Origin of the sequence: Pseudomonas sp. DY-1, assembly GCF_003626975.1 — a bacterium.
In the GTDB taxonomy this organism is placed as follows: Bacteria; Pseudomonadota; Gammaproteobacteria; order Pseudomonadales; family Pseudomonadaceae; genus Metapseudomonas.
In genome coordinates, this window is record NZ_CP032616.1 from 5,206,411 (window position 1) to 5,316,993 (window position 110,583).

Genomic DNA, 110,583 nt, shown 5'->3' on the forward strand with positions numbered 1-110,583 from the left:
TTCCGCACCAGTACGCGGAAACCATGCGCCAGCTGCTGCAGCGCATCCCCAATGCCGACAAAGCGGTGTTCTCGGTGCATTGCCACAACGACCTGGGGCTGGCCGTGGCCAACTCCCTGGCTGCCGTTGCAGTGGGCGCCCGCCAGGTGGAATGCACCATCAACGGCCTGGGCGAGCGCGCCGGCAATGCCGCGCTGGAAGAGATCGTGATGGCCATCAAGACCCGCCAGGACGTGCTCGGTGTCTACACCAACATCGACACACCGCACATCCTCAGCACGTCGCGCATGGTCTCCGGAATCACCGGTTTCCCGGTTCAGCCGAACAAGGCCATCGTCGGTGCCAACGCATTCGCCCACGAGTCCGGTATTCACCAGGACGGCGTGCTCAAGCACCGCGAAACCTACGAGATCATGTCCGCCCAGTCCGTCGGTTGGCACACCAACAAGATGGTGCTGGGCAAGCACTCCGGGCGTAACGCGTTCCGCACCCGCTTGGACGAGCTCGGCATCCAGCTGGGCAGCGAGGCCGACCTGAATGCCGCCTTCACCCGCTTCAAGGAGCTGGCGGACAAGAAGCACGAGATATTCGACGAAGACCTGCAGGCGCTGGTATCCGACACCTTGGGCGAGGAAGCCCCGGAGCACTTCAAACTGGTCTACCTGGAGGTCGCCTCCAAGACTGGAGAAGTGCCCCAGGCCAAGCTGGTGCTGTCCATCGACGGCGTGGAGCAAGGCGCGAGCGCCGACGGTTCCGGTCCGGTGGATGCCACCTTCAAGGCCATCGAAAGCCTGGCGACGTCCGAGTCGAGCCTGCAGCTCTATTCGGTCAACGCCATCACCCAGGGGACCGATTCCCAGGGTGAAGTCACCGTCCGCCTGGAAAAAGCCGGACGAATCGTCAACGGAAACGGTGCGGATACCGATATAGTTGTCGCCTCCGCAAAGGCCTACCTCAACGCGCTGAACCTGATGCAGGCCGGCGTGCGCAAGGCTCACCCACAGGTTGCTGACGTTTGATCACAGAACACCGTCGTCGCGCGTATCTCGATGCCATGCAGGTAGCCACCTGGCTACCCCGCACGGCATTGCCCTTCGCCGCACCTTCCAATCCCGAATTGCTGGCCCTGGTTCCGGATGTCCCCCACGAGGACGCACCGGTGCCGGTTGCTGACGCAACGCCCAAAGCACCCGCAGCGGAAGCCCGCCCGTCGGCGCCCTCCGCGCGCGCCAGGATCGAGATTCCCCGTCCTGGCAGCGCCCCGCGACCGGCCGTACAGCCCGAACCCGAAACGGCTGCCGAACCGGAAACCGCGCCGACCAAGGCGGAAACGCTTCCGCCGCCGCGCTTCTCGCTGCAGCTTCTGCGCGCTGGCAACTGCCTGCTGCTGGTGGAGCTGCCAACTGGCGAGCCGTTCCAGAGCCGAGACCCGGCCTACCTGCTGCTGAAAGACCTGTTGCGCGCTGCCGGCCTGCCGGACAGCCCGCAGATCCTCGGCGAGCCGGTGCGCTGGCCGTTGCTCAGCCGCGGCAACATGGACCAGGGCCCCGATGCCGCACGCGACTTCATCCAGGGCTTCGTTGGCGTGCGCATGGAAGAGCAGGGCGATTGCGCCTGTCTCTGGCTCGTGGGCCTGCCGGCGGTGCGATTTGCCGGTGAGGCCGACGCCACTGCCTTCAACCGAGAACTCCAGGTTGAAGGCCTGGGCGCCACCTGGGCACTGCCTGGCCTGGAACTGTTGATGGACGAGCCCGAACTCAAGGGCGCACTCTGGCAAGCCATGCGCCGCGTGATGCGCCGCTGGAAGAACACTGAATGACCGATGCCGTTTCCTTCCGCCCGATGACCGAGGCGGACCTCGATACAGTCCTGAAAATCGAATACGCCGCCTTCAGCCATCCCTGGACCCGCGGCATCTTCAACGACAGCCTCAAGTCCTACGATTGCTGGCTGATGTTCGAAGGCAGCCAGCAGGTCGGCCACGGCGTGATCAACGTCATCGTCGGCGAGGCCCACCTGCTGAACATCACCGTCAAACCGGAAAGCCAGGGCCGCGGCCTGGGCCTGCGCCTGCTGGAGCACCTGATGGAGCGCGCCCGTGAACTGGAAGCCGGCGAATGCTTCCTCGAAGTGCGCGCCAGTAACCAGTCCGCCTACCGTCTGTACGAGCGTTATGGCTTCAACGAAATCGGCCGTCGCCGCGACTACTACCCCGCCGTGGGGGGCCGCGAAGACGCCCTGGTCATGGCCTGCACGCTGATCGATTGAGCCCGGCGCAGGCCATTGCCAAAGCTCCCGGTGCTCCGTAAGGTGCCGCCAGCCAGAAGAGGAGAAGAAGCATGAGCGACCTGCAACAGTTGATCGACAACAACGCGCGCTGGGCCGAGAAGATCAAGCAACAAGACCCGGACTTCTTTGCCAAGCTGGCCAAGCAGCAGGTGCCGGAGTACCTCTGGATCGGCTGCTCCGATGCCCGCGTGCCGGCCAACGAAATCGTCGGCATGCTGCCCGGCGACCTCTTCGTCCACCGCAACGTGGCCAACGTGGTACTGCACACCGACCTCAACTGCCTGTCGGTCATCCAGTACGCCGTGGACGTGCTCAAGGTGAGGCATATCCTGGTCACCGGCCACTATGGCTGCGGTGGCGTCCGCGCCGCCATGCGCGATACCCAGTACGGCCTGATCGATGGCTGGCTGCGCACCATTCGCGACCTCTACTACGACCAGCGCGAGCACCTCGCCACCTTCGCCACCGAAGAAGAGCGCGTCGACCGCCTCTGCGAGCTGAACGTCATCCAGCAGGTGGCCAACGTCAGCCACACCACTATCGTCCAGAACGCCTGGCACCGTGGCCAGGAACTCTCCGTCCACGGCTGCATCTATGGCATCAAGGACGGCATCTGGAAAAACCTCAACGTCACCGTCAGCGGCATGGAACAACTGCCGCCGCAGTACCGCCTGCGCCCTATCGGACAGAACTGAACCATGACGCAATACAACAGCCGGGCCGTTGGCCTGGCCTGGCTCGGCCTGCTCGTGGCCAGCGTTTTCTGGGCCGGCAACGCCTTGGTTGCCCGCGCCTTCCACGATGCCATCCCGCCGTTCACTCTGGCCTTCTGGCGCTGGACGCTGGCGCTGGCCATCCTCCTGCCTTTCGTCGCACGACCCATGTGGGAACATCGCAGCGCGCTGCGTTGCGCCGGCTGGCGCCTGCTGGTGGTGGCAGCCCTGGGGATCAGCACCTACAGCGTGCTGCTCTATTTCGCCGCGCGCACTACGGTGGCCATCAACCTCACTCTGCTCAACACCTGCCTGCCGCTGGCGACCTTCATCGGCGCGGGCGTGCTGCTCAATGAGTGGCCGCCACGACGTGCCTGGCTTGGCATGGCGGTAGCGACCAGCGGACTGCTGGTGCTGATCGCCCAGGGCCGCCTGGCGCAACTGGCAGCGCTGTCGTTCAACCCGGGTGACCTGATCATGTTGCTTGCCGTAGTGGACTGGGCGCTTTACACGCTGCTGCTGCGTCGCTGGAACCACTACTTCAAGCTGCCGCCGCTGGTGCTGCTGGGCGCCTTGGTGGCGAGTGGCGTGCCCATGCTTCTACCGTTCTATCTGCTGGAGTTGGCCAGTGGGCAGCGCTTCGAGCTGTCTGTGGAAAACTTTGCCGCCATTGGCTACACCGGCGTCTGCGCTTCCCTCCTGGCCTACCTGTTGTGGAACCAGGGCATCCGCATTCTGGGTGTGGCCAAAGCCGTGCTCACCAATTACCTGATGCCGGTGTTCACCGCGCTGCTCGGATACCTGCTGTTGGGCGAGGGCTTGCAGGCCTACCATTGGCTGGGTGGGGCGATGATTTTCTCCGGCCTGTTGTTGGCGACGCGCCCCTCGCTGAGGTGAGCCTATGCACAAACTAGTCGTCATCCCAGGAGACGGTATCGGACGCGAAGTGGTGCCGGTTGCGGTCGAAGTGCTGGAGAAACTCCTTCCCGACCTGCAAATCGTGGAAGCCGAGGCCGGCTGGAGCTGCTTCCAGCGCGGCGGCAATGCCGTTCCCGAGGCGACCTACCAAGCGATTCGAGACTGTAGCGCAGGCATTTTCGGCGCGGTCTCCTCCCCCACTGGCCAGCGTGTGCCCGGTTACCGCAGCGCCATCCTGCAACTGCGCCAGGGTCTCAAGCTCAACACCAGCCTGCGCCCGGTACGCAGCTGGCCAGGCGTCTCGCCTCGGCCGGGCGTCGACCTCATGATCCTCCGCGAGAACAGCGAAGGCCTCTACAGTGGTCGCGAGCACTGGGAATCCGAAGGCGTCGCCATCGCCGAACGGGTCATCAGCCGCGTTGCCTGCGAAGCGCTGGCGCGCTGTGCCCTGGACGTAGCCAAGGCGCGCAAGGCCCGGCGCATCACCCTGGTCCACAAGGCCAACGTCCTGCCCGTGACCTGCGGCCTTTTCCGTGACACCTGCCGCGAGGTCCTGGAAGGGGAGGGCTGGGCTGCAGAACTCGACGAACGTCTGGTCGACCTCGCCGCCCTGCAACTGGTGGAACAGCCCGAAGCCTTCGACCTGATCGTCACCAGCAACCTCTTTGGAGATATCCTCTCCGACCTTGCCTGCCACTGGAGCGGCGGCCTCGGCCTTGCGCCTTCCCTCAACTGGGGCAATGGCATCGCCTTGGCCGAACCCGTCCACGGCAGCGCTCCCGACATCGCTGGCAGCGGCCGCGCCAACCCCATCGCCGCCATCCTCAGTATGGCGCTGTTGCTGCGCTACCACTGGCAGAAACCCGCCCTGGCCATACGGCTGGAAGCCGCTGTGGAAAACTTCCTGCGCGAAGAAGGCAAAGCCGACTTCGGCTTCGAAACCACTCGGGTAGTGGGGCAGGGCATCCTGGCTGTGCTCTAAGGCTTTTGCTCCCCTCTCCCTTCAGGGAGAGGGGGCGGGGGAGAGGGTCTCCAGCCTAAGCACCGACCTCCCAACCTCCACAAAAAAGAAAACCCCGCCAAAGCGGGGTCTCAAATCTCAACCAGAATCTATCTCCGGCGGCCCCGGAGGAGCCTTCTCCACCAGAACCAGCATCCGTTTAGGCGCCCGAACCTCGAGCCGCGCCGAGCCATTCACAATTGGCCCAACCACAATCTCGATCCCCTCCGCCTTCAACATCTCCATCAACACTGATTCGCTGATTCCTTCCAGCACCCTCAGCGTAAGCACGTCACCTTCCCTGCGTTCGCCAACATGAATATGCATGTGGATTGCCTCGCATGGATGACCGTGGGAGGGGAACACGGCACGGAGAGAGGGGCTATGGGGGAAGCGTTAGTTCAGATACTTCCTATAGGCGGTTCGGATTTTCGGAAGGTAGCCCGTATTTCCCGGCTCAGGGAATCGCGATCTGCAAGCTGCCCATGCTGAGCTTAAGGAAGATGAACCAGCCAATAGTGCTCATGATGCCAAGCACGGTGTAACCAACGATGATGCCCAGCGCGATCTGCTTCCAGAGTCCTGCGTAGTTCTTGGTTGGTGCCACGCGGTGGGGCGGCGTTTCGCGTTCTGCTCGGATGCTTTCGAAGTCGTCTTTCACTTTCTCATCTGTCCGTATGGGCGAATTGTGTGACCTGGGAACGGTGCCTGCTCTACAGGTTGCCATCTCCTGCGCCATTGAAAAAGGCGCGGTGTGACTGGCAAAGGTCGGGGCTTCGATGCCCGTGTTCAGGCTTGATTCTTCCTGAAATCAACCTGAGGGAACAGTGACGGTATGCGATTGCCGGCATGGGATTTCGTCATCGCCTTCGTCTGCAGCGGATCTATGTTCATGTCTCGCAGGGCCGCATTTCGAAGTGCCTACCAACGCTGTGGTTTCCACACGCCAGGGCAGATGCCCCATATCCTCCGGCATACCTTCGCCAGTCACTAGATGATGGGTGGAGGAGACATCCTCAGCCTGCAGCGGATCCTCGGCCACTCTTAGATTGCGATGACGATGCGCTATGCGCACCTGTCGCCGGATCATCTGGAGTCGGCCTTGAGGCTGTCACCTCTCGCGCAGCGTCGCCATTCGGTGCTGGCACTACGTGGCAGCGTGGGTTAGCATTGTTTAACGCTTAACGTTAAGGATTAAAGCGTGATTTTGAGCTTTCGATGTCAGGAAACTCGAACTCTGTTTGAAACGGGTGATTCGCGGCGCTGGAGAAACATCCTGACCGTCGCTACTCGAAAGCTGGTGATGCTCAACGCGGCCACTGAGCTTCGAGACTTGCGGTCCCCGCCCGGCAATCGGTTGGAGCAGTTGGCTGAGAATAGGGCTGGGCAACACAGCATCAGGATCAACGACCAGTGGCGTATTTGCTTCGAGTGGACCGAGGCAGGCCCTGCGAACGTTGAGATAGTCGATTACCACTGAGGAGGAGGCACCATGACAATCAATGGCATGCGGCCCATTCATCCTGGAGAGATTCTGCGGGAAGAGTTCCTGGAGCCGCTGGACATCACACCGGCCGCACTCGCTCGTGCGCTGCATGTGTCCGCGCCAACCGTGAACGATATCGTGCGTGAACGTCGCGGGATCACTGCTGACATGGCTCTGCGTCTGGGCCGTTACTTCGATACCACCGCCCAGTTCTGGATGAACCTGCAGACTGAGTACGCCTTGGCGACGACTTACGCTGAGGCTGGTGAAGAGATCGAGCACGAGATAGAGCCGCTGCGAGCGGTTGGATAGGCTAAGCAGTTCACATACAACAAGGAAGTCGAAGCTCTGACATGAAGAAACTCATCCTCATCCTCGCTGTCGGTTTTGCTGCATGGCAGTTCTACTTTAAGCACCAGGATCGTCAGACAGTCACCAGTTACGACAGTGATTCTGCGCCTTCCAGCTTTGCAGCCCAGCAGTCTGCAGCCGCGCTTGCTCGTACCTATTCATGCGATGGGCGGACCTACTGCTCGCAGATGAGCTCATGCGAAGAGGCGACTTACTTCCTGCAGCATTGCCCTGGAGTGAAGATGGACGGGAATAACGATGGTGTGCCGTGTGAGCAGCAGTGGTGCAACTGAGGGGGATGTAGACAGGGTGTAGTCACTTTGTAGTCACTACCCCAGAAAGCACAAAGGGTTAGCTTGCGCTAACCCTTTGTTTTGTATGGTGGCTACACCGGGACTTGAACCTGGGACATCAGCATTATGAATCACCCGAGCAACGCCCCGACGGAACCCAAAGCCCCATAAAACGGGCCTTACAGCTGTCCCCTAACCTCGCAAAACCTCAGCTTTCCAGAAAAAGTGCCGGATGTAGTCACCGTTTGCCGCGATCTTCTCCTGTCGTAAACGGAGTCTTGGTCGAGACCTATAGGAGGTTCAAATGGTCTTTCCGATCCTGGCGGATGTTGCCATCCCTCTGACTGACTTTAAGCGCGACCCGATGGCGGTCGTTCGCAAAGGGCACGGCGAAACCGTGATCGTCCTTAATCGCAACGAGCCGGCCTTCTACGTCGTCCTGCCTGCACGCTACCAGGCCATGCTAGAACTGATCGAGGACCTGCGTCTGGTTGAGCTGGTTTACGCCCGCCAAGGAGGGCCGACCGTGGCTGTGGATATTGAGGACTTGATCGTCCGGAAAATCGATAAAAAGCCCCTCTAGCCGGATTGATCAACCAACCAAGTGGGAGAGAAGTCTCTTCCCCAAAGAACGGGATTTCAGAGGAGGGGTAACCCCGCAAAACCGCTGTCTTGCAAGGGAGGCTGCCGATATGGTCAAGCTGACTCGAAACCCCGTGCGACCGGTCTGGTCCGAGTGGGGGATGACCGACCTTTACGGTATGATTCCCCATCATTTTCGATTTTCTGGCTCGCTGCATCTCTGCCCTACGCCTTCTGCGTGGCACGCATGGACGGCGCCCATTGAACGCAGCGGTCAGCCAGCAAACCTCTCTATAGTTGAGCCCAATGATCGATCCCATCCTTGACCAGGTACGTCAGCAAATCCAGTCCCGAGGCCTAAGCCTCAAAGACGCAGCCGCATTGATCGGCGTAGGTGTATCAGTGCTTAGCCGGCATCTGGCAGGGGAGTACGTTCGTAGTGACTCGCTTGCCAAGTACCGCCTCTGGCTTGACGGATCACCGGTTGTCAAAGGCTCTCAATCCCCGCAGGAAGCTGAAAGCACTCAGAGCTATGACGATGTAGAGATGCCGTCGCCGCTTGCTGGCCTGGTCCCGGCTGACTTCATCCCAGAGCGGCCTCTGAATGTCGTAGATCTCTTCTGCGGTTGCGGTGGTATGTCGTTGGGGTTTGAGCGCTTCAAGGGGGGCAATGTTTTTCGGATTGCTATGGCCCTGGACATTGAGGAGCCGATGGTCAGGGTCTTCAACGATAACCACCCGTCCCCCTCTGGTGATCTTCCGATTGCGAGACGAAGTGATATCTCCGATTTCATGAATGAAGCAGAGATTCAAGGCTATTACCTAGATCATCTGGCTCGCTCTACAGATGACCACGCCCTGGCGAATGAATTGGCTGACCTAGGAGGTGGTGGGGTCCCCGCACTGCGTAAAAGACTGAGAGAACTCGATGAGCAGTTCTTGGCTGACCTGGGCGCCCGACGGAGTTCGCAAGACTATGTTTCAGCTGTTCGTGCCCTTGGTTCAGCAGTGCTTGGACAGACTACTGTGCAGGGTTTTCACAACGCTACCAAGTTGCCGGCCAGCGGTACTGCATCGCCAAAGGTCGGGCCGCTGATCTGGAACAACGACGGTGCTGTTTCGGATTCAGTGCGTTCCTATTCGGGGATCACTGAGGAGAAGCTGCTCCGTGCATGCCGGTCCCGGATGAAAAAACTGTGGGAAGAAGAGCTGGAAAAGATCTCGACTCGCTCCAGTGGTTCTGGGCGTGGTCAGCTGGCATCTGCTGCTGAGCGCATTAATAAGTTCCGCGACTTCCTTGATACAGCGGCAATGCGTGCAATCAAGGCTCTTTGGATTGAGTGGCGTTCTACTCGAGAGGCGATTAGACGCTCCTTCTTTGAAGATCCGATTATCCAAACACGTCTGCGAGCTGTTTATGAGAATGGGCGGCAAGTCGCGGTCATTCTCGGCGGACCGCCATGTCAGGGGTTCAGTCGGATCGGTCGAGGCAAAATCCGCAGCCTTCAAGAGCAAAGCGTGCACGTTCATGAAGACGAAGAGTCTGTCGATAGCCGCAACCAGCTGATGCACCAATATGTCTTGTTTGTTGCGGCTCTCGCGCCTCAGGCGTTCCTATTTGAGAACGTGCGGCATTTCCAGGCCGTAGTGAAGTCTGACGGAGTTGAGTTCGACGCCGCAGATATTCTCGCAGAAGCTATTGAGTCCGTATCCGCCAGAGGCCTTGGATATGCTGTTTCTCGACGCATCGTCGTTGCATCGCAGCATGCGGTTCCGCAGGCTCGTGAGCGCTTTGTCATGGCCGGTGTAAGAAAGGATCTTAGTCGACGGCTCTCTGGAATTGATGCCGCGACTTGGTGCCTGTCGCTTCCAAGGCGGGAGCCGGTTCCTCTTCAGGTTGCGCTGGAAGGTCTGCCAGAGCCGGAGTTCAGCAACCAGGAACAGCAGCAACCAGTTCTGCCGAAGCCTGAAAAGGCCCCTGTTCTCAAAGGGAAGGCCAGGGAGTTGGCTAGTGACGTGTTCAGGGCATGGGCCTTCCAGGGCACGTCTGTTGACGCGCACTTGGCTAGACCCCCTCGTCCTGACGATGGCGCGTTCTTCTCCTTGATGGGGCCTGGTAAGCGATGGATGGACTATCGTTGCGAGGAAGCTCCGACGCTTCAGCGTCTGGCTACAGCTTTGTCGTCGATCATGAAGGGACTAGAAGCTTCTCCAGATATCGCATCTAAACTAGGTGTTTCGTTGAGCGAGATCCAAAGCCTATCTGAACTGGCTGACGGGTCATTGAGCCTTCGTCTCCTATTGGAAAGTATCCCTCCGCAGCCTGGTGAGCTGCAGCACCATCTACTGACTGCCACCTACCTTCGTAAAAAGGAAGGTGCACACGGAGATTGGTTGTCGCGTATGGACCCTGCCCAGCCGTCCAAGACGATTGTCAGCCATATGGCCAAGGATACTTACGCCTTTGTTCATCCATTCCTTCCACGCACTCTCTCCGTACGCGAGGCTGCTCGGGTCCAGTCATTCCCGGATGACTATCGATTCGGAAGTGTTGGTTTGGTCGATGGCTTCAAGGTCGTCGGCAATGCGGTCCCTCCACTGCTGAGCCTGCAGTTTGCAGAGCGCGTGGCACAGATATTGGCGATTGCAGATCGTCCTCGCGATCAGTCGGGAGTTGAGGATCATCGTAAAGAACGACAGCCAGAGCAGCTTGAAATCTGCTGATGTGACATCAGAACCAGAGACCTCCATACAGCGAAGCGCCAATATGGCTCGGATCAGGGGAGTTGATACCTCTCCTGAACTGAGGCTTAGAAAGGCGCTCTGGCATGCTGGGCTGCGTTTCCGATTGAATATGCGAATCGAGGGAGTTCGCCCTGATCTCGTATTCAAGGGCAGACGGATTGCCGTATTTGTAGACGGTTGTTTCTGGCATGGCTGCCCCCTCCACTACGTGAAGCCTCGGACCAAGACCGAGTTCTGGGCTATGAAGCTCGCGGCCAATACTTCCCGAGACCGTATTCAGACTCGATTGCTGCTCGAAAAGGGCTGGATTGTGCTCCGCTATTGGGAACATGAGCTGAACGACGATCTAAGCAGGGTCGTGCAGGAGATCTCTATCCTTCATACGGATCCCTCGATTTATCAAGCCGAAGCACGAAAGGTTGTCACCAGGGTGTGTCAGGCAAACCCTGGCGGCACTATAGAAAACTGGATTATTGAGGACCTTCTGGAAAAAGAGGTATCGATAATTGAGGCACGTTCCCGACGCGCAAAACGAAACTGATGGCTCAAATGAGGATTTTTTCAAGAGTGCAGGAAAGATTGGTGTAAGCTACTTTCTTGGTGTTCTCATTACGGCTTAGAAGGCATTCTAGATCTACGCCTACCAGATGCACCTTCGCTGCACTGTCGGGGATCTCGTACATTACAGTCCATCCAGCTTGCATCCATGGTAGCTTGGGGACAAAGACGATCCCTTTCTCTACTTTAAAGCGTCCAAGGTATGCATTGATTTGGTATAGGTCATCTCGATCGATGCCGTACGCTCTTTTGGTTCTATCCAATCTTTTCCATTTTGCATCAGCTATAGCAATCAGTTCTTCGTTCTTATGTATGATGTAATCTGGTCGTAGTTGGACAATTCCTTTCTGGCTCTGAGGATCGTTAAGGAGAAAGAGAGGGGAGCTGTTGTGACGAATATTCAGGCCTACATTTTTTATTGACTCTGCAATTATCTTCCGCATCGACCTTTCAAAGAGGTGTTCGAGCTTGAAGAGCAAAGAAAATGCACTGTCCTCTCCCGAGAATGTTGGGTCGGGTGAGTGGCCTGTTGATAGCATTTGTCCTATAGATATAGTCCGCTCCCATTGAGCTTCATGGCGGGAGATTTTTATCAAATGTAGTTCGCGGCTACTGAACTCTCGGCTATTGATGTTTGAGAGAAGCTCAAGTATTGCACCAAGCCGTTGTCTGTTTACGCTGCTTGTGGTTCGATGATGCAGTACGCCAGCAATGTATTTTACTGCTTGAGAGAGTTGGTTCCCTGCGCTCAATGGGCTATGCAATATGGGTATGAGGGCGTTTCCAGGAGGACGTGTGGAAAGACGGGGAAAGTCGATTTTCCCTCGTATCGATTCAGAGTCCTCCCGCTTTTCTTCGTAACGACGTGGAACCCCCTCTCTGAGAGCTGTTTCTATCTCGCTTGCCAATTCAGATATGACTATTTCGAGAGGCTCGAATGCAGTCTTTTTGGTCTGTGCAGCAGCAAATTTTGGGTTTTTGATATAACCAGAGGACGCGAGCAGGTTAAATAGGAAATTCTCGTCTCTATTTTCTTCCGGGGTGTCAAGCTTTGGGAGTATATTTAGCTGTACTCCTTGCGTCTGAATAAAACCAACGACTTCCGCTACATACAGCTTGTTGCGCTTCCATCGAAATGCGTTGATCCCTAATGCCTCCGCCGCTCGCTGTAGATTTTCATATATGGTGCGACGATCATGCCCATCTGGAATGTCGATGGGCGCACCTTCTTGTGTCGTAATCTTCAGCAATTTATCCGTCTCGCTGCTTAGTGCCCATTAGCTAATGCGATCACAAAGCGCTGGAAATTGGCGGCATCCCACGATTCGCTGCTTGGATCCCACCAATGGGAATAGGAGAGCGATCTGTTTTCGGATAGCTCATACTCCTCCTCAAGACGATCAAGGAATTTTTGGTCAGGCTGCGAGCTTTCAAATAGCGAGATAGTGAGAGTGTCACTTTGTGCAATTCCTGCAACTGCTTTGACCTTGCTCCAGTCGTTATGAAGGTACTCGGCCAGTGTCGGAAGTATGTTTGTTCTGAGCACATGAGCAAATACTTTCGCCTGACCATCGGAGTCGTCAGACCATGACATCAGGGATCGTATCTCTTCCAGTCGATGTTCCATTAGGAACGCATGGCCAAATTCATAGCCACTTCCTAGTAGTGCTGTTACTCGGTTGTTGATTCTCTTCAAGAACTCGCGCGCAGGCATCCCCCCATAGGAGGTAAGGACCTTCTCTGGGTTTGCTGGTACCAAAATGAAGTCAAAGCGGCGTCGCATCGCAAAATCAAGGGCCGTCAACGACCGATCTACTGTATTCATGGTGCCGATGATTGAAACGCTCGAAGGAACTGTAAAAGGTGATTTTGAGTAAGGTAACCATGCCTGTTTTTCCTCAGGCATGCCCTCTCTCTTGTTAACCTCCAACAGAGTAAGAAGCTCTCCGAATACGCGCGATGATTCAGCTCGATTTATTTCATCTATGACTAATGTAACGGAAGTTGGGGCGCTAGATTCTTGGCTCTGGAGCTTAAGGATTTCCCTGATCACTGCGCCGATGTGGGCAGAGTTTGCAAGGTCCGAAGATGAGAATATCTCGGTGTCTGCAGCTATAATCCTGCGCACCACAGAGCCAACTCGAGTTGAGTCTGTTTCATTCTTCTCTGCCCGCGGTGGTGGCAGCCTGGGGTCATCAGAGGAAATTCCATACTCAGAAAGCTTTACCGGCGCATTTCCAGGAATAGAGAATATTTTTGGAGATAACTTCTTTGCAAGAATCTTACTGACAACATAGCGCGGAACAAATTTGTCAATCCGCTCCGCGATCTCATCCGATCGATTTGGTGTGACTCGAACGACCCACCCTTCGGCATCCTTTCTGACAACCTGGCCTGCGTCCCTTCCGCTACCATCTTTCAAAATCGTCTGAAGAGGGATATCTCCAGTGAGCCTCGCACGTTGGCAAAGCATCTTGAAAGGACCATCTACGACTTTGTATGCGAGTTGATCTTGCTCATTGAGAACGGGGCGGAAACCTTCTACGAAGTCTTCATATGAGTAGCTGGGATGGAAAGTCACCCATAGGATTCTTCCGTCTGCCACCAAGCTATCGTGGATCGACTTCAAAGCTTCCTCCGGAGCCTCCCCAGCCAATGCCTTTGCATAGAGGTCGGGGTCCGTCGCCTTGACCGCCTCTCTCATTGCTTGCCAGGTTTTTCCTGTCCCCGGTGGGCCGTACAGGATCTTCATCGTTGGTTTGGCCAAAGTGGGCCTCCCTTCCACATGTCTGTTGAGCTGGTGGTGAGCAGGATATATGGATGAAGCATGGAGCACTATGGGGGAGTGAGGGCTTTCTGCGTTCCAGAGGAAGTTGGCTAGACCTGGGTAGTCGTCTGGCTGGTCGGCTGAGGCCAAAGGTATCAGGCGTCGCTTTACGGGCCCCTCAATAGGGAGTTATCTTCGCTCCATGACGCATGAATAAGCAGGGAAGTAAAGCATGGCACGGAGCCACATATCTTTCTCCGTTGGACGTTTAATTTAATTGCAGACTTGCTTAGTAGCATGGGTGCTTTAATTGTTTTCAAGTTTTAAAGTTGATGGAATTTTGAGTCGCAATTTGAATTATTATTGGCGTTTAAGGTGAATATTAAAGTGAAAGTAACTCTTTTTGGAACCCCTCTTAGGGATGAAGTGTTGGGCGCGGCGTATTGGGTGGGGTATGCGGACTACGCTTTTGCGATAGATAAGCTGTTCCCGTTAATTCAGAGCCTCACGATACAAAGGAATTTGCAGAACCCATCGTTTTATAGCCGGCTCCGGAATGATCTAAAGATTGGGTGTGTTATACCGCCCATTACCATCGCCTTCATTATAGAGGGTGACCTCTCTGTGGTGGATGAGAGATATATAAATGAAAAAATTTCTGATGGATTCGTTTTGGATGGTATTCAGCGATTAAACGCTATACAGAGGGCGTTTAATGAAATTGATGGGCCTGATAGAGAGACGTTTTTAGGGAGAACTCTCCATCTAAATATTATTGTGGCTCCTTCTATGGATAGACTGCTTTATAGGATGATTACTCTAAATAACGGACAGAAACCGATGTCTCCCAGGCATCAAATCGACATTTTATCTGAGACCATTTTTGATTTTGAAACTCTTTCTCTAAAGAATCAGTCGCACAAATCTCGGCAGGTTTCTTCGAATAAGCTGCATATTCAAAGGTCCGACATTGTAAAGGGATATATTGCATTTCTTGCGAGTACACCGGCGATTGACAATAAATTAATCATCGAGGAGAAGATGGATGATTTGATTGCAGAACGTATTATTGATAGCAATATAAGTGTTGATAAGTTTGAGTTTATTGAGGTGCTTGGGTGGGTTGCGGATCGTTGTGTTGATGTTGATGTTAATAAATGGTTTGTTTCTGGTAACAATTTCATTGGGTTCTGTGCGGCTGCTAGAAAGAATTTTGAGCAGCTAAGGGCTGAGTCGACAGAGTCGCTAGCTTGCGCTATTGAACGATTTGAAAGTGTCTTCTTGCATTTTGACAAGAAGAAGATAAAGGTTGGTGATTATCGTAGGAAGATGGTGTATGAGTACTTTGGTGAGATTGGAAAGTTTTCGGTTCTACCTGATAGTGATGTTGTGATTGAGTTGAGTCAAAGATAATGTCGGCCTTCGATTACATTGCGCCGGGTGTTTTTAAGAAGTCTGTGTTTGGCTGCAGTAAGCCGTCAGAGAATTATAGGCTTAAGTCCTTTATGATGTTGATCGGTATGGGGGGGATCAGTCGAGGTGCCTCTACTTCAATAAAAAAGCTTGAGACTGATTTCTTGATGATTCCCGTTCAAAGTCCTGCTTCGCCTTCAATTTCAAATGTTTTGGCTAAGTTTCAGGGGTTTTCTCGATCGGAGTTAGATGGCTTTTTTTTTAGGAGCATAACGAAAAATCATAAGCTGCATCAAAACATATATGGTGAGTTGAAGAATGCTATTGGTCATCATGCTGAAGGTAGCCCGGTTGCATGTTTTTTATATATTTATAGATTGATCGAGCAAACTGCACTTTGCCTGCCAATGGTTTCAATAATAAGTAAAGGAGGGTTCAATAATACATTTGATGCTTTTAAACAGCTCGTTGACGGGAAAGCAAAATCTGACCTTTCCGTTCTCAAGAAGTACTCCGAGAACATCCTTGATCCTGCGGTTGGGGACTCCGTTGCGAAGCTTGATTTTTCAAGGACGTTGAGGCCAAAGCAAAATGTTGAGGTTGTGAAGCGTTTTATTGTTCAGGCCAATATTGTTTCGGAAACAATTGATTCAATCGAAATTAAATATAGAAATCTGGATGCATTGATAGTTGGGTTTCGTAATCAGTTTTTTCACTATTTATTTCATGAGAGAAATCTATCTATAACAGATATTGATAGTCCTGATGATTTTTTGAAGGTCTGCAATCCGATTTTTCTAAATTACTTTGCATTTTTGTATCATGATTTAGTGGTGTCAGAGCTTACGATATGGGGTTGATATAAAGGGACTCTAGGCGGGTATTTGAAGCTCAGTTGTTAAGCTCCATGTTGACTATTTTGTCAGCGGCTTCATTTTCCATTACTTTGTAACCATTCCAGTAAGAGTTTTTACCCCACTCAATATGGAAGCGCTTCATCGCTCTAGCCCGAAAATTTGAACAGTCCAACTGAGTCCACTTCATTTCATGCGGATTGCATGCAGGGTGATGAATAAAGATGCTATTAAATTTCATCAGTGAAACCGAATAATCTACTGGTCGCTGCCTTGGCCCGATAGGAATCTCAACAGGGTTTGCAGACGGCACAAAAGCTAATGGTTCAGGAAGTGGTTCAGCGGTTTGAGGGCTTACGTCCTGCACCTGCTTTGTGCCGTTGACGTAGATTGCCTCTGAAAGCTTGTCCAGATCGACAGTGATACCCCAACCTGTCTTGGCTAGGGTGAAGAGGACCGCTGCGTTTATGGCGGTAATGACGGTTACCACCACCCATGGGTTTAGCCGTTTTGCCTTCTGTTGGTAAATCGGCCTATCTTCCCTTTCTGCCTTCATCTCTACCTTCCCTAGTCGTTACGGGCGTACCAGCGCCTAGCTACTTCTTTAGTGATCGCTATCCCGCGTTCTGATCGGGCAAGTTTCGATGGGCCTCGTCGTAATCCGGGCTTCGATGTCCGTGCTCGGGCTCAACTCTTCCAGAAATTAACCAGAGCGCGTAGTGGGGGTATGCATCTGCCAGGATTCCCACTTCCTCGGTGCTGATCCTGATCTTCCCGCCGCTGATGTTCCTCCAGCGTTCGTAGTTTTTACCTCCGAGCTCGCTCAGGTGCTTGGGTCCTACAGTTCGGATCAGTTGAAGTGCTCTGTTTCGTACAGCATCCATGGACGTTTCTCAGGCAAGAGTAACCTTTACTCATTTCGAGGTGAGGAGTAAATTTTACTCATGAGTAATTTTTACTCTTTCTGTGGCAATCAAGTCTGATCCGATTATAGGGACTATGTATGGAACAGTCTGGAGTAGTGGGGCTCACCTTCGAAGGGGATCCCAAGCGCATCACCGATTTCCGCGACGCACCGTTCTGCACGCAGCTCGTCTTGGCCGAGATGCTGGGCATCGACGACATCACCGAAGACACGGTGCGCGGCTGGGTCGAAACCAAGACCATCCCAACCGCCAAGATCGGCCGCCGCCGTGTGATCAACCTCCACCGCATCCGCAAGGACCTGGAACGGGGCAAGACGGTCTTCTGCCAGGGGGACTACGCCGATGAGTAAGACCCACTACCTCGTGGAAATGGCGACCCTCCATGGGCCGACCCGGCAACGTCGCTGGCACCGTGTCCACCAGGGCACTTCCCGTACCGACTGCCAGCAGTGGATCAATGAAGCCGTTGCGTGCTTCCCCACCGAAGAAGAGTTCCGCCGCTCCTTCAGTCTGACCCGCGAGCGTGCCCGGCAGGCCTATCGCGTCCGTGGGGTGAGGGCATGAGCCATGCAGCCGACTTATCCACACCTCACCCACGCCGCGAACTGCGACTGCTCTGTTTGCTGGTCCCGTCGCGAACTGGCGGGCAGCGCGCCCTCCCGGTCCACGTCCTGCGCGCACTGCCGCCCCGCGCAGATATCCAGGGTCGCTGGGCGCTGTGTTTGCCAGCCGGCCTCGTACTGCGAGAAACACAGGCCCGCGCGCCGCGCCCCGACGTACTGGCACGTTGTGTACGACAGCGGGCCACCCACGCCCTTCGTGCCCATCCACGAGCCATTCGAGGACTGAGCCATGACTGACGCCCAACTCATCGCCCTGGTCGTGGCCCTGATCGCCTTCCTGACCTTCCGGCTGGCCAAAGCCCTCGGGCTGCTCCCCCGCCTGCGCCCCCACACCGCATTCGCCCAGGTCCAGGGCCGCCGCACCGGCTTGTCCGAACATGCTTCACCGTTCGGCCAAACGGAGCGCCGGGCGAAGCGCACCCTTGACCGCCCACCACCCTGAAAAGCCTCGGCTGGGGAGAGAGGGGCAACGCTTCACAGCCCCGCGCTCCCGAGCCCTCGGCGGCAAGAGCGGGATGACAAGGGCAGCGCCCTTGGTGTTTGAGGCCTGACCGGCCACCCCGCAGCCCGACCGAACGCACCAGGCACCACCAACAGCCACACCGACAGAACGGCCAATCACGGGTCGAGGGACCCTTCACGCCCAAGAAAGTCGAGCCGGCTGATTACAGACCGCGCCCAAGGCGCAACCAAAAGAGGAAATACCCATGTTCGACATCCCAACCGCCAAAGCCACCCTGGAAATCCTCGTCGTCCAGACCGACTGGTACGCCAAAAAAGACACCGGCGAAGTCTTCGCCAGCCTGCAGGGCTTCTCGCCCATCCCCCAGGGCTCCAAGGAACGCCCCAACGCCCGTGGCTTCGAGTTCACCGGCTACAGCTGCGACCCCACTGTGCTGGAAGAAATCGACTTCAGCCGCGGCCCCCAAAAGATGAAGTTCGAAACCGCCGTCCGCCCCACCCGCGACCAGTACGGCCGCATCGAGAACAAACAAGTGATCGTCGCCGTCGTGCACGACCAACCGGCTTCGCGCAGTGGCCAGCCGAACCGCCAACAGCAGCCCGCACCGGCTACCGCGCCGGCTGACTCCGGCAAGTCCAACTAACCCCCAGCCCACAGCTCACCACTGAGAGGGAAGCGATATGGGAACGATGGACACGCTGCTCGCCCAAATCACCCTCGGTGACCTGTGGGCGCTGCAGTTCATATCCGGGGTGCTGCAACTCATGGCCCTCGGACTCATCCACGGACACCAGAGGTAACCGGTATGGCGCTCACCTGGACGCAGTACCTGGTTCTCGCTGGGTTCATGGTCGGGGCCCTCGGGATCGGCGTCGCCTGGGGCCAGTTCCGGCTCGGCTGGAAAGAAATCATCGACGCCTCATCTGCATAAGGAACCTTCCCATGCACAAGCAACTCACCGTGCGCTCCGGCGCCATCGCTCACCAGAACGGCACCAGTGTCGGTAAAGCACTGGGCATCAAGCATGCCGTTCTCTACACCGTCATTGCCGCCGCCATGACCGCTGGCACGGCCAACGCCGCCATCGAAGTTCCGCCAGATCTGATCCAGGTCTTCGCTGACCTGGCCAAGGCCTTCGGCGTGCTGATGGCCGCCGGTGCCGTGCTGTTCGGCGTCATCCGTGGCGGCGTGGCCCTGTTCAAGCTGGCCGGCCGCATCTTCTCCGCCGCTGGCGCCTAAGCAGGACGCGGATAGATGCGTACGGCTATCCGCATTCTGGTTGCCCTCACGTTTATGGCGTGGGGGCAATTGGTGTGGGCGGTGGATTATTGGTGGCAACTGACAAACAGCGCCGTCCGCTATCCATCGGCCTTGCTGGCTTGCCAAGCTGCCCAGAGCGCGTATCCCGGTGGAATCTACAAATGGGGTTCACCCTCGGTAGTTCAATGCGGCTATATCCACCCCAGCACTGGCACAATGGTTCAGTACAATCGGACGGCCAGCCGTTTTGGCGATAGTTGTCCGCCCGGCACTGACTATGACGCCGAATCCGGAGGCTGCACGGCACTTGCCGACTGCGCAGCCACCGCCGGCCAAGAAATCCTCAAAACCCAGGTCTGCCAGTACAACACCGCCCTCAAGCTTGCCGTCTGTGACGACCAGGTCGCCTTCGAGGGCTGCAAGTACACGGCAGGCGGCAGCAAGTCCTGCATTGCCATCCTCGACCAGCAGACCTACCAATGCACCGGCAGCTTCTACGGCTCCGGCGAATCCAACGGCACCGCCCCCGATACCTGTACCGGCGAAGACTGCTCCCAGCCCAAGCCCGACGACCCCAAAACCAACTGCGTTTCGGCCAATGGCGTCGAAACCTGCTTCGATCCCAAGAAGCCCGGTTGCGGCACCGTCAACGGCGTTGAGGGCTGCTTCCAGGAAGAGCCCGGTTGCGGCTACTTCAACGGCGCCTACCGTTGCATGGAGGCCGAAAAGCCCAACCGCAACTGCGGCTACTTCAACGGCAAACAGGTCTGCTACGACCCGAACGACCCCACCAAGCAGATCCCCGAATCCTCGTCCGACCATCCCAAGAATGGCGGCAATGCCGACGGCGACGACACCAACGACCCGCGCCCCTCCACCGGCACGGGCAGCAGCTCCCAAGGCTCCGATGCAGGCGCGACCAACCAGGCCATTGAAGACCTGGGCGAGAAACTCGGCCCGAAGATCGACAAGACCAACTCCCTGCTCACCGATATCCAGGGCCAGCTCGGCGAACTGCTCGACGGCCTGTTCGGCGAAGAATACGACGAGTCCGGCACAGGCACCGATGGCGATGCGGAAGCGGCAGGGCAGGGCGCGGGTGACGCACTGGCCGAGCAGATCGGCAAACAGACCGACAAGATCCTGGGCGAACGCGAAGCCGAAGTGGATGCCGCCCTCAAGGCGTTGCCGAAGACGGTGACCGATGGGTGGTTCGGCGCCGACGGCCACAAAGTCGGCCTCAATAACGTCCTGGACCGACTACTGCCTTCGGCCATGGGCTGCGCCAACTACACCATTAACTTCGCCTTGGGCGACTACCGCGCCTCGCTCGTGTTGCCGGTGTGCGAACTCACTCGGCTCAAGCCGTTGCTTGAGTACGTCATCTGGATCGTCACCGTCATCGGCCTCTGGAAGATCCTCTACGCCGCCCTGCGCCAGGAAGACGCCAAAGCCGCGAAGGGAGGCTTTTGAGCATGGGCTGGATCATCGGTTTTCTGCGCACCCTGTTCCCCCGCCTGTTCGGCGGGCTGGCCAAGCTGCTCCTGGGCTTCTTCGGTCCCCTGATCGGCCCGGTCATGGGCTTCATCGCCCAGTTCTTCAAGAAGGTCGGCATCCTCCTGCTGGTCATCGTTGCGATCGGGTTGGCCATCGAAGCCCTGGCCTTCGCGGTGAGCCTGCTGTTCGACCAGATAGCCAACCTCGGCCCGCCCTGGATGCTGGAAATTGGCCGGATGTTCGTGCCGAGCAACCTGTCCTTCTGCGTCACCCTCCTGGTCGTGGCCAAGATCAAATCGCTGATCTTCCTCTGGGTGACGCGGCTCTCCGAAAAGTTCATCCACACCTGAGGCGCCCATGGCCGTTTACATCGTCACCGGCAAGCTGGGCGCGGGCAAAACCCTGCTGCTGGTCATGCAGATCCTCAAGTACCTGAAAGCCCGCCGCCGCGTCGCGGTCAACGTCGACGTGTTCATGGGCAAGCTGTGCAAGCCCGGCAATACCTACTCGCGCCTCGTGCGCCTGCCCGACCTGCCCACCGGGGCGGACCTGCGCGGCCTCGGTGTCGGCCACGAGACCTACGACGAAGAAATGTTCGGCGGGATCTTCCTGGACGAAGCCGGCGTCTGGCTCAACTCCCGCGACTGGAACCAGGGCGGCCGCTCCGACCTGCTCAAGTTCTTCCTGTACCTGCGCAAGCGCCGCTGGGACCTCTGGCTCTGCGTGCAGAACGTCAACGTCATCGACAAGCAGGTGCGCGAGTCCATCGCCGAGCACGTCGTCTACATCAACCGCTGGGACCGCCTGAAAGTCCCCTTCATGTTCCGCTGGCCGCTGCAGCTGCTCACCCTCGGCCGCTGGAAGGGCAAGCTGCCGAAACTGCACCAGGCCATCGTCAAGTACGGCGCCAAGTTCAACTCGCCCAAGGTGGATGACTGGTACTACCGCGGCGAAGAGTTCTACGACTACTACGACACCACCCAGGAGTACGACGAGGGCTACGACAAAGGCTCCTACTCCATGCTGCCGCCCGGCTACTGGCGCCGCCGCCTTCCACGAGCCCTGCGCAACTGGAGGTTCTTCATGCGCACCACCCGCATCTTCTTCCGCCGTACCCGCGTGCTGAACGCCTTCTTCCTCGGCGCCTGCTGCGCGCTCCTGCTGGCCGTGCCGATCTTCGGCGCCATCGCCTTCACCGCCCAACCGGCCACCGTCGTCCAGGAACAGCCCACCGCCCCGGCTCCGGTCCCTGAAACCACCCAGCCGCTGGCCGACGAATACGGCGAACTGCGCATCGCCACCTATGGCCGGCTGGCGGGCAACACCCTCTACGTGTTCCGCGACAGCCAAGGCCAACGCATCGCCCAGGACGACCTCATCGCCAAAGGCATCACCGTCAAGGACCGGGGCCCCCGCGAAGCCCTCCTGGTCCGTGAGGCCGACTACCACTCCGTCTTCCGCTAAAGGATCTCGCCATGGACTGGAAACCCGCTCGCTCACTCGCTCTCATCGCCGCCCTGCAGGCGCCCCTGGCCACTGCCGCCGAACGGGTCGAACTCTACGACGCCACCCTGCAGGACTTCGTCGAATGGTCCGCCCAGCAACTGAAGAAGTCCGTGGTGGTCGGCTCCGACATCCGCAGCGCGCCCGTCTCCATCTTCGCCACCTACAGCGGCCCCAAGGAGCTGGAGCAACTGCTGGAGAACGCCGTGCTCGCCTCCGGCTTCCACTTCTCCAGCACGCCCTCCACCTTGCGCATCAGTGCCCAGGCGGTCGAGGAATCACCGGACCTGGTCACCGACGTGGTCCAGCTGCAGCACCTGCAGTCCGACTTCGCCCACCAGGCCGTCAAGGATGTGCTTAGCTCCAGGAGCGACAACCAGGACGGCCACCGCGACCGGGGCATGGTCAGCCCGTCGCCCACCTCCAATGCGCTGATCGTCACCGCCACCCGCAGCCAGCTCGACACCATCCGTGAGGTGGTCAGGGAAATCGACCGGCCTCGTCGGCAGGTCATCATCACCGCCGTCGTCGCTGAACTGTCCGACAACGACTTCGAAGCCCTGGGCCTCAACGTCGGGCTCGACTCCAGGCGCATCGACGCCAGCGGGATCTCCCTGCGCGGCTCCGACAGGTCCGACCTCGGCTTTAGCCTGACCTTCTCCGGCCCGACCCTCTCGGCCTTCCTGCAGGCGGTGAAAGCCACCGGCAACAACCGCATCCTCTCCACGCCACAACTGCTCACCCTCAACCGTGAGCCGGCATCCATCGTCGTCGGCCAGAACGTGCCCTTCATCACCGGGCAGACCACCAGCGGCTCCACGCCGGCCTCCGACCCGTTCCAGACCATCGTGCGCCAGGATGTGGGCGTCACCCTCGAGGTCACCCCGTTCATCACCCCGGCCAACGCCATCGAGCTGGAGGTCAACCAGTCCGCCTCCACCGTCTCCGACGACAAGACCGCCGCCGACATCATCACCAACACCCGGCGCATCAGCACCCGGGTTCAGCTCCAGGACGGGGAGGGCGTCCTCCTGGGCGGCTTACGTTCGGAACAAACCGACAGATCCGTCACGGCAGTTCCGATCCTCTCCGAGGTGCCGCTATTGGGATCCTTGTTCCGCTCCACCAGCAGCCGCACGCGGACCACCAACCTGGTCGTCCTGCTCACTGCCCGCATCCATAGCGCCGCCGACACCGTGCAGGTGCGTGATCCCGTTCGACCGTTGGCGTTACCCGCCCTGAGTGCGGCCGAGCCGGGAATCGGCGCAGCCGGTGAGGGGCTCGGCCGCGCTCAGGCGGGCCGGTCGACGTCCCTGTAGCACGTCTTATGAACCGCTTTTAGAAACCTTGTTGTTACTCACTGATGGGGAAAGAGCAGTGAAGAAAGCAATTGATCAGATGCGTCTGGATGGGCTCACCGCTGAGCCTTCGAAGTTTGGGCGTTTGTTCCTGGACCCGAAGACCGCACGCATCAACGACCTGTCCAGCGTCCGCCTGTTGGGCTGTCGTGTGGATACGGTTCGTCAGCTCTACCGTGGGATGTTGCGTCCTGAGGTTGTCTCTTTGGTGGAGCAGGGCGACATCGTCGAATTTGCCGGGCACCAGTGGCACGCCGGGCGTGTGGGGCGTGATTCGGGCTACCAGTACAAGCTACAGAACGCTGACCTTGGCTTTGTCCTGCTGCTGAAGAACTTCAACGTGAAGATCGACGTGATCGGCGCCCACATGAAGATCGAAGTGAGCCCGCACGCCATTCAGTCATGCACGCCCGATGTCCTGCAGGAGTGGATGGACCGCTTCGCCAGGTCAGCCATGCAACACGTCGAGCCCAATCAATGCGCCGTTCACCTCGCCCTGGACGTGCAGGGATGGACACCTCCCGAGGATCTGATTGACCGCCTGCTATGTCGTGCACGTACCCGTCGCGACCTCTCCGGCATCAAGGAAGTCCACTACGACGGCGAAGCGGTTTCCTATGGCCGTGGCCAGTCCTTCCTGTTCGGTTCGGCGTCAGGCATTCAGCTCGCCATCTACAACAAGTCCCTTCAGGCCTGGAGCATCGACAAGCTCGACTACTGGCGTTCGGTCTGGTCCGGCATGGACAACCCATTCGACTCGGAAGACGACCAGAATTACGACCCCGAAGCTCCGGTCTGGCGTATCGAGCTGCGCTATCACCACTCGATCATTCAGCAATTTGCCGATGGCTCGGCCGATATGGATACCGGCGCCATGATCGACAACCGCACCTTTGCCGAACTGGCCGGCCATCTCGACGGGCTGTTCCAGTACGGCCTGGAGTCTTTCCGCTTGTGTTCCAGTAAGGGCGTCCTCGATGCCTTCTGGACTCTCATGCGCCAGGACGTGAAGGTCTCTATCCCGGCTGAATCGCTCGCCGGACGCACCCACTACAAGCGCCATTTCAAGACCTCTCAGGGCTTCACCGGCAAGAACGTGGAGCTGTTCCTGGGAAACTTCATCAGCCTGCTCGCACGGGAGCGTGTAGGCGCGGAAAAGGCCTTTGCCAGCCTCAGGGAGTGGGTGTGCTGGCCAGTCATTCGCGATCACTACGCCGCAAAGGAAAAGGGCGAGCGTGATATCTACAAGCACATCCAGAAGCTGCTGACGGAGCGAACGATAAGGTGGGGTAGGGCGGTATGACGGCACGCAAGGAAGGTAAGACCTGGACGGCGGACTTCTACGAGAACGGTCGCTCCGGGCGCCGAATCCGCAAGTACGGATTTCTCACCAAGGCTGCTGCTCAGCGCTATGAGGCGAACTTCCTGTCCTTGCTGAAGCAAACCGGCAGGCCGCTGGATGATCGCCTGTCTGACCTGGTGCAGCTCTGGTACGACCTGCATGGCTGCTCACTCAAGGACCACCAATACAGACTCGCTCGGACATTGGCGGTGGTCGAACGACTACACAATCCGTGCGTGTCTGAGTTCGATACGCTCGCCTGGGCTCGTTACCGGCAATCACGCCTCAAGGATGTCTCGCCGCACACTGTTAATCATGAGCAGCGCTATCTCTCCGCCGTATTCTCGGAGCTGAACCGCCTGGGGGCGTGGGTAGGGGACAACCCTCTCGCTAAAGTTCGCCAGATCAAGACCGATCAGGTAGAGCTCACATTCCTGACGCTGGCTCAGATCGAGCAGCTCCTCGAGGAGTGTCGCAAGTCCACCAACAACCATACCTACCCCGTCGCGCTGATCTGCTTGGCAACGGGGGCCCGTTGGGATGAAGCGGAGTCGCTGCAGCGCAGTGCAATCTTCGGCGGCAAGGCGCACTTCCACCGGACCAAGAACCGTCAGTCCAGGTCAGTGCCGATCCCGGCTGAGGTTGAGGCGATAGCGCTCAAAATCGGGATGCCCGGGAACGGCCGGCTGTTCATGTCCTGCAGGGCTGCGTTTCGAAGTGCCTACCAACGCTGTGGTTTCCACACGCCAGGGCAGATGACCCACATCCTCCGGCATACCTTCGCCAGCCACTACATGATGGGGGGAGGGGACATTCTCAGCTTGCAGCGGATCCTCGGCCACTCGTCGATCGCCATGACCATGCGCTATGCGCATCTGTCGCCGGATCATCTGGAATCCGCATTGCGTCTGTCGCCATTGGCGCAAAGCAGGCACGTTCCAGTATGATATCAGTGATTGCAATGATTCCATTGGAGGTCCCTATGGCTAGCATCACGATTCGCAACCTGGACGATGAGCTGAAAGCTCGGCTTCGTGTCGTGGCCGCCAGCCATGGTCGCTCGATGGAGGAAGAAGTGAGGGTGATCCTTGCTGAAGCACTTGCGAAGCAGAACAAGCCCAGCGGAATGGGCACTCGGATTCACGAACTTTTTGCCGCTGCGGGCGGTGTGGATTTGGAATTGCCTCCCCGCAGCACAAAGGCACGTGCAGCGGACTTTGATGAATGATCTTGTTAGACACCAATGTCCTTTCGGAGATGATGAAATCCAGGCCTGACCCAAGCGTCGTTGCATGGCTGGATGCTCAGCCAGGTAGCGAACTGGTGATCTGTTCCATATCAGTGGCTGAGATCCTTTATGGGATCGCCAGGATGCCAAACGGTAAGCGGAAGGATTTGTTGGCGATAGGCGCCGACACGCTTTTCAACAAGCTCTTTGCCGGCTGCATTCTGCCTTTTGATGTGGATGCAGCTGTGCACTATGCGGCGCTGGTTTCGGCCAGTGAAGCCAAGGGAAGGGTGACAGATATGGCTGATGGACAGATTGCGGCGATAGCCCGGCTATACAGCGCCAAGGTCGCTACACGAAACACCCGTGACTTCGAAGAGTTGGGGGTGGACCTTGTGAATCCTTGGGAAGGTGCCTAGCAAAGGCTCGGTAGTCGGGATGTAGTCTGTTTGTAGTCTGTCGCCCAAAACAAAAAAGGGTTAGCTTGCGCTAACCCTTTGTTTTGTATGGTGGCTACACCGGGACTTGAACCTGGGACATCAGCATTATGAATGCTGCGCTCTAACCGACTGAGCTATGTAGCCGAGTGGCGCGCATTTTCCGTGTCCGGTGGCAGGCTGTCAACCCCTTTGCTTAGATAATTTTGTGATCTTTCAAGCGTTTAGGCGGCGCGAGGGTTTTCAGGAGCGTGAAGCGGCATTCGACGAGGGAGGGGAGAGGCAAGTGGCGGTTTTCGCTTCGTCCTTCGCCATCCCGCGGAAGCAAAAAGCCCCGGAGGACCGGGGCTTTTTAGGAGATCAGACGTTGAAGCGGAAGTGCATCACGTCGCCGTCCTTGACGATGTATTCCTTGCCTTCCAGGCGCCATTTTCCGGCCTCCTTGGCACCGTTTTCACCCTTGTATTGGATGAAGTCGTCGTAGGCGACTACTTCGGCGCGGATGAAGCCTTTTTCGAAGTCGGTGTGGATAACTGCGGCAGCCTGCGGGGCGGTGGCGCCAATGCGAACGGTCCAGGCGCGGACTTCCTTCACGCCGGCGGTGAAGTAGGTCTGCAGGTTGAGCAGGTCGTAGCCGGCGCGGATCACACGGTTCAGGCCAGGCTCTTCGAGGCCGAGAGCCTCGAGGAACATATCCTTTTCCTCGCCATCATCGAGTTCGGCGATTTCGGCTTCGATCTTGTTGCACACCGGAACCACGATGGCGCCTTCTTCCTCGGCGATGGCTCGAACCACGTCCAGGTGAGGGTTGTTGTCGAAGCCGTCTTCGGCAACGTTGGCGATGTACATCACCGGCTTGCTGGTAAGCAGGTGGAAGCCACGAACCAGGCGCTTTTCCTCGTCGCCCAGGTTCTTCAGCAGGGAGCGCGCCGGCTTGCCTTCGCTGAAGTGGGGGATGAGTTTTTCCAGCAGGGCTTTCTGCGCCAGGGCGTCCTTGTCACCGCCCTTGGCGTTGCGAGCAACCTTCTGCAGTTGCTTTTCGCAGCTATCGAGGTCGGCAAAGATCAGTTCGAGGTCGATGATCTCGATGTCGCGCTTGGGGTCGACACTGTTGGAGACGTGGATGACGTTCTCGTCTTCGAAGCAGCGCACCACGTGGGCGATGGCGTCTGTCTCACGGATGTTGGCGAGGAACTTGTTACCCAGGCCTTCACCTTTGGAGGCGCCCGCTACCAGGCCGGCGATGTCGACGAACTCCATGGTGGTGGGGATCACGCGCTCGGGCTTGACGATGTCGGCCAGTGCGTTGAGGCGCATGTCGGGCATCGGCACGATGCCGCTGTTCGGCTCGATGGTGCAGAAGGGGAAGTTCTCCGCTGCGATGCCGGACTTGGTCAAGGCGTTGAACAGGGTGGACTTGCCGACGTTGGGCAGACCGACGATGCCGCAATTGAATCCCATGGTATGTGCCTCTGCGCGGAGTGGGTTCAGGCCTTGCGACTGTGCAGCTTCTGCATGGCGCGGGTGAGGTCACCGGCGAGCAGTTCTGGCATCACGTCGAGGGCGAAATCGATACTGGTGTCGAGTAGTTCCTGTTCGCTGCGCGGGGCGCGGCTGAGTACGAAACCGGATACCAGGCTGCTGTGCCCCGGATGGCCAATGCCAAGCCGCAGGCGATGGAACGAATTCTGGTTGCCGAGCTGGGCGATGATGTCGCGCAACCCGTTGTGGCCGCCGTGGCCGCCGCCGGTTTTGAGTTTGGCGACTCCTGGGGGCATGTCGAGTTCGTCGTGGGCCACCAGGATGGCTTCGGGGGGAATGCGGAAGAACCCTGCCAACGCCGCCACGGACTGGCCGCTGCGGTTCATGTAGGTGGTGGGGATCAGCAGACGAACGTCGCGACCTTGGTGGGAGAATTTTCCGACCAGGCCGAAGTATTTCTTGTCGAGGCTCAGGTTGACGCGTTCGCGATCGGCCAGGCGCTCAACGAAAAGGGCCCCTGCGTTATGCCGGGTCTGGTCGTATTCGGGGCCTGGATTACCCAGGCCGACGATCAGTTGAATGGCAGTCACTACAGGGGCCCTTTATCAGGCTGACGCAGAGTAAGAAATTACTCGGCTTCGCCTTCTTCCTTCACCACGCGGGAAGCATGGATGTTGGCAACTGCCAGGTCGTTGCCGTGGGCCAGGGCCACCAGCTCGACGCCTTTCGGCAGGGTCAGGTCGGACAGGTGAACGGTCTGACCTACTTCGACCTTGGCCAGGTCAACTTCGATGAACTCCGGCAGGTCTTTCGGCAGGCAGGAGACTTCGACTTCAGCGATGGTGTGGGAAACTTCGCCGCCGCCTTGCTTCACGCCAACGGAGGTAGCTTCGTTGATGAAGTGCAGGGGTACGTGGGCGGTCAGTTTCTGGCCGGCAACTACGCGCTGGAAGTCAGCGTGCAGTACGAAGCCTTTGGCCGGGTGACGTTGCAGAGCCTTGATCAGAACGGTTTCGGTAGCACCGGAAACGTTCAGGGCGATCACGTGGCTGAAGGCAGCTTCGTTTTCCAGCAGCTTGGCCAGGTCTTTGGCCAGCAGGCTTACGGATTGCGGGGCTTTCTCGCCGCCGTAGATTACAGCGGGAACCAGGTTGGCATTACGACGCAGGCGGCGGCTCGCACCTTTCCCCAGGTCGGAACGCGCATCGGCATTCAGGGCGAAATCAGTCATTACAGTTCTCCAAAATAACCAAAACGCCCGTAATGCTTGCGACCAGCATCCGGGCGATTGGTCTATAAGCCCCGCCTGAGCGGGGCGCGTTTCGTCAGGGATGGCCGCTTAGCGGAACATCGCGCTGATCGATTCTTCATTGCTGATGCGGCGGACCGCTTCAGCCACAACCGGCGCGATATCCAGTTGACGGATACGCGAGCAGGCTTGTGCCGCGGCGGACAGGGGGATGGTGTTGGTCACCACCAGCTCGTCCAGCACGGAGTTTTCAATGTTCTCGATGGCACGGCCGGACAGCACCGGGTGGGTGCAGTAGGCGTAGACCTTGGCAGCACCATGGTCCTTCAGGGCCTTGGCCGCGTGGCCCAGGGTGCCGGCGGTGTCGACCATGTCGTCGACCAGCACGCAGGTGCGGCCTTCGACATCGCCGATGATGTGCATGACTTCGGACTGGTTGGCCTTCGGACGACGCTTGTCGATGATCGCAAGGTCAACGCCGAGGGACTTGGCCACGGCACGTGCGCGAACCACGCCGCCGATGTCCGGGGAAACGATCATCAGGTTCTCGAAGCGCTGGTCTTCGATGTCATCGACCAGGACCGGGGAACCGTAGATGTTGTCCACCGGAATGTCGAAGAAGCCCTGGATCTGGTCGGCATGCAGGTCGACGGTGAGTACACGGTCGATACCGACTACGGTCAGCATGTCAGCCACTACCTTGGCGCTGATAGCCACGCGGGCGGAACGCGGGCGGCGATCCTGGCGGGCGTAGCCGAAGTAGGGGATGACCGCGGTGATGCGGGAAGCCGAGGAACGGCGGAAGGCGTCAGCCATCACTACCAGTTCCATCAGGTTATCGTTGGTCGGTGCGCAAGTCGGCTGGATCAGGAAAACGTCCTTGCCGCGAACGTTTTCATTGATTTCAGCACTGATTTCACCGTCGGAGAACTTGCCTACGGAGGCATCACCGAGGGGAATATGCAGTTGACGTACGACGCGACGCGCCAGATCGGGGTTGGCGTTCCCCGTGAAGACCATCATCTTGGACACGCGCAGTACCTGCCGGCTGAGGGTAGACCTGATGAATCAAAAAGCCGTTCAAAGGCCGTGGGCTTTTGAACAGCTTTTCAAGTGTATGGCAGGGGCGGCTGGATTCGAACCAACGCATGGCAGGATCAAAACCTGCTGCCTTACCGCTTGGCGACGCCCCTATGTGTGCAACTCGCTATGCAGGATATTCGTTTCGCTGTACGCATGACCCAGTGGGTTAATGGCAGGGGCGGCTGGATTCGAACCAACGCATGGCAGGATCAAAACCTGCTGCCTTACCGCTTGGCGACGCCCCTGTATCGTACAACCGAATGCCTTGCATTCCTTCTCAAGCCAGACCTTGAAGCTTGCGGTGCAACATGGAGATGTTGCGGCCCTGGGCGACAAAGCTCGGCAGAGTGGCCGGAAGTTGGCGGCGAACTTTATCAGCATCGCCTTTGTTTGGGAAGCTCCCAAACACACAAGCTCCAGTGCCGGTCAATCTAGCTGAAGTGAATTTATTCAACAAGATCAGAGCGTTACGTACATCCGGGTAACGCTTCTCGACCACCGGCTGGCAGTCGTTACGACCGCCCCCCTCAAGAAGGCTGCGAACTTTAATGGGCGGCGAATTCCGTGTCAACTCAGGATCGGAGAAAACTTCTGCTGTGCTGACAAAGACTTGCGGCACGGCGACAAGGAACCACGGCTCAGGGAGTTCGACGGGGGTCAGCTGCTCGCCAACACCCTCCGCGAAGGCCGCGCGGCCGCGCACGAAGACCGGCACATCGGCGCCCAAGGTAAGCCCTAGAGCGGCCAGACGGTCTTCGCTCCAGCCGAGGTTCCACAGTCGGTCGAGCGCGAGCAGGGTGGTCGCGGCGTCGGAACTCCCGCCACCGATCCCGCCTCCCATGGGCAGGCGCTTCTCCAGCCACATGTCCGCGCCGAGGCGGCTGCCTGATTCGGCTTGGAGCTTGCGCGCCGCGCGGACGATCAGGTTGCTGTCGTGGGGAACGCCGGGCACGTCGGTTCGCAGGTGGATTTCACCATCGTCGCGCGGGGCGAAACCCAGTTCGTCGCCGTGGTCGAGGAACTGGAAGAGGGTCTGTAGCTCGTGATATCCGTCGGCCCGTCGGCCGAGGATGTGCAGCATCAGGTTGAGCTTGGCCGGTGCCGGCAGGACGAGTTGCGCATCCTGCATGTCACTGGCCGAGCTGGCGCGGTTGCCAGTCCTTGATCACCAGGGTGACGTCGAGGTTTTCGCCGCTTAGCTTGATGCGTTCGGGCAGGGTGTAGCCGTTCTGCTCGACGTAGCTCAGGTATTGCACCTGCCAGCCATCTTGCTCCAGGCGGGAAAGGCGGCTTTCGCCGTCGAGGGTGAGGCGGCTGCGGCTGTCAGGTGCGGGCAGGCCGCGCACCCACCAGAGCAGATGGGAGACCGGCAGACGCCAGCCGAGTTGCTCTTCCAGCAGCGCCTCGGGGGATTCGGCCTGGTAGCGGCCCTGGTTGGCTACTTCCAGCTCGATGTTGCCCGGGCGACCAGTGAGTCGCGCCGCGCCGCGACCCAGGGGGCCGGAAAGGCGGATGTCGTAGTAGTCCTGGCGCTGCAGCCAGAACAGGGTGCCACTACCGGAGTCCTTGGGCGCTCGGATGCCTACCTTGCCGCTTATCTGCCAGCCATCGAGGGTGCTGACCTGCTCTTTGTGAGCTTTCCAGATGGCCTGGTTACCCTGGCCTTCGAGGGTTTCGCGCGGGGCAAGGGCGGAGCAGCCGGCGAGCAGGACAAGTGCGCCGGCGGCCAGGAGATTTCGTACACGCATGGATCAGAGGTTTCCGGAGCCAGTCAGGCGTTGCAGGGTGTCACGGAGGATGGCGCTGTCGGGCTGCTTCTGCAGGGCGTCCGCCCAGACCTTGCGGGCTTCGACCTGCTTGCCCTGGGCCCAGAGGACTTCGCCCAGGTGAGCGGCTACTTCGTGGTCGGGGAACTCTTGCAGTGCCAGGCGCAGAAGGCGTTCGGCCTCCGACAGATTGCCCATGCGGTAATTCACCCACCCGAGGCTGTCGAGGATTGCCGGGTCGTCCGGGTTGAGCTTGTGCGCCTGTTCCACCAGTTTCCTGGCTTCGTCGTAGCGCGTGGTACGGTCGGCGAGCGTATAGCCTAGGGCGTTCAGGGCCATGGCGTTTTCCGGCTCGCGTTCGATGATGAAGCGCAGGTCCTTTTCCAGTTGGGCGAGGTCGTTGCGCTTCTCCGCCAGCATGGCGCGTGTGTAGAGCAGGTTGAGGTCGTCCGGGAACTGCTGCAAGCCCTGATGGATGACCTTCCAGGCACGTTCCGGCTGCTGGCGCTCCGCCAGGCTCTCGGTTTCGATCAGGTAGAGCTGGATGGCGTAATCCGGTTGGGCATCGCGGGCCTTGGCCAGACGGGCTTCGGCTTCGTCGGCGCGACCGCTTTCCAGGAGGATTTCCACCTGGCGCATCTGCGCCGGCAGGTAGTCGTTGCCCGGGCCAACCAGTGCGTACTCGATCAGCGCGCTCTCTTTGTCGCCGCGCTTTTCGTAGACCTGGCCAAGGTTGAAGTGGGCAGAGTCGACATGGCTACCGCGTTCCACCAGTTCTTCCAGGTACACCTGGGCTTCGTCCCAGGCTTCGCCTTCCAGGCAGACCAGCGCCAGGGAGTAGCGGAGGTCGTCGTCGTCGGGGAATTGCTGGACGAGGCCGGCAAACTCGGACTTCGCCTCGTCCAGGCGGTCCTGCTCCACCAGCATGCGGGCGTAGGTCAGGCGCAGACGCTTGTCGTCCGGGTGCTGCTTGATGGCTTTCTGCAGAAGCGGCAGGGCTTCATCGCCACGCTTGAGGCTCTGCAGCAGGCGAGCACGGAGCAGGATCGGGGCGATTTCCTTGTCGTTGGCGGGCACGCCTTCGAGCAGGGTGAGCGCTTCTTCGGTGCGGCCGTCCTGTTGCAGCAGCACAGCCTTGCCGAACACCAGCTGGCTATTGTCGGGGTGCTTGGCCAGCAGGCGGTCGAAGCTTTGCAGCAGGCCGGCGCGGGTGTCTGCGTCAGTTTCTGCGGCAGAGAGCGCGAGGAAGTCGAAATGGGTGTCGCCCTGGCCCTGCAGCACTTTCTCCATATAGGCCATGGCTTCGTCGTGGCGGCCGGCACGGGCTAGCTGAACGGCGGCGGCGCGCTGGGCGTCGAGATTGTCTGGAGCGTTCTTGGCCCAGATCAGCGCAGTGTCCAGGGCTGCCTGGTCGGCGCCCAGGTACTCGGCGATGCGGAAGGCGCGCTCGGCCACAGCTGGATCCTGAGTGGCGTTGGCCTGTTGCACGTAGTTGCCGAGGGCGATGTCGAAGCGATTGCGTTGCCCGGCCAGTTCGGCCGCGAGCAGGGCGTAGAGGGTTTCGCGGTTGAACGAGCCATAGACCTCTGGCTTTGCGGGCGTGGAGGCCTGGTTGCCTTCCTCGACCGGTGGAGTGCCGTCCGGGGACTTGTGGGTCAAGCTCTGACAGCCGCCGAGAAACAGCAGGGCGGTCAGCAACGCGAGGGATCTATTCATATAGGAAGGAAGGGGCTAACCAGCGAGTGGCCCATCATGACACAAGCCGTCAGGCTAGCACATGGGGCGGGGGCCAACCCGCGGACGAGCAAAACCTGTACGGGCAGACAATTATCGGCGGTGGTTGTCGTCGTTCGGGTGAAGTAGGACAATTGCGCGCCCTTCCGATTCAGTTAGCGACCCTGCATGGCCTTCATTGCTCTTGGTATCAACCACAAGACCGCCTCGGTGGATGTCCGCGAACGCGTGGCTTTCACCCCCGAGCAGCTCGTGGAGGCCCTGCAGCAGCTGTGTCGCATCACGCCCAGCCGTGAGGCGGCCATCCTCTCTACCTGCAACCGCAGCGAGCTCTACCTGGAGCAGGATCACCCGAGCACCGATGAAGTACTCGCGTGGCTGGCCGGTTATCACAACCTCAGCCTTGAAGAGCTGCGCGCGTGCGCCTATGTGCACCAGGACGATGACGCTGTTCGCCACATGATGCGTGTCGCCTCCGGGCTGGACTCCATGGTCCTCGGGGAACCCCAGATCCTCGGCCAGATGAAGTCTGCCTACGCGGTTGCGCGTGAGGCAGGCACCGTCGGCCCGCTGCTCGGTCGTCTTTTCCAGGCGACCTTCAGCACCGCCAAGACGGTGCGTACCGACACCGCTATCGGCGAGAACCCGGTTTCCGTGGCCTTCGCTGCCGTCAGCCTGGCCAAGCAGATCTTCTCCGACCTGCACCGCAGCCAGGCGCTGCTGATCGGTGCTGGCGAAACCATCACCCTGGTAGCCCGCCATCTGCACGAGCAGGGAGTGAAGCGCATCGTCGTCGCCAACCGGACCCTGGAACGCGCCAGCATCCTTGCCGAGGAGTTCGGTGCCCATGCGGTGTTGCTCGCCGACATGCCCCAGGAGCTGGTCAACAGCGACATCGTCATCAGCTCGACCGCCAGCCAGTTGCCCATTCTCGGCAAGGGGGCGGTGGAGCGCGCACTGAAACAGCGCCGGCACAAGCCGATCTTCATGGTGGACATCGCCGTCCCGCGTGACATCGAGCCCGAAGTCGGCGAGCTGGACGATGTCTACCTCTATACCGTGGACGACCTGCACGAGGTGGTCGCGGAAAACCTCAAGAGTCGCCAGGGGGCGGCTCAGGCAGCCGAAGAGCTGGTCGGCGCTGGCGTCGAGGAGTTCATGCAGCGCCTGCGCGAGCTGGCCGCGGTCGACGTGCTGCGTGCCTATCGCCAACAGGCCGAGCGTCTGCGGGATGAGGAAGTGGCCAAGGCGCAGCGCATGCTGCAGAACGGCACATCGGCCGAGGAAGTGCTGGCGCAACTTGCCCGCGGCCTCACCAACAAGCTGCTGCACGCACCCAGCGTGCAGCTGAAGAAACTCTCCGCCGATGGCCGCTTCGACGCGCTGGTCGTGGCCCAGGAACTCTTCGCCCTCGACGAGGGCCCGGATAAACGTTCGCAATGAAAGCTTCCCTGCTGAACAAGCTTGACCTCCTCCAGGACCGCTACGAGGAACTTACCGCCCTGCTCGGAGATGCCGAAGTCATCAGTGACCAGGCCAAGTTCCGCGCTTACTCCAAGGAGTTCGCCGAGGTCGAGCCGGTGATCCTCGCTTTCCGCGAATTCCGTAAGGTTCAGGGAGACCTCGAGGGCGCTCAGGCGCTACTCAAGGACAGCGACCCGGACTTACGGGAGATGGCCGAGGAAGAAGTGGCCCAGGCCCGTGAGCAGCTCGTGGGGCTGGAGGACCGTCTGCAGCGCATGCTGCTGCCGAAGGACCCCAACGACGGCCGCAACGTCTTCCTGGAAATCCGCGCTGGCACGGGCGGCGACGAGGCGGCGATCTTCTCCGGCGACCTGTTCCGCATGTATTCCCGTTATGCCGAGCGCCAGGGTTGGCGTGTCGAGATCCTCTCCGAGAACGAAGGGGAGCACGGCGGATACAAGGAAGTGATTGCCCGCGTCGAGGGTGACAACGTTTACGCCAAGCTCAAGTTCGAGTCCGGCGCGCACCGTGTACAGCGGGTGCCGGAGACTGAGTCCCAGGGCCGTATCCACACCTCCGCCTGCACCGTGGCGGTATTGCCTGAGCCTGACGAGCAGGCCGCCATCGAAATCAACGCCGCCGATTTGCGTGTCGATACCTATCGCGCTTCCGGCGCAGGTGGCCAGCACGTTAACAAGACCGATTCTGCGGTGCGTATCACCCACATCCCGTCGGGCATCGTCGTCGAGTGCCAGGAAGAACGTTCCCAGCACAAGAACCGCGCCAAGGCCATGGCGTGGCTGGCGGCCAAGCTGAACGACCAGCAGGAAGCCGCCGCCCACAAGGAAATGTCCGATACCCGTCGCCTGCTGGTGGGTTCCGGTGACCGCTCCGAGCGCATCCGCACCTACAACTATCCGCAGGGCCGGGTGACTGACCACCGCATCAACCTCACCCTTTATGCGCTGGACGACGTGATGGCCGGCAGCGTCGAGGCCGTGATCGAGCCGCTGCTCGCCGAATACCAGGCCGACCAGTTGGCAGCCCTGGGGGACTGACGTGACCATCATCGCCAGTCTCCTCGGCGAAGCCCGCCTACCGGACTCGCCCACCCCGCGCCTGGACGCCGAACTGCTGCTGGCCGCCGCCCTCGGCAAGCCCCGCAGCTTCCTGCACACCTGGCCGGAGCGAGTGGTTTCCAGCGAAGTGGCCGAGCGTTATGCCAGCTTCCTGGAGCGCCGCCGCACCGGCGAACCGGTGGCCTACATCCTTGGCCACCAGGGTTTCTGGAGCCTGGACCTGGAAGTGGCGCCGGATACCCTGATTCCGCGCCCGGACACCGAATTGCTGGTGGAAACCGCCCTGGCACTGCTGCCGGCGAGCCCGGCCGAGGTACTCGACCTGGGCACCGGCACCGGCGCCATCGCCTTGGCGTTGGCATGCGAGCGTCTGGCCTGGAAGGTCACCGGCGTCGATCGGATTTCCACTGCCGTGGAGTTGGCCGAGCGCAACCGCGCGCGGCTGCGCCTGACCAATGCCCGGTTCGTCGAGAGCCACTGGTTCTCTGCCCTGGGGAAGCAACGATTCGCACTGATCGTCAGCAATCCGCCCTACATACCGGCCCAGGATCCGCACCTCGCCCAGGGCGACGTACGCTTCGAGCCTTCCAGCGCCCTGGTGGCCGGCGCCGATGGCCTCGACGACATCCGCAAGATCATCCAGGACGCGCCCGATCACCTGCTGCCGGGCGGCTGGCTATTGCTGGAGCATGGTTTTGACCAGGCGCCGGCCGTGCGCGATCTGCTCGATCAGCAAGGCTTCCAGCAAGTGGAAAGCCGTCGCGACCTGGGCGGCCATGAGCGCATCTCTCTGGGGCAATGGCCATGCTGAATGATCAGGAACTCCTTCGTTACAGTCGGCAGATTCTCCTGCCGCAGATCGACATCGACGGTCAGCTGCGCCTGAAGCAGGGACGCGTCCTGATCATCGGCCTCGGCGGCTTGGGCTCGCCGGTTTCTCTCTATCTGGCTGCCGCCGGTGTGGGCGAGTTGCATCTGGCGGACTTCGACAGTGTCGACCTCACCAACCTGCAACGACAGATCGTCCACGACAGCAACAGCGTCGGGCAGAGCAAGGTCGATTCGGCCATGACCCGCCTTGCCGCGCTGAACCCTGAGGTACGTCTGGTGCCGCACGACCGCGCGCTGGACGAGGATTCCCTGGCCGCCGCCGTTGCAGCGGTCGACCTGGTCCTGGACTGCACCGACAACTTCGGTACCCGCGAAGCGGTCAACGCGGCATGCGTCGCCGCCGGCAAACCATTGGTGTCCGGCGCCGCCATTCGTCTTGAAGGCCAGCTTTCGGTCTTCGACCCGCGCCGTGACGACAGCCCTTGCTACCACTGTCTCTACGGCCATGGCAGCGAAGCCGAACTGACCTGCAGCGAGGCCGGCGTGGTTGGCCCGCTGGTTGGACTGGTGGGCAGCTTGCAGGCACTCGAAGCGCTCAAGTTGATCGCCGGTTTCGGCGAGCCCATGGTCGGCCGCCTCTTGTTGGTGGACGCCTTGGGAAGTCGCTTCCGCGAACTGCGGGTAAAGCGCGACCCGGCCTGCGAAGTCTGCGGAGCACGGCGTGCCTGAAGCTGCGGTCGGAGTCTTCGACTCAGGCGTCGGCGGCCTTTCCGTCCTGCGGGAAATTCGCACGTTGCTGCCTCGCGAATCGCTGCTCTATGTGGCGGATAGCGGCCACGTGCCCTACGGCGAGAAGAGCGCCGACTTCATTCGCGAGCGCAGTCACCAAATCGCCGAGTTCCTGCTCGACCAGGGCGCCAAGGCGTTGGTGCTGGCCTGCAACACGGCCACTGTGGCCGCCGTAGCCGACCTGCGTGAGCGTTATCCACAGCTGCCTATCGTTGGCATGGAGCCGGCGGTGAAGCCGGCTGCAGCCGCAACGCGCAGTGGCGTGGTCGGGGTGCTGGCGACTACTGGCACGCTGAAGAGTGCGAAGTTCGCGGCACTGCTGGATCGCTTTGCCGGAGATGTACGGGTCATCACCCAGCCCTGTCCCGGACTGGTGGAGCGCATCGAGGCAGGGGACCTGCTGGGGCCGGAAACGCGCACCCTGCTGACGGCCTATGTCGAGCCGCTACTGGCCGAGGGCTGCGATACCTTGATCCTCGGCTGCACCCACTATCCGTTCTTGCGTCCTTTGCTGCGTCAGCTGGTGCCGGACTCGGTCAGCCTGATCGATACCGGTGCGGCGGTTGCCCGTCAGTTGCAGCGGCTACTGGATGCGCGCGGTCTATTGGCGGAAGGGTCGGCCGAAAACTGCCGCTTCTGGTCGAGCGGCGATCCGCTGGCGATGCAGGAAATCCTGCCGATTCTCTGGGGCGAATCCGCCTGTGTGGACAGGTTTCCGGATTGATACAAAAGTCCGCCAGAGTTCTTTCCCCGATTAAAAAGCTATCTATAATCGCTGCCAGGTATTAAGACTTTTTTGTCTGCACTTCAGAAAAAGGATTGGTTTCATGAAGAAGCTTTTCTGCTGGGCCGCAGCTGCAGCGATCACCGTCGGCCATGTTGTTTCCGCCCAGGCTGCGGACGTTTCTCTGGACATTGGCCAGACTGGCGATTCCACCATGGTTTATCGTCTGGGAACTCAGTTCGACTTCTCCAGCAGTTGGTTCCAGACCGATGTAGGGCGCCTGACCGGCTACTGGGATGCCGCCTACACCTATTGGGAAGGCGATGAGACCGCCAGCAACCACAGCCTGTCTTTCACTCCGGTATTCGTCTACGAGTTCGCAGGTGAATCCGTGAAGCCCTACGTCGAAGCAGGTATCGGCGTCGCCGTGTTCTCGGACACCGACCTGGAAGACAACGATCTGGGTTCCTCCTTCCAGTTCGAGGATCGCATCGGCCTGGGCCTGCGTTTCGCCAATCAGGAAGTCGGCGTGCGCGCCATGCACTACTCTAACGCCGGCATCAAGCAGCCGAACGATGGCGTGGAGGCTTACACCTTGCACTATCGCCTGTCCTTCTGAGGCGAACCTGCAACACCGGAAACCGGGCCAAGCGCCCGGTTTTTTATTGCGCCTGCATCTTCAAACGGTACGTTCCGAAAGATTCCTGAAGGCCGCCAGTGCCCGATCGCGGCTGGCAGACAGGTCTACCAGCGGCGGCGGATACCCGGTGACGCCGAACAGGCCACCCAGTCCGGCCGGGTTGTGGATATCGCGTTTGTCCAGATGAGCGAGTTCCGGTAGCCAGTGGCGCAGGAAGCGTCCGTCCGGGTCGAACTTCTGCGACTGGTTTATGGGGTTGAAGATGCGGAAGTACGGGGCCGCATCGGTGCCGGTGGAGGCGCTCCACTGCCAGCCGCCATTGTTCGCCGCGAGGTCGCCGTCGATCAGGTTGCGCATGAACCAGCGCTCGCCTTCGCGCCAGTCGATCAGCAGGTTCTTGGTTAGGAACATCGCCACTATCATGCGAAGGCGGTTGTGCATCCAGCCCGTGGCGAGCAATTGGCGCATCGCCGCGTCGACGATGGGGATGCCGGTTCGCCCTTGCTGCCAGGCCTCCAGATCCTCTGGCGCACGGCGCCAGGCCAGCGCTTCGGTTTCGCGACGGAAGGGGCGGTGGCGGGAAACGCGCGGGAAGGCCACCAGGATGTGCTTGTAGAACTCGCGCCAGAGCAGCTCGTTGATCCAGCAGACGGTGCCGGGATTGCCACTGTCGAACTCCCCGAGGTTGTTGCGTAGCGCCGCGTGCAGGCATTGGCGGGGCGAGAGCACGCCAGCAGCGAGGTACGGCGAGATCTGGCTGGTGCCGGGGACGGCGGGGAAGTCGCGGCGTTCCTCGTAGCACCAGAGCTCTTCCAGGGCGAAGGTGTCCAGCCGCTCGCGGGCGGCTTCTTCCCCGGCGGGCCAGAGTTGGCGCAGGCTTTCCGGAGGTATCGGGAAGCCTTCTACCGACATGGGGGGCGTGTCGCTGGGGATATCCAGTTCTTCCTGCGGTCGCGGTGGTGGCAGGCAACTCGGCAGGGCTGTGTGCAGGCGCTGGTAGCAGACTTTGCGGAACTGACTGAAGACCTGGAAGCAGGTGCCGGACTGGGTCAGAACGCTACCGGGACGGAACAGCAACTGATCGAGATGGCTCTGCAAGACGATACTGTCTGCCGCAAGCAGCTCGGCCACCTGGTGGTCGCGCCGGGCCTCATTGATGCCGTATTCCTCATTGACCTGAACCGAACCGATGTCGAAATCGTGGCAAAGCTGGCGTACCACCTGTGGCGCCTCGGCCCAGGTGTCGGCGTGGCGAATCAGTAGAGGCACGTTCAGCCGGTCCAGCGCCCAGGCCAGCTCGGACAGGTTGCGCATCCAGAAATCCACTTTGGCAGGCGCGTCGTCGTGGGTTTGCCATTGGCCCGGGGTGATGAGGTACAGGGCCAGAGTCGGGCCGGCGGTGAGTGCAGACTGCAGGGCCGTGTTGTCCTGCACGCGCAGGTCGGTGCGGAACCAGATGAGCTGGCGCATGGAGCATTCCTTTATCGGTTGTGCAGCAGGCCGAGGTCTGACAGGGCCTGAAAGGCGTCGAGCGGGCTTTCGGCCAGGATGACGCCGGGGACGGAATCGGCCCGGTGGATGGCCGCTGCGGGTCCCCCCAGCAGACACGGGCATCGATGGCCGTTGAGCAGCCTTGGCAGTTGCCCGGGACTGATCGGCTGGCTTGAGTAGAGCATTAGGGCACGAGGCTGGATGCGCGCCACGACCAGGGGTAGTTCGGTAGCAGGTACCGGCCAGTCGAAGACTTCTACTGCGCAATCGGCGCTGCTGGTGAGCCAGGCCGCGAGCCAGAGGCCGGGCTCCATTGGCAGGTCCGAAACATTCATCATCAGGATCGGCGCCCCGCTGAACTGGCGGTTGTTGTGGTAGAGCCGCGCGCCTAGCTTGGTGCGCAGCCAGGAGTGCAGGAACACGCGCTCCGCCTGGCGGCCGAACTGGCCGCGCCAACGTTGTTCCAGCTCTTCCAGCACGGGCTGCAACAACTGGCGATAGAGAGTCTGAGGAGGGTAGAGCGCCATTGAGGCATTGAAGCGCTCGTCCAGTTGGCGCTCATTGAGGCTGCCAATGGCTTCCAGCAGATGCTGGCGCTGTTCTTCCCAGGGGGAGGCCGACGTAGGTTCAGGGGCTGCCGGCGGCTGTTGCTCCTTGAGCAGCCCCTTGACCTGGCCAACGGCGACGCCCCGGTCCAGCCAGGTGAGGATCAGGCGTATGCGCACCACATCGTCCTCGGTGTAGAGGCGGTGGCCCTTGCTGGTGCGCAGCGGTGCGACGAGCCCGTAGCGGCGTTCCCAGGCTCGCAGGGTCACCGGTATGACACCGGTCTGGCGTGCCACTTCGCGAATGGGCAGCAGCCCCCGCGACAGTGCGGTCTGGTAGTCGATGTCCATCGAGGTTTCGCCGGGCGCGTCCATGGCTAGAGGGCGTTGCGCAGGCTGAGTTCTTCCGGATGCGGCTGCAGGTAGGCCTGCTGGGTGATGTAGCGATCCGGGTGACTGTTGAAGTGATGCTTGAGCAGGGTGATGGGCACGACCAGTGGGATGATGCCACCTCGGTATTGCTCGATCAGGCGCTGGAGCTCCGCCTTTTCCGGGCGGCTGAGGTGCGTCTTGAGATAACCGCTGAGGTGCTGCAGCACATTGCTGTGAGTGCCGCGAGTGGCGCATTTGCCGAGGGCTGTCATGAGTGCCGAAAAATAGCGCGGGCCGATCTCGGCTGCCGGGTGCTCACCGATGTCGCCGAGCAGTCGGCCAAGGACCTTGTACTGCACCGGGTCGTGGGCCATCAGTTGGTACTTGTAGCGGGAGTGGAACGCGATGATTGCCTTGTGCGTCAGCCCTTCGCGGCACAGCGCCTGCCACTGCGCGTAGGCGTAAACGCGGGTGAAGAAGTTTTCCCGCAGCACCGGATCGTTGAGGCGACCTTCTTCTTCTACCGGTAGGTCCGGGCGCAGGGCGCAGAAGGCTCTGGCGAAGATTCCCCGGCCATCTCCTGCGGCTGCTTGGCCGTTGGCCCGATACACCTTCACCCGTGCGAGCCCGCAAGAGGGCGACTTCTGCATGAAGATGTAGCCACTGATGTCGTCGAGTTGCTCCGCCATTAGCTCGCCGAACTCGGTCAGGGCCTCGGTGTGATCGAGTTGCGGCTGTCGCGTGCCGACCGCACGCGGTGCAGCGAGGTCGCCAACCAGTCGGATGGGCGCGCGGGGAATGCCAAGGCCGATGGCCACTTCCGGGCACAGCGGCACGAAGTCGAAATGCGCTGCCAGGCTGCGGCTGCACAACCGTGACTCCTTGTGCCCACCATTGAAGCGCACGGGGTCGCCGAGGAGGCAGGCGCTGATGCCCAGTTTGGGGCGCTGCGACAGATCGAAGGGCATGACCATGGGCTATTACCTGGACGCGTGTTATACAAAGTAGATTGCTTGTATAGGTTTATGGAAATCATAGAGATGGTCTTGTACAAGTCAAATGACTTGTACAAGTTCTTGACGGGTGGGATCAGCGCCAGCCGATCTGCCAGCAGCGGGTATCGGTCAGGTCGCGCCAGGGCAACTGCCGGCAGCGGTGGCTGTGCACAGCTTCGAGTTCCACGGTTTGCAGGACGCCGCCTTCATCGAAGATCAAGCGGCTGACGAGGAAGTGTCGTTCGCGTCTGGACGGCCGTACGGCCGTCCACTTCGAGAGCAGTAATTTGCGCGGATTGAGCCGCGGAGCGGTCACAAGTGCTCAAGCAGGCGGCGAGCGGCTTCCTGGCCGCTTAGCCAGGCACCTTCCACACGGCCTGACAAGCACCAGTCGCCGCAGGCGTAAAGGCCCAAGTCGGCATCGGCGAGGGCGCCCCACTGGTGCGCCTGGCTCGGCCTTGCGTAGAGCCAACGGTGGGCCAGGCTGAAGCTCGGAGCCGGAACGGCACAGCCGATCATTTCGGCGAAGGCACCATGCAAGTGTTCGATAACCGCATCCTTGGGCATGTCCAGGTGTTGCTTGCTCCAACTGCTGGTGGCGTGCAGCACCCAGGTGTCCAGGCTGGCTTCGCGACCTGGCTTGGAGCGATTGCGGGCAAGCCAGTCCAGCGGGCTGTCTTGCAGGAAGCAACCTTCAACACGGGTATCCAGCGGTTCGCTGAAGCCCAGTGCCACGGCCCAGGTCGGCTCCATGGCGACGCTTGCGGCGGCACCGGCGAGTTTCGGTGCAGCGGCCAGCAGGGCCGCAGCGTGGGGCGCCGGTGTGGCGACTATCACGTGGCTGAACGGGCCGTGACTGAGGCCTTCGGCATCTTGAAGGCCCCAGTGGCGTTCGCCACGGAAGACCTCGGTGATGCGGCAGGCGAAATTCACGGGCAGGGCACCGAGCAGGGCGCGGGTGATGGCGCTCATGCGTGGCGTGCCGACCCAGCGGATCTGCTCGTCGGGGGAGGGCAGCAGCTGGCCTTCGCTGAAGTGATAGAGACTGGGTGACCATTCGGCGACCCAGCCACGATCGCGCCATTGCTGCACCACTTCGGCGAAGCGACGGTCGCGGGCGGTGAAATATTGAGCGCCAAGGTCCACGGAGCCGGCGTCGCTTCGCTTGCTGGCCATGCGTCCACCGCTGCCGCGGCTCTTGTCGAAGAGCTCCACGGCCTGCCCGGCTGCATGCAGCGCCTGGGCGGCGGAGAGGCCGGATATACCGGTGCCGATGATGGCGATAGGTGCACTCATGGTCTACCTCGTTACCTATGGCTACAGGCTACGCTTTAGACAACACCTGTACAAAATTCAAGCTTTGTACAGGTTGATCGTTTCCAATCGCGGACTACTGCATTTCTGACGATACGTGGCCCAATCCGGGGCACGTTGAGGCGTCATAGACCAGACTAGGGCGATATCCGCACTTAGCGCCATGCGAGGAGGATGCCATGCACATATTGCTGACCGGCGGTACTGGTCTGATCGGCCGGGCGCTCTGCCAGCGTTGGCTGGCGGAGGGGCATCAGCTCACTGTGCTGAGTCGGCGGCCGCAGAGCGTTGCAAGCCTTTGCGGCCGCACGGTGCGTGGTATCAGCCAGTTTCCCGATTATGGCGACGAGCCGCTGGACGCCATCGTCAACCTGGCGGGAGAACCCATTGCAGATCGGCCCTGGAGCAATAAGCGCAAGGCACAGCTTTGGGGCAGTCGCATCACGCTCACCGAGCAGATGCTGGAGTGGCTGGAGAAGCGCGGCCAGATGCCGCAGGTGCTGCTCAATGGCTCGGCGGTAGGCTGGTACGGTGATGGCGGCGAACGGGAGCTGACCGAGGAATCGCCACCGGTGACCGATGATTTCGCCAGCCAGCTTTGTGTGGCCTGGGAGGAGACGGCGCAACGCGCCGAGGCATTCGGCATCCGCGTGGTGCTGGTGCGCACCGGTTTGGTGCTGGCGCGCGACGGAGGGTTTCTCAAGCGCCTCGTGCCACCCTTTCGCCTGGGATTGGGCGGTCCCCTGGGCAATGGTCGGCAATGGATGCCCTGGGTGCACCTGGACGATCAAATTGCACTGATGGATTTTCTCTTGAAGCAGATCGATGCGCGCGGTCCTTATAATGCGTGCTCGCCGCAGCCCGTGCGCAACCGCGATTTCGCCCGCAGCCTGGGTCGCGCACTGGGCCGGCCGGCCTTCATGCCGGCACCGGCCTTCGTCCTGCGTCTGCTGCTGGGTGAGCTGGCCGGGCTGTTGCTCGGTGGCCAGCGTGCGGTACCGGCCCGATTGCGGGCAGCGGGTTTTACCTTTGCATTCACCGATCTGGACATGGCACTCGGCGATCTGCTGAAGCCTAAGGATGTTTGATGACTGATCACGCGCTGCTGCTGGTCAACCTGGGATCGCCGGCTTCCACCAAGGTGGAGGACGTGCGGAGTTACCTTGATCAGTTCCTGATGGACCCCTACGTCGTCGACCTGCCGTGGCCGCTGCGGCGCCTGCTGGTTTCGCTGATCCTGATCAAGCGTCCGGCACAGTCGGCCCATGCTTACTCGTCGATCTGGTGGCCGAACGGTTCGCCGCTGATCGTCCTCAGTCGTGAATTGCAGGACGCCATCGTTCCCCTCTGGCGGCATGGCCCGGTGGAACTGGCGATGCGCTATGGAGAACCTTCCATCGAAAATGCGCTGCGCAAGTTGGCTGAGCAGGGTGTCAAGCGCGTGACCCTGGCGCCGCTCTATCCGCAGTTCGCCGACAGCACCACTACAACCGCCATCGAGGAGGCTCGCCGTGTAATCCGCGAGCGAGGCCTGACGCTGAATGTTTCGGTGCTGCCACCCTTCTTTGCCGAGCCGGACTACCTGGACGCCCTGGTGGCCAGCGCCAGGCCCTACCTTGAGCAGGACTTCGACCACCTGCTGCTGAGCTTCCACGGTTTACCCGAGCGGCATATCCGCAAACTGGTCAAGAGCATCGATCCACAGCATGACCTGACTGCCCCCGATAGCCGTGACGTCAGCGACGAGGTCCTGGCGGTCTGCTACCGCAGTCAGTGCCAACGCACTGCCGAAGCCTTCGCTGAACGTGCGGGGCTTGCGCCCGGAAAATGGTCGGTGTCCTTCCAGTCGCGCTTGGGCAAGGACAAATGGATCGAGCCTTACACCGAGGCGCGGCTTGATGAGCTGGCCAAGCAGGGGGTGAAGAAGCTGCTGGTGATGTGCCCGGCTTTCGTGGCCGACTGCATCGAGACGCTGGAAGAAATCGGCCAGCGCGGCAGCGAGCAGTTCCAGGAAGCCGGAGGCCAGGAGTTGGTGCTGGTGCCGTGTATGAACAGCCATCCGCAATGGGTTTCTGCGCTCGCCCGGCTTTGCGAAACGGCGGTGCGCCCTCTCTGATCTCGTCCACGTACTTCACGCAGGGGCGAATTCGCTCCTGCGGCGCCCTTATCAACCAGAGGTCATGGCGCGCATTCAGCGTGCCTATATGACGACCGTTCTCGTATTCAGGCCGCCCATGGCCACCTAAGCTGGGTTCTTCTTCAACCGTCGTGCGCCGCACCGGCGGCGCCGAGGAGAGCCCAGTGCAGAACAAGAACAATGGCTATCCCTCGGGCCTGAGAGCCTGGACCACCGTCGCGATCCTGATGGTGGCCTACGTGCTGTCCTTCATCGACCGGCAGATTCTCAACCTGCTGGTGGAGCCCATCCGCCGTGACCTGGTCATCAGCGATACGCAGATGAGCCTGCTGATGGGCCTGTCCTTTGCGCTCTTCTATACCGTCTGTGGCATCCCACTGGGTCGCCTGGCCGACAGCCGCAGCCGGCGCGGGCTGATCGCCATTGGCGTGCTGTTCTGGAGCGCCGCCACCGCCGCATGCGGCATGGCAAAACTCTATTGGCAATTCCTGCTCTGCCGCATCGGCGTAGGCGTGGGCGAGGCGGCCTTGTCGCCGGCGGCCTACTCGCTGATCGCCGACAGTTTCCCCAAGGAGCGGCGCGCCACTGCCATCAGCGTCTACTCCATGGGGGTCTATCTCGGTTCCGGGCTGGCCTTTCTGCTAGGCGGGCTGGTGATCAAGTTCGCGTCGGCCCAGGGCGACGTGCACCTGCCGTTGCTGGGCGAAGTGCGGCCATGGCAATTGATCTTCCTCGCCCTTGGCGCGGCCGGTGTGCTCTTCACTCTGCTGATGCTGGCGGTGCGTGAGCCGCAGCGGCGCGGCATTGGTGCCGGCGTAGTGGTGCCCCTTGCGGATGTCGGCCGTTATCTACGCAGCAATCGACGCACTGTCATCTGCCACAACTTCGGTTTCGCCGGCCTGGCCTTCGCCGGCTACGGCAGCGCGGCCTGGATTCCCACTTTCTACATCCGTACCCATGGCTGGGACGCCGGCCAGGTCGGCGTGATCTACGGCAGCCTGGTGGCCGTGTTCGGCTGTCTGGGCATCGTCTTCGGTGGGCGGCTGGCGGACTGGATGGCCAAGCACGGGCGGGCGGATGCCAACATGCGCGTCGGTCTGTTCGCCGCCATCGGCGCCCTGCCGCTGGTGGTGCTGTTTCCCCTGCTGGATGACGCTTTCTGGGTCACGGTGCTGATGGCGCCTACCGTGTTTTGCCTCAGCATGCCCTTTGGCGTTGCGCCGGCCGCCATCCAGGAAATCATGCCCAACGCCATGCGCGGCCAGGCTTCGGCCATCTACCTGTTCGTGATCACCCTGATCGGTCTTGGCTTCGGTCCTACCGCCGTGGCCCTGGTGACCGACTATGTGTTCGCCGACGACAAGGCCCTGCGCTACTCGTTGCTGATCGTCACCACCATCGCGGTGGCGAGCTCGGTGGTGTTGTTGTGGGCTGGGCTAAAGCCTTATCGCGAAAGCCTGCAGCGACTGCAGCAATGGGGCGTGGAGCCACAGGGTGAAACCATGCTCCGCGAGGCACAGCCTTCCACGTAGAACAGGCAGAAGACAAAAAAGCCCCGCGATTGCGGGGCTTTTTCATTTTGCGCCTCAGATATGCGGCGCGTCGTCCGGGCTCTGATGCTTCCAGGTCTGGTGGCCCGGCAGGATCAGGTTGAGGGCGATGGCGACGATGGCGCAGAGGGCGATGCCTTTCAGGCCGAAGTCGTCCTGGCCGGTACCGGTGCCCACCAGCATGCCGCCGATGCCGAATACCAGGGTGACAGACACGATCACCAGATTGCGCGCTTCGGCCAGGTCCACCTGGTGGCGGATCATGGTGTTCAGGCCAACCGCGGCGATGGAGCCGAACAGCAGGCAGAGGATGCCGCCCATTACTGGCACCGGGATGCTCTGCAGTACGGCGCCGAACTTGCCGATGAAGGCCAGGCCGACGGCGAAGACGGCTGCCCAGGTCATGATCTTCGGGTTGTAGTTCTTGGTCAGCATCACCGCGCCGGTCACTTCCGCATACGTGGTGTTCGGCGGACCACCGAACAGGCCGGCTGCCGAAGTGGCCAGGCCGTCGCCGAGCAGCGTGCGGTGCAGGCCGGGCGTCTTCAGGTAGTTGCGACCGGTCACGCTGCCCACCGCGATCACGCCACCGATGTGTTCAATGGCCGGGGCCAGGGCAACCGGGACAATGAACAGGATGGCCTGCAGGTTGAACTCGGGGGCGGTGAAGTTCGGCAGTTCCAGCCAGGGCGCGGCGGCGATCCTGGCGGTGTCGACCACACCGAACCAGAACGACAGGGCGAAGCCGACGATCACGCCGGAGATGATCGGCACCAGGCGGAAGATGCCTTTGCCAAACACGGCGACGATCAATGTGGTCAGCAGTGCCGGCATGGAAATCCACATGGCGGTGGCGTAGGGAATCAGCTCAGCGCCGTCACCACCCTTGCCCATGGCCATGTTGGCTGCGATGGGGGCCATGGCCAGGCCGATGGAGATCACCACGGGACCGATCACCACTGGCGGCAGCAGGCGGTCGATGAAGCCCGTGCCTTTGATCTTCACGGCGAGGCCGAGGAAGGTGTAGACGAAGCCTGCCGCCACCACACCGCCCATGGTCGCGGCCAGGCCGAACTGGCCCTTGGCGAGGATGATCGGAGTGATGAAGGCGAAGCTGGATGCCAGGAACACCGGCACCTGACGCCCGGTGACCAACTGGAACAGCAGGGTGCCGAGGCCGGCGGTGAAGAGCGCTACGTTCGGGTCCAGTCCGGTGATCAGTGGCATCAGCACCAGGGCGCCGAAGGCCACGAAGAGCATCTGGGCGCCGGAAATGACCTGGCGCCAGAGCGGGTCCTTGAATTCGTCGCTCATCGATCAGTTTTCCTTCTGCTTGGTGCCGAAGATCTTGTCTCCCGCATCACCGAGGCCCGGGATGATGTAGCCGTGTTCGTTGAGTCTCTGATCGATTGAGGCGGTGAAGATCATCACGTCCGGGTGGGCATCGTTGACCACCTTGATGCCTTCGGGGGCGGCGACCAGCACCATCGCGCGGATTTCCTTGCAGCCCGCGCGCTTGAGGAGGTCGATGGTGGCGACCATGGAGCCGCCAGTGGCGAGCATCGGATCGATGATCAGCGCCAGGCGCTCGTCGATCTCCGGTGCCAGCTTTTCCAGGTAGGTGTGGGCTTCCAGGGTTTCTTCGTTGCGGGCCACGCCCACGGCGCTGACCTTGGCGCCCGGAATCAGGCTGAGCACACCGTCGAGCATGCCGATGCCGGCGCGCAGGATGGGTACCACGGTGATCTTCTTGCCGGCGATCTTCTCGACCTGCACGGTGCCGGCCCAACCCTGGATTTCGTAGTTTTCCAGGGGCAGGTCGTTGGTCGCTTCGTAAGTCAGCAGGGCGCCGACTTCCTGTGCCAGTTCGCGGAAGTTCTTGGTGCTGATGTCGGCGCGGCGCATCAGGCCGAGCTTGTGGCGGATCAGCGGATGGCGGATCTCACGGATGGGCATGGGAGGGTTCTCCGGCGGGCTGGCAAAAAATTGCGTTAGCTTAATCCATTGATCACAGGCTGTGCTGCACTGACTGGTGGGTCCCGGGCACTGATGTCGCGGTCAAGCAAGGAACTGTCACACGCGGCGGCAACCTGCTGCAGTATGGTCGACACTCGTCCGTCGGGACTTGCTCCGGGGCAGGCGGATGGGTACCTTTGCCGACTTTTATCTTGACGCCCCGTTCAAGTTTTCACCGGGAACCCTGCCTGTTCCCCGCAGAACCCAGAGGAATTGCCATGTCCGCCGATCTCGCACACATCCGCCAGGTAAGGGCCGAAGCCGACTGCCTGTACACCGACGCCCAGGTCGAGGCGGCCATCTCCCAGGTCGCCATCGCCATCAACGGCGAACTGGCGGAGCGCAATCCGGTGGTGTTCTGCGTCATGAACGGTGGTCTGATCTTCGCTGGCAAGCTGCTGCCCAAGCTGGACTTCCCGCTGGAGCTGTCCTACCTGCACGCCACCCGCTACCGCAATGAAACCAGCGGCGGTGAGCTGTTCTGGAAGGCCAAGCCGGAAATCTCCTTCATCGACCGTGACGTGTTGATCATTGACGACATCCTCGACGAAGGTCACACCCTGGCGGCCATCATCGATTTCTGCAAACACGCCGGCGCTGCCAACGTGCATACCGCCGTGCTGATCGACAAGACCCACGACCGCAAGGCCCGTCCGGACCTGAAGGCCAACTACGTGGGCCTGCCCTGCGAAGACCGTTACATCTTCGGCTACGGCATGGACTACAAGGGCTACTGGCGCAACGCCGCCGGCATCTTCGCGGTCAAGGGGCTCTGAGTCATGAGATCGCCGCGCTTCCTCGATCAGGCCCTGTTCGCCGAACTGGCCGACAAATCCGCGGCGAATCCGCGCAAGCGCCAGCACCATAACTTCCATGCCATGGAAGAACCTTGCCATCGCATGGCGGTGGGGCTGCAGCCGGGAACCTACATCCCGCCGCACCGTCACCTCAGCGCTGACAAGGCGGAAAGCCTGTTGGTGCTCAAGGGGCGCCTGGGCCTGCTGATCTTCGACGAGGACGGCAAGGTCGTCGACAAACGCGAGCTGGCGGCGGGCGGCGAATGCGTCGGTGTCGACCTGCCGCCGGGCGTGTTCCACGCGCTGGTGGTGCTGGAGCCGGACAGCCTGCTGTTCGAGTGCAAGGCCGGCCCCTATCGCCCAGTGGGCGAAGGCGAGCTGCCCGCATGGGCGCCCCGTGAGGGCGAGCCAGGGGTGGCCGATTACTCGGCCTGGATGCGCTCGTTGTTCTCCTGAGGCGCATCGCCCTGCAGCCACTGCATCGCCTTGGCCCGTGCTTGTTCCAACGATTGTACGTAGGCCAGGCGACCACTCTCCCGATGTACACCGGCGCGGCGTAGTTTCAGCCGCACACGGGGTGAAGTGCCCACAAGCACCAATCCCACGCCCTGGCGAGCGTAGTCGTGCAGCAGGTTTTCAAGGGCCGCCAGCGCGGTCATGTCCAGCATCGGTACCGCGGCCATCTCGACGATCACCACCTTCACCTCGGGATTGAAGCGGCGCAGCACGCTCAACGCCTTTTCCGCAGCGCCGAAGAACAGCGGACCACGGATGGCGTAGACCAACACCTGTTCAGGGAGATCGCGCAGGGCTTCGTGGAAGTGGCGGGGCAAGGGCGCAGCGTCGGTGAGGTCGCTCATGCGTTTGATGAACAGGCCGGCAGCCAGCAGCAGGCCGACACCCACTGCCAGCACCATGTCGAACAGGACCGTCAGCACCAGGCAGGTGAGCAGGACCAGTACGTCGTTGCGCGGGGCGATGCGCAGGGTGTGCACCACGTGTCGCGCTTCGCTCATGTTCCACGCAACCATCAACAGCAGTGCCGCCAGCGCGGCCATGGGCAGGTAGCTGAACAACGGCGCTAGCAGCAGCATGGCCAGCAATACCACGCCGGCGTGGATGATGGCCGCGATGGGGGAACGGGCACCTGCGCGCACGTTGGCGGCGCTCCGGGCGATTGCCGCAGTGGCGGTGATGCCGCCGAACAGCGGAGCAACCAGGTTGCCGAGACCCTGGCCGACCAATTCTGCATTGGGGTCGTGGCGCGTGCCTGCCATACCGTCAGCCACCACGGCACAAAGCAGAGACTCGATGGCACCGAGCATGGCGATTGCGAAGGCCGGTGCGAGCAACTGGCGAATCAATTCGAACGACAGGCCCAGGGGCTGGCCATCAGGGCCGGGCAGCATCCATGGCCAGGCGAAGGTTGGCAGGAACGGTGGAATGCCAGGGTGGTTGATGCCATCCACTGCGTAACTGAAGCGTTCGCCCAGGGTTGCGACTGGAATACCTATCGCTTCCATCAGCAGCCCGAGCAGGGCACCCAGCGCCAGCGCTACCAGATGACCCGGCACCTTGGGCACCAGGCGCGGCCAGATCACCAGCACCGCGAAACAGACCATGGCCACCAGGGCATCGCCCAGGTGTGCGGTTGGCAGGGCGCCGGCCAGCAGGTGCAATTGATCCACGTAGTTCTGCGGCGACTCGGCCAACTGCAGACCGAGCAGATCCTTGATCTGCAGGGTGGCGATGACGATTCCAATGCCGGCGGTAAAACCCAGGGTCACCGGGTAGGGGATGAACTGGATCAGCCGGCCAAAGCGTGCCAGGCCCATGGCGATAAGAATCAGTCCGGCCATCAACGTACAGAGCAGCAGGCCGCCAAGGCCGAATTTCTGGGTGATGGGCAACAGGATCACCACGAAGGCAGCAGTAGGCCCGGAAATGTTGAAACGTGATCCGCCGGTGAGGGCGATCAGCGGCGCCGCGAGCAGTACCGTATAGAGGCCATGTTGCGGCGCCACGCCGACTGCTATGGCCAGTGCCATGGCCAGGGGGATGGCGATGATGCCGACCGTGGTCCCGGCTGCGAGATCGCCACGCAGGTCGGCGAGCGAATAGCCATCGCGCAGCGTTTGGCGCAAGGCCGCGAATAGGGGAGGCAGATATCGGGACATGGTCGCTCCTGTGGCAGAGGCCCCGAGTATAGGAGGCAGGCTCGGGAAGTTAAGTCGGCGAGGGTCGAATGCCGCTGTCCGAAAGCCCCGTGCTAGAGTGTTCGCCCGCTGAATCCGGAGTTGTCGATGTCCCTTCCCCTGCGTATCGGGGCCTGCCTGGCCCTAGTGCTGAGCCTGCCTCTCTCCGCCGCCGAAAACACCCCCATGCACGCCCAGTTCCTGCCGCCAGACGACCTCTCGCTGCGCCAGGAACAGCCCGATCAGCAGCAACTGATCCAGATCACCGAGTACTCGGTTGTGCTGGGTAGCCAGCGTCAGTCCAACCAGCAGCCGATCCCCATCACGTCGCCTGCCGTGCTGCGCCTAAAGGGGAAGCCGCTCAGCAAGGGCGCCGATGTGCGTCAGGTGGTGATCCAGTTCGACGTCGAGGGCAAGAGCCTGAAGAAACCCGGATACGACCCGCAAACCCGTATTCTCAGCCTGAATTACCCGATGGCGCAGTACGCGGCTGTGCTCGATCTGCTGCGCAACGGACCGGTGTACTGCCAGTTCCTCAGCTACCCCAACGGCCATGTCTGGGCCGACCTGCACAGCGGTGCAGTACGCCTGCGTTGAGCGCGCAGGCCCGCCGGGGGTAAACTGCCCGCCCCGTGATACCCGGCCCGAGAGATGTGAGCGATGCGTAAAGACAAGAAGCAGGTGATTGGCGAAGAAATCTCCGAAGACTCGATCAAGCTGTTCCTCGCGGTCGAGCCAGCCGACTCCACTCCGCCTTCGCTGCACAAACTGATCAAGGCATACCGTGGCCTGCGCATCGACGACTTCGAGCGTTTCGTCGGCTTTTTCGTCGAGGCCGGCTACGACCTCGACGCCAAGGATGAGAAGGGCAACGACTTCATCGCGCTGATCCAGGACCAGCGCCAGGCCGAGCCCTACATCGAAGTGATCAAGGCCGCTCGTGGCTAATCCCATGCGCAGACGAGAGAGCCCGCCATCGAGCGGGCTTTTTTGTGGGCGAGAAGTGCACAACGCACATAAAAAAACCGCCCCGAAGGGCGGTTTTTCTTTCAGCGTACTGCCGAGGCTCAGGCGATGCTCTGGGTCGCGGTGTTGACGCTGGTCAGGCCAAGTGCCGCATCGGAACGGGCGCTGATCTCGCGGTACAGGGCTGCGTCGCTTTCCAGGACCTTCTCGCGAGCCGGGAAGATTTCCTTCAGCTTGGCTGTCCACTGCTCGGAACGTGCCTGCTCGGCGAAGCAGCGCTCGATCAGGTTGAGCATGATTGAAACGGTCACCGAAGCGCCCGGGGAGGCGCCCAGCAGTGCCGCGATGCTGCCGTCTTCGGCCGAGACCAGCTCGGTACCGAATTGCAGGATGCCGCCTTTGCCTGCGTCCTTCTTGATGATCTGCACGCGCTGGCCGGCCACTTCCAGGCGCCAGTCGGCCGGGTTCAGGTCCGGATAGAACTTGCGCAGGGCATCCAGACGCTGCTCCTGGGATTGCATCACTTCCTTGACCAGGTAACGGGTCAGGTCGAAGTTGTCGCGAGCCACGGCCAGCATCGGGCCGAGGTTGCTCGGACGTACCGAGAGCGGCAGGTCCATGAAGGAGCCGTGCTTGAGGAACTTGGTGGTGAAGCCGGCGTAGGGTCCGAACAGCAGGGATTTCTTGCCGTCGACCACGCGGGTGTCCAGATGCGGCACGGACATCGGCGGGGCGCCGACTTCGGCCTGGCTGTAGACCTTGGCCTGGTGCTGCTTGACCACATCGGGGTTATCGCAGCGCAGCCACTGGCCGCTGACCGGGAAGCCGCCGAAACCCTTGCCTTCGGGGATACCGGAGAGCTGCAGCAGCGGCAGTGCGCCGCCGCCGGCACCGAGGAACACGAAGCGCGCGGACACTTCACGATTGGCGCCGGTCTGGGTGTTCTTGATGCTGACTTTCCAGCCTCCGTCGGTGCGACTGAGGTTGGTGACCTTCTGGAAATAGCTGACGCGAGTGTCCTGCAGGCTGGAGAGGTACTGCAGCAGCTGATTGGTGACCGCGCCGAAATTGACGTCGGTGCCGTTCATGGCGCGGGTCGCGGCGATTTTCTCGGACGCATCGCGTCCCTTCATCATCAGCGGCGTCCATTTGGCCATGGTGGCGCGGTCTTCGGTGTACTCCATCTCGCTGAAGGCGTGGTGCTGGCGGAGCAGCTCGAAACGCTTCTTGAGGAAGGCCGTGTCCTTTTCTCCGCGCACGAACGAGAGGTGCGGGACGGCGTTGATGAAAGTCTTGGGCGAACCGAACGCGGTCTTGCCGCTCATGTAGGCCCAGAACTGCTTGGACACCTCGAACTGGGCGTTGATGTTGACGGCCTTCTTGATGTCGATGGAGCCATCGGCCGCCTGGGGCGTGTAGTTCAGCTCGCAGAGGCCTGCATGGCCGGTACCTGCGTTGTTCCAGGGATTGGAGCTCTCGATGGCTCCCGATTCCCGGAGTTCGGCGATCTCCAGCTTGATGCCGGGATCGAGCTCTTTAAGCAGTACCGCCAACGTAGCGCTCATGATGCCGGCCCCGACCAGCAACACGTCCACTGCTTCGTAATCGTTTTGCGCCATTTGCTCGCCACTCTCTTGTGAAGTAGTGAAAAACCGTCATCTCACGCTCTTTTGGAGACGTGAACCTCAAAAGGATCGGCTACCCCCAGGCAGGCCGCTTCCGTCTGCATACGTGTTGCTACGCATGCGTCCCTGCAAAAAAGCGTTTGCAATTCGGGCGGAAGGATGCGGCAAGCCAACAAGTGGCAGCGCGAAAAGTGGACGGCTCTCTGTGGGGCTGTGCGGATGCCCAAGCTGGCGCGAGGTGCGGTGTTGCGAGGCCCGATCAGGAGACGACCTTATAATCGGGGGGCGATTATAACGATGAAATGGACGGAATAGGGCGCTCGGTGTGACTTTTATTCATCCACCGGTCAGGCTGCCAACGCGTTGCGGCGCGAAGGCTGTCTGACGACCGGTGCGACGCGGGCGCTGGCGGGCAGGGGCTGGTCGAGCCAGGCGAGACTGGTTTCGCTCACTTCCACCCAGTTGCCGCTGGTCGGACGGTCGATTCCGTGGTGCAGGCCACGGCAGATCCCCGCGTTATCCACAAGGGCGAAACTGCGGCGTTGCGGGCGGCGGGCGAGCATGGACCAGAGAAGGAACATCCTGACTACTCCTGTGGGACTGACGCCTTTATGCCAGGGGGGCGTGACAGGGGAATGACAGGAACCGCACCCGAGGATGGCGGTCTGACATTGCATGGGGACTGGCGCTCTGTCAGTACCTCGGTCGGGTGGTTATACTGCCGGCCGTTTTGCCTTCACTCCTGGAGAGATAAAGCATGCTGAAACGCCCGTTGCTTGGCCTGCTGGCCGCCCTCAGCCTGACCCTGGTCGGCTGTGCCCTCAGTCCGCAACAACTCAGCCCGCAACCCAAGCTGACCGGCCCGTTGACTCCTGTAGGCCAGGGCCAGCCGGTGGTGGTGCGTGTTGCTGACGGTCGTCCTTCTCCGGTTCTCGGCACCCGTGGCGGTATCTATGCCGATACCAGTGCCATCAGCGTGCAGGGCCAGGACATCCTGCCGCGTCTGCAAGCCGAGGCCGAGGCCGCTGTGCGCTTGTTGGGCTTCACCCCGTCGCCGAACGCCTACAACGCTCCGCAACTGACCCTGACCCTGGCTGACCTGAAGTACCAGTCTCCCAAGGAGACCTACGTCACCGAGGCGAACATCAGTGCCAGTTTCCGTGTCGACGTGCAGAACAGCAGCCGCCGCTACAGCGGCAAGTACGGCGCCTCGCTGAACCAGCGCTTCGGTACCGCGCCGAACCAGCAGACCAACACCAAGCTGGTAACCGATGTGCTGAGCGATGCGATGACCCGAGCTTTCAAGGACCCGACCATCGGTCAGGTTCTGTCTCAGCAGTAAGCGGACCTTGTCCGAGAGAGCCCGGCCACGCGCCGGGCTTTTTCTTGCCTCCGGACTCGCGTGAGGTCTTCCGCGAGTCCGGCGGCATTCGTCGGAAGGAGCGAATGGGCGGGCGTCGGTTTCGGTAAACTCGCGTCTTCCGATAGACCCCCCGGATCAGGGTGGGCAGATATTTGTCTTGCAGGTTGAGTGCATGGTCGCACCGCCTGAAGCGGAGTTTGAGATGTCGCTGCAGGCGCTTTGGGCCATGTTCCTGGCCCACCCCGCACAGGTCGTCAATGGCCTGGCCGTGTTCTTTGCTTGTGCTGGTGCCTGGGTGCTGCTGGCTACCCGGCTGCGGGAACAGCGTTCCATTGCCCGCCTGGTTGCCGACAGCGAACTCGACGAAGCGGCCGATATGCAGGATGACGGTGCCCGGCGTCTGAACCGCTTCTTTTACGCCTTCGGCTATTTCAGCCTGGCGGTGGCCCTGGGGGTGTCCTGGGCCAGCACCCAACTCTGAGAACTTGCCCACGACCTGTTGCACGTTGGAATGAGTGCGTTGAATTTGGCTTCGGGCTGCTCATTTACTTCGCGCCCTCAGCCACCAGCTCGTGAACAGGTTCCGGTGCCTCTTGCTCAATAAAAAACGGCGACCCCAGGGTCGCCGTTTTGCATTCTGACTCCGCCTTACAGGGGCAGTCCTGCCTTGATCCGGTACTGATTGCGTACGGGGGTGGCGTATTGCTGGATCAGGTAAGGACGCTGCTCCTCCGGGCAAGCGTCAAGACGCTTCTGCCACTCGGCCTGGGCGCGAGCCAGTTCATCGCCTTTGAAGATATCGGCGGCAGTCGGTACGTGCAGATCGGGGGCGCGCTCGCCCCACATGGCGTAGGCCAGGTAATGCACAGGGAACAGGCGATAGCCACCGAGGATCTGCTTGTCGATTTCCTGGGCCAGTTGCTTGGCGTCCTCGCTGGAGCTGCCGATTTCGCTGCCGAAGGTGATGTGCACGCGGCCTTTGTAGCCGGTGATCCCGAGGGCAATGCTCGCATCGTCCTCACCAGGGGCCTTTGCGTAGCTGCCGGTGCTGGCGCGGACCTGCAGTTCGCGGGCCTTGGCCTGGTCGCACGGATCGTATTCGTAGCTGATGGAGACCGGGATCAGGTGCAGGTCACGAATGACGTCGGCGAACGCTTCGTCCTTGCGGCTCATGTGGAACATCTTGAGGATCGCCGAATCGGTGCGATCGTCTCCGTCCTTCGCGCGGCCTTCGGCCTGGGCGATCCAGATCGACTGACCATCCTTCTGGATCGAATGGTTGATGTACGCCGACAGCAACTGGAACGCCGCCAGCTTCTCGCGGCGCCCGGCGAGGTTGCGATGCACGATGAAGCTCTTGTTCAGGCGCATCAGGTCACTGACGAAGGGCTTCTGCAGCAGGTTGTCGCCAATGGCGATGCGTGGCGTCGGCAGCCCTGCGTGGTACACGGCGTAGTTGACGAAGGCCGGGTCCATCACGATGTCGCGGTGGTTGGCCAGGAACAGGTAGGCGGTACCCGGCTTCAGGCGCTCCACGCCGGAATAGGTCACGCCATCGGTAGCGCGCTCGATGGTGTTGTCCACATAGGGCTCAATGCGGTCTTGCAAGGCCGCCACCGAGTTGATGCTCGCGAACTCGCTGCGCAGCCGATGAGCTATAACAGGCTTGAGGAGCCAGCCCAGCGGGCCCGCCAGTTTCGGGAAACGATAGCGGGTGAGGGTGCCGAGGAAGGCGTCGTCGGCAAAGAGGCGCGCAAGCACCGCCGGGACCTCGGCATCGTCATAGGGTCGGATGGCTTCAAATTCGCCCATTGGTCACTCTTGTTCTGGAATCGGCTGGATAAAGGATGGAGGCCCCGTCATACGGGGCGTCAAATAGACCGGCGATTATACAGGCAAGTCACACGGGAGGCGGGATGCTGGAGACAGAGGACTACCAATGCCCCTATTGCGGCGAGCCGGCTGAAGCCGTGCTCGATCTCTCGGGTGGCGAACAGCAGTACATCGAGGACTGTCCAGTGTGCTGCCGGCCCATCCTCTTCCTGCTCTGGACCGATGGCCAGGACTGGACACTGGAGGTTCGCCGGGAGGACGACTGATGCGACGAATCTATGAGCCCAGGGACCTGATCGAAGCCGAACTGCTGCTGGGCATGCTCGCCAGCGAGGGCGTGGAGGCCCATCTGGCCGGTGGACATCTGTTGGGCGGAATCGGCGAGTTGCCTATGTTCGGCTTGCTCGGCCTGCTGGTCGAGGACGAGGACGCCGAACGCGCCAGCAGGCTGATCGCCGCGTACAATGCCGCGCAACCCCTGCCGGGTGAAGAGCCCGACAGTTACCCCGGGACTCTGCTCTGCTGATTTCCCGCACACGAACTGGCTGCCTCATGTCTGGACGTTTCGCACTGTTCCGCTGGTCGCCCACTCAGGCCGCCCTTCCGGGTTTCCCCGCCGACCACCAACCACACTGGAACCTGGCTCCCGGCAGCCGGGTGCTGATGCTGCGCGAGGTGGACGGCCAGTTGCGTGCCGACATGGCCCGCTGGGGCCTGACGCCGTCCTGGCTCACCGATCTGTCCAAGACCCCGTCGCACGCCCGTGTCGAAACCCTGGCCGATCAGCCGATGTTCCGTGAGCCTTTCCGCTCGCGGCGCTGCCTGATCCTAGCCAATGGGTTCTATGAGTGGCGTGGCGTGCGCAAGCGGCCCTACTGGCTCAGCGCCGAAGGCGGGAGCATGTACCTCGCCGCTCTCTGGGAAGCCTACCCGGTTGGCGATGTGGAATACCTCAGCCTGGCGATGGTCACCCAGCCTGTTGCCGGCCTGCGCCGCCCGCTGGTGCTGGATGAGGAGGGCCAGCGCCTCTGGCTGGCCGCCGATTCGACGCCGATTCAGTTGCAGGAACTGCTGGCCCGGCCCGGCCCGCAGCTGCGCGAGCGCGCCCTGGCGACACTGGTGAACAATCCCAAGCTAGATGGACCGGAGTGCCTGACACCGGCCTGATGTGTCGCACCCACCCTCGCAGTTACGCAGGTTCGTGCGTGCGGCGTTCCGCTAGAGCGAAGCGAAACCCAAGGAATCTCCGTCGGGCTGCGCGTTGGGCGTCGCATAGCTCAGACACAACCTACAAGAGCAGTTCGCAAGCCGAATGAAAAAGCCCCTCGTGATGAGGGGCTTTTTCTTACACCTTGAACTGATTGATCAGCCGTCGTTGCTGCTCGGCCAACTTGGTCAGCTCGGCGCTGGCCTGGGAGGCTTCGTCGGCGCCGCCGGCGACCTCGTTGGCCACCTGGCCGATGTTGATCACGTTGCGGTTTATATCCTCGGCCACCGCGCTCTGTTCCTCCGCGGCGCTGGCGATCTGGGTGTTCATGTCGTTGATCACCGATACCGCCTGGGTGATGGACTCCAGCGCATGGGCCGCTTCGTTGGCGTGCTGCACGCTGGTGTCGGTCTTCTCCTGGCTGTCCTGCATCACCTTCACCACTTCGCGGGTGCCGTGCTGCAGTTGCTGGATCATCGTCTGGATTTCTTCAGTGGCCTGCTGGGTCTTCTGCGCCAGGTTGCGTACCTCATCGGCGACCACCGCGAAACCACGCCCCTGCTCGCCGGCGCGTGCCGCCTCGATGGCCGCGTTCAATGCCAGGAGGTTGGTCTGCTCGGCGATACCGCGAATGGCGACCAGGATGGCATTGATGTTCTCGCTGTCCTTGGCCAGGTTCTGCACCACGCCCACGGCGCGGCCGATCTCGGTGGCCAGGGCGGAGATGGCTTCGGCGGTGCTGTGGACGATGCGCTTACCGTGGTTTGCCGCCTGGTCGGCGTGGCTGGCGGCTTCCGCCGCATGGGTGGCATTACGGGCCACGTCCTGGGCAGTGGCGGTCATTTCATGGACTGCGGTGGCCACCAGCTCGATTTCCGCTAGCTGCTTCTGTACGCCCTGGTTGGTGCGGATGGCGATATCGGCAGTGTGCTCGGAAGAGTCGCTGACCTTCTGCACTGAGGTCACTACCTGGCTGATCATCGACTGCAGTTTGCCGAGGAAGGTGTTGAAGCCCCCAGCGATGGCGCCCATCTCGTCGGCGCGGTTGTTGTGCAGGCGTTGGGTCAGGTCGCCGTCCCCCTTGGCGATGTCATCCAGCATGCCGACCATCTGGCGCAGCGGACGGGCGATACCGTAGCCGACGAACCAGATCACCAGCAGACCAAGACCAGCGATGAGCAGGCCCACCAGGGTCATGCCGAAGATATCGGCGTCGCGCTGGGAGGCGAGGTCGCTCTGCAGCTGAGACAGCTCCTTCATCACTGCCTGTACCGGCAACTGAATCAGCAGCACCCAGCGGGCGTCGGTGTCGCCGATGCCGAAGGGAACCATCAGCTCGATGCGCTGGCTGGCCTGGTCAATGCGGTAAGCCGGCTGGTCGCCGGACAGGCCGCGCAGGCTGTCCAGGGTGGTGGAGTCCAGCGCCTTGGCAGCGTCTTCGCCCAGCTTCGAGCTGTCGCGGGAATAGGCCACCAGGCGGTTGTTGCTGGCAAGCAGCGCCATGTCACCGGCGCCCTCGTAGAGCTGCTGGTCTGCTTTACTCAGCAGGTCCTGGATGAAGTTCAGGGAGAAGTCGGCACCGGCGATGCCCTTGAACTCGCCCTTGATCATGATCGGCGCGGTGAACGACGAGAGGATCACGATCTTGCCGCCCACATCATAAGGTGCGGGGTCGATGGCGCAGGGCTTCTTGCGCTCTTTCGAGCAAAGGTAGTACTCGCCCTCACGTACACCGGTGGGGAGCATCTTCTCGCTTTCCATGAAGCCGATGGCGTCCTGGCCAACGCTGCCGTCGGCATTGCGGAACCACCAGGGCAGGAAGCGGCCTGTGCCGTCGTAGCCATTCCCCTTCGGGCCGGCATAGTTGGCGTCGGCACCGTCGATGCCATTGGGCTCCCAGCCGATGTAGCTGCCATTGAGCTTGGGGTTGCGCTCGGTGGTCTGGCGAACCAGGTTGTTCAGCTGCTCACGACTGATGCTCAGCTTGGGATTGCCGGCGTCGTCGGTTTCACCGAGCAGGCTGTTGAGGTTAGCCATGTTCTTGGCAATTCCCAGGGGCAGCTCCAGTTCCCGCTGGATCTGGCTCACCTGGGAGCCAGCGAGCGCAATCAGGCGATCATTGATCACCTGTTCGAGCAATGCCTGGGTGCGTTGCTGGACCAGTTCCTGGGTTTTCGCACCGGAAAACAGGGCGTAGAGCACCAGGGCGGCAACCACCGCCAGCACGCTGGCTCCTGCCAAGGCTGCGATGGAGAACTGAATGGACCTGAACTTCATGTGGACTCCGGAAATGGGATTTCACCGTGATTCCTTATATCGGCCGGACTGTGAAATTTCCTAAGTCGTGCATGCAGTTAAAAACGTCGCCAGCTTGTCTACATGCGACGTGGTTGCCCGGGTTTCTGGCCAGCCTTAGCATTACCGACCTCGCAAAGAGATGGAGAGCCACCATGGCCAAGCTGTTTTACCTGTCCGGGCTGACCGCGGCCCTGCTCCTGGCAGGATGCCAGGCCGTCAATACCACCAGCGGCGGAGCAGTCGGCGTCGAACGCAAGCAGTACATGTTCAGCATGTTGTCGAGTTCTGAGCTGAATCAGATGTACGCCCAGTCCTACCAGCAGACCGTGACCGAGGCGCAGCAGAAGGGCGTGCTGGACAAGAACAGCACCGACGCCCGTCGTGTCGATGCGATTGCCAAGCGGCTGATCGCCCAAACTTCCGCGTTCCGTCCGGATGCCGCGCAATGGGCCTGGGAAGCCAATGTGATCGACAGTGACGAGCTCAACGCCAACTGCGGTCCGGGCGGCAAGATCATCGTCTACAGCGGCCTGATCGATAAGCTCAAACTCACCGACGACGAACTGGCAGCGGTGATGGGGCATGAGATCGCCCACGCCCTGCGCGAACACAGCCGCGAAGCCATGTCCAAGGCCTATGGCGTGCAGATGGCCAACCAGATCGGTTCGGTCCTGGGTGTCGGTCAGGCTGGTCTGGGGATGGCCAACGCGGGTGTGGAATACCTGATGACCCTGCCCAACAGCCGCTCCAATGAGAACGAAGCCGACCTCATCGGCCTGGAGCTCGCCGCCCGTGCCGGCTACAACCCGAACGCCGCCATCAGCCTCTGGCAGAAGATGGAGCAGACCGGTGGTGGAGCTCCACCGGAGTTCATGAGTACACACCCGTCGTCAGGCTCGCGCATGTCGTCGTTGCAGGCAGCCATTCCAAAGGTGATGCCACTTTACGAGCAAGCGAAGGGACAGCGCTAGGAACATCCGGGTTGTCGGTGATCCCGGCTGGCATCCCGGCAACCCGCGTTCTAGACTGCTCGCCGCCACCTCGAAGCGTCGGGGTGGCGAATCTCCAGCGGATGAGGAGTCGCAGTGAAAATCGCCGTACTGGGAGCAACTGGCCTGCTCGGCCATCACGCGGCACGAGCGGTAAAGGTCGCCGGGCACCGCCTGGTGCTGATACACCGGCCGACGTCACGGATCGAGCGCCTGGCATACCTGGAGCCCGAGTGCCGGGCGGCTGATCTGCTGGACCATGCCGGTCTCACCCGCGCGCTCAGCGACATCGACGGCGTGATCTTCTGTGCCGCCGGCTACCCGAAGCGGCCGCGCCGCTGGCAAGAGGAAGTCGCCAGCGCCCTCGACCAGACCAACCATTTCTATGCCGCATGTCTCGCCGCGCATGTCCCGCGCATCCTCTACACCGGCGCCGCCATCGCCCTGCCGCGACATCCCGAAGGACTGCCCGGCCACGAAGGGCTGTTCTATGAGGGGATGCCGCGCTGGAAGAACCCATATCTGCTGAGCAAGTGGGCACTCGATGAACAGGCCCGCGAACAGGCCCGCAGCGGACTGCCTGTAATCATCGGGATTCCCGGCATGTGCCTGGGCGAGTTCGACGCAGGTCCTAGTACCGGGCGCCTCGTCACCGCGATGGCGCAGGGCTGGATGACTCATTACGTACCCGGCCGGCGCAACCTGCTGGATGCAGCCGACGCCGGGCGGGGCCTGCTGTTGGCGCTGGAGAAGGGAAGGGCGGGCGAGCGCTACCTGCTGACCGGGCAGAACATCGAGCTGGCCGAGCTGACCGAGCGAATTGCCAGGCTGCTCGGTGTTCAGCCGCCGCAACCCATGCCGCTGGCAATGGCCAAAGGCATCGCGGTGCTCGGACGTTTGCGTTACCGGTTATCCGGCGAGCTGCCGAAACTGGATGACACCGCGATCGCGGTGATGGCTGGCGGGCAGTTCCTCGATGGCAGCAAGGCGCGCCATGAACTGGGCTTCGTCGCCGAGACGCCGCTGGACGTCACCCTGGAACGCACCATTGGCTGGTTCCGGGCCAACGGCTATCTCTGATTAAGGCAGGGCTTTCTCGGCCAGAGGCTGGGTGGCGAGACCGAGCTGGGCGCGGAAGCTTTCCATGTCGAACATGGTGCAGATTTCCTGCACTTCACCCACGCTGTTCAGGGTCCAGAAGGCCATGGCCGAAATGCTGAGGATCTTGTCGCTGGGCGGGTAGCCCAGGGCGGGTTTCTGGATGCTGCCGATCAGGGTGCACCAGGTCACCACCTTGTTGCCTTCGGCGATGCATTCCTCCACCACCACTTCCAGATCAGGCATGGCCTCGCGGATGTTCGCTACCATCTGGGCGTAGGCGGCGCTGTTCAAGGCGCGGCCGATGAAGGAGCTCTTGTAGAGGAAGTCCTTGCTCTGCAGCTGCTCGGCCAGGGCCAGGCGACCCTTGTTCCACGACAGCTCGATGTGCTGGCGAACCAGCCGCTTCATATCGTCCAGTGACACGATGCGCTCCCCTGCGCCTTGATCCAGCGCGTAACAATACCGATACACGTGGCGATTCCATTGGCCGAAGCGCCGTGGTGCGGGGTAAGCGGAGCGAAGCCCGAAGGGCGGCATCCGCCCCACGGGCTTCTCAGGCGCGGCAACCCGTCAGAACGTCCCGCTGAGCTTCAGCGCTTCGTAAACGGCATAGACGGCCAGGGCAGCGAAGGCGATGGCGGCCAGGCGGCGGATCAAGGTCAGCGGCAGGCGGTCGGCGGCGAAGTTGCCGGCCAGCACCACCGGTACGTTGGCGATCAGCATGCCGAGGGTGGTGCCCATGACCACCATGACGAAGTGCGGGTACTGGGCGGCCAGCATCACGGTCGCGACCTGGGTCTTGTCACCCATTTCGGCGAGGAAGAAGGCGATCAGCGTGGTGAGGAACGGGCCGTACTTCTTCAGGCCGGACTCTTCGTCGTCATCCAGTTTGTCCGGCACCAGGGTCCACAGGGCCACGGCGGCGAAGGATGCCGCGAGGATCCAGCTGAGGGTGGCGGCAGAGAAGAAGCTGGCGACCCATGAACCTACGGCGCCAGCGGCGAAGTGGTTGGCCAGGGTAGCCGCGACGATGCCCCAGATGATCGGCCAGGGTTTGCGGAAGCGGGCGGCAAGCAGTAGTGCGAGCAACTGAGTCTTGTCGCCGATTTCGGCGAGGGCAACGATCAGCGTCGGGACGAAGAGGGATTCCAGCATCAGGGTTCCTACGGGGGCGGGTCGACTAATCACCATGACACACGCAATCTGCCCACCCCGGGTCAGGTTGTATGTGTCATAGGTCTTGTCAAACCGCTGGCCTGTCTTTGCAGGCTCGGGGTCGCATGCGCCATGGTCTGTGGACCAAGTGTGTTGACGCACGCCGGGCGAGCAGGGCGCTCGCGGGAGACTACTCCCCTAGGACGGGGCGCATTTTGCACAAGCCGGGCCGCCCCGGCAAGCGCGAAATGCCGGTCGGTCAGTTGTCGCCGCCGCGCACGTCCATCTCCGAGTAGGCGACCAGACGGCTGCCCTTCTTCATGCGATAGCCCAGCCAGATGGCGAGGAACAACGGCAGGCTGATGTAGGTGGCCGCCAGACCGGCCCAGTCGATCTTGTCGCCGAAAAAGGCCTGGTAGTTCTGCCCGAGGGTGATCAGCAGGCACAGGGTGAAGGCGAACAGTGGTCCGAAGGGGAACAGCTTGGCGCGGTAAGGCAGGTCTTCCAGGCGCCCGCCTTGGGTCAGGTAGCCCTTGCGGAAGCGGTAGTGGGAAATGGCGATGCCCAGCCAGGCGATGAATCCGCACATGCCCGAGGTGTTCAGCAGCCAGGTGTAGAGAGTGCTGTCACCGACGATGGAGGTGAAGAAGCACAGCGCGCCGACCAGGGTAGTGGCATAAAGCGCGTTGCGCGGCACGCCACTGGCGGAGAGGCGCGCGAAGAGTTTCGGCGCTTTGCCCTGCAGGGCGAGGTTGTAAAGCATGCGGGTCGAGGCATACATGCCGGAGTTGCCGGCGGAGAGGATGGCCGTGAGGATCACCGCATTCATCACGCTGGCTGCGGCAGCGAAACCGGCACGCTCGAATAGCAGGGTGAAGGGCGACACGCTGATATCGCTGGCGTCGTTCTTCAGCAGGTTCGGTTCAGTGTAGGGAATCAACATGCCGATCACGAAGATCGCCAGGATGTAGAACATCAGGATGCGCCAGAACACCTGGCGGATGGCGATGGGGATGTTCTTCTTGGGGTTCTCCGATTCACCTGCGGCGATGCCGATGAGCTCCGTACCCTGGAAGGAGAATCCGGCGATCATCGCCACCCCGACCATGGCCTGCAGGCCGCCGACGAAGGGCGCATCGCCTGTGGTGAAGTTGCTGAATCCGGGGGATTCGATGCCGCCCATGATGCCGAAGATCGTGGCCAGGCCGATGCCGATGAACACCACCACCGTCACCACCTTGATCAGCGCGAACCAGAACTCGCTTTCGCCGAAGCCCTTCACCGAGATCACGTTGAGCAGGAACATCAAGCCGAGGAACAGGGCGCTCCAGTAGATGCCGGGCACGTCCGGCAGCCAGAAACTCATGATCAGCTGCGCCGCTACCAGTTCAGCGGCAATGGTCACCGCCCAGTTGTACCAATAGTTCCAACCCAGGGCGAAACCGAATCCATCGTCGACGAAGCGGCTGCCATATGTGCTGAACGAGCCGGAAACCGGGATGTGCGCGGCCATCTCGCCCAGGCTGGTCATCAGGAAGTAGACCATCAGGCCAATCAGTGCGTAGGCCAGCAGCGCGCCGCCCGGCCCGGCAGTTGCGACCGTGGCGCCGGAGGCTACGAACAGGCCGGTACCGATGGAGCCGCCGATGGCGATCATGTTCAGGTGGCGTGGTTTGAGGGAGCGATGCAGCCCATCCTTGAGTGGAGTAGCGCTGGCAGTGTTCAAATTGGTCACAAAGATCTCCAGATCCCCCCCCGCCGAGGCCAGGGGAGAGGGCGGCTATTGGATGCCGCTTGAGCAAGGGTATTGAGGCGGTGCCCGCCAGGTCAGGCCAGGCGGGCGCGGTAAATGCGGAAGCCATCCCCTTCGGCGAGGGTCTGGCAGGGGCCGAGATGGTACTCGATAAGCGGTGGGTACTTGAGGAAGCTGTTGGCCACGATACGCAGCTCACCGCCCGGCCGCAGGTGGTTGCGGGCCTCGTGCAGCAAGTCCTCGCTGGCCTGGTAGTCGGTGTGCACGCCCTGGTGGAACGGCGGGTTGCTGATGATTGCGCAAAGGCCTGCCGGAGCGCCATGGATACCGTCGGCGGCGATCACCTCCCCTTCCAGTCCATTGGCGGCCAGAGTCAGGCGGCTGCTGGCAACGGCGAACGCATCGACGTCCAGCAGGGTCAGCTGGCTCTGTGGATATCGCCGTTTGAGTACCGCGCCCAGTACGCCGGCGCCGCAGCCGAAGTCCAGCAGATGGCCATTGGGCAGGCCATCCAGTTGCTGCAGGAGCAGGGCGCTGCCGCGGTCCAGGCGGCCATGGCTGAAGACGCCGGGCAGGCTGACCACTTCCAGCGGGCCGTCGGCCAGATCCAGCGAGTAGCGCTGGGCCAGGGCCTCCAGGTCGGGGGCGGCGGGGGTCTGCTCAATACTCACCTGCCACAGCTGGCAATGGCGCGCGCTATCCAGTTTGCGCGGCTTGCCGAACGCGGCCAGTTGCTTGGCAGCACGCTCGATACCGCCGCGTTTCTCGCCGACGAGGAAGAGTTCACCGCCGGGCAGGCGGGCCGCAAGCGCGGCCAGCAGGTAGTCAGCCAGTTCACGGGACTTGGGCAGGAAAAGCACCGCAGCGGTGAAAGGGGTATCCGGCGGCGTGGTGCCGAAATGGCTACGCCCGGCAAAGCGGCTTTCAAGGGCCGCCTGGTCACCGGCGTGCCAGCTCCAGCCACTGGCCTGCGGCAAGGTGTCGAGCAGGTCGTCGGCGGGCAATCCGGCCAGTAACACCGCGCCTTGGAACAGATCGGCCTGTCGAAGCAGGACTTCGCTGCGTGGGTCCATCTAAAGGAGATCCTGATAAAAGCAGCGAATTTTATCAGGAAGTTGTAGGAACTAGCTGACGACTCTGACGGGCGAATCCTTCAGCCAGGCGGCGCCGTTCTCGGCAAGCTGTTGCACGATGCGCTGGCGGGCCTCGCGGCTACCCCAGGCGCTGTGCGGGGTGACTATCAGGCGCGGGATGTCGGTGGCCAGCAGAGGGTTGCCATCCCGTGGCGGTTCCTGGGTCAGTACATCAGTCGCGGCACCGCCGAGGTGGCCGCTGCGCAAGGCGGCGGCCAGAGCCTCTTCGTTCACCAGGCCGCCGCGGGCGGTGTTCACCAGCAGGGCGCCCGGTTTCATCAGGGCCAGTTCGGCGGTGCCGATCATGTCGCGGGTCTGCTCGTTTAGCGGGCAATGCAGGGTCAAGGCATCCACCTGGGGCAACAGTTCGTGCAGCGGCAGGCGGTCGGCGCGAGGTGGGCGACCCGGTAGCTGGCCGAGCAGCACGCGCATGCCGAAGGCCTCCGCCAATCGGGCCACCGCGCCGCCCAGCTCACCGTGTCCGAGCAGGCCGAGGGTCTTGCCGTCCAGTTCGAAGATCGGGAAGTCCAGCAGGCAGAACTGGCTGGACTGCTGCCAGCGGCCGGCGCGCACGGCGGCCTGGTAGTCCGGCAGGCTGGTGGTCAGGGCGAGCAGCAACGCGAGGGTGTGCTGGGCCACCGAGGGCGTGCCGTAGGCCTGGCAGTTGCAGACAGTGATGCCGCGGGCGCGGGCCGCATCGAGGTCGATGTTGTTGGTACCGGTGGCGGCTACCAGGATCAGCTTGAGAGCCGGGTTGGCTGCCATCGCTGCCGCGTCGATGTGCACCTTGTTGCTGATCGCCACCTGGGCACCGCTCAGGCGTTCCGCCACTTCGGAAGGCGCAGTTTGCCCATGCAGTTGCAGCTCGCCGAAGACTTGTCGCAGCGGGTTCAGGTCGAGGTCGCCGAGATCGAGGGAGGCGTGATCGAGGAAGACGGCGCGGCTGCTTTTCATGCGGGGCTGTACCTTTTGCGAGTCCGTGGGAAGGCGTAAGGTTGCCAGCCTAACAAAGCTTGTTACATCCCTTGGAGGTCGCATGTACTGGACGGAATTCCTCACCGTCGCCCTGATCCACCTGCTGGCCGTGGCCAGCCCCGGACCGGACTTCGCCATCGTGGTGCGCGAGAGCGTGGCCCATGGGCGCCGCGCCGGAACCTGGACCGCGCTTGGCGTGGGCACGGGCATCTTCGTGCATGTGGCCTATTCGCTGCTGGGCATCGGCCTGGTCGTGTCCCAGTCGATCATGTTGTTCAACGCGCTTAAGTGGGCTGCAGCGGCCTACTTGCTGTACATCGGCATCAAGGCCCTGCGGGCCAAGCCGGCCGACCCAGTCGCTACCGAGGCCGCGCTCATGGCTGGCGAACGCAGTCCGCGTGGAGCCTTCGTCACCGGTTTCGTTACCAATGGCCTGAATCCCAAGGCAACCCTGTTTTTCCTGTCGTTGTTCACGGTGGTCATCAACCCGCACACGCCGCTGGCGATCCAGGCCGGCTACGGCGTTTACCTGGCTTTCGCCACTGCCACGTGGTTCAGCCTCGTGGCGCTGCTGTTCAGCCAGCGCCGGGTGCGTGCAGGATTCGCCCGTATGGGGCACTGGTTCGACCGGCTGATGGGAGCGGTGCTGGTGGGGCTGGGGATCAAGCTGGCCTTTACCGAGCTGAAATGAACCACGCTGGGCGGGCCTTCAGCCCGCTTGGCGTATGAGTTCGCCCCGCAGGTAACGGTTCATCCTTTCCGTAGGAGCGAGCTTGCTCGCGAAGGATCGTGCTCGGACTGTTCGCGAGCAAGCTCGCTCCTACACGCCCGGTAAGTCGCCAGGCGCAAAGGTCATGCTTGGCGCAGGGGGCACAAACAATTCCACGTCCTACAAGCGTGGTTTTTCTATTCCTTCTCCAGCGTGGCCAGCAGCCCCAGGCTGTTCACGTACTCCTTCGGATTCTTACCCAGCAGGCGCCGGAACATGGCGCTGAACGCACGGCCGCTGCCGTAGCCAAGGTCAACGGCCACTATCTGCACGCTCTGTCCCGACAGCAGACGCGGCAAGGCCTCGGTCAGCCGCAATTGCTGGCGCCAGTCGTTGAAGCTCATGCCCAGTTCGCGAGCGAACAGTCGGGCCAGGGTGCGGCTGCTGGCGCCTACTTCCAGTCCCCAATCTTCCAGCGTGCGGTCCTGTTCCGGAGCTTTCAGCAACGCCAGGCAGATGGCCCGCAGGCGGCGGTCTTCCGGCAAAGGCAGGTGCAAGGGCATGTGCTCCAGGGCGGCGATTTCGTGGAGGACCAGCCGTTGCACCAGGGACTTGTGCTCCTCGCCGTCCATTTCTTCCAGTTGAACGGCGCGCAGGACCAGCTCCCGCAGTAGGGGCGGTACCGCCAGCACGCAGCAACTGTCGAGCGAGGCGGGCGCTGCATCGGCGGTGATGAACAGGGTACGCATCTGCACCTGCCCGGCCATGAAGATCTGGTGCTCCACGCCCGGCGGAATCCACACCGCCTGGGTCGGTGGTATCACCCAGGCACCGGCTGTGGTGACCAGACGCATCAGACCTCGTGCCGCGTAGAGGAACTGCGCTTCCTCGTGGCAGTGGCGCTCGACATGGGCACCGTCCTGATAGTCGCGGGCGACCGCACTCAGGCGGCCTTGCTGGTGGAGTCTGATGAGCATGTCTGATTCGATGACTTCTATGGCAGGTTGGTTCAATGCGGACAACCTAGCATGGCCGCTCCACCAACAAGAACGTCGCCGTCATGAATCGACCCCGCACCGTTATCCGCTTCATCAATGCCGCCCATGTGATCGACCACATGTTCATGCTCATCTTCCCGGCTGCCGTGCTTGGCATGGGGCGCGACTTCGGTCTGGCCTACGGCGAGCTGATAGGCCTGTCGCTCGGCGGATTCATCGCCTTCGGTGCATGCTCGCTACCTGCCGGTTGGCTGGGGGATCGCTGGAGCCGGCGCCAGATGATGCTGCTGTTCTTCCTGGGTATCGGCGCCTCGGCCATCTTCACAGGCCTGAGTACTTCGGTCCCGACACTGGTGGCGGGCCTTACCCTGGTCGGAGTGTTCGCCGCCATCTACCACCCGGTGGGCACGGCGATGCTGGTGGCCCATGCGGAGAGTCGCGGACGTGAGATCGGCATCAACGGTATGTGGGGCAACCTGGGAGTGGCCTTTGCGGCGTTGCTGACGGGTTTTCTCACGGTGCGTCTCGGCTGGCGCGTGGCATTCATCCTGCCGGGCGTCGTGGCCATGCTGGTGGGGTTCTGGTTCGCCTGGTGCGTGCGCGACGAGGCTGCGCCCGTGGCAGCGGCCGGGGCCCGGCGTGGAGGTCTTGCGGGCGGGGTCTCCATGCCACTGGTATTCGGCGTGCTGGCATTGGTGACGGCCACCGGCGGGGTCGTGTTCAACGCGTCCACCGTGACCTATCCCAAGCTGTTCCAGGAGCGCCTGCATGACCTCTTCTCCACACAAGAAACCCTCGGCCTGGTGGTCAGCCTGGCTTACGCCTTCGGCGCCATCGCCCAGTTGCTGATCGGCCGGGTGATCGATCGCGTCAGCCTGAAGGTGCCCTTCGTCCTGCTTACCTTCTGCCAGGCGCCGCTGCTGCTGGCCATGGCCTGGTTCGATGGCGGGGTGGTGATCCTGCTGGGCGCGGCCTTCATGTTCGTGGTGTTCGGCCAGGTGACGGTGAACGATTCGATGGTCGCCAACTTCGTGGCACCGCAATGGCAGGCACGAGTGTTCGCACTGCGCTATTTCGTTTCCTTTGGTGCGAGTGCCGCGGCAATCCCGATGATTGCCTTCATCGAGCCGAGACAGGGGCTGACGGGGCTGTATCTGGTGCTGGTTGGATTCGCGGTGCTGACCTTCGCGGCAGCGCTAGTGTTTCCGCGCACGCCGGCGCATGTGCCGAAGGTGGTGGCGGCATAGCTCTTGGAAACTCCCTCATTCCCAGCCGCTCTCCGGGAAGTAGAAGTGCTCGCGCCTGTTAGGCAAAAGCCATACTGACGTCCACTCACACAAAAAAAGGCGCAGCCAAAGCCGCGCCTTTCTCTATCCAGCGATGGGCCTTAGAGCAGCTCGATCGCTACCGCAGTCGCTTCACCGCCACCGATGCACAGCGAAGCCACGCCGCGCTTGCCGCCCTTGTTACGCAGGGCGTTGATCAGGGTGATGATGATGCGCGAGCCGGTGGAACCAACTGGGTGGCCTTGGGCGCAGGCGCCGCCGTAGACGTTGACCTTGGCGTGGTCCAGGCCGTGTTCGCGCATGGCCAGCATGGTCACCATGGCGAAGGCTTCGTTGATCTCGAACAGGTCGATCTCGTCCTTGTTCCAGCCGGTTTTCTTGAGCAGGTTGGTCATGGCGCCAATAGGGGCGAGGGTGAATTCGGCCGGGTCCTGGCTCTGGGTGGCGTGGCCGACGATCTTCGCCAGCGGCTTGAGGCCACGGCGGGCGGCTTCTTCGGCGGTCATCAGGACCAGTGCGCTGGCGCCGTCGGAAATGGAGCTGGCGTTGGCGGCGGTGATGGTGCCGTCTTTCCGGAAGGCAGGCTTGAGGCCTGGGATCTTGTCCAGGTTGGCGGTGAGCGGTTGCTCGTCGTCTTTGACCACGACCTCACCCTTACGGGTGGTGACGGTCACCGGGACGATTTCGGCGGCCAGTGAACCATCGGCAATGGCGGCCTGGGCGCGCTTGAGGGATTCGATGGCATAGGCGTCCATTTCTTCTCGGGAAACGCCGTACTTGTCGGCGGTTTCCTGGGCGAATGAGCCCATCAGACGGCCGGTACGGGCATCTTCCAGGCCATCGAGGAACATGTGGTCCTTGATTTCGCCATGGCCCATGCGCAGGCCGGTGCGGGCCTTTTCCAGCACATAGGGGGCGTTGGACATGCTTTCCATGCCACCGGCCACCATTACGGAGTTGCTGCCGGCCTTGAGCAGGTCATGGGCCAGCATCACGGCCTTCATGCCGGAGCCGCAGAGCTTGTTGATGGTGGTGCAACCGGTGGCTGCGGGCAGGCCGGCATTCAGCGCCGCCTGGCGGGCCGGGCCTTGCTTGAGGCCAGCAGGCAGCACGTTGCCCATGATCACTTCCTGCACGTCGGCCGGCTGGATGCCGGCGCGGTTGACGGCCTCGCGTATGGCCAGCGCTCCAAGGTCCACGGCGGAAACGCCGGACAGGCTGCCCTGGAAGCCGCCCATGGGAGTACGGGCGCCACTGACGATAACGATATCGGACATCTCGAACCTACCTCTGTGGATTACTGGCCGCGACCGGCCGGAGCGCCGGATTCTATCTCGTGACCAGAAGGCTAAAAAGAGTCATCCATCAAATCACTCTTTTGACTGATTTGCGCCTGGCCAATGCGACCTAAAGTCGGGAACAACGAAAAGTTTCCCAACCTCGCCAGGTGTGCCTCATGCTTCAGACCCGCGTCATCAAGCCCGCTGAAAACGCCTACGTCTATCCCCTGCTGATCAAGCGCCTGCTGATGTCCGGCAGCCGCTACGAGAAGACCCGCGAGATTGTCTACCGCGACCGCATCCGCTACAGCTACGCGACCTTCAACGAGCGCGTCGCGCGCCTGGCCAACGTACTTACCCAGGCCGGGGTGAAGGCTGGCGACACCGTTGCGGTGATGGATTGGGACAGCCATCGCTACCTGGAGTGCATGTTCGCCATCCCGATGATTGGCGCCGTGCTGCACACCATCAACATCCGTCTTTCGCCGGACCAGATCCTCTACACCATGAATCACGCCGACGACCGCTTCGTGCTGGTCAACAGCGAGTTCCTGCCGATCTTCAAGGCCATCGGTGGTCAGTTGACTACGGTGGAAAAGACCCTGCTGCTCACCGACGGCAGCGACCACGATGCCGACCTGCCGAACCTGGTGGGTGAGTACGAGACCCTGCTGGCAGCGGCCAGTCCGAAGTACGATTTCCCCGACTTCGATGAAAACTCGGTGGCGACCACCTTCTACACCACCGGTACCACCGGCAATCCCAAGGGCGTGTATTTCACCCATCGCCAACTGGTGCTGCATACCCTGTCCATGGCCGCCACCATCGGCGCGCTGGACAGTATCCGCCTGATGGGCACCGATGACGTCTACATGCCCATCACCCCGATGTTCCACGTGCATGCCTGGGGCGTGCCTTACGTGGCCACCATGCTCGGGGTGAAGCAGGTTTACCCCGGCCGCTACGAGCCGGACATGCTCTGCAAGCTGATCCGCGAAGAGAAGGTCACCTTCTCCCACTGCGTACCCACCATCCTGCAGATGGTGATGAATGCGCCCACTGCCCAGGGCCATGATTTCGGCGGCCTGAAGATGATCATTGGTGGCAGTGCGCTGAACCGTGCCCTGTATGAGTCGGCCAAGGCTCGAGGCATCCAGCTCACCGCCGCCTATGGCATGTCCGAGACCTGCCCGCTGATCTCGGTGGCCCACCTCAACGAAGAGCTGCTGGCCGGCAGTGAGGATGAGCGCACCACTTACCGCATCAAGGCTGGCGTGCCGGTACCGCTGGTCGAGCCCGCCATCATGGATGCCGACGGCAAGTTCCAGCCGGTGGACGGCGAATCTCAAGGGGAACTGGTGCTGCGCGCGCCCTGGCTGACCTATGGCTACTTCAACGAAGCGCAGAAGAGCGAGGAGCTCTGGGAGCACGGCTGGCTGCACACTGGCGACGTGGCAACGCTGGACGGCATGGGCTTCATCGATATCCGCGATCGCATCAAGGATGTGATCAAGACCGGTGGCGAATGGATCTCTTCCCTTGAGCTGGAAGACCTGATCAGTCGTCACCCGGCGGTACGCGAAGTGGCCGTGGTTGGGGTGCCCGATCCGCAGTGGGGTGAACGTCCCTTCGCCCTGGTGGTGGTTCGTGACAACCAGAGCCTGGATGCCAAAGTGCTGAAGGAACACCTCAAGCCGTTCGTCGAGCAAGGTCACATCAATAAGTGGGCAATTCCCAGCCAGATCGCCGTTGTTACTGAAATTCCCAAGACCAGCGTGGGCAAACTGGACAAGAAACGCATTCGTGTCGACATCGCCCAATGGCAGGCTGCCGGGAGCACTTTCCTCTCCGCACTCTGACCTTTCGTCCCTCGTCCGCTGAACAGCCCAGGCCGCGCCTTGCGCGGCCTGGGCTTTTTTTCGGCCAGACAACCAAGCAAACGCTTGGCTTGTTAATTGCTGCTTTCTGAAAATTACTGGCTATCTTTCCTACCGAAGGATCGGACTAGTCCGTCGGAAGGTGCGAGCCAGAGTGCCTGGGGGTTCCAAATCACACTTTCGAGGGATCAAGCGCTAATACCCGCTGGCTATAGTCCGCAACCATCAATAACAAAAAACACATGGAGTAGCGTCGATGACAACAACCACAACGTTCTGGCGCCTGGCGAAACTGCCACTGGCCGTCAGCCTCGCTTCCACGCTTGCAGCTCCGGCCTTCGGCGTGACGTTCAACCTCGGTGAAATCGAAGGCCAGTTCGACTCTTCGCTGTCCGTGGGGGCCAGTTGGTCGATGCGGGGGGCCGACAAGGACCTGATCGGCGTGAACAACGGTGGAGACGGTCTGTCCCAGACCTCCGACGACTCCCACCTGAACTTCAAGAAGGGCGAAACCTTCTCCAAGATCTTCAAGGGCATCCATGACCTCGAACTGAAATACGGCGATACCGGCGTCTTCGTTCGTGGCAAATACTGGTACGACTTCGAACTGAAGGACGAGAGCCGCCTGTTCAAGGACATCGACGACAGCAATCGCAAGGAAGGCGCCAAGTCGTCCGGCGCCGAACTGCTCGACGCCTTCGTCTACCACAACTACAACATCGCCGATCTGCCGGGCAGCGTTCGCCTGGGCAAACAGGTGGTGAGCTGGGGTGAAAGCACCTTCATCGGCAACAGCATCAACTCCATCAACCCGGTAGACGTGTCCGCATTCCGTCGTCCGGGCGCCGAGATCAAGGAAGGCCTGATCCCGGTCAACATGTTCTATGTGTCCCAGAGCCTGACCGACAACCTGTCCGCCGAAGCCTTCTACCAGATCGAGTGGGACCAGACCGTCGTCGACAACTGCGGCACCTTCTTCGCCCAGCCGGACGTGATCGCCGACGGCTGCGACCAGAACCTGGCCGTACTGCGTACCCAGCAGGGTCTTCGCAATGCCCTTGCAGCCGCCCGTCTGCCGGCTGCAGCCCAGAACAATATTGTCAGCGCATTGCAAGCCCGCGGCGTGCAGTGGGGCAACCCGGACGAAGGCGCGATCGTCAAACGTGGTCCGGACCGCGACGCCCGTGATGATGGTCAGTGGGGTACCGCTTTCCGCTACTTCGCCGAGGAACTGGATACCGAGTTCGGCCTGTACTTCATGAATTATCACAGCCGCAACCCGTACTTCAGCGGTCGTGGCGCACCGGCCGCCTCCTACTCGCCGACCGCATTGGGTCAGGCGCTGGGCGGCGCATTGGCTGGCACCATTCCTGGCGCCGCGATTCCGGGCACCGTCAATGCCCTGGTACCGCAATTGCTGCCGCTCGTAGTTGCCGGCAACAGCCAGTACTACGTTGAGTACCCGGAAGACATCCGCCTCTATGGCCTGAGCTTCTCCACCACCCTGCCCACGGGTACCGCCTGGAGCGGTGAGGTCAGCTACCGTCCGAACCTGCCGGTACAGCTGAACACCACCGACATCCTGTTCTCCGGCCTGAGCCCGCTGAACCCCAACGTGTCGGTGCTGACCGGTCGTCCGAACACCGACCAGCCTGGCTATCGCCGCAAGGAAGTCACCCAGTTCCAGACCACCTTCACCCACTTCTTCGACCAGGTCATGGGCGCCAGTCGTCTGACGTTGGTGGGCGAAGTCGGTGTCGTCCATACCGGCGGCCTGGAGAGCACGACCGAGGCTCGCTACGGCCGTGACCCGGTCTTTGGTCCTGGCCCGCTGCCGGCTGGTCAGTGCCGTGCGCTCAACCTGAGCACCCTGGGTAGCGCCACTGCGGAAAACCTCACCAAGTACTGCGAGGACGACGGCTTCGTCACCACTACAGCGTGGGGTTACCGCGCCCGTGCCGTGTGGGACTACAACGACGTATTCGCTGGTATCAACCTGAAGCCCAGCATCGCCTGGTCCCATGACGTCGATGGCTACGGCCCGAACGGCGTGTTCAACGAAGGCAACAAGGCCGTGAGCCTGGGCCTGGATGCCGAGTACCAGAACACCTACACCGCTAGCCTTGCCTACACCGACTTCTTCGGCGGCACTTACAACACTTCGATCGATCGCGATTTCCTCGCGCTCAGCTTCGGCGTGAACTTCTAAGCGGTCTGGAAATTTGAGGAAGACGATGAAAATGAAAACAACAAAGAGTCTGCTGCAAACCGGCGTGCTGGCGCTGTCCCTGCTGGCCACTGGTGTCATGGCTGCGGTATCCGCCGACGAAGCGGCCAAACTGGGCTCCACCCTGACGCCCATGGGCGCGGAAAAGGCCGGCAACGCCGATGGTTCCATCCCCGAATGGACCGGCGGCCTGCCGAAGAATGCCGGCAACGTCGATGCCCGCGGTTTCCTGTCGGATCCCTTCGCCAGCGAGCAGCCGCTGTTCACCATCACCGCGCAGAACGTCGACCAGTACAAGGACAAGCTGACTCCCGGCCAGCTGGCGATGTTCAAACGCTACCCCGACACCTACAAGATGCCGGTGTTCAAGACCCACCGTTCGGCCACGGTGCCAGACGGCGTGCTCGAGGCCACCAAGTTCAACGCCACCAATACCAAGCTGGTCGAGGGTGGCAACGGCCTGGAAAACTTCCGCACCGCCAACCCCTTCCCGATTCCGAAGGACGGCCTGGAAGCGATCTGGAACCACATCACCCGCTACCGCGGCGGCAGCGTGCGTCGTCTGGTGACCCAGGCGACCCCGCAGCCGAACGGCTCCTACAGCCTGGTGTACTTCCAGGACGAGTTCACCTTCCGCGACAAGCTGAAGGACTACGACGCGAGCAAGCCGAGCAACGTGCTGTTCTACTTCAAACAGCGGGTAACTGCGCCGTCCCGCCTGGCCGGTAACGTGCTGCTGGTGCACGAGACCCTCAACCAGGTGAAGGAGCCGCGCCTGGCCTGGCTCTACAACGCCGGTCAACGTCGCGTGCGTCGCGCCCCGCAGGTGTCCTATGACGGTCCGGGTACCGCGGCTGACGGCCTGCGTACTTCCGATAACTTCGACATGTACAACGGCGCACCGGACCGTTACGACTGGAAGCTGGAAGGCAAGAAGGAGATTTACATCCCCTACAACAGCTACAAGCTGGATGGCCCGAACCTGAAGTACAGCGACATCATCAAGGCCGGCCATATCAACCAGGACCTGACCCGCTACGAGCTGCACCGCGTGTGGCATGTGGTAGCCACCCTGAAGCCGGGCGAGCGCCACATCTATGCCAAGCGTGACTTCTACATCGACGAAGACACCTGGCAAGCCGCCGCCATCGACCATTACGACGGTCGTGGCACCCTGTGGCGCGTTGCCGAGGCTCATGCCCAGTACTACTACAACCATCAGGTGCCGTGGTACACGCTGGAAAGCCTCTACGACCTGCTGTCCGGCCGTTACCTGGCGCTGGGCATGAAGAACGAGGAGAAACAGTCCTACGACTTCAGCTACACCGCTGGCGAGAGCGATTACACCCCGGCGGCCCTGCGCCAGGCGGGCGTTCGCTGATCGCTGCAACACCCTGTTGCGAAGCCGGCCTCCGGGCCGGCTTTTTCTTGTCTGTACTTCCTTCCCGGCGGGGCTTCTATTGGCTCTCCCGAACGGCTAGGCTCCTTCGAGCTCGCCCCCCGCACGTACAACATTCCTAGAAGCTGGGTGATGACCGTACTGACCAGTTCGCGAACCATTTCGTCGTCCGCTGTCCCCGTGGCAGATGCGCGCTTTTTCCGCCCGCCGCGTCCCGCCGGCCATGTCCCGCGTCCGCGCCTGTGCGAGCGGCTTGCCGCCGGCCTCGACGGTCGTCTGCTGATGCTCAGTGCCCCCGCCGGCTTTGGCAAAAGCTCCCTGGCGATCGAGTTCTGCGAGGACCTGCCTGATGGCTGGCAAAGTCTGTGGCTCAGCCTGAGTCGGCGCGACAGCGATCCGGGGCGCTTTCTCGAACGCTTGCTGGATGGCCTGCGCCAGTTCTATCCGGGCCTGGGCGACGAAGCCATGGGGCACCTGAAGATGCGCCAGCGCCACCAGCCTTTCGCCTTCGAGCAGTGGCTGGATGGCCTGCTCGACGAAGTCGCCGAGCGCCTGGATGCAAACCAGCCGCTGCTGTTGGTGCTGGACGACTATCACCTTGCGCAGAACGCAGTGCTCGATCGCTGCCTGCAGTTCCTCCTCAACCACTTGCCCGATGGCTGGGTACTGCTGGTCACCAGTCGCCAGCGCCCGGACTGGCACCTGGCGCGGCTGCGCCTGTCGCGTCACCTGTTGGAGCTCAATGAACAGGACCTTCGCCTGACTGAGGACGAGTGCCTGGCTCTGCTCAGCAGCCAGGGCACCAAACTCGATAGCAACGACCTTGAAGGCCTGCTGCAACGCAGTGAAGGCTGGGTCGCCGGCCTTCGCTTGTGGCTCCTGGCCGGCCAGGAAGCACCGGCTGGTACTGGTGTCGAGCAGGTCGCCCATGGCGATGAGAGCCTGATTCGCGAATACCTGCTGGAGGAAGTCATCGAGCGACAGCCGCCCGAAGTCCAGGCCTTCCTCTTCGAGACCGCCCGCTTCGAGCGTTTCTGCGCCGGGCTCTGCGATGCCGTGCGCGAGAGCCACGACAGCGCCGCGATCCTACGCCACCTGCAGGCGCACCAGGTGTTCCTGGTGCCGCTGGACGAGCAGGGCCAATGGTTCCGTTATCACCACCTGTTCTCCGATCTGTTGCGTGCCCGTGGCACCACGAGCCTGACGCCTTCCGGAATGCACCTGCGCGCCTGCCGCTGGTTCAGCGCACGTGGGCTGCTGGATGAGGCGGTGGAACAGGCCCTGCGTGCTGGCCAGCCCGATGTGGCGGCCTCGCTGGTGCAGAACCTGTCCGAGGAGCAACTGCTGGCCAACCAGAACATCGCCATGCTGCTGCGCTGGAAGATGGACTTGCCCGACAGCCTGCTGTCCAGCACGCCGCGCCTGATCGTGCTCTACAGCCTGGCTCTGGGCCTGGCTTGCCAGCTGGATGCAGCGGAAGAACTGGCCAGCAACCTGGCGCGCTTCCTGCCCGCACCGGACGCCGCTCAACAGCGCAGCCTGCTGGTGCAATGGCAGGCCATCAACGGGCTGATCGCCCGTGGCCGTGGCGATATCGAGCGTGCGGAAGCTTCCTGTACCGAGGCCCTGACTGCGTTGTCGCCGGAGAACTACGGCCAGCGCCACCTCTGCCTGTCGCTGCTGGGGAATATTGCCCTGGTGCGCGGCGACCTCTGGCGCGCTCGTGGCCTCAACCGCGAAGCGCTGGAAATGGCCCAGCGCGGCGCCAATCCGTTGTTCGAGTCGCTGGTCCATTACGACCGTGCCCGCGTCCTGCAGGTGCGTGGCGAAACGCTGCGGGCTCAGGCCGAAGTGCAGAAAGGCCTGGAGCGCCTGCGCGGCGTGGAAGTTCCCAGGGCCTGTGTGGCAAGGGCGCGATTGATGCTTTATCAGGGCTTCCTGCTGTGTATGCGCATGCAGCATCAGGCAGCACGGGTCAGCCTGCAGGCGGGCATTGCCGAAGCCCGTGCCTGCCGCGATATCAGCCTGTTGATCGGGCACTGCGCCCTGGCCGCCCTGGAAGGGCGTGAAGGGCGCTTCGCCGCCGCGTTTGCGCAACTGGCCGAGGCCGAGCGGCTGATGCACATCTGGGACGTACCGCCGGTTTACTACCTGGCGATGATCACCCTGTCCAAATGCGAGCTCTGGCTGGCACAGGGGCAGCTCGAACTGGCGGAAGCCTGGCTGCCACGACTGGAAGAAACCTACGCGGGCGAAGGGGCTGCAGCGGCGCCGGAGTTCCACCCGCTGCTGCCGTTGTGCATCGAGCAGCAATCGGCCGCGTTGTCCCGTGCGCAAGGTAAGGCGGTCGAAGCGGAGGCTCGGCTCAGGGCGTTGCTGGAGAAGGCCGAAAGCCAGGGAATCATGCATGTGGCCCTGGGAGCACGGCTGCAACTGGTAAGTCTGCTGCGCACCAGTCGCGAGCGCGAAGCCTCGGCGTTGCTCGACCGTGCCCTGGAATGCCTGCAATGCGGTTCCCTGCTGCCATATCGGGAGCTGCTGGAGCAGCATCCACAGTGGCTCCGCGAGCAACTGGCGACACGCTCTCCGGATTCGGTGCGCGAATTGCTCGACCTGCTGCCGGGCGCCGAGGTTGCGCTACCAGCGGACGTCGGGGCCGCCGAGGCATTGAGTTCGCGGGAGCTGGCGGTGCTGCAGCTGATCGCCCAGGGCTGCTCCAACCAGGAAATCAGCGAGCGCCTGTTCATCTCATTACATACGGTGAAAAGCCACGCCCGCCATATCAACAGCAAACTCGGCGTGGAGCGCCGCACCCAGGCCGTGGCCCGGGCCAAGGCGCTAGGTCTACTTCGCTGAGGTGGCCTGCGGTACCGAGAGGTCCAATGCCGGCTTGGCCGGTTTCGTCGGAGTGGGTTTGGCCAACTGGGCGTCCACGTCCTGCTGGATGCTGACCAGTACCGGTAGCAGGTCGGCCATGTTCGCGCGCACCTCGTCGTATCGATGTTTCTCCGCCAGTTCGGCCACCCGCGCCAGCAGTTGCCCACGCACATCCGCTGGCAGATGCACGAACAGCTCCGGCAGTTGCTTGGCCAGTTCGGCGCTGTAGAGCACCAGGTCTTCTCGATTGAACTGGCGGGTCAGACCCAGGTAGTCCAGTGCGCTGGAGGTCAGCATGGCGGCGGCAGCCTTGGTCTCCTGCAGGCCCTGCAGGCGAATCTGGCTGGTCTGTTCCTTTTCGGAAAGCGTCATCCAGAACTCCACCGTGAGGGTGAAGAGGATGGCCTGCTGGCGCAGTGAATAGGTCATCAGGCCCAGCGCCTCGGCACCGTAGGGTTGCTGCGCGGCCTTGAAGTCGAAGTACAGGCGCATCAGCTCCTTGAGCTGGAAGAGCACTTCGCGCGCCTCGTTCTGTCGCAGCTCCAATGGCGCATAGATGTTCAGCTGTGGCTTGAAGTTCTGCTCACTGACCATGCGCGTGTAGATGGGGCCGGTGAACTCGCCGCTGCGTCGCGGCAGGGCGTTGACCTGGGTGGTATCGATCTTCTGCAGGGCCAGGATCAGTTGGTGATAGTCGGCGCTTGACCAGGGGCGCTGGATGTCCGGGATCTTCTGCCCCAGGTAGAACAGCTCGGCGGCCGGTGCGCGCAGGGCGAACACCAGCAAAAGGATGGCCAGCGGCAAGAGCAGGGGGCGTGTTAGCGTCATCGATCAGGACAATCCTGCGGGGAAGGGCCGGCCAAGAGTAACGAGGCCGCGATGCGCCGTCACCCGCGCCTTGGTTGGGAAACAGGCTGATGGAAACGAGCGAGCAGGGTGCCGTGCGTGCGGTGTTCGAGGACCTGGGTGGTTTCAACGCCGTGCGCCAGCAGGGCGAAGGCGAAGGGCCGCTGGTGGGCCATATTCTGCGCGCCAATATCCAGTTGGCGGCCATCCCGGTATTCGCCCGCAAGGGTATCGCCGAGACCACGGTCAACGACTTGCTGGAGGCGGCCCGGGTGTCCCGCCGCACTTTCTACAAGTACTTCGCGAACAAGATGGATGTGCTGGAAAGCATCTATCGCACGGCCGTGGTCCTGCTGCTGGCGCGCTTTCGCGAGATGCAGGACGACGCCGGCAGCGCCGACGCCTGGCTGCGCGGGATGGTGGCGCGTTTCTTCGATTACCACCTGGCCGTCGGCCCCATCATTCGTCTGATGCAGGAAGAAGCCCTGCGTGCCGATTCCCCCCTTGCGAGCCACCGCCAGCGGGCCCACGAGGAGATGGGCCGCCTGCTCGCCGAACGCCTGCATGGCGAAGGTGATGCGCGCGACCCGCTGACCTATCGCGCGCTGATCTGGGCGATGGAGGCGGCATCCCTGGAGCTGCTGGGTAGTGCCGCCTCCGCCAGCGGGATCGAGCGGGCCAAGACGGTGCTGGGGGATCTGCTGATCGCTGCACTGCGCCCACGCGCCCTCTAACACGACGGACACATCCTAGGTTGGGCGCGGTCTTCCGGGCTGCGTGCTGTGATAGGCCCTCGACAACAACAATCACGAGGTGCCCCCGCATGTCCGCATCCAGCTTGCCGCTGTCGCCGCCGCTCGCCGCCGGTTTCGCCCGTCTGGGTTTCGGCTCCCTGCCGCTCGACCGCCTCAAGGCGCGCTATGCCAGCGCCGATAGCGGTTCGCGTTTCATCGAGCTGGATGGTTTCAACGTCCATTACCGCGACGAAGGTAGCCGCGACAAGCCGGCCCTGGTGATGATCCATGGCGTGGTGGCTTCCCTGCATACCTGGGATGGCTGGGTCGAAGCCTTCGCCCCGTACTACCGCATCATTCGCTTCGACGTGCCGGGCTTTGGCCTCACCGGTCCCAAGCGCGGCGGTGACTACTCGGCCGAACGCATGGTCGGCATCCTCGGCCTGCTGATGGATTACCTGGGCGTGACCAGGGCATCCATCGCCGGCAACTCTCTGGGCGGCTACATTGCCTGGAACTTCGCCCTGACTCAGCCGCAGCGGGTCGACAAGCTGGTGCTGATCGACCCGGCCGGCTACCAGATGCGCAAGGTACCGTGGATGATCGCCTCCGCTGCGCTCCCCGGCGCCACCCTGGCCATGCCGCTGTGGATGCCCAGGGCACTGATCGCTCAGGGCATCAAGGAAGTCTACGGCGAACCGGGCCGGATCAGGCCGGGTGTGGTGGATCGTTACTACGACCTGAGCCGCCGCCCTGGTAACCGTCGGGCGATGATGGAGATCTTCCGCGTACTGCTGAAGGTCAACCAGGAGGAACTGGAAGGCACCAGCCAGCGCGTGGCGCAGATCACGGCGCCGACGCTGCTGCTTTGGGGCGAGAAGGACCGTTGGATTTCACCGAAGCATGTGCCGCTTTGGCAGCGCGACCTGCCCGGTATCGAGGTGAAGACCTACCCTGGCGTCGGGCATATCCCGATGGAAGAGATTCCGCAGCAGAGCGCGGCGGATGCGATGAGGTTCTTGTTGGGCTGACCGGTCGAACCTGGCTGTAGGGTGCGCCGCGCGCATCGAGTTTCCCGTGCGGACTTCCTGGTGCGCACGGCGCACCCTACCCAATCACCCCGAGCTCAAAAGAAAACGGCCCCGAAGGGCCGTTTTTCTCATCCGGTCAATGCTCAGGCAGCACTCGCTTGAGGCTCATCGAACTCTTCGCGGGTCTTGTACAGCAGGTCCAGGTTGTCGTGCTGCCACGGATGGAAGCCTTTCTTGAAGAAGTCCAGGTAGGTACGCACCAACGGGCGGAAGATACCGTTGCGCCCCCACATCCAGCTCAGGCCGTCGCGCCAGACGCGCCAGTTCCACAAGAGCCCGTCGCGCTTGAGCATGTGGGCCAGGCCGCGGGTGGTGTCGAGGACGAAGAAGAAGGTGCCCATCATCATCGCCCGGCGCAGCAGGCGATGACTGCCGCAGACCTGGTTGTACACGTCGAAGGCCACTGCCTTGTGCTCGGTTTCCTCCAGCGCATGCCAGCGCCACAGACGCGCCATAACCGGGTGGGCGCCAGCCATGTACTCGGGGTTCTTCAACAGACCATCGGCCATGATCGCGGTGATGTGTTCCAGGGCGGCAGTGGCGGCCAGTTGGCGGCGTGCAGAGAACTTCTTCTGCGTGTAGCGGATGCGTGCCTGGGCGCGGCGCTCGATGGCGCCGATGTCGTAGCCGAGGTCGCGCAGGCGATTGCTGTACTCCAGGTGCTCGCGGCTGTGGTGGCCTTCCTGGCCGATGAAGCCGCGGATCTGCTCCTTCAGGGTCGGGTCGTCGATCTGGTGGCGGAACAGGCGGACCGAGTCGATGAAGAAGCGCTCGCCGTCAGGGAAAAGCACCGACATCGCGTCGAACAGGTGGCTCTTGAAGGCATCGCCACTGTGCCAGTGGCGGGGCAGCGGATTGGGAAATTCGAAATCCATGTGGCGCGGGCGGATTACCAATCCTTCGGGTGTGGTGCTGGCCATGGGGGCTCCTTGAGTCTGTATGGACCATGGTCCCAATATCCGCTTGCCGGGTTTTGTAGGACAAGGTTATCTTCTGCCAACCTTCGGGTCATATCCGGCCACAACCAGAACAAGACGCCAATATGAAGCAATCCCTGACCTTCTCCGCCGAACTGGTGCCCGTCGCCTACGCCGAATCCTTGCTGGGTCTGGCTGAAGAGCTGGGCGTGGCGCGCGAGGCGCTGCTTGCCGGTGCGAGGGTCCGGCCGGAGATCCTCGGCACCCCCAATGGCCGCCTGTCGTTCCTCGATTTCAACCAGCTCGCCGGCACCGCCCTGCAATTGTGCCGGGAACCAGCCCTGGGCCTGCTGCTTGGCAGGCGCCTCAATGTCTCCACCCATGGAATCCTTGGCTATGCGGTGCTCTCCAGCGCCAACCTTGGTCGCGCCCTGCAGTTTGCCCTGAAGTACTACCGCGTCCTGGGACTGGCCTATGAACTGGAGCTGGTGGAGCAGGGCGATTGCCTGCAACTGCGGGCGACCGAATCTTTCCCGATGGGCCCCCTGGGGCGATTCGCCGGGGAAGGGCTGCTGGCCAGCTTCTTCAGCATCGCGCGCTTTCTGTTGGGTGAAGAGCTGCACGGGCAGCAAGTGGGTTTCGCCCACCCGGCGCCGGCCTATGCGGCGCGCTATGTGGAGGTCTTCGGTGTCGAAGCGCAGTTCGAGCAGTCCTGCCATTGGCTGAGCCTGCCCAAGCACTACCTGGAGCGGCCCATGGCCCTGGCAAACCCCGCCACGGTGCAGATGTGCCAGCAGCAGTGCGAGGCGTTGCTGGCCACCCTGGATGTGCAGGACGCGTTGCTGACCCGTGTGCGCCGCCTGCTCATGGCTCGTCCCGGCGATTTCCCCGACCTCGACGGTGCCGCCCGCGCCCTGCATACCAGCGGGCGCAGCCTGCGCCGACACCTGGCGGCCATGGGCACCAGTTATCAACAGGTACTGGACGAAGTGCGCAAGGGGCTGGCGCTGCAGTACCTCAGCAGCACCCAGCTGCCGCTGTTCGAGATCGCCGGCCTGCTGGGCTTCAACGATCCCTCCAACTTCCGCCGCGCCTTCCGCAAATGGACGGGCAGGCTGCCGAGCGATTATCGTGCCGGGCCGTGATGCCCATTCCCCGAGCGCCGCAGAGCGCACCGCCGTACCGGAGATGCCCGATGACCCAAGCCACAGCCCTGATTCGCGAAACCTTCCCCGTCGGCCCTTTGCAGTGCAACTGCACCTTGATCGGCGATCCGGTCAGCAAGAAGGCCATCGTCGTCGATCCGGGTGGCAACCACGAGCTGATCCTGGCACGCCTGGAGGCCCACGGCCTGAAGCTCGTCAGCATCATCCATACGCATGCCCACCTCGATCATTTCCTCGCTTCGGGCGAACTGAAGAAAGCCACCGGTGCAACCCTGCATCTGCACAAGGAAGACCAGTTCCTCTGGGACAGCCTGGAAATGCAGTGCCGCATGTTCGGTGTGCCCTACAAGCCAGTGCCGGCACCCGACCAGTGGCTGGCCGATGATGAGGAGCTGGCCTGCGGTTGCGGCGTTGCCGTCCACACTCCGGGGCACACGCCAGGCTCCATGAGCTTCTGGTTCCCCAAGGCCAAGCTGCTGATCGCAGGTGACACCCTGTTCCGCCGGGGCATTGGCCGTACCGATCTGTGGGGCGGCGACTACGGCACCATCGAACGCTCGATCAAGCAGCGCCTCTACAGCCTGGACGAGGATGCCACTGTGGTGACCGGTCACGGCCCGGACACGCGCCTGGGCGATGAGATGCGGGAAAATCCGTTCGTGCGAGCCTGATCTACGGAATTTTTACGCGCATTGATGTCTAATCGCCCGCAGCCACACCGGCTAAACGATTTCTCAGGAGTAAAAAGTCCATGTTCACCCCGCGTCGCCTGATCATCGCCGCCACCGCTTTCGCCATGCTGTCGGGCTGTGCTGCTCAGAATCCCTACAATCAACAGGGTGAAGTCCAGGCTCCCGCCGAAGGCGGCATGAGCAAAACCGCCAAGTACGGTGCCCTGGGCGCACTGGCGGGTGCCGTAGCCGGTGCCGCGATCAATCATGACAACCGTGGCAAGGGTGCGCTGATTGGCGCCGCCGTGGCTGGCGCTGCCAGCGCAGGCTACGGCTACTACGTCGACAAGCAGGAAGCCGAGCTGCGCCGCAGCATGGAAGGCACTGGTGTGCAGGTACAGCGCCAGGGCGACAACATCAACCTGATCATGCCCGGCAACATCACGTTCGCCACCAACTCGGCAGATATCGCCAGCAACTTCTACACCCCGCTGAACAACCTGGCGACGTCGTTCAAGCAGTACGACCAGAACAACATTGAAGTGGTCGGCCACACCGACAGCACCGGTAGCCACCAATACAACATGAACCTGTCGCAGCAGCGCGCCCAGAGCGTGGCCAACTACCTGATGGCCCAGGGCGTCAACGGCACTCGCGTTTCCTCCCGTGGCATGGGCCCGGACGTGCCGGTCGCCAGCAACGCCAACGAGGCGGGCCGTTCGCAGAACCGCCGTGTGGAAATCAAGCTGACGCCCATCCCCGGCGCCCAGGCTCCGCAGCAGTACTGATACTGCTCCACCACCACGAGGCCCGCTGTTGCGGGCCTCGTCGTTTCTGCCGCTCGTCGTGCGATTACTGGCGCAACGCCAGTTGTCACTTTCCTGTCTAGACTGCGTTGCAGGGTTCCACCGAACCCTGTTTGAACCGTCGGCCAACGCCCCCAGAGGCGCCGCCACGGACAAGGAGTAGTCAGGAGCGTGCATGGACGACAACCAATCCCCCTTCTCCCGCAAGTACCTGTTGCCGCTGCTGGTGACACTGACCCTGCTGCTCGTGCTCGGCGGTCTGGTTATCTGGCAATGGCTGGCTCTCGAAGCACGTAATCGCGACGAGTACGAGCAGCGCTTCAAGATAGAGGCGGAGGAAATTGCCCAGCGTGTCGGCATCCGGATGCGCGCTTATGAGATGGTCCTGCGTGGCATGTCCGGCCTGATGGTTGGTAGCACCGCCGTGTCTGCCGAGGAGTGGGCTCGGGCCACCGACCAGTTGCAGTTGCAGGACCGCTATCCGGGTATCCAGGCGCTGGCCTGGGCGCGTTACCTGAAACACGAGGAACTCAGCGAATTCGTCGGCGAGATCTGGGACCAGGGGCGTCGCGAGTTCCGCGTATTCCCGTCGGAGCCGAGGGACGAGTACCTGGTGGTGCAATACAGCAGCCCCATGGACTGGCGCAACCGACGTACCCTGGGCTTCGACATGCTCACCGAGGCGGTGCGCCGGGAGGCTATCAATCTCGCCTGGGAGACCGGCGAGGCCATCCTCACCGGACCGGTGAAGCTCAGGCAGGAAACCGATCAGCAAGTGCAGGGAGGACTGCTGCTCTACATGCCGGTGTACCGCCCTGATGCGCCCAGCAGCACCGTCGAGGAGCGCCGTGCGGCACTGATTGGCATGGTCTGCGGTGCCTTCCGCGTGAGCGACCTGATGGACGGCATCCTGGGGACCCAGAGCAGCCTCTACAAAATTGACCTGAAGGACCTCGGTAACCCAGGTCTGCCCCTGTTGGAGACGGTTGGTGGCGAACGCCAGCCACGTTTCCACCAGGTCCAGGAACTGAAACTGTTCGGCCGTACATGGGCTTTGGGCGTAGGCAGCACGGCCAAGTACGAGGCCATGCTGGGCAACAACCGCATCGCTTTCAGCCTCTGGACAGGCCTGGCGGCCGCGGTGCTGCTCTCGCTATTGGTAGGGGGCTACCTCTACCAGCGTGAGCGCCAATTGCAGCTCAGCCTGTCTTCCTCCATCGAACTTGCCGAGCGTGAGGAACGCTTCCGCCTGCTGCTGCAGCACCTGCCAGTGGCCACGCTTATCTGCGACGTCCAAGGGCGTATAGAAATGGCCAATGCCAGTGCTGGCGACTTGTTGGCTTGTGATACCGAATTCCTGCTGGGCCAGCGCCTGCAGCGATACCTGCCGAACATGGCTGCACTGGTGTCGAGTGAGGCTGACCAGGCGCCCACCCAGCTGACCGAGGTTGAAGTGCAACAGGAGGGGGGAGAGCGAATTCCGGTGGCGCTGACCCTGAGCAGCCTTAACCTTGGCGTGAATCATCGCTACCTGATCAACCTGGTGGATCTGCAGGCGCGCAAGAGCGCTGAGGAACGCTTCCGCCTGGTGGTCGAAGCCTCGCCCAACGCCATCGTCCTGGTGGATACCCAGGGGCGGATCGCCATGGTCAATCGGCAGGCCGAGCAGCTCTTCGGCTACAGCCGCCAGGAAATGCTCGATGCACCGGTGGAGAAACTGCTGCCCGAGGCGCTGCGCGAGTCCCATGTGGCGATGCGCGAAGGCTTCCTGCGCAAGCCCGAGCAACGGCGAATGGGCAGCAACCGCGAGCTGTTCGGCCAGCATCGCGACGGCACCATGATCCCCCTGGAGGTGGGACTTTCGCCGATCCGTGCAGGCCGCGAAGTCCTGGTACAGGCGGTGATCATCGACATCACCGAGCGCAGGGCGGCGGAACAGCGGCTGCGTGACCAGGCCGAGCAACTGATGCTGGCCAACCGGTACAAATCGGAATTCCTCGCCAACATGTCGCACGAGCTGCGTACGCCGCTGAACAGCATCCTGATCCTCAGCGACCAGCTACGGCAGAACATGGTCGGTAACCTGACCGAGAAGCAGACCCGGCACGCCGACATCGTCCACCGCGCCGGCAGCGACTTGCTGCAACTGATCAACGATGTCCTCGACCTGGCCAAGGTCGAGGCGGGGCGCATGCAGCTCAAGCTGGAGCCGCTGAACGTCCAGGACATGCTTGCCGAGCTGGATGGCAGCCTGCGGCCTATGGCCGAGATCAAGGGCCTGCGCCTGTCCACGCACATCCAGGCGGGCGTGCCGAGGGTTATCCACAGCGACCGCGTGCGCCTGCACCAGATTCTGCGCAACCTGTTATCCAATGCCCTCAAGTTCACCGAGCAGGGTGAGGTGGAACTGTCCGTGGAGCTGGACCCGTCGGCCGCAACCGATGAACGCGAAGTGCTGCGTTTTGCCGTGCGCGACACTGGTATCGGCATTCCCGAAGACCAGCACGATCGTATCTTCCAGGCTTTCCAGCAGATAGATGGTTCCACCAGCCGGCGCTTCGGCGGTACCGGGCTGGGGCTGGCCATCACGCGTCAACTGGTGCTCGCCCTGGATGGCGACATCACGCTGGAAAGTGTGCCGGGGCGGGGCTCGCGCTTTATCGTCCGACTGCCGGTGGCGGTGGCCGCCAGCCAGCCGAAGGACGACGAGACACCGCCGCAACCGGTGCGCAGCGGCCAAGGCCCGTCCGTGCTGATTGTCGAGGACGACGTCAATTTCGCCTCGGTGATGGCCGAGGAAGCCCAGGCCCACGGATTCTCCAGCGTTCACTGCCGCAGTGGAAAACAGGCCATCGCGCTGCTGCAGAGCGAGCGATTCGCCGCGGTCATCCTCGACATCCTCTTGCCGGACATCAGCGGCTGGCAGATCTACCGACGCCTACGCAGCCATGCGAACCACCGTGCCACGCCGGTGAACATCATCTCCTGCGTGCCACAGCCCCAGGACTGGAACGAGGACGATACCCGCTACCTGGTCAAGCCCATCGCCCGGGAAGACCTGGAGCAGGTGTTCCATGACCTGGAGGGCGGCACTCCGCCGGATGCGCGCAAGCTGCTGCTGGTGGAGGACGTGGATGTAGAGCGTGAGCACTACCGCGAACACCTGGAACAACTGGGCTTCAATGTGGTGGCCAGCGCCAGTGGCGAAGGGGCCCGGAAGGCCTACGCACAGAACGATTTCTCCGCCCTGGTGATCGACCTCGACCTGCCCGACCAGGATGGCTTCGAACTGCTCGACAGCCTCGACCGGGAACGTCCCCTGGACGGCTCGCGCGTGGTCATCAACACCGGTGTTGACGTCAATCAGCAGAACCTTCAGCGCTTGCGCCGCTATTCGGCAGTCGTGGTGCGCAAGGCGGGCGAGGACCTCGACAACCTCAGCTCGGCCGTGCAGGGCTTCCTTGCAGCCGTGCGTCAGCCGAACGCCCTCTCGGACATGGACCCTCTGGAAGGTAGCCGGGTGCTCCTGGTGGATGACGATGTGCGGAACATCTACGCCCTCAGCGCCTTGCTGGACGAGGCCGGCCTGAAGGTGACCGCCGCCCGCGACGGTCTGGAGGCCATCGAATGCTTCCAGCGTGAACCCTTCGACCTGATCCTGATGGACATGGCCATGCCCAATATGGACGGTTACACGGCCACCCGCGTGCTCAAGCAGGAGCACGGTTGCGCTATTCCGATCATCGCCCTGACCGCCCACGCAATGAAGGGCGACCGTGAGAAGTGCATCACCGCCGGTGCCGACGACTACCTGGCCAAGCCGGTCAGTCGCCAGGAAGTGCTGGACATGCTCTACCGCTGGCTGGAACAACCAGGAGGTCGCCATGGCGCACCTGCAGCTTAAAGAGGGCCTGGCGGCCAACATCCTGCTGGTGGTGGACGACCGCCAGGAAAACCTCGCCGCCATGGAGGCGTTGCTGGACGACGGTGAATGGCAGGTCCGTACGGTGGATTCAGGCGAGGCCGCGCTCAAGTGTCTGCTGGAAGAGGAAGTCGGCCTGGTACTGCTGGACGTGCAGATGCCGCGCATGGACGGTTTCGAAGTGGCTCGGTTGATGCGTAGCAGTCCGTTGACCCGCTTCACGCCGATCATCTTCATCTCCGCCATCGCCCATACCCAGGACGCAGTGCTCCGTGGCTACTCCTCCGGTGCGGTGGACTTCATTCTCAAGCCGTTCGACCCCCAGGTGCTGCGTCACAAGATCCAGTCGCTGCTGGCCCACGAGCGCAATCGGCGCGACCTGCTGCAGCTCAGCCAGCAACTCGACACCGCGCGCGCCTTCAACGCCTCGGTGCTGGAGAATGCCGCCGAGGGCATCCTGGTAGTGGGCGAAGACGGCCTGATCAGTTTCGCCAACCCGGCCATGGCGCAGATGCTCCAGGGCAGCGTGGACGATCTGGAGGGCCGGCCACTGCTGAGCCTGATTGCCCATCCCGAAATGGCGAGCGAATGGAAACTGTCGGATTTCTACCGCCACTGGAGGCAGAACCAGACCTACCGCCTGCATGACGCCAGTCTCAAGACAATGGGGGGCGAGCGTCTGCCGGTGGCACTGTCGTCCTCGCCGCTGCCACGGCTGCAGCGCTCCATGGTGGTCATTGCCCTGGATATGTCAGTGGTGCGTCAGTTGCACGCCCAACTGGAGTCCCAGGCAATCACCGATGCCCTGACCGGACTGCTCAACCGCCGAGGCTTCCACCAGGCGCTGGAGGCTTCCCTGGCGCGCATCGAACGTAACGGCAAGCGCATGGCGGTGCTCTACCTGGACCTGGACGGTTTCAAGCTGATCAACGACTCCCTGGGCCATGAGGCCGGCGACCGCGTGCTGCGACGGGTAGCGGAACAGTTGAAGAACTGCCTGCGCCCCTACGACATCCTGGCGCGCATGGGGGGCGACGAATTCACTGCACTCCTGGATACCCTCGACCACCCCGAAGACGCTGCAAGGGTTGCCGAGAAACTCATCGAACTGGTCTCGGTGCGCCACCGCATCGAGGGCATCGATGTCACCCTCGGCGCCAGCGTCGGCATCGCCTGCTTCCCCGAGTGCGGACAGAGTGTGGACGGCCTGTTGCGCGCGGCGGACATCGCCATGTACGAGGCCAAGCGCGCCGGTCGTCAGCAGTACCGCTTCTACTCGCCGGAAATGAATGGCCGCGCCCGCTCCCGTCTGATGCTGGAGGAAAGCCTGCGCAATGCCATCGAGCAGAACGACTTCCATCTGGTGTACCAGCCGCAGGTCAACCTGGAGACCGGTCGCCTGCGTGGCTTCGAGGCGTTGTTGCGCTGGGAACATCGAGTGGCCGGCACCGTGGCGCCCAATGTATTCATCCCGCTGCTGGAGGAAACCCGCCTTATCAACCGCCTGGGCGACTGGGTACTGCGGGAGGGGGCCAGCCAGTGCAGCGCCTGGCAGCCGACCTTTGGCAGCGACCTGGTGGTGAGCCTGAATGTCAGTCCGGTGCAGTTCGGCATGCCGCAACTGGTGGATGACCTGCGGCGGGTGCTCGGGGAATTCCGCTTGCGCCCCGAGCAGTTGGAAGTGGAGGTCACGGAAAGCGCGTTGATGCAGGACCTGGAGCTGACCCGCGAACAGCTCAGGCAGCTGCGTGCCCTGGGGGTGCGTATCGCCATCGACGACTTCGGCACGGGCTATTCGTCCCTGGCCTACCTGCGGCATTTCGAGCTGGATACCCTGAAGATCGATCGCCTGTTCATTTCCAACATGCTGGAGTCGCGTCGCGACGCCGCGGTGGTCAGCACCATCATCGACCTCAGCCGCCACCTGGGACTGGAAGTGATCGCCGAGGGGGTGGAGACCCTGGCGCAGCGCGACTGGCTGCTGGAACACGGCTGCACTTTCATGCAGGGCTTCCTGGTGGCGCCCGGGCTGCCGGTGGCCAAGGCTGAGGCCTTCCCGAAAGTGGTGGACTGGGTCGCGTTGCGCGAGGGATCAGATAGCCTGACGGCCTCTCCCTGAAACCGGGGCAGGCCATCACGCATACCGGAAGTCGCGGGCCTACACTTCATTAGTCGGGGCATCGGGGTTCGCGCCCGCTGCCTATTGAGAAAAGGAGGCTCCATGTACTGCTTTGTTGTGGCGTATCCCAATGCACCGGGCGCCAAGTTCGACTTCACCTACTACTGTGAGGAACACATCCCGCTCCTGTCCCGCCTGATCGGCGAAAACCTGGTGAAGCTCGAAGTGCGCAAGGGCTTGGCTGCAGCGGATGGCGCCGTGGCGCCGTTTATCTGCATGGCCAATATCTGGGTACTGTCGGTGGATGAATTGCGCAGCACTCTGGAACTGAACGGCGACGAGATAAGCGCCGATATCGCCAACTACACCAACCTGGCGCCGTTGCTCCAGGTAGATGAGGTGCTACAGACGGCCTAGAGCAAGAAAAAGCCCGCCAATCGGCGGGCTTTTCGTATCCGGCTCAGGCTGCCGGGAATTGCTGGTGCAGCCGCACCAGCTGGGCATCCTTGGCCTCCCACAGGCGGTTCACCCATTGCTGGAAGGCCAGGCGGTATTGCTCGTCCTGGTCGTAGTTCTTGCCGATGAACTCGCCAGGAATCTCCAGTTTCTCGATGCGTACCACTACCTGGCGCAAGCGGCCGGCCAGCAAGGTCCAGAAATTCGGGTTGCCATCCGGGTAGTGAATGGTGACGTTGACCAGCGAATGCAACTGCTCACCCATGGCGTCGAGCACGAAGGCGATGCCGCCTGCCTTGGGCTTGAGCAGGTATTGGAAAGGCGAACCCTGTTCGTCGTGTTTGGCACGGGTGAAGCGGGTGCCTTCGAGGAAGTTGAAAATGCCCACCGGGTTGTCACGGAACTTGTCGCAGGTGCGGCGGGTGGTTTCCAGGTCCTTGCCCTTTTTCTCCGGGTGCTTGGCCAGGTAAGCCTTGGAGTAGCGCTTCATGAAGGGGAAATCCAGCGCCCACCAGCACAGGCCGATCACCGGGACCCAGATCAACTCCTGCTTGAGGAAGAAACGCAGCAGACGGATGCGCCGGTTGAACAAGTGTTGCAGGACCAGGATGTCCACCCAGCTCTGGTGATTGCTGGTGACCAGGTAGCTGTGCTGGTAATCGAGCCCGGCCAGTCCGTCGACGTCCCAGCGGGTGTCGCGCACCAGGCGCATCCACAACTTGTTGCAGCTGATCCAGCCCTCGGCGATGAAGCTAGCGGCCCAGTTCAGCACGCCCTTGGTGGCGCGGAAGGGCAGCAGCAGCTTCAGCAGCGTCACAGCGAACAGCGGCATGCACCAGAACAGGGTGTTGAGCGCCAGCAGGACAGCTGCCAGGGCGCCGAGCAGGGGGGCGGGGATAAAGCTGAGCATGAAAGGGTGGAGCCTCACCGTGGGTGGTCGTAGCCACCGCGTCATGGATAGGGCCCGCTGCATTCCCTGACTGCGGGCAGAATGGTGGCCAAGGTTAACGGTTGTTCACTCAACTGCAAGCGGGAAGGGTGACCGGGCGGTCGGGAGCGAGGCTAATTCGTCGGCTCTGTTGTAGGGGCGAATGAATTCGCCCCTACAGAGGAAATTCCCGGCAAGGTGTGGTTCTGTCAGCCCTCGCTACCGCACGCCGCCTGGATCGCCGTCAGTGCGATGGTGTGGATGATGTCGTCCACCACGACATTGCGCGGCAAGTCGTTCACCGGCTTGCGCAGGCCCTGGAGCATCAGGCCGCCACTGGCTGCGTGATTGCCCTGTTGCACGGCCTTGTAGGCCGCATCACCGCTGGCGAGGTCGGGGAAGACGAACACCGTGGTGCGTCCGTCCCTGGCGGCGGCATAGGGCAGGGGGCCTTCGATGGGCAGGTCCGGGCGGGCGGCTCGGGCCAGGCGCGTAGCCTCGCCGACCTTGGCCAGCTCAGCTTCGTCTGTCGAATCGCAGATCAGCGCCACGCGTGGGGTTATCCCCAGCGCCTCGGCGGAATCCGCACTCTGCAGCGCGATTTCCGCCAGGTCGCTGGCGTCGGGATCGGGGTTCACCGCGCAGTCTCCGTAGACCACCACTTGTTCCGGCAGCAGCATCAGGTAGACGGAAGAGGCGATGCGGTAGCCGGGCGCCGATTTGATCAGCTGCAGCGCCGGGCGAATAGTGTTCGCCGTGGGGTGGATGGCACCGGACACCAGGCCGTCCACTTCGTCCAGGGCCAGCATCATGGTGCCGAGCACAACGCTGTCTTCCAGCTGCGCGGTTGCCATGGGCGCATTGAGGCTCTTGTTCTGGCGCAGTTCCACCATGGGCTGCACATAGCGTTCGCGGACCTTGTCCGGATCGAGGATTTCCAGGCCCTCCGGCAGGTCGATGCCCTGCGCCCTAGCCACGGCATGAACATCGTCCGGCTTGGCCAGCAGCACACAATGGGCGATGCCTCGAGCCTGGCAGGCGGCGGCAGCCTGCACGGTGCGCGGCTCGCTGCCTTCAGGCAGGACGATGCGCTTGCCGGCGAGCTGGGCCTGCTGGATCAGGCGGTGGCGGAACGCCGGGGGAGACAGACGCGGGGTCGCGCTGGGAGCGCCGCAGCGGGCGCGCAGCCAGTCGAGGTCGAGGTTGCGGGCGACGAACTCGGTGACTTTCTCCGCGCGCTCGCGGTCGTCCACCGGGATTTCCTTGTTCATCCGGTTGAGGTTGGTCGCCGTGTCATAGGTGCCGGTTGCCACGCCCAGCACAGGCAGGCCGCCTTGCAGGGCACCTCGGCACAGTTCCAGGGTGCGTGGGTCGGGCTGGATATCGCTGGAGAGCAGCAGGCCCGCAAGCGGCACGCCGTTCATGGACGCCAGGCTGGCGGCGAGGATGATGTCGTCGCGATCGCCAGGCGTCACCACTAGCACGCCCGGTTTGAGCTGTTGCACGGTGTTGGGCACGGTGCGTGCGCAGACGACTATCTTCTGCACGCGGCGCTGGTCGTAGTCGCCGGCATTGATCACCTGGGCCTGCAGCAGGTCGGCGACGTCGCGGGTTCGCGGTGCGTTCAGTTCGTCCAGCCAGGGCACGCTGCCCAGCAGGCGGAAGTCGTCGCCGCGGAGCAGGGGTGACTGCTCCTTGAGGCGGCGGGCGAATTCGTCGTCGCGCACCTTGTTGAGGATCACCCCGAGGACCTTCGGGTCACGCGGTCCGCCGAATTGCTGGGCCTGGATCTCCAGGCGATCGGACAATTCCGAGAGACTCTCGTCTTCCGGCGCCGATACCAGGATCACGTCGGCGTCCAGGCTCTTGGCCAGGTGGAAGTTGATGCGCGCGGCGTAGCTGGCGTGTCGGGTCGGCACCATGCCTTCGACAATCACGACGTCCTTGTCCTCGGCGGCCTTATGGAACAGGCCGGTGATGTCTTCCAGCAACTCGTCCAACTGGCCGTCGGCGAGCATCCGCTCCACCTGGGACTGCGCCAGTGGCGTCGGTGGTTTGAGACCATGGGTGCGGGCCACCAGCTCGGTGGAGCGCTCCGGGCCGAGGTCGCCGGGGTGGGGCTGGGCCACCGGCTTGAGGAAGCCGACCTGCAGGCCAGCCAGCTCCAGGGCACGTACCAATCCCAGGCTGGTGGAGGTCAGACCGACGCCGAATCCGGTCGGGGCGATGAAAAAGCAGTGCATGGGGCTCCTTGGCGAAAACGGTTCAGGCGAGCAGGCCTAGGGTATCGAGGGCGATCTGGCGTTCTTCGTTGGTCGGCACCACCAGCACGCGTGGATGGCCACGCTGGTGGATGGGGCCGGCGATGCCGCGCACGCAGCGCGCGTTGGCTTCGCGGTCGATGGCCAGGTTGAGCAGCTTCAGGTGATCCACCGTGCGGCTGCGCACAAGGGGTGAATTCTCGCCGATCTCGCCGGTGAAGATCAGCCCGTCCAGCTGTGGCAGAGCGCAGCTTACGGCCGCCAGGGTCTTGGCCAGGCGATAGCAGAAGACTTCGATGGCCAGGGTGGCGCCGGCGTGGCCCTGGTCGCGGGCTGTTTCCAGGCTGCGCATGTCCTTGGCCAGATTGGAGAGGCCGAGCAGACCGCTTTCCTGACGCAGTACCTGGTCGATCTTCTCCAGGCTCCAACCAAGGCTGCGGTGCAACTGGGTATAGAGATGCGGGTCGATATCGCCGCAGCGGTTGGCCATGACCAGGTTCATGCTGGCGTCGCGGCTCTGGCCGTTGACGATGGCGCAGGCGGAGCTGTGCTCGCCGACGTGCGCGGAAAGCCAACAGCTGTCTCCGAGCGATAGTCCGGCCAGCTCGGCGGCACGGCGACTGACGAAACGGTGGCTGTTGCCGTGGAAGGCATAGCGGCGCAGACCGTGGTCGCGGTAGACGGCATCCGGCAGGGCGAGGCGGTAGACGTGCTCGGGCATGCTCTGGTGGAAGGCCGTATCGAACACGGCCACATGGGGCAGGTTCGGCAGCAGGTGCATGGCGGCGTCGATGCCGACCAGGCTGGCCGGCATCTGCTGCGGCGCCAGCGGGACCAGGGCCTGCAGGCAGCGGATCACCTGGGCATCCACGCGGCAGGCGGAGTTGAACAGCTCGCCACCGTGCAACACGTGGTGGCCGACGCCATGCAGCTTGCCGCCGGCCGCACCCAGGACAATGGGCATCAGCTGCGACAGCGCGGCGCGGTGGTCGGCGTTGGGGATCATCAGACTGTCTTTGTCACCGCCGCGCTGCCAGCGCAGTTCGGCGTTACGGCTGCCAAGCCCGTCGGCCATGCCGTGGAGGATGAACTGACTGTGGGCCTCGTTGACCAGGGCGAAGCGCAGGGATGTCCTGCGGGCATGGATCACCAGGATGTTGCGTGCAGGCATCAGGTTTCCTCGGTGGGGACAGGGGCCATGCCCTGGGCGCACCAGCCGCAGGGGAAGAGGCGGCCCAACTGGTCGGCGCGTTGCGCGGGATCGAGCACCCAGGCGCGCGACTGCCAGGGTGGCTGGTGCCGCAAGTGCTGAGTATGGCCGCAGGAAAGCACTGCCACCCAGTGACCGTCCTCGTCTTGCCTGTAGCCGACCAGCCGGGGCCGCCCGTCAGCGTTCGGGTCGCAATCGACTTGCCGCGCGGTTAAACTTGCTCGTTCATCATTCATTCGCAGAAGGTCTCGCACCATGCTGATCGCCGCCAACAAGGCCGTGTCCATCGACTATACCCTTACCAACGACGCCGGTGAGGTGATCGACAGTTCCGCTGGCGGCGCTCCGCTGGTGTACCTGCACGGCGCCGGCAACATCATCGCTGGCCTGGAACGTGCACTCGAAGGCAAGCAGATTGGTGACGAGCTGAATGTTGCCGTCGAGCCCGAAGATGCCTACGGCGAGTACAGCGCCGAGCTGGTCGCTACCCTGGACCGCGCCATGTTCGAAGGCGTCGACCAGCTGGAAGTCGGCATGCAGTTCCACGCCTCCGGCCCGGACGGCAGCATGCAGATCGTTACCATCCGCGACATCGACGGCGACGACGTAACCGTTGACGGCAACCACCCGCTGGCCGGCCAGCGCCTGAACTTCAAGGTCAAGGTAGTCACCGTGCGTGACGCCAGCGACGAAGAGATCGCCCACGGTCACATCCACGGCGAAGGCGGTCACCACCACTGACCGATCGTCCGCGACTGTCGACCCGGCAATTCGCGAATCGGCTGCTAAGCTGAAAAAACCGAAAAGGCGCCCCGGGGCGCCTTTTTTGTCCGCTGTGAAATCCCTGAGATTTTCGAGGAGTCAGTCATGAGTGCCTTTCACGACCTCAATCTGCGTGCGCTCGACGGTCAGGATCTGCCGTTGGCGCCGTACAAGGGCCAGGTGGTGTTGGTGGTGAATGTCGCCTCCAAGTGCGGCCTGACGCCCCAATACGCCGGGCTGGAAAAGCTCTACCAGCAATACCGTGACAAGGGTTTCACCGTGCTGGGCCTGCCGTGCAACCAGTTTGCCGGGCAGGAGCCGGGCAGCGAGGACGAGATCCGCGAGTTCTGCAGCCTGAACTACGGTGTGACCTTTCCCCTGGGCAGCAAGATCGAGGTCAACGGATCGGCCCGTCACCCGCTGTATCGCCTACTGGCGGGCGAGGGCGCCGAATTCCCCGGCGAGATCACCTGGAACTTCGAGAAGTTCCTTGTCGGCAAGGACGGCCGCGTGCTGGCGCGCTTCTCTCCGCGCACCGCGCCGGACGATCCCGCGCTGATCCAGGCTGTCGAAAAGGCCCTGGCCTGATGCACCTCCTGCACTCATGAACGCTTGACCGTAGGAGCCAGCTTGCTGGCTCCTACGTTTCCTCCCCCGGCAGTAACTTCCCCGGCTTTTAGTGCTCGATCAGCGTCGTCAATAGTGCTGGGCAAGGCGAGACGACCGGTCATATGCTCGCCGCCATGACCAGTATCCGACTCGACAAACGCGACCTCATTCTCGCCAAGGGCTCCCAGGTGATGACCCGCCGTGGCTACCACGGTACCGGCGTGCAGGAGATCGTCCAGGCCGCGGGCATTCCCAAGGGCTCCTTCTATCACTACTTCGCCAGCAAGGAAGACTTCGCCCTGCAGGCGCTGGAGTACCTCTACCTGCCGCGCCTGGATCGTTACGCACAGGCCCTGGGCAATTCGGCGCTGAGTCCGCGCCAGCGCATCCTCGGCTATTACCGCGAGCTGCTGGTGCACTTCTCCAGCCGCGAGAAACCGGAATACCACTGTTTCATCGGCAGTCTCGGCTTCGAGATGGCAGAACTCTCGCCCGCCATCGGCGAGCAGGTTGAACGCATCCTCCAGGGCTCGGTGGACATCCTCCAGGCCTGCCTGGAAGAGGCCGTGGCTGTGGGCGAGCTGTCCGCCGATGAGGACTGCGCCAACCTCGCGGCGTTCATCGCCAATGCCTGGCAGGGCGTGTTGACGCGCCTGAAGGTGGGCGGTGGCACCGTACCCATGAACGCATTCGTCGACCGTCTGGAGCTGCTGCTCCGGGCGTGATTTTTCAATGCCTTGAAACCGAGACGACCGGTCATATGGCCGGCCACAGGAGAACCGATGACCGCTCCCGTACAAGCCCTCTTCGAACCCTTCCGCCTCGGCGGCCTGGAACTGCCTACCCGCGTGGTGATGGCGCCCATGACTCGCTCTTTCTCGCCGGGCGGCGTGCCTAACGCCAAGGTGGTGGAGTACTACCGCCGCCGCGCCGCGGCCGGTGTCGGCCTGATCATCACCGAGGGCACCACCATCGGTCACAAGGCCTCCAACGGTTATCCCCATGTGCCGCGCTTCTTCGGTAACGACGCCCTGGCCGCCTGGAAGGAAGTGGTTGATGCCGTGCACGCCGAAGGCGGCCGCATCGTCCCGCAGCTCTGGCATGTGGGCAACGTACGTCGCCTGGGCACCGAACCGGACGCAAGCGTTCCCGGCTACGGCCCGACGGAAAAGGTGAAGGACGGCCAGGTGGTGGTTCATGGCATGACCAGGGACGACATCCAGGAAGTGGTTGCCGCTTACGCCCAGGCCGCGCGTGATGCCAAGGCCATCGGCATGGACGGCGTGGAAATCCATGGCGCCCACGGTTACCTGATCGACCAGTTCTTCTGGGAGGGCACCAACCAGCGCACTGACGAGTACGGCGGCAGCCTGGCCAACCGCTCGCGCTTCGCCATCGAAGTGATCCAGGCCATCCGCGCCGCCGTTGGCCCGGACTATCCAATCATCTTCCGCTACTCCCAATGGAAGCAGCAGGACTACACCGCGCGCCTGGTGCAGACCTCCGACGCCCTGGGTGAATTCCTCAAGCCGCTGTCCGATGCCGGTGTGGATATCTTCCACTGCTCGACCCGCCGCTTCTGGGAGCCGGAGTTCGAAGGCTCCGATCTCAACCTCGCCGGCTGGACCCGCCAGCTCACTGGCAAGCCCACCATCACCGTCGGCAGTGTCGGCCTGGATGGCGAGTTCCTGCAGTTCATGGTCAAGACCGACAAGGTCGCCCAGCCCGCCAATATCGAAGGCCTGCTGGAGCGCCTGAACAAGGACGAGTTCGACCTGGTTGCCGTGGGCCGTGCCCTGCTGGTGGACCCGGACTGGGCGGTGAAGGTGCGCGAAGGCCGCATGCAGGACATCCTGCCGTTCAGCCGAGACGCACTGGCCAGCCTGGTGTAAGGCACTTGAGTGAAGAAGCCCCGCTAATGCGGGGCTTCTTATTTGTGGCCTTGACTCGAGTTCCCTCAAACCCTCTTTCAGTTGGGCTGACACCACATCCTCCTGCGGTCACTGTGCGCGCACCACAACAAGCGCCGGCACACCCGCCGAAGGAGTAACCCATGCGCATTGGCCTGGTAGTGGATGCCACCTGCGACCTGCCCCAGGACTTCCTCGTCACGCACCATATCCCGGTGCTGCCCATCCGCATCCGGCTGGGGGAGCATTCCCTGGTGGATCGCCGCGTACCCCAGGCGACCCAAGCCTTCTACGGCGAATTGCTGCCCAAGGTCGGCCCGGCCGATCGCAGCGAGCCGCTGCAGGTGGTGGAAATGCAGGAGTGGTTCCTGGAAGAGCTTGTCACCCGCTTCGACCATGTGATCTGCCTGACGATTGCCTCCCAGCGCAGCCCGATCTTCGAGCACGCAACCCAGGCCTCCTTCGGTCTGCTCCAGCGCTATCGCGACCGTCGTTCGGCAGCTGGGGTGGCCGGGCATTTCGCGATGCGCGTGATGGATGGCGGCAACATCTTCGCCGGCACCGCAGTGCTGGCTGCCGAGGCAGCGAGGCTGATCGGTGATGGTGCCCACCCCAACGCCGTGCGTGCGCGGCTGGAACAGTTGGCAGGGCAGGTCTGTACCTTTCTCGTGCCGGACGATCTCGGCCATCTGCGCCAGCGAGGATTCCAGAAGGGCGAGCGCAGCGGGCTGCTCGACCGCCTGCGTGGCGCTGCACTGGGGCTGGGCTCGTTGCTGGATGTGAAACCGGTGATCAGCGTGCAGCAGGGTGAGGACAAACCCGTGTCGCTGTCCCCCAACTTCGACAAGGCGGCGGAGAAGCTTCTGGCCCATGCGTGCTTGCGGGTAATGGCAGGTGAGCTGCTAGCGCCCCAGCTGTGCATCAGTTATGCCGGGGAGCTGTCGCTGGTACGAGATCTGCCAGGCTTCGCCGAACTGGAAACGGCCTGTGTCGAGCGCGGGGTTGCATTGCACCTGGCGATGCTGAGCCCCACCGGGGCGATCAATCTGGGGCGTGGCGCTCTGAGTCTGGCCTACGCCGCGCCACCGGCGGCGTTTTCCTAGGCCTGCGGGGGCAAGCTACTACCAGCCGGGACTTCCAGCTCGGGGCGGCGGGCATGTGCCAGGTACTGCTCGAACTGCTGAACGATGGCTTCCCAGCCTTGGCGGCCGGCGTGCATGCGTGCGTTGAGGCGCACGCGACGCAGGCATTCCGGGTCTTCCAGCAACCAGGTGGCGGCCTCGATGAAACTGGTCGGCTCGTCCGGCAGCGCCAATGCGCCATTGTGCCCATGGCGAATGTGTTGGGCGGCCGCCGCCTGGTCGAATGCGACCACCGCCAGGCCGGAAGCCAGGGCTTCCAGCACCACATTGCCGAAGGTTTCCGACAGGCTCGGGAACAGGAACAGGTCGCCGGATGCATAGTGGCGGGCCAGCTCCTCGCCGCGTTGCACACCACAGAAGATGGCCTCCGGCAGGGCGCGTTGCAGTGCCAGGCGTTGCGGACCGTCGCCCACCACCACCAGTTTGAGGCGCAGCTGTGGATAACGTTGCTGCAGGCGCTGGAACGTTTCACCGAGCAGGCCGAGATTCTTCTCCGCTGCCAGGCGCCCAACGTGAATCACCGCGATTTCCTGTTCACCCACACCCCACTGCGCGCGCAGTTCGGGGCAGCGGCGGGCCGGGTTGAACAACTGGCCGTCTACGCCTCGCGAAAGCAGCTGCAGGCGCTCGAAGCCGCGCCGGGTGAGGTCCTGCAACTGGCTGACGCTGGGTACCAGGGTCAGTCGTGTGGCGTTGTGGAACCAGCGCAGGTAGTTGGTCAGCAAGCGGGTCAACAGGCCCGCGCCGTAATGACCGGTGTACTGCTGGAAGTTGGTGTGGAAGCCACTGACCACGGGAATCCCCAGGCGCCGTGCGGCGCGCAGGGCGGAGAAACCCAGCGGACCCTCGGTGGCGATATAGAGCACGTCCGGCTTGCGCTGGCGCCAGCGGCGCAACAACTTGTGCAGGCAGGACTGGCCCCATTGCAAGCCGGGGTAGCCCGGCAGCGGCCAGCCGCGGATCAGCATCAGATCATCGTCGCTCCGGCGGCCTTGGTCGCACGACTGGCGCGGACGCACCAGCTGCAGCCGATGGCCGGCGGCGCGCAGGCCATCACAGAGGCGGCCAAGGGTATTGGCCACGCCGTTGACTTCGGGCAGGAAGGTTTCGCTGATCAGCGAGATGTACAGGGGCGCTGTGGTCATGCAACCAGTGTCGACAAGGGCCATGTAGCCCGCGTGACAACCCTGTGACGCCTCTGTGACTACCGGCCGCTGGCGGCAAGAATTTGCCGTCCAAGGGCCTGGCTGTCCCGATCAGGAAATCCGCGAAGCTTTGATTTTCAACGCCTTGGCTCGAATGACGGAAATGGCATGGTACTTGAGTACCAACGCGCGGATCCCCTTAAAGGAGCGGCAAAGGTGTCAATCAACTCGATCGGCGGGGCTGGTGCGGGCAGCGCCTTGTCCGGCCTTGGATTCCGTAACAGCAAATCTTCAAAGGAGAGTGAGGATCCCTTTGGGATCAACACCAGGGAGGAGCCTCGACGCACTGCGTCTCCCGGCTCGGAGCGCGACTACCGGGCCTGGCAGGCAACCGAGGAGGGCTTTGCCCGAATGCGGGTGGAGCTACAGAACTCCGCTGGGAAGTTGCAAATGAGCAACAAGGACCTGCCGGCCGACCTGGGGTTGGGTGGCAAGACTGCGGTGGAGAAATTCCAGGAGTACATGGACAAGTCACCGGCCGAGAAGATGCGCGATGCCATCCTCGCGGAGATGGGGCTGACCCAGGAAGAACTCGACGCCATGCCGCCGGAGCAGCAGGAGGCGGTGGAGAAGGAAATCGCCGAGCGCTTCCAGCAGAAGATGGAGATGCAGGCCAAGGAAGCGGAGGAGGAGCGACAAGCGAGGGAGAATCCGATCAATATTCAGGCATGATCAGCAGCGTGCGCATGGCAGGCCCCGATGTGACCGGGGCCCGCCGCTCGTGCGGCCGGACGGTTCAGCGAACCAACTGGCCGGATTGTTTCTGCAGGGCCAGGTCGCCCTGCTCTCGTACCCAGAACAGCGTGGCGCCGGCCACGGCAGCCGGCATCATCAGGATGTTCACGAAGGGAATCATCAGCGCCAGGTAGGTGATGCCGCCAAAACCCAGGCTCTGCCAGCGCTTCTCGCGCAGCCAGGCGAGCATCTCGTTCCAGCCCAGCTTGTGGTTGTCCGCCGGGTAGTCGATGTACTGCACCGCCATCATCCAGATACCAAAAACGATCCACAGCGGGGCGGCCAGCAGGTTCACCCCCGGAACGAAGGACAGGATCAGCAGGGCTCCGGCACGCGGGAGGAAGTAGGCCAGCTTGCGCAGCTCGCGGCCCACGGTGCGCGGGATCATCGCCATCAGCTCGGCCCAACTGAAGGCCGGGAAGTCGTCCTGGCCACGAACCACCACTTCCACCTTTTCCGCGAGGAAGCCGTTGAACGGCGCGGCGATGATGTTGGCCAGCATGGTGAAGCTGAAGAACACCATGACCAGCACCAGAAGCACGAAGAGGGGCCAGATCAGGTACTGGAGGAAGCTCAGCCAGTCTGGAAGGCTGGGCATGAAGGCATCGACCCAGCCGCTGAATTCCCCTATCGCGAAGCCGATCAAGGCAGCGAACAGCAGCAGATTCACGGTCAGCGGCAGCAGGACGAACAGGCGCAGTCCGGGGCTCAGGACCAGCTTCAGTCCTTCGCCCAGGTATTGCGGCCCGGATAGTGCGGGTGCAGGCATGGTGGTTCCCCAAGGTTGCAAACGCGCCGACCTTAACGGCTTTGCCGGCGCCGTGGAAAGCCTGGAAAAGGCTCGGAACAAATTTGATCGCGGTTGCGCCAATAGGTGCGTCCTATGGCCGGGATTGAGAGCGGGTATTTCCGCTATCGAAGGGGCCTTAGTAACCTTGCGCCCATTCCTGGCCGATCGTTGACGGCCAGACCTGGTTCAACGGGGCCACTGCATTCAAAGCCTTCCCCAAGTGCCGCAGTGGCCCCTTTTTATGCCCAGCAGGGCGGGAGTCAGTCATGTCCGAAGTACGCCATTCGCGGGTCATCATCCTCGGGTCCGGTCCTGCCGGTTACTCCGCGGCTGTCTACGCCGCCCGTGCCAATCTCAAGCCGCTGCTGATCACCGGCATGCAGGCGGGCGGGCAACTGACCACCACCACAGAGGTCGACAACTGGCCTGGCGACCCCCATGGCCTGACCGGCCCGGCGCTGATGCAGCGCATGCAGGAACATGCCGAGCGTTTCGAGACCGAGATCGTCTTCGACCACATCAACGCTGTGGACCTGGCCGGCAAGCCCTTCACCCTGGTTGGGGATAGCGGCACGTACACCTGCGACGCGCTGATCATCGCCACCGGTGCCAGTGCCCGTTACCTGGGTCTGCCTTCGGAGCAAGCGTTCATGGGTAAGGGCGTGTCCGCCTGCGCCACCTGCGACGGTTTCTTCTACCGCAACCGCGAAGTGGCGGTGGTGGGCGGCGGGAACACAGCTGTGGAAGAGGCGCTGTACCTGGCCAACATCGCCAGCAAGGTGACCCTGGTGCATCGCCGCGAGACCTTCCGTGCCGAGAAGATTCTCCAGGACAAGCTGAAAGCGCGCATCGCCGAAGGCAAGATCGAGCTCAGGCTGAATGCCGAAGTGGACGAAGTGCTGGGCGACGACATGGGCGTCACCGGCGTGCGCCTCAAGCGCAACGATGGCGGCACTGACGAGCTGAAGGTAGACGGATTGTTCGTCGCCATCGGCCATACCCCGAACACCTCGCTGTTCGAAGGCCAATTGGCGCTCAAGGACGGCTATCTGGTGGTCAATGGCGGTCGTGACGGAAACGCCACCGCCACTAGTATCCCCGGTGTGTTCGCCGCTGGCGACGTGGCCGACCACGTCTATCGCCAGGCCATCACCTCGGCCGGCGCGGGCTGCATGGCCGCCCTGGACGTCGAGCGCTACCTCGACGCGCACTAAGTTTCAGCCTGATGAGGAAAAGCCCCGCCAATGCGGGGCTTTTCTTTTGTGTCAGGCCAACTTTTCTTTCACGGTGTCAAGCTGCAGATGAGCTTCAGGATGGTTTGGGCCTGGCCAGTGTGAGTCACCCCTCGCCCTTTGGGAGAGGAGCGGGGGGAGAGGGAAGCGTCAGGTCGGCTGGGTGTCCAGCGTGGCAGCCCTTCGGCCTACCTGGCGAATGAATTCGCCCCTACGGAGAAGCGCGCAACCCTGACCCGGATCTGCCTTGCAGGGCCGGGCACCGCTCCGCTACGGATCAAACCCAGGTATTCAGCGACAGGGTCCGCGCGCTCATGCGCTGGTACAGGCCCTGGGCTTCCAGCAGCAGGGATTGCCGGTCCACGGTCAATTCGATCGCCTTGCGGCCTTCCGCCTCGCAGCGATACAGGCTTTGCTGGGGTTGCTGGCGAAGGCAGTGGTAGCGCATGCGGCGGGCTTCCACGCGCATGCTCGACAGGTCGATGTAGGCAACGTGCAATTGTTCGCTCTGGCCCGTTCCCAGGTCGCAGCGATGCAGCGCCGGCGTGTGGGTGAAGGGTGTGCCGGAGAGCATCACCAGCTGGCATTGGTCGAGGTCGCGGCGGTGCTGGCCATCGAGCATCCAGCGGCCGCGGATGTCACGGCTCAGGCGCAGGCTGCGAGATCCCAGGTTCTCCACCTTCAGCCAGAGATGGCGAAAGCGCCAGCGCGGGTCGCTGTCCAGCACATAGGCGGCGGCGATGCTTTGGCCATTGCGGTTCTGGATCAGGTGGCTGCTGGCATGGATACCGGTTTCATCCGTGGACAGGCGCAGGCTTTCCACGCCGGGCGTCGTCAGGGGCTTCCATACGAGGGATTGCTGCATCCGTGCGCTCCGGCAGAGAGTGGTGCTGTTCCTGTGGGGATTCCGGTAGCTCCACAGCTATCTGATGAGAATCCTACGCGTTTGAGTGGCGAATTGATGTCAGCCATTGCTGACAGAGAACGGAAGCTAAAGCGTAAGAAAGCCGCCCCGGAAGGGGCGGCGGGGGGAGTCAGGCCTTGCGTTGCAGCGACTGGCGCTCGAAGCGCACACCCGCCAGGCCGGTATTCATCAAAGCGCGGATATTGCCGTGGTCAGTGCCTTCCGGGGTGGCCAGCACTGCGCGGTAGTGCTCGCCGAAAGCCAGCAGGGTTTCTTCCAGGCTGAAACCTTCCAGCAGCGCAAGGCCAAGGGTCTTGCAGGAGCCTTCGTTCTGGCCGGAGGCGTTTTCCACCGCGCCGTTGGTGAAGGCGCTCTGCTGGTAGTCGTAACCATCGGCGATGAACGCCAGGGTGTCGGCGAAGACGTGCTGGTCGCTATGCAGGCGGGCGCGGAAGTCGTTCAAATTGGTCATTCTTTGTTCGCTTTGTTGAAGGCCGTTTGCTGCTCGGCGCTGGCTTCTTTCTGGTACTTGGCTTTCCAGTCGGCGTAGGGCATGCCGTAGATCTCTTCGCGTGCCTGGTCCGGAGTGACCTCCAGGCCCAGATCGTCGGCGGCGGCCTTGTACCACTTCGACAGGCAGTTGCGACAGAAGCCGGCGAGGTTCATCAGGTCGATGTTCTGTACATCGGGGCGGCTACGCAGGTGTTGCACCAGACTGCGGAAGGCGGCGGCCTCAAGTTCAAGGCGTTCTTGCTCGGTCATGGCAGGATTCTCCTGGGGCTTTCGGGAGGGAGTGGCCGGCATGATAAGAGCCCTCCGTGGCACCGGCAAACAGGTCCGATCAAAGACTCATCTATGGCTGGACAGGGTGATCGATACCGACTCGGCGAAGCGCAACGCATGGGGCTTATCCACCTCCACCTCGGCATAGCGCACGCTCGGGTTGGCCATCACCAGGTCGAGGATTTCCTGGGTCAGGCGCTCCAGCAAGGCGAAGCGGTTTTCCTCGACGTGGCGGATGATCGCCTTGGTAATGGTGCGGTAGTTCAGCGCGTGGTCGATGTCGTTGTCGCGCACTGCCTCGGCAGCCGGGTAGAGGATGGTGAGATTGATCAGCACATCCTGCTTGTTGAGGATTTCCTCCTCCTTGATTCCGATGAAGGTGCGCAGGCGCAGGTCCTTGACGCGAATTCGCGCCATTCCGGGCTCCAGTCTCGGCATTCTCTAGTTGCTCCGTCCGATCAGTTTCAGGAATTCGTGGCGGGTATTCTGGGACTCCCTGAAGGCGCCCAGCATCACTGAGGTGCTCATCACCGAGTTCTGCTTTTCCACGCCGCGCATCATCATGCACATGTGCTGGGCTTCGATCACCACCGCGACGCCGGCGGCACCGGTCACCTGCTGCACCGCTTCGGCGATCTGGCGGGTGAGGTTCTCCTGGATCTGCAGCCTGCGCGCGAACATGTCGACGATGCGCGCGACCTTCGACAGCCCCAGCACCTTGCCGGTGGGAATGTACGCCACATGGGCCTTGCCGATGAAGGGCAGCAGGTGGTGTTCGCAGAGGGAATAAAGCTCGATGTCCTTGACCGTCACCATCTCGTCGTTGTTCGAGGCGAAGAGGGCACCGTTGACGATTTCGTCCAGGCTCTGTTCATAGCCGTGACACAGGTAGCGCATGGCCTTGGCCGCGCGCTTGGGCGTATCGCGCAGGCCTTCACGGTCCGGGTCTTCGCCCAGGCCAAGCAGGATTTCCCGATAGTGCCGGTTCAGTTCATCGCTCATGGTGGCAGTCCTTGTGGCGCCTACTTGAGGTGGCGGCCGCCGTTCAGGGTCAGGGTCGTTCCGGTGACGTAGGAGTTGTCCAGGAGGTAACGCAGGCCCTGGTAGACGACCTGCGGGCCGGGCTCGATGCCCAGCGCCGACTTGGCCAGGGTCTTCTTGCGGTAAGCGTCATCGTCATCGGCATTGAACATCACCAGTGCTGGAGCAATTCCGTTGACCTTGATGTGCGGGGCAAAGCGCGCGGCGAAGGACAGTGTCAGATTGTCCAGCCCGGCCTTGCTGGCGCAGTAGGCGATACGCTTTTCGCTGCCACGGCGCGCCACGTCGTCACTGAGGTGGATGATGTCGGCCGGGCTGCTGCGGCGCAGCAGTTCCTCGCACTGCAGGTTGATCAGGTAGGGCGCCAGCATGTGCACGCTGAACATCCGCTGGAAGGCCTCGGCCTCATGGCCGGGCGCTTCCGTGAGCCAGT

Annotated in this window: 115 protein-coding genes, 3 tRNA genes, 2 pseudogenes and 1 riboswitch (2 of these 121 cut by a window edge); of the genes and pseudogenes, 71 read left to right on the plus strand and 49 right to left on the minus strand. The window is 62.1% G+C overall.

What is annotated here, in order from left to right; all coding sequences use genetic code 11:
* From D6Z43_RS24400 to D6Z43_RS24425, 6 genes are all read left to right on the plus strand, one after another.
* Nucleotides 1-1,019, plus strand: partial view of a 2-isopropylmalate synthase gene (locus tag D6Z43_RS24400; protein ID WP_120654570.1) — the 3' portion only. It extends 532 nt beyond the left edge of the window; only the last 1,019 of its 1,551 coding nucleotides appear in the window; the start codon falls outside the window, past its left edge; it ends in the stop codon at nt 1,017-1,019.
* Nucleotides 1,016-1,819 carry an energy transducer TonB gene (locus D6Z43_RS24405; RefSeq protein WP_120654571.1) on the plus strand — a complete coding sequence of 268 codons (804 nt, stop codon included), beginning with the start codon at nt 1,016-1,018 and terminating at the stop codon, nt 1,817-1,819. The genes D6Z43_RS24400 and D6Z43_RS24405 overlap by 4 nt, the downstream gene beginning before the upstream one ends.
* Nucleotides 1,816-2,268 carry a ribosomal protein S18-alanine N-acetyltransferase gene (gene rimI, locus D6Z43_RS24410; protein ID WP_120654572.1) on the plus strand — a complete coding sequence of 151 codons (453 nt, stop codon included), beginning with the start codon at nt 1,816-1,818 and terminating at the stop codon, nt 2,266-2,268. Before D6Z43_RS24405 ends, rimI begins: the two co-directional genes overlap by 4 nt.
* A 71-nt stretch (nt 2,269-2,339) precedes the next feature.
* The gene (gene can / locus D6Z43_RS24415; protein ID WP_120654573.1) at nt 2,340-2,984 is read left to right on the plus strand and encodes a carbonate dehydratase; all 645 of its coding nucleotides are present in this window, start codon (nt 2,340-2,342) and stop codon (nt 2,982-2,984) included.
* A gap of 3 nt (nt 2,985-2,987) precedes the next feature.
* Nucleotides 2,988-3,899 (plus strand): DMT family transporter, encoded by a 912-nt coding sequence (locus D6Z43_RS24420; protein ID WP_120654574.1) that lies wholly within the window; start codon nt 2,988-2,990, stop codon nt 3,897-3,899.
* 4 nt (nt 3,900-3,903) lie between these two features.
* Nucleotides 3,904-4,902, plus strand: coding sequence for an isocitrate/isopropylmalate dehydrogenase family protein (locus tag D6Z43_RS24425; protein ID WP_120654575.1), 999 nt, complete (start codon nt 3,904-3,906; stop codon nt 4,900-4,902).
* 117 nt (nt 4,903-5,019) lie between these two features.
* On the opposite strand, the gene D6Z43_RS24430 is transcribed toward D6Z43_RS24425, so the two are convergent.
* Nucleotides 5,020-5,247, minus strand: a complete 228-nt coding sequence (locus D6Z43_RS24430; protein WP_120654576.1) for a hypothetical protein — start codon at nt 5,245-5,247, stop codon at nt 5,020-5,022.
* Between the two features lie 130 nt (nt 5,248-5,377).
* Nucleotides 5,378-5,581: a hypothetical protein gene (locus D6Z43_RS24435; RefSeq protein WP_120654577.1), complete on the minus strand. Its 204-nt coding sequence runs from the start codon at nt 5,579-5,581 to the stop codon at nt 5,378-5,380.
* Nucleotides 5,582-5,797: 216 nt separating this feature from the next.
* Here D6Z43_RS24435 and D6Z43_RS28485 point away from each other — a divergent pair.
* From D6Z43_RS28485 to D6Z43_RS28835, 7 genes and pseudogenes are all read left to right on the plus strand, one after another.
* Nucleotides 5,798-6,088: pseudogene (locus D6Z43_RS28485) on the plus strand (tyrosine-type recombinase/integrase); the annotation flags it as partial.
* A 33-nt stretch (nt 6,089-6,121) separates the two neighbouring features.
* Nucleotides 6,122-6,400, plus strand: coding sequence for a type II toxin-antitoxin system RelE/ParE family toxin (locus tag D6Z43_RS24445; protein WP_120654578.1), 279 nt, complete (start codon nt 6,122-6,124; stop codon nt 6,398-6,400).
* 12 nt (nt 6,401-6,412) lie between these two features.
* Nucleotides 6,413-6,718 (plus strand): HigA family addiction module antitoxin, encoded by a 306-nt coding sequence (locus D6Z43_RS24450; RefSeq protein ID WP_120654579.1) that lies wholly within the window; start codon nt 6,413-6,415, stop codon nt 6,716-6,718.
* Nucleotides 6,719-6,759: 41 nt separating this feature from the next.
* A complete protein-coding gene (locus tag D6Z43_RS24455; protein ID WP_120654580.1) occupies nt 6,760-7,050 on the plus strand; it encodes an excalibur calcium-binding domain-containing protein in 291 nt (96 codons plus the stop codon).
* Between the two features lie 304 nt (nt 7,051-7,354).
* Nucleotides 7,355-7,633 (plus strand): type II toxin-antitoxin system Phd/YefM family antitoxin, encoded by a 279-nt coding sequence (locus D6Z43_RS24460; RefSeq protein ID WP_120654581.1) that lies wholly within the window; start codon nt 7,355-7,357, stop codon nt 7,631-7,633.
* 305 nt (nt 7,634-7,938) lie between these two features.
* Nucleotides 7,939-10,356 (plus strand): DNA cytosine methyltransferase, encoded by a 2,418-nt coding sequence (locus tag D6Z43_RS24465; RefSeq protein WP_120654582.1) that lies wholly within the window; start codon nt 7,939-7,941, stop codon nt 10,354-10,356.
* A gap of 1 nt (nt 10,357) precedes the next feature.
* Entirely contained in the window at nt 10,358-10,918 is a 561-nt protein-coding gene (locus tag D6Z43_RS28835; RefSeq protein ID WP_371924430.1) for a very short patch repair endonuclease, read from the plus strand.
* A gap of 4 nt (nt 10,919-10,922) precedes the next feature.
* Here D6Z43_RS28835 and D6Z43_RS24475 read toward each other — a convergent pair whose 3' ends face one another.
* Both D6Z43_RS24475 and D6Z43_RS24480 read right to left on the minus strand, forming a co-directional pair.
* Nucleotides 10,923-12,185 carry an McrC family protein gene (locus tag D6Z43_RS24475; protein WP_120654584.1) on the minus strand — a complete coding sequence of 421 codons (1,263 nt, stop codon included), beginning with the start codon at nt 12,183-12,185 and terminating at the stop codon, nt 10,923-10,925.
* A 17-nt stretch (nt 12,186-12,202) separates the two neighbouring features.
* A complete protein-coding gene (locus D6Z43_RS24480) occupies nt 12,203-13,702 on the minus strand; it encodes an McrB family protein (RefSeq protein ID WP_218569228.1) in 1,500 nt (499 codons plus the stop codon).
* Between the two features lie 387 nt (nt 13,703-14,089).
* On the opposite strand from D6Z43_RS24480, the gene D6Z43_RS24485 reads away from it, so the two are divergent.
* Together D6Z43_RS24485 and D6Z43_RS28000 are read left to right on the plus strand one after the other, a co-directional pair.
* Nucleotides 14,090-15,115, plus strand: a complete 1,026-nt coding sequence (locus D6Z43_RS24485) for a hypothetical protein (protein WP_162945872.1) — start codon at nt 14,090-14,092, stop codon at nt 15,113-15,115.
* Nucleotides 15,115-15,975: a hypothetical protein gene (locus D6Z43_RS28000; RefSeq protein ID WP_162945873.1), complete on the plus strand. Its 861-nt coding sequence runs from the start codon at nt 15,115-15,117 to the stop codon at nt 15,973-15,975. The genes D6Z43_RS24485 and D6Z43_RS28000 overlap by 1 nt, the downstream gene beginning before the upstream one ends.
* Nucleotides 15,976-16,006: 31 nt before the next feature.
* Here D6Z43_RS28000 and D6Z43_RS24490 read toward each other — a convergent pair whose 3' ends face one another.
* Nucleotides 16,007-16,525: a hypothetical protein gene (locus D6Z43_RS24490; protein WP_120654587.1), complete on the minus strand. Its 519-nt coding sequence runs from the start codon at nt 16,523-16,525 to the stop codon at nt 16,007-16,009.
* A gap of 447 nt (nt 16,526-16,972) precedes the next feature.
* On the opposite strand from D6Z43_RS24490, the gene D6Z43_RS24500 reads away from it, so the two are divergent.
* The 15 genes from D6Z43_RS24500 (at nt 16,973) to D6Z43_RS24565 (ending at nt 26,588) form a co-directional block, all read left to right on the plus strand.
* Nucleotides 16,973-17,245: a helix-turn-helix domain-containing protein gene (locus D6Z43_RS24500; RefSeq protein ID WP_120654589.1), complete on the plus strand. Its 273-nt coding sequence runs from the start codon at nt 16,973-16,975 to the stop codon at nt 17,243-17,245.
* Nucleotides 17,238-17,459, plus strand: a complete 222-nt coding sequence (locus D6Z43_RS24505) for a hypothetical protein (protein WP_120654590.1) — start codon at nt 17,238-17,240, stop codon at nt 17,457-17,459. Before D6Z43_RS24500 ends, D6Z43_RS24505 begins: the two co-directional genes overlap by 8 nt.
* Nucleotides 17,460-17,462: 3 nt before the next feature.
* Nucleotides 17,463-17,744 (plus strand): DUF5447 family protein, encoded by a 282-nt coding sequence (locus D6Z43_RS24510; protein ID WP_120654591.1) that lies wholly within the window; start codon nt 17,463-17,465, stop codon nt 17,742-17,744.
* Between the two features lie 3 nt (nt 17,745-17,747).
* Nucleotides 17,748-17,960, plus strand: a complete 213-nt coding sequence (locus D6Z43_RS24515; RefSeq protein WP_120654592.1) for a hypothetical protein — start codon at nt 17,748-17,750, stop codon at nt 17,958-17,960.
* A 265-nt stretch (nt 17,961-18,225) separates the two neighbouring features.
* Entirely contained in the window at nt 18,226-18,624 is a 399-nt protein-coding gene (locus D6Z43_RS24520) for a DNA-binding protein (protein ID WP_120654593.1), read from the plus strand.
* A 162-nt stretch (nt 18,625-18,786) separates the two neighbouring features.
* On the plus strand, nt 18,787-18,912 hold the full coding sequence (locus D6Z43_RS28490; protein ID WP_256660918.1) for a hypothetical protein: 126 nt from the start codon (nt 18,787-18,789) through the stop codon (nt 18,910-18,912).
* 11 nt (nt 18,913-18,923) lie between these two features.
* Nucleotides 18,924-19,220, plus strand: a complete 297-nt coding sequence (locus D6Z43_RS24525) for a hypothetical protein (protein WP_120654594.1) — start codon at nt 18,924-18,926, stop codon at nt 19,218-19,220.
* 237 nt (nt 19,221-19,457) lie between these two features.
* Nucleotides 19,458-20,714 (plus strand): hypothetical protein, encoded by a 1,257-nt coding sequence (locus D6Z43_RS24530; protein WP_120654595.1) that lies wholly within the window; start codon nt 19,458-19,460, stop codon nt 20,712-20,714.
* Between the two features lie 2 nt (nt 20,715-20,716).
* Nucleotides 20,717-21,088, plus strand: a complete 372-nt coding sequence (locus tag D6Z43_RS24535; RefSeq protein WP_120654596.1) for a hypothetical protein — start codon at nt 20,717-20,719, stop codon at nt 21,086-21,088.
* A gap of 7 nt (nt 21,089-21,095) precedes the next feature.
* A complete protein-coding gene (locus D6Z43_RS24540) occupies nt 21,096-22,202 on the plus strand; it encodes a zonular occludens toxin domain-containing protein (RefSeq protein ID WP_120654597.1) in 1,107 nt (368 codons plus the stop codon).
* Between the two features lie 11 nt (nt 22,203-22,213).
* On the plus strand, nt 22,214-23,560 hold the full coding sequence (locus tag D6Z43_RS24545; RefSeq protein WP_120654598.1) for a type II secretion system protein GspD: 1,347 nt from the start codon (nt 22,214-22,216) through the stop codon (nt 23,558-23,560).
* A gap of 79 nt (nt 23,561-23,639) precedes the next feature.
* Nucleotides 23,640-24,902, plus strand: a complete 1,263-nt coding sequence (locus tag D6Z43_RS24550) for a hypothetical protein (RefSeq protein ID WP_120654599.1) — start codon at nt 23,640-23,642, stop codon at nt 24,900-24,902.
* Nucleotides 24,899-25,888: a tyrosine-type recombinase/integrase gene (locus D6Z43_RS24555; protein WP_120654600.1), complete on the plus strand. Its 990-nt coding sequence runs from the start codon at nt 24,899-24,901 to the stop codon at nt 25,886-25,888. Before D6Z43_RS24550 ends, D6Z43_RS24555 begins: the two co-directional genes overlap by 4 nt.
* 35 nt (nt 25,889-25,923) lie before the next feature.
* Nucleotides 25,924-26,169, plus strand: coding sequence for an Arc family DNA-binding protein (locus D6Z43_RS24560; RefSeq protein ID WP_120654601.1), 246 nt, complete (start codon nt 25,924-25,926; stop codon nt 26,167-26,169).
* Entirely contained in the window at nt 26,166-26,588 is a 423-nt protein-coding gene (locus D6Z43_RS24565) for a type II toxin-antitoxin system VapC family toxin (RefSeq protein ID WP_120654602.1), read from the plus strand. The genes D6Z43_RS24560 and D6Z43_RS24565 overlap by 4 nt, the downstream gene beginning before the upstream one ends.
* An 88-nt stretch (nt 26,589-26,676) precedes the next feature.
* Here the strand turns inward: D6Z43_RS24565 and D6Z43_RS24570 are convergent.
* From D6Z43_RS24570 to D6Z43_RS24615, 10 genes are all read right to left on the minus strand, one after another.
* A tRNA-Met gene (locus tag D6Z43_RS24570) sits at nt 26,677-26,753 on the minus strand.
* A gap of 213 nt (nt 26,754-26,966) precedes the next feature.
* Complete coding sequence (gene ychF, locus D6Z43_RS24575; RefSeq protein ID WP_120654603.1) at nt 26,967-28,067, minus strand: redox-regulated ATPase YchF; 1,101 nt, start codon at nt 28,065-28,067, stop codon at nt 26,967-26,969.
* A 26-nt stretch (nt 28,068-28,093) separates the two neighbouring features.
* Nucleotides 28,094-28,678: an aminoacyl-tRNA hydrolase gene (gene pth / locus D6Z43_RS24580; protein WP_077524268.1), complete on the minus strand. Its 585-nt coding sequence runs from the start codon at nt 28,676-28,678 to the stop codon at nt 28,094-28,096.
* A 38-nt stretch (nt 28,679-28,716) separates the two neighbouring features.
* A complete protein-coding gene (locus D6Z43_RS24585) occupies nt 28,717-29,319 on the minus strand; it encodes a 50S ribosomal protein L25/general stress protein Ctc (protein WP_120654604.1) in 603 nt (200 codons plus the stop codon).
* Nucleotides 29,320-29,427: 108 nt separating this feature from the next.
* Nucleotides 29,428-30,369, minus strand: coding sequence for a ribose-phosphate pyrophosphokinase (locus tag D6Z43_RS24590; RefSeq protein ID WP_028629917.1), 942 nt, complete (start codon nt 30,367-30,369; stop codon nt 29,428-29,430).
* Nucleotides 30,370-30,455: 86 nt separating this feature from the next.
* Nucleotides 30,456-30,530, minus strand: a tRNA-Gln gene (locus tag D6Z43_RS24595).
* 60 nt (nt 30,531-30,590) lie between these two features.
* A tRNA-Gln gene (locus tag D6Z43_RS24600) sits at nt 30,591-30,665 on the minus strand.
* Nucleotides 30,666-30,697: 32 nt separating this feature from the next.
* Nucleotides 30,698-31,549 (minus strand): 4-(cytidine 5'-diphospho)-2-C-methyl-D-erythritol kinase, encoded by an 852-nt coding sequence (gene ispE, locus D6Z43_RS24605; protein WP_120654605.1) that lies wholly within the window; start codon nt 31,547-31,549, stop codon nt 30,698-30,700.
* A gap of 1 nt (nt 31,550) precedes the next feature.
* Nucleotides 31,551-32,168: a lipoprotein insertase outer membrane protein LolB gene (gene lolB, locus D6Z43_RS24610; protein WP_120654606.1), complete on the minus strand. Its 618-nt coding sequence runs from the start codon at nt 32,166-32,168 to the stop codon at nt 31,551-31,553.
* Nucleotides 32,169-32,171: 3 nt separating this feature from the next.
* Nucleotides 32,172-33,902 carry a tetratricopeptide repeat protein gene (locus D6Z43_RS24615; protein ID WP_120654607.1) on the minus strand — a complete coding sequence of 577 codons (1,731 nt, stop codon included), beginning with the start codon at nt 33,900-33,902 and terminating at the stop codon, nt 32,172-32,174.
* A 186-nt stretch (nt 33,903-34,088) separates the two neighbouring features.
* Between D6Z43_RS24615 and hemA the strand changes: the two genes are divergently transcribed.
* The 6 genes from hemA to D6Z43_RS24645 all read left to right on the plus strand — a co-directional run bounded on the left by hemA (nt 34,089) and on the right by D6Z43_RS24645 (nt 39,426).
* Nucleotides 34,089-35,363, plus strand: coding sequence for a glutamyl-tRNA reductase (hemA, locus tag D6Z43_RS24620; protein ID WP_120654608.1), 1,275 nt, complete (start codon nt 34,089-34,091; stop codon nt 35,361-35,363).
* Nucleotides 35,360-36,442, plus strand: coding sequence for a peptide chain release factor 1 (gene prfA / locus D6Z43_RS24625; protein ID WP_120654609.1), 1,083 nt, complete (start codon nt 35,360-35,362; stop codon nt 36,440-36,442). Before hemA ends, prfA begins: the two co-directional genes overlap by 4 nt.
* 1 nt (nt 36,443) lies before the next feature.
* Nucleotides 36,444-37,274, plus strand: coding sequence for a peptide chain release factor N(5)-glutamine methyltransferase (gene prmC, locus D6Z43_RS24630; protein ID WP_120654610.1), 831 nt, complete (start codon nt 36,444-36,446; stop codon nt 37,272-37,274).
* Complete coding sequence (locus D6Z43_RS24635) at nt 37,268-38,023, plus strand: molybdopterin-synthase adenylyltransferase MoeB (RefSeq protein WP_120655353.1); 756 nt, start codon at nt 37,268-37,270, stop codon at nt 38,021-38,023. The genes prmC and D6Z43_RS24635 overlap by 7 nt, the downstream gene beginning before the upstream one ends.
* Nucleotides 38,016-38,807 carry a glutamate racemase gene (gene murI / locus D6Z43_RS24640; RefSeq protein ID WP_120654611.1) on the plus strand — a complete coding sequence of 264 codons (792 nt, stop codon included), beginning with the start codon at nt 38,016-38,018 and terminating at the stop codon, nt 38,805-38,807. Before D6Z43_RS24635 ends, murI begins: the two co-directional genes overlap by 8 nt.
* Before the next feature lie 103 nt (nt 38,808-38,910).
* On the plus strand, nt 38,911-39,426 hold the full coding sequence (locus D6Z43_RS24645) for an acyloxyacyl hydrolase (protein ID WP_120654612.1): 516 nt from the start codon (nt 38,911-38,913) through the stop codon (nt 39,424-39,426).
* Nucleotides 39,427-39,486: 60 nt separating this feature from the next.
* On the opposite strand, the gene phrB is transcribed toward D6Z43_RS24645, so the two are convergent.
* The 5 genes from phrB to D6Z43_RS24670 form a co-directional block, all read right to left on the minus strand.
* Entirely contained in the window at nt 39,487-40,917 is a 1,431-nt protein-coding gene (phrB, locus tag D6Z43_RS24650; RefSeq protein ID WP_120654613.1) for a deoxyribodipyrimidine photo-lyase, read from the minus strand.
* An 11-nt stretch (nt 40,918-40,928) separates the two neighbouring features.
* Nucleotides 40,929-41,858, minus strand: a complete 930-nt coding sequence (locus tag D6Z43_RS24655) for a MerR family transcriptional regulator (RefSeq protein WP_120654614.1) — start codon at nt 41,856-41,858, stop codon at nt 40,929-40,931.
* A gap of 2 nt (nt 41,859-41,860) precedes the next feature.
* A complete protein-coding gene (locus D6Z43_RS24660) occupies nt 41,861-42,829 on the minus strand; it encodes a DUF523 and DUF1722 domain-containing protein (RefSeq protein WP_174235591.1) in 969 nt (322 codons plus the stop codon).
* 115 nt (nt 42,830-42,944) lie between these two features.
* Nucleotides 42,945-43,166, minus strand: coding sequence for a TIGR02450 family Trp-rich protein (locus D6Z43_RS24665; RefSeq protein WP_120654615.1), 222 nt, complete (start codon nt 43,164-43,166; stop codon nt 42,945-42,947).
* The gene (locus tag D6Z43_RS24670) at nt 43,163-44,146 is read right to left on the minus strand and encodes an NAD(P)/FAD-dependent oxidoreductase (RefSeq protein WP_120654616.1); all 984 of its coding nucleotides are present in this window, start codon (nt 44,144-44,146) and stop codon (nt 43,163-43,165) included. The genes D6Z43_RS24665 and D6Z43_RS24670 overlap by 4 nt, the downstream gene beginning before the upstream one ends.
* A 197-nt stretch (nt 44,147-44,343) precedes the next feature.
* On the opposite strand from D6Z43_RS24670, the gene D6Z43_RS24675 reads away from it, so the two are divergent.
* The 3 genes from D6Z43_RS24675 (at nt 44,344) to D6Z43_RS24685 (ending at nt 47,833) form a co-directional block, all read left to right on the plus strand.
* A complete protein-coding gene (locus D6Z43_RS24675) occupies nt 44,344-45,252 on the plus strand; it encodes a TIGR01777 family oxidoreductase (protein WP_120654617.1) in 909 nt (302 codons plus the stop codon).
* Nucleotides 45,252-46,280, plus strand: a complete 1,029-nt coding sequence (gene hemH, locus D6Z43_RS24680) for a ferrochelatase (protein ID WP_120654618.1) — start codon at nt 45,252-45,254, stop codon at nt 46,278-46,280. The genes D6Z43_RS24675 and hemH overlap by 1 nt, the downstream gene beginning before the upstream one ends.
* A gap of 185 nt (nt 46,281-46,465) precedes the next feature.
* A complete protein-coding gene (locus tag D6Z43_RS24685) occupies nt 46,466-47,833 on the plus strand; it encodes an MFS transporter (protein ID WP_120654619.1) in 1,368 nt (455 codons plus the stop codon).
* Nucleotides 47,834-47,887: 54 nt separating this feature from the next.
* Here the strand turns inward: D6Z43_RS24685 and D6Z43_RS24690 are convergent, their stop codons facing one another.
* Together D6Z43_RS24690 and upp are read right to left on the minus strand one after the other, a co-directional pair.
* Nucleotides 47,888-49,165 carry a uracil-xanthine permease family protein gene (locus tag D6Z43_RS24690; protein ID WP_120654620.1) on the minus strand — a complete coding sequence of 426 codons (1,278 nt, stop codon included), beginning with the start codon at nt 49,163-49,165 and terminating at the stop codon, nt 47,888-47,890.
* Nucleotides 49,166-49,168: 3 nt separating this feature from the next.
* On the minus strand, nt 49,169-49,807 hold the full coding sequence (upp, locus tag D6Z43_RS24695) for a uracil phosphoribosyltransferase (RefSeq protein WP_120654621.1): 639 nt from the start codon (nt 49,805-49,807) through the stop codon (nt 49,169-49,171).
* Between the two features lie 278 nt (nt 49,808-50,085).
* On the opposite strand from upp, the gene D6Z43_RS24700 reads away from it, so the two are divergent.
* Entirely contained in the window at nt 50,086-50,643 is a 558-nt protein-coding gene (locus tag D6Z43_RS24700) for a hypoxanthine-guanine phosphoribosyltransferase (protein ID WP_120654622.1), read from the plus strand.
* Between the two features lie 3 nt (nt 50,644-50,646).
* Nucleotides 50,647-51,120 (plus strand): WbuC family cupin fold metalloprotein, encoded by a 474-nt coding sequence (locus tag D6Z43_RS24705; protein WP_120654623.1) that lies wholly within the window; start codon nt 50,647-50,649, stop codon nt 51,118-51,120.
* On the opposite strand, the gene dauA is transcribed toward D6Z43_RS24705, so the two are convergent.
* Complete coding sequence (dauA, locus tag D6Z43_RS24710) at nt 51,087-52,841, minus strand: C4-dicarboxylic acid transporter DauA (protein ID WP_120654624.1); 1,755 nt, start codon at nt 52,839-52,841, stop codon at nt 51,087-51,089. The two genes, D6Z43_RS24705 and dauA, sit on opposite strands and share 34 nt — an antisense overlap.
* Before the next feature lie 126 nt (nt 52,842-52,967).
* Here dauA and D6Z43_RS24715 point away from each other — a divergent pair, with 126 nt between their 5' ends.
* On the plus strand, nt 52,968-53,456 hold the full coding sequence (locus tag D6Z43_RS24715) for a hypothetical protein (protein WP_120654625.1): 489 nt from the start codon (nt 52,968-52,970) through the stop codon (nt 53,454-53,456).
* 63 nt (nt 53,457-53,519) lie between these two features.
* Nucleotides 53,520-53,807, plus strand: coding sequence for a PA4642 family protein (locus D6Z43_RS24720; protein WP_120654626.1), 288 nt, complete (start codon nt 53,520-53,522; stop codon nt 53,805-53,807).
* 119 nt (nt 53,808-53,926) lie between these two features.
* On the opposite strand, the gene mqo is transcribed toward D6Z43_RS24720, so the two are convergent.
* Both mqo and D6Z43_RS24730 read right to left on the minus strand, forming a co-directional pair.
* Nucleotides 53,927-55,444 carry a malate dehydrogenase (quinone) gene (gene mqo, locus D6Z43_RS24725; RefSeq protein WP_120654627.1) on the minus strand — a complete coding sequence of 506 codons (1,518 nt, stop codon included), beginning with the start codon at nt 55,442-55,444 and terminating at the stop codon, nt 53,927-53,929.
* 353 nt (nt 55,445-55,797) lie between these two features.
* Nucleotides 55,798-56,031 carry a hypothetical protein gene (locus D6Z43_RS24730; RefSeq protein WP_120654628.1) on the minus strand — a complete coding sequence of 78 codons (234 nt, stop codon included), beginning with the start codon at nt 56,029-56,031 and terminating at the stop codon, nt 55,798-55,800.
* A gap of 176 nt (nt 56,032-56,207) precedes the next feature.
* Here D6Z43_RS24730 and D6Z43_RS24735 point away from each other — a divergent pair, with 176 nt between their 5' ends.
* On the plus strand, nt 56,208-56,792 hold the full coding sequence (locus D6Z43_RS24735; protein ID WP_120654629.1) for a YajG family lipoprotein: 585 nt from the start codon (nt 56,208-56,210) through the stop codon (nt 56,790-56,792).
* Nucleotides 56,793-57,015: 223 nt separating this feature from the next.
* Complete coding sequence (locus tag D6Z43_RS24740) at nt 57,016-57,294, plus strand: hypothetical protein (RefSeq protein ID WP_120654630.1); 279 nt, start codon at nt 57,016-57,018, stop codon at nt 57,292-57,294.
* Nucleotides 57,295-57,461: 167 nt separating this feature from the next.
* Here the strand turns inward: D6Z43_RS24740 and D6Z43_RS24745 are convergent, their stop codons facing one another.
* Nucleotides 57,462-58,625 (minus strand): 1-acyl-sn-glycerol-3-phosphate acyltransferase, encoded by a 1,164-nt coding sequence (locus tag D6Z43_RS24745; RefSeq protein WP_120654631.1) that lies wholly within the window; start codon nt 58,623-58,625, stop codon nt 57,462-57,464.
* 104 nt (nt 58,626-58,729) lie between these two features.
* On the opposite strand from D6Z43_RS24745, the gene D6Z43_RS24750 reads away from it, so the two are divergent.
* From D6Z43_RS24750 to D6Z43_RS24760, 3 genes are read left to right on the plus strand one after another with little or no spacing between them, the layout of a single operon-like run.
* The gene (locus D6Z43_RS24750; protein ID WP_120654632.1) at nt 58,730-58,912 is read left to right on the plus strand and encodes a CPXCG motif-containing cysteine-rich protein; all 183 of its coding nucleotides are present in this window, start codon (nt 58,730-58,732) and stop codon (nt 58,910-58,912) included.
* Nucleotides 58,912-59,172: a DUF2007 domain-containing protein gene (locus tag D6Z43_RS24755; RefSeq protein ID WP_120654633.1), complete on the plus strand. Its 261-nt coding sequence runs from the start codon at nt 58,912-58,914 to the stop codon at nt 59,170-59,172. The genes D6Z43_RS24750 and D6Z43_RS24755 overlap by 1 nt, the downstream gene beginning before the upstream one ends.
* A gap of 26 nt (nt 59,173-59,198) precedes the next feature.
* Nucleotides 59,199-59,813 carry an SOS response-associated peptidase gene (locus D6Z43_RS24760; RefSeq protein ID WP_120654634.1) on the plus strand — a complete coding sequence of 205 codons (615 nt, stop codon included), beginning with the start codon at nt 59,199-59,201 and terminating at the stop codon, nt 59,811-59,813.
* 178 nt (nt 59,814-59,991) lie between these two features.
* Here the strand turns inward: D6Z43_RS24760 and D6Z43_RS28840 are convergent, their stop codons facing one another.
* Together D6Z43_RS28840 and D6Z43_RS28845 are read right to left on the minus strand one after the other, a co-directional pair.
* Entirely contained in the window at nt 59,992-60,834 is an 843-nt protein-coding gene (locus tag D6Z43_RS28840; protein WP_371924431.1) for a methyl-accepting chemotaxis protein, read from the minus strand.
* A 15-nt stretch (nt 60,835-60,849) separates the two neighbouring features.
* A pseudogene (locus tag D6Z43_RS28845) lies at nt 60,850-62,130 on the minus strand (HAMP domain-containing protein); the annotation flags it as partial.
* Nucleotides 62,131-62,303: 173 nt separating this feature from the next.
* Between D6Z43_RS28845 and D6Z43_RS24770 the strand changes: the two are divergent.
* On the plus strand, nt 62,304-63,122 hold the full coding sequence (locus D6Z43_RS24770) for a M48 family metallopeptidase (protein ID WP_120654636.1): 819 nt from the start codon (nt 62,304-62,306) through the stop codon (nt 63,120-63,122).
* A 114-nt stretch (nt 63,123-63,236) separates the two neighbouring features.
* Entirely contained in the window at nt 63,237-64,220 is a 984-nt protein-coding gene (locus tag D6Z43_RS24775; RefSeq protein ID WP_120654637.1) for an NAD-dependent epimerase/dehydratase family protein, read from the plus strand.
* Here D6Z43_RS24775 and D6Z43_RS24780 read toward each other — a convergent pair whose 3' ends face one another.
* From D6Z43_RS24780 to D6Z43_RS24800, 5 genes are all read right to left on the minus strand, one after another.
* Nucleotides 64,221-64,664, minus strand: coding sequence for a ketosteroid isomerase-related protein (locus D6Z43_RS24780; RefSeq protein ID WP_120655355.1), 444 nt, complete (start codon nt 64,662-64,664; stop codon nt 64,221-64,223).
* Between the two features lie 147 nt (nt 64,665-64,811).
* Nucleotides 64,812-65,393, minus strand: coding sequence for a TMEM165/GDT1 family protein (locus tag D6Z43_RS24785; RefSeq protein ID WP_120655356.1), 582 nt, complete (start codon nt 65,391-65,393; stop codon nt 64,812-64,814).
* A 57-nt stretch (nt 65,394-65,450) separates the two neighbouring features.
* Nucleotides 65,451-65,607: riboswitch (yybP-ykoY riboswitch) on the minus strand.
* A gap of 48 nt (nt 65,608-65,655) precedes the next feature.
* Nucleotides 65,656-67,131, minus strand: a complete 1,476-nt coding sequence (locus D6Z43_RS24790) for an amino acid permease (RefSeq protein WP_120654638.1) — start codon at nt 67,129-67,131, stop codon at nt 65,656-65,658.
* Nucleotides 67,132-67,223: 92 nt separating this feature from the next.
* Nucleotides 67,224-68,222, minus strand: coding sequence for a class I SAM-dependent methyltransferase (locus D6Z43_RS24795; protein WP_120654639.1), 999 nt, complete (start codon nt 68,220-68,222; stop codon nt 67,224-67,226).
* Between the two features lie 51 nt (nt 68,223-68,273).
* A complete protein-coding gene (locus D6Z43_RS24800; protein ID WP_120654640.1) occupies nt 68,274-69,236 on the minus strand; it encodes a 2-hydroxyacid dehydrogenase in 963 nt (320 codons plus the stop codon).
* 82 nt (nt 69,237-69,318) lie between these two features.
* Between D6Z43_RS24800 and D6Z43_RS24805 the strand changes: the two genes are divergently transcribed.
* On the plus strand, nt 69,319-69,948 hold the full coding sequence (locus tag D6Z43_RS24805) for a LysE family translocator (RefSeq protein WP_120654641.1): 630 nt from the start codon (nt 69,319-69,321) through the stop codon (nt 69,946-69,948).
* 215 nt (nt 69,949-70,163) lie between these two features.
* Here D6Z43_RS24805 and D6Z43_RS24810 read toward each other — a convergent pair whose 3' ends face one another.
* Nucleotides 70,164-70,943, minus strand: coding sequence for a helix-turn-helix domain-containing protein (locus D6Z43_RS24810; protein WP_120654642.1), 780 nt, complete (start codon nt 70,941-70,943; stop codon nt 70,164-70,166).
* Nucleotides 70,944-71,026: 83 nt separating this feature from the next.
* On the opposite strand from D6Z43_RS24810, the gene D6Z43_RS24815 reads away from it, so the two are divergent.
* The gene (locus tag D6Z43_RS24815) at nt 71,027-72,211 is read left to right on the plus strand and encodes an MFS transporter (protein ID WP_120654643.1); all 1,185 of its coding nucleotides are present in this window, start codon (nt 71,027-71,029) and stop codon (nt 72,209-72,211) included.
* A 140-nt stretch (nt 72,212-72,351) separates the two neighbouring features.
* Here the strand turns inward: D6Z43_RS24815 and D6Z43_RS24820 are convergent, their stop codons facing one another.
* Entirely contained in the window at nt 72,352-73,527 is a 1,176-nt protein-coding gene (locus D6Z43_RS24820; RefSeq protein WP_120654644.1) for an acetyl-CoA C-acyltransferase, read from the minus strand.
* Between the two features lie 179 nt (nt 73,528-73,706).
* On the opposite strand from D6Z43_RS24820, the gene D6Z43_RS24825 reads away from it, so the two are divergent.
* The 4 genes from D6Z43_RS24825 (at nt 73,707) to D6Z43_RS24840 (ending at nt 81,889) form a co-directional block, all read left to right on the plus strand.
* Nucleotides 73,707-75,389, plus strand: a complete 1,683-nt coding sequence (locus tag D6Z43_RS24825) for a fatty acid--CoA ligase (RefSeq protein WP_120654645.1) — start codon at nt 73,707-73,709, stop codon at nt 75,387-75,389.
* A 274-nt stretch (nt 75,390-75,663) separates the two neighbouring features.
* Nucleotides 75,664-77,616, plus strand: a complete 1,953-nt coding sequence (locus D6Z43_RS24830; RefSeq protein ID WP_120654646.1) for a DUF1302 domain-containing protein — start codon at nt 75,664-75,666, stop codon at nt 77,614-77,616.
* Nucleotides 77,617-77,647: 31 nt separating this feature from the next.
* Complete coding sequence (locus tag D6Z43_RS24835; RefSeq protein ID WP_120654647.1) at nt 77,648-79,015, plus strand: DUF1329 domain-containing protein; 1,368 nt, start codon at nt 77,648-77,650, stop codon at nt 79,013-79,015.
* Nucleotides 79,016-79,165: 150 nt separating this feature from the next.
* Nucleotides 79,166-81,889: a LuxR C-terminal-related transcriptional regulator gene (locus tag D6Z43_RS24840; RefSeq protein ID WP_120654648.1), complete on the plus strand. Its 2,724-nt coding sequence runs from the start codon at nt 79,166-79,168 to the stop codon at nt 81,887-81,889.
* Here the strand turns inward: D6Z43_RS24840 and D6Z43_RS24845 are convergent.
* Nucleotides 81,878-82,738, minus strand: coding sequence for a hypothetical protein (locus tag D6Z43_RS24845; RefSeq protein ID WP_120654649.1), 861 nt, complete (start codon nt 82,736-82,738; stop codon nt 81,878-81,880). The genes D6Z43_RS24840 and D6Z43_RS24845 overlap by 12 nt on opposite strands.
* Nucleotides 82,739-82,827: 89 nt before the next feature.
* On the opposite strand from D6Z43_RS24845, the gene D6Z43_RS24850 reads away from it, so the two are divergent.
* Nucleotides 82,828-83,490 (plus strand): TetR/AcrR family transcriptional regulator, encoded by a 663-nt coding sequence (locus D6Z43_RS24850; protein WP_120654650.1) that lies wholly within the window; start codon nt 82,828-82,830, stop codon nt 83,488-83,490.
* A gap of 89 nt (nt 83,491-83,579) precedes the next feature.
* Nucleotides 83,580-84,521 (plus strand): alpha/beta fold hydrolase, encoded by a 942-nt coding sequence (locus tag D6Z43_RS24855; RefSeq protein WP_120654651.1) that lies wholly within the window; start codon nt 83,580-83,582, stop codon nt 84,519-84,521.
* Nucleotides 84,522-84,664: 143 nt separating this feature from the next.
* Here the strand turns inward: D6Z43_RS24855 and D6Z43_RS24860 are convergent, their stop codons facing one another.
* Nucleotides 84,665-85,501, minus strand: coding sequence for a metal-dependent hydrolase (locus D6Z43_RS24860; RefSeq protein WP_120654652.1), 837 nt, complete (start codon nt 85,499-85,501; stop codon nt 84,665-84,667).
* Nucleotides 85,502-85,623: 122 nt separating this feature from the next.
* Here D6Z43_RS24860 and D6Z43_RS24865 point away from each other — a divergent pair, with 122 nt between their 5' ends.
* The 6 genes from D6Z43_RS24865 (at nt 85,624) to D6Z43_RS24890 (ending at nt 94,599) form a co-directional block, all read left to right on the plus strand.
* Nucleotides 85,624-86,643 carry an AraC family transcriptional regulator gene (locus tag D6Z43_RS24865; protein ID WP_120654653.1) on the plus strand — a complete coding sequence of 340 codons (1,020 nt, stop codon included), beginning with the start codon at nt 85,624-85,626 and terminating at the stop codon, nt 86,641-86,643.
* Between the two features lie 50 nt (nt 86,644-86,693).
* On the plus strand, nt 86,694-87,335 hold the full coding sequence (locus tag D6Z43_RS24870) for an MBL fold metallo-hydrolase (protein ID WP_120654654.1): 642 nt from the start codon (nt 86,694-86,696) through the stop codon (nt 87,333-87,335).
* Nucleotides 87,336-87,415: 80 nt separating this feature from the next.
* Nucleotides 87,416-88,123, plus strand: coding sequence for an OmpA family protein (locus D6Z43_RS24875; RefSeq protein WP_120654655.1), 708 nt, complete (start codon nt 87,416-87,418; stop codon nt 88,121-88,123).
* A 193-nt stretch (nt 88,124-88,316) separates the two neighbouring features.
* Nucleotides 88,317-92,045, plus strand: a complete 3,729-nt coding sequence (locus D6Z43_RS24880) for a response regulator (protein WP_120654656.1) — start codon at nt 88,317-88,319, stop codon at nt 92,043-92,045.
* Nucleotides 92,026-94,182 carry a bifunctional diguanylate cyclase/phosphodiesterase gene (locus D6Z43_RS24885; RefSeq protein ID WP_120654657.1) on the plus strand — a complete coding sequence of 719 codons (2,157 nt, stop codon included), beginning with the start codon at nt 92,026-92,028 and terminating at the stop codon, nt 94,180-94,182. The genes D6Z43_RS24880 and D6Z43_RS24885 overlap by 20 nt, the downstream gene beginning before the upstream one ends.
* Before the next feature lie 102 nt (nt 94,183-94,284).
* Nucleotides 94,285-94,599: an EthD family reductase gene (locus D6Z43_RS24890; RefSeq protein WP_120654658.1), complete on the plus strand. Its 315-nt coding sequence runs from the start codon at nt 94,285-94,287 to the stop codon at nt 94,597-94,599.
* A 43-nt stretch (nt 94,600-94,642) separates the two neighbouring features.
* On the opposite strand, the gene D6Z43_RS24895 is transcribed toward D6Z43_RS24890, so the two are convergent.
* From D6Z43_RS24895 to D6Z43_RS24910, 4 genes are all read right to left on the minus strand, one after another.
* Nucleotides 94,643-95,548, minus strand: a complete 906-nt coding sequence (locus D6Z43_RS24895; protein ID WP_120654659.1) for an acyltransferase — start codon at nt 95,546-95,548, stop codon at nt 94,643-94,645.
* A gap of 227 nt (nt 95,549-95,775) precedes the next feature.
* Nucleotides 95,776-97,809, minus strand: a complete 2,034-nt coding sequence (pta, locus tag D6Z43_RS24900) for a phosphate acetyltransferase (RefSeq protein ID WP_120654660.1) — start codon at nt 97,807-97,809, stop codon at nt 95,776-95,778.
* 22 nt (nt 97,810-97,831) lie between these two features.
* Nucleotides 97,832-98,998, minus strand: coding sequence for an acetate/propionate family kinase (locus D6Z43_RS24905; RefSeq protein WP_120654661.1), 1,167 nt, complete (start codon nt 98,996-98,998; stop codon nt 97,832-97,834).
* The gene (locus tag D6Z43_RS24910) at nt 98,998-99,324 is read right to left on the minus strand and encodes a DUF3565 domain-containing protein (RefSeq protein WP_120655357.1); all 327 of its coding nucleotides are present in this window, start codon (nt 99,322-99,324) and stop codon (nt 98,998-99,000) included. The genes D6Z43_RS24905 and D6Z43_RS24910 overlap by 1 nt, the downstream gene beginning before the upstream one ends.
* Here D6Z43_RS24910 and D6Z43_RS24915 point away from each other — a divergent pair.
* The 5 genes from D6Z43_RS24915 to D6Z43_RS24935 all read left to right on the plus strand — a co-directional run bounded on the left by D6Z43_RS24915 (nt 99,293) and on the right by D6Z43_RS24935 (nt 103,421).
* The gene (locus D6Z43_RS24915; RefSeq protein WP_120654662.1) at nt 99,293-99,778 is read left to right on the plus strand and encodes a peptidylprolyl isomerase; all 486 of its coding nucleotides are present in this window, start codon (nt 99,293-99,295) and stop codon (nt 99,776-99,778) included. The two genes, D6Z43_RS24910 and D6Z43_RS24915, sit on opposite strands and share 32 nt — an antisense overlap.
* A 126-nt stretch (nt 99,779-99,904) precedes the next feature.
* Nucleotides 99,905-100,387 carry a glutathione peroxidase gene (locus D6Z43_RS24920; RefSeq protein WP_120654663.1) on the plus strand — a complete coding sequence of 161 codons (483 nt, stop codon included), beginning with the start codon at nt 99,905-99,907 and terminating at the stop codon, nt 100,385-100,387.
* A 155-nt stretch (nt 100,388-100,542) separates the two neighbouring features.
* Nucleotides 100,543-101,133, plus strand: coding sequence for a TetR/AcrR family transcriptional regulator (locus tag D6Z43_RS24925; protein ID WP_256660919.1), 591 nt, complete (start codon nt 100,543-100,545; stop codon nt 101,131-101,133).
* Between the two features lie 57 nt (nt 101,134-101,190).
* The gene (locus D6Z43_RS24930) at nt 101,191-102,300 is read left to right on the plus strand and encodes an NADH:flavin oxidoreductase (protein ID WP_120654665.1); all 1,110 of its coding nucleotides are present in this window, start codon (nt 101,191-101,193) and stop codon (nt 102,298-102,300) included.
* Between the two features lie 161 nt (nt 102,301-102,461).
* On the plus strand, nt 102,462-103,421 hold the full coding sequence (locus D6Z43_RS24935; protein ID WP_120654666.1) for a DegV family protein: 960 nt from the start codon (nt 102,462-102,464) through the stop codon (nt 103,419-103,421).
* On the opposite strand, the gene D6Z43_RS24940 is transcribed toward D6Z43_RS24935, so the two are convergent.
* Nucleotides 103,418-104,629 carry a glycosyltransferase family 1 protein gene (locus D6Z43_RS24940; protein ID WP_120654667.1) on the minus strand — a complete coding sequence of 404 codons (1,212 nt, stop codon included), beginning with the start codon at nt 104,627-104,629 and terminating at the stop codon, nt 103,418-103,420. The genes D6Z43_RS24935 and D6Z43_RS24940 overlap by 4 nt on opposite strands.
* Nucleotides 104,630-105,055: 426 nt before the next feature.
* On the opposite strand from D6Z43_RS24940, the gene D6Z43_RS28065 reads away from it, so the two are divergent.
* Entirely contained in the window at nt 105,056-105,337 is a 282-nt protein-coding gene (locus D6Z43_RS28065) for a hypothetical protein (protein WP_174235592.1), read from the plus strand.
* A 64-nt stretch (nt 105,338-105,401) separates the two neighbouring features.
* Here D6Z43_RS28065 and cysZ read toward each other — a convergent pair whose 3' ends face one another.
* Nucleotides 105,402-106,169 (minus strand): sulfate transporter CysZ, encoded by a 768-nt coding sequence (gene cysZ / locus D6Z43_RS24950; protein ID WP_120654668.1) that lies wholly within the window; start codon nt 106,167-106,169, stop codon nt 105,402-105,404.
* 287 nt (nt 106,170-106,456) lie between these two features.
* Here cysZ and trxB point away from each other — a divergent pair, with 287 nt between their 5' ends.
* Nucleotides 106,457-107,404, plus strand: coding sequence for a thioredoxin-disulfide reductase (trxB, locus tag D6Z43_RS24955; RefSeq protein ID WP_120654669.1), 948 nt, complete (start codon nt 106,457-106,459; stop codon nt 107,402-107,404).
* A 295-nt stretch (nt 107,405-107,699) separates the two neighbouring features.
* Here trxB and D6Z43_RS24960 read toward each other — a convergent pair whose 3' ends face one another.
* From D6Z43_RS24960 to folM, 6 genes are all read right to left on the minus strand, one after another.
* Nucleotides 107,700-108,287 (minus strand): putative glycolipid-binding domain-containing protein, encoded by a 588-nt coding sequence (locus D6Z43_RS24960; RefSeq protein ID WP_120654670.1) that lies wholly within the window; start codon nt 108,285-108,287, stop codon nt 107,700-107,702.
* Between the two features lie 169 nt (nt 108,288-108,456).
* Nucleotides 108,457-108,798, minus strand: coding sequence for a HopJ type III effector protein (locus tag D6Z43_RS24965; protein WP_120654671.1), 342 nt, complete (start codon nt 108,796-108,798; stop codon nt 108,457-108,459).
* On the minus strand, nt 108,795-109,088 hold the full coding sequence (locus D6Z43_RS24970) for a DUF1244 domain-containing protein (RefSeq protein ID WP_120654672.1): 294 nt from the start codon (nt 109,086-109,088) through the stop codon (nt 108,795-108,797). Before D6Z43_RS24970 ends, D6Z43_RS24965 begins: the two co-directional genes overlap by 4 nt.
* Nucleotides 109,089-109,175: 87 nt before the next feature.
* A complete protein-coding gene (gene folX / locus D6Z43_RS24975) occupies nt 109,176-109,547 on the minus strand; it encodes a dihydroneopterin triphosphate 2'-epimerase (RefSeq protein ID WP_120654673.1) in 372 nt (123 codons plus the stop codon).
* A 3-nt stretch (nt 109,548-109,550) separates the two neighbouring features.
* The gene (gene folE / locus D6Z43_RS24980; protein ID WP_120654674.1) at nt 109,551-110,111 is read right to left on the minus strand and encodes a GTP cyclohydrolase I FolE; all 561 of its coding nucleotides are present in this window, start codon (nt 110,109-110,111) and stop codon (nt 109,551-109,553) included.
* 20 nt (nt 110,112-110,131) lie between these two features.
* Nucleotides 110,132-110,583, minus strand: partial view of a dihydromonapterin reductase gene (folM, locus tag D6Z43_RS24985; RefSeq protein ID WP_120654675.1) — the 3' portion only. Its footprint extends 259 nt past the window's final position; the window shows 452 of its 711 coding nt (coding positions 260-711); its start codon lies off the right edge, out of view — the gene reads right to left on this strand; the stop codon is at nt 110,132-110,134.

Coding starts and splice junctions, on each gene's coding strand:
- rimI (WP_120654572.1), top strand. CDS start 1,816: ATGACCGATGCCGTTTCCTTCCGCCCGATGACCGAGGCGGACCTCGAT.
- can (WP_120654573.1), top strand. CDS start 2,340: ATGAGCGACCTGCAACAGTTGATCGACAACAACGCGCGCTGGGCCGAG.
- D6Z43_RS24420 (WP_120654574.1), top strand. CDS start 2,988: ATGACGCAATACAACAGCCGGGCCGTTGGCCTGGCCTGGCTCGGCCTG.
- D6Z43_RS24425 (WP_120654575.1), top strand. CDS start 3,904: ATGCACAAACTAGTCGTCATCCCAGGAGACGGTATCGGACGCGAAGTG.
- D6Z43_RS24430 (WP_120654576.1), bottom strand. CDS start 5,247: ATGCATATTCATGTTGGCGAACGCAGGGAAGGTGACGTGCTTACGCTG.
- D6Z43_RS24450 (WP_120654579.1), top strand. CDS start 6,413: ATGACAATCAATGGCATGCGGCCCATTCATCCTGGAGAGATTCTGCGG.
- D6Z43_RS24455 (WP_120654580.1), top strand. CDS start 6,760: ATGAAGAAACTCATCCTCATCCTCGCTGTCGGTTTTGCTGCATGGCAG.
- D6Z43_RS24460 (WP_120654581.1), top strand. CDS start 7,355: ATGGTCTTTCCGATCCTGGCGGATGTTGCCATCCCTCTGACTGACTTT.
- D6Z43_RS24465 (WP_120654582.1), top strand. CDS start 7,939: ATGATCGATCCCATCCTTGACCAGGTACGTCAGCAAATCCAGTCCCGA.
- D6Z43_RS28000 (WP_162945873.1), top strand. CDS start 15,115: ATGTCGGCCTTCGATTACATTGCGCCGGGTGTTTTTAAGAAGTCTGTG.
- D6Z43_RS24490 (WP_120654587.1), bottom strand. CDS start 16,525: ATGAAGGCAGAAAGGGAAGATAGGCCGATTTACCAACAGAAGGCAAAA.
- D6Z43_RS24500 (WP_120654589.1), top strand. CDS start 16,973: ATGGAACAGTCTGGAGTAGTGGGGCTCACCTTCGAAGGGGATCCCAAG.
- D6Z43_RS24505 (WP_120654590.1), top strand. CDS start 17,238: ATGAGTAAGACCCACTACCTCGTGGAAATGGCGACCCTCCATGGGCCG.
- D6Z43_RS24510 (WP_120654591.1), top strand. CDS start 17,463: ATGCAGCCGACTTATCCACACCTCACCCACGCCGCGAACTGCGACTGC.
- D6Z43_RS24515 (WP_120654592.1), top strand. CDS start 17,748: ATGACTGACGCCCAACTCATCGCCCTGGTCGTGGCCCTGATCGCCTTC.
- D6Z43_RS24520 (WP_120654593.1), top strand. CDS start 18,226: ATGTTCGACATCCCAACCGCCAAAGCCACCCTGGAAATCCTCGTCGTC.
- D6Z43_RS28490 (WP_256660918.1), top strand. CDS start 18,787: ATGGCGCTCACCTGGACGCAGTACCTGGTTCTCGCTGGGTTCATGGTC.
- D6Z43_RS24525 (WP_120654594.1), top strand. CDS start 18,924: ATGCACAAGCAACTCACCGTGCGCTCCGGCGCCATCGCTCACCAGAAC.
- D6Z43_RS24530 (WP_120654595.1), top strand. CDS start 19,458: ATGGTTCAGTACAATCGGACGGCCAGCCGTTTTGGCGATAGTTGTCCG.
- D6Z43_RS24535 (WP_120654596.1), top strand. CDS start 20,717: ATGGGCTGGATCATCGGTTTTCTGCGCACCCTGTTCCCCCGCCTGTTC.
- D6Z43_RS24540 (WP_120654597.1), top strand. CDS start 21,096: ATGGCCGTTTACATCGTCACCGGCAAGCTGGGCGCGGGCAAAACCCTG.
- D6Z43_RS24545 (WP_120654598.1), top strand. CDS start 22,214: ATGGACTGGAAACCCGCTCGCTCACTCGCTCTCATCGCCGCCCTGCAG.
- D6Z43_RS24550 (WP_120654599.1), top strand. CDS start 23,640: ATGCGTCTGGATGGGCTCACCGCTGAGCCTTCGAAGTTTGGGCGTTTG.
- D6Z43_RS24555 (WP_120654600.1), top strand. CDS start 24,899: ATGACGGCACGCAAGGAAGGTAAGACCTGGACGGCGGACTTCTACGAG.
- D6Z43_RS24560 (WP_120654601.1), top strand. CDS start 25,924: ATGGCTAGCATCACGATTCGCAACCTGGACGATGAGCTGAAAGCTCGG.
- D6Z43_RS24565 (WP_120654602.1), top strand. CDS start 26,166: ATGATCTTGTTAGACACCAATGTCCTTTCGGAGATGATGAAATCCAGG.
- ychF (WP_120654603.1), bottom strand. CDS start 28,067: ATGGGATTCAATTGCGGCATCGTCGGTCTGCCCAACGTCGGCAAGTCC.
- D6Z43_RS24585 (WP_120654604.1), bottom strand. CDS start 29,319: ATGACTGATTTCGCCCTGAATGCCGATGCGCGTTCCGACCTGGGGAAA.
- ispE (WP_120654605.1), bottom strand. CDS start 31,549: ATGCAGGATGCGCAACTCGTCCTGCCGGCACCGGCCAAGCTCAACCTG.
- lolB (WP_120654606.1), bottom strand. CDS start 32,168: ATGCGTGTACGAAATCTCCTGGCCGCCGGCGCACTTGTCCTGCTCGCC.
- D6Z43_RS24615 (WP_120654607.1), bottom strand. CDS start 33,902: ATGAATAGATCCCTCGCGTTGCTGACCGCCCTGCTGTTTCTCGGCGGC.
- hemA (WP_120654608.1), top strand. CDS start 34,089: ATGGCCTTCATTGCTCTTGGTATCAACCACAAGACCGCCTCGGTGGAT.
- prfA (WP_120654609.1), top strand. CDS start 35,360: ATGAAAGCTTCCCTGCTGAACAAGCTTGACCTCCTCCAGGACCGCTAC.
- D6Z43_RS24635 (WP_120655353.1), top strand. CDS start 37,268: ATGCTGAATGATCAGGAACTCCTTCGTTACAGTCGGCAGATTCTCCTG.
- D6Z43_RS24645 (WP_120654612.1), top strand. CDS start 38,911: ATGAAGAAGCTTTTCTGCTGGGCCGCAGCTGCAGCGATCACCGTCGGC.
- phrB (WP_120654613.1), bottom strand. CDS start 40,917: ATGCGCCAGCTCATCTGGTTCCGCACCGACCTGCGCGTGCAGGACAAC.
- D6Z43_RS24655 (WP_120654614.1), bottom strand. CDS start 41,858: ATGGACGCGCCCGGCGAAACCTCGATGGACATCGACTACCAGACCGCA.
- D6Z43_RS24660 (WP_174235591.1), bottom strand. CDS start 42,829: ATGGTCATGCCCTTCGATCTGTCGCAGCGCCCCAAACTGGGCATCAGC.
- D6Z43_RS24670 (WP_120654616.1), bottom strand. CDS start 44,146: ATGAGTGCACCTATCGCCATCATCGGCACCGGTATATCCGGCCTCTCC.
- D6Z43_RS24675 (WP_120654617.1), top strand. CDS start 44,344: ATGCACATATTGCTGACCGGCGGTACTGGTCTGATCGGCCGGGCGCTC.
- hemH (WP_120654618.1), top strand. CDS start 45,252: ATGACTGATCACGCGCTGCTGCTGGTCAACCTGGGATCGCCGGCTTCC.
- D6Z43_RS24690 (WP_120654620.1), bottom strand. CDS start 49,165: ATGAGCGACGAATTCAAGGACCCGCTCTGGCGCCAGGTCATTTCCGGC.
- upp (WP_120654621.1), bottom strand. CDS start 49,807: ATGCCCATCCGTGAGATCCGCCATCCGCTGATCCGCCACAAGCTCGGC.
- D6Z43_RS24700 (WP_120654622.1), top strand. CDS start 50,086: ATGTCCGCCGATCTCGCACACATCCGCCAGGTAAGGGCCGAAGCCGAC.
- D6Z43_RS24705 (WP_120654623.1), top strand. CDS start 50,647: ATGAGATCGCCGCGCTTCCTCGATCAGGCCCTGTTCGCCGAACTGGCC.
- dauA (WP_120654624.1), bottom strand. CDS start 52,841: ATGTCCCGATATCTGCCTCCCCTATTCGCGGCCTTGCGCCAAACGCTG.
- D6Z43_RS24715 (WP_120654625.1), top strand. CDS start 52,968: ATGTCCCTTCCCCTGCGTATCGGGGCCTGCCTGGCCCTAGTGCTGAGC.
- D6Z43_RS24720 (WP_120654626.1), top strand. CDS start 53,520: ATGCGTAAAGACAAGAAGCAGGTGATTGGCGAAGAAATCTCCGAAGAC.
- mqo (WP_120654627.1), bottom strand. CDS start 55,444: ATGGCGCAAAACGATTACGAAGCAGTGGACGTGTTGCTGGTCGGGGCC.
- D6Z43_RS24730 (WP_120654628.1), bottom strand. CDS start 56,031: ATGTTCCTTCTCTGGTCCATGCTCGCCCGCCGCCCGCAACGCCGCAGT.
- D6Z43_RS24735 (WP_120654629.1), top strand. CDS start 56,208: ATGCTGAAACGCCCGTTGCTTGGCCTGCTGGCCGCCCTCAGCCTGACC.
- D6Z43_RS24740 (WP_120654630.1), top strand. CDS start 57,016: ATGTCGCTGCAGGCGCTTTGGGCCATGTTCCTGGCCCACCCCGCACAG.
- D6Z43_RS24745 (WP_120654631.1), bottom strand. CDS start 58,625: ATGGGCGAATTTGAAGCCATCCGACCCTATGACGATGCCGAGGTCCCG.
- D6Z43_RS24750 (WP_120654632.1), top strand. CDS start 58,730: ATGCTGGAGACAGAGGACTACCAATGCCCCTATTGCGGCGAGCCGGCT.
- D6Z43_RS24755 (WP_120654633.1), top strand. CDS start 58,912: ATGCGACGAATCTATGAGCCCAGGGACCTGATCGAAGCCGAACTGCTG.
- D6Z43_RS24760 (WP_120654634.1), top strand. CDS start 59,199: ATGTCTGGACGTTTCGCACTGTTCCGCTGGTCGCCCACTCAGGCCGCC.
- D6Z43_RS28840 (WP_371924431.1), bottom strand. CDS start 60,834: ATGATCAGCCAGGTAGTGACCTCAGTGCAGAAGGTCAGCGACTCTTCC.
- D6Z43_RS24770 (WP_120654636.1), top strand. CDS start 62,304: ATGGCCAAGCTGTTTTACCTGTCCGGGCTGACCGCGGCCCTGCTCCTG.
- D6Z43_RS24795 (WP_120654639.1), bottom strand. CDS start 68,222: ATGGACCCACGCAGCGAAGTCCTGCTTCGACAGGCCGATCTGTTCCAA.
- D6Z43_RS24800 (WP_120654640.1), bottom strand. CDS start 69,236: ATGAAAAGCAGCCGCGCCGTCTTCCTCGATCACGCCTCCCTCGATCTC.
- D6Z43_RS24805 (WP_120654641.1), top strand. CDS start 69,319: ATGTACTGGACGGAATTCCTCACCGTCGCCCTGATCCACCTGCTGGCC.
- D6Z43_RS24810 (WP_120654642.1), bottom strand. CDS start 70,943: ATGCTCATCAGACTCCACCAGCAAGGCCGCCTGAGTGCGGTCGCCCGC.
- D6Z43_RS24815 (WP_120654643.1), top strand. CDS start 71,027: ATGAATCGACCCCGCACCGTTATCCGCTTCATCAATGCCGCCCATGTG.
- D6Z43_RS24820 (WP_120654644.1), bottom strand. CDS start 73,527: ATGTCCGATATCGTTATCGTCAGTGGCGCCCGTACTCCCATGGGCGGC.
- D6Z43_RS24825 (WP_120654645.1), top strand. CDS start 73,707: ATGCTTCAGACCCGCGTCATCAAGCCCGCTGAAAACGCCTACGTCTAT.
- D6Z43_RS24830 (WP_120654646.1), top strand. CDS start 75,664: ATGACAACAACCACAACGTTCTGGCGCCTGGCGAAACTGCCACTGGCC.
- D6Z43_RS24835 (WP_120654647.1), top strand. CDS start 77,648: ATGAAAACAACAAAGAGTCTGCTGCAAACCGGCGTGCTGGCGCTGTCC.
- D6Z43_RS24840 (WP_120654648.1), top strand. CDS start 79,166: ATGACCGTACTGACCAGTTCGCGAACCATTTCGTCGTCCGCTGTCCCC.
- D6Z43_RS24845 (WP_120654649.1), bottom strand. CDS start 82,738: ATGACGCTAACACGCCCCCTGCTCTTGCCGCTGGCCATCCTTTTGCTG.
- D6Z43_RS24850 (WP_120654650.1), top strand. CDS start 82,828: ATGGAAACGAGCGAGCAGGGTGCCGTGCGTGCGGTGTTCGAGGACCTG.
- D6Z43_RS24855 (WP_120654651.1), top strand. CDS start 83,580: ATGTCCGCATCCAGCTTGCCGCTGTCGCCGCCGCTCGCCGCCGGTTTC.
- D6Z43_RS24860 (WP_120654652.1), bottom strand. CDS start 85,501: ATGGCCAGCACCACACCCGAAGGATTGGTAATCCGCCCGCGCCACATG.
- D6Z43_RS24865 (WP_120654653.1), top strand. CDS start 85,624: ATGAAGCAATCCCTGACCTTCTCCGCCGAACTGGTGCCCGTCGCCTAC.
- D6Z43_RS24870 (WP_120654654.1), top strand. CDS start 86,694: ATGACCCAAGCCACAGCCCTGATTCGCGAAACCTTCCCCGTCGGCCCT.
- D6Z43_RS24875 (WP_120654655.1), top strand. CDS start 87,416: ATGTTCACCCCGCGTCGCCTGATCATCGCCGCCACCGCTTTCGCCATG.
- D6Z43_RS24880 (WP_120654656.1), top strand. CDS start 88,317: ATGGACGACAACCAATCCCCCTTCTCCCGCAAGTACCTGTTGCCGCTG.
- D6Z43_RS24885 (WP_120654657.1), top strand. CDS start 92,026: ATGGCGCACCTGCAGCTTAAAGAGGGCCTGGCGGCCAACATCCTGCTG.
- D6Z43_RS24890 (WP_120654658.1), top strand. CDS start 94,285: ATGTACTGCTTTGTTGTGGCGTATCCCAATGCACCGGGCGCCAAGTTC.
- D6Z43_RS24895 (WP_120654659.1), bottom strand. CDS start 95,548: ATGCTCAGCTTTATCCCCGCCCCCCTGCTCGGCGCCCTGGCAGCTGTC.
- pta (WP_120654660.1), bottom strand. CDS start 97,809: ATGCACTGCTTTTTCATCGCCCCGACCGGATTCGGCGTCGGTCTGACC.
- D6Z43_RS24905 (WP_120654661.1), bottom strand. CDS start 98,998: ATGCCTGCACGCAACATCCTGGTGATCCATGCCCGCAGGACATCCCTG.
- D6Z43_RS24915 (WP_120654662.1), top strand. CDS start 99,293: ATGCTGATCGCCGCCAACAAGGCCGTGTCCATCGACTATACCCTTACC.
- D6Z43_RS24910 (WP_120655357.1), bottom strand. CDS start 99,324: ATGGACACGGCCTTGTTGGCGGCGATCAGCATGGTGCGAGACCTTCTG.
- D6Z43_RS24920 (WP_120654663.1), top strand. CDS start 99,905: ATGAGTGCCTTTCACGACCTCAATCTGCGTGCGCTCGACGGTCAGGAT.
- D6Z43_RS24925 (WP_256660919.1), top strand. CDS start 100,543: ATGACCAGTATCCGACTCGACAAACGCGACCTCATTCTCGCCAAGGGC.
- D6Z43_RS24930 (WP_120654665.1), top strand. CDS start 101,191: ATGACCGCTCCCGTACAAGCCCTCTTCGAACCCTTCCGCCTCGGCGGC.
- D6Z43_RS24935 (WP_120654666.1), top strand. CDS start 102,462: ATGCGCATTGGCCTGGTAGTGGATGCCACCTGCGACCTGCCCCAGGAC.
- D6Z43_RS24940 (WP_120654667.1), bottom strand. CDS start 104,629: ATGGCCCTTGTCGACACTGGTTGCATGACCACAGCGCCCCTGTACATC.
- D6Z43_RS28065 (WP_174235592.1), top strand. CDS start 105,056: ATGAGCAACAAGGACCTGCCGGCCGACCTGGGGTTGGGTGGCAAGACT.
- cysZ (WP_120654668.1), bottom strand. CDS start 106,169: ATGCCTGCACCCGCACTATCCGGGCCGCAATACCTGGGCGAAGGACTG.
- trxB (WP_120654669.1), top strand. CDS start 106,457: ATGTCCGAAGTACGCCATTCGCGGGTCATCATCCTCGGGTCCGGTCCT.
- D6Z43_RS24960 (WP_120654670.1), bottom strand. CDS start 108,287: ATGCAGCAATCCCTCGTATGGAAGCCCCTGACGACGCCCGGCGTGGAA.
- D6Z43_RS24965 (WP_120654671.1), bottom strand. CDS start 108,798: ATGACCAATTTGAACGACTTCCGCGCCCGCCTGCATAGCGACCAGCAC.
- D6Z43_RS24970 (WP_120654672.1), bottom strand. CDS start 109,088: ATGACCGAGCAAGAACGCCTTGAACTTGAGGCCGCCGCCTTCCGCAGT.
- folX (WP_120654673.1), bottom strand. CDS start 109,547: ATGCCGAGACTGGAGCCCGGAATGGCGCGAATTCGCGTCAAGGACCTG.
- folE (WP_120654674.1), bottom strand. CDS start 110,111: ATGAGCGATGAACTGAACCGGCACTATCGGGAAATCCTGCTTGGCCTG.